Below are 112,378 nucleotides of genomic sequence, written 5' to 3' on the forward strand. Positions count from 1 at the left end.
GGCAGCCCAGGTGGCGCCGGTGGGTGGTTCGGCGGCCGAGATCGCGTCGGTGGGTGGTTCGGCGGCCGAGATCGCGTCGGTGGCTGGCTCGGTGGCGGAGATCGCGCCGATGGACGGCTACCACCTGTCCAACGCGCGGCTCCGCGCGACGGGCGACCTGGCCCGCAAGGGCGAACCCGGCACCTTCGACGTCGCGGGTTTCGTCGCGAACCTGCGCCGTCTGCGCGAGACCCCACGCGGGACGCCGGTGCCGTGGCCGACGTTCGACCGGGAGCTCGACGAGCCGACGCCCGCTGGCGTGGTCTTCGCCGACCAGTTCGTCGCCATCACCGAGGGCAACTACCTACTGCTCGGCGCCGACGGCTGGTCCGCGGTCCGCCAGGAACTCGACGAGTGCTGGTACCTCGACGCCGACCGCGACGTGCTGGCACAGCGCCTGCTGGAACGGCACCTGCGCGGCGGGAAGTCTGCCGAAGCGGCCCGGATCAAGGTGATGGACAGCGACCTGCGCAACGCAGACCTCGTGCACGCGACACGCGAGCGCGCGGACCTCGTGCTGCGCGAGCGGGACGGGCATTACTTCGTCGTAAGTTGAGCGAGCTCGATCCGATCGCCCGGTCCGGCACCGATGCCGGTGTATCCGAAGCTCCGGCTGCCGCTACCGAACGGCTCGACGCCCGACGAGACGGAATCGACTCGCGTCCGGCGTCCCCTTCGGCAAAGTCCCGCGAATCGCCCGGCGTGGGTGCGGCGTCGACCATCCCACCGCGCCGATCATGGACCCATGACGGACTCGCGCCGGTTTTCGGGAGCCATCCACGTGCTGCGCAACGTCGCCGCGCTGGTGTGCGCGCTCCTGTTCTTCTACGGCGTCCCGATGGAGTGGGACCTGAGCGACGACTGGTCGGGCCAGTGGCTCGGCCTCGCTGCTTTCCTCGCCGGAGTCGGCGGGCTCATCTGGCTGGCCACCCGCCGGGTGCGTCGCTACCTGCGCGAGCCGCGCGCGACGGGCGGCCGCGTCGACGGTCTACTCCTGATGTTGTGCGTGGTCGTGATGTTCTTCGCGATCTATTACTACCGCCTCGCCGTCCAGTACCCCGGCGAGTTCGAGGGCTTGGTGACCCGCACCGACGCGCTCTACTACACCATCGTCACGCTGGGCACGGTCGGCTATGGCGATATCCACGCGATCGGTCAGACCGCGCGCATCGCGACGATGGTGCAAATCGTCTTCGACCTCGTGGTCATCGGCAGCCTGCTGGCCATCGTCAGCTCGGGAGTCACTCACCGGCTCGAGACAGCCGCGCGCCACGCCCAAGTCGCCGAGCCGGAGAAGGCCCCGCCGCGCGAGCACGGCACGGATGACACGCGAAATCCCCGGCCGCAGAACCCGACCGGGGATCGCTGAGCGCCCTCAGCGGTTGGCGCGATACCAGCGGATGAGCGCGTCGGTGGACGAATCATCTTGCGGCGCAGGATCTTCGGCGGCGGTGAGCAGCGGAGCGAGGGCCAAGGCCTGCTGCTTGCCGAGTTCGACACCCCACTGGTCGAAGCTGTCGATGCCCCAGATGCTGCCCTCGACGAAGACCTGGTGTTCGTAGAGCGCGATGAGCTGGCCGACCACCGAGGGCGTCAGCTGTGGTGCGAGGATGGTCGTGCTCGGGCGGTTGCCCGGCATCACCTTGTGCGGCACCACCTTCGGGTCGGCGCCCTCCGCGGCGATCTCCTCGGCGGTCTTGCCGAACGCGAGCACCTTGGTCTGGGCGAACAAGTTGCTCATCAGGATGTCGTGCATGCTGCCCCTGCCGTCGCGGGTCGCCAGATCGTCGGTGGGACGGGCGAATCCGATGAAGTCGGCGGGGATGAGGCGGGTGCCCTGGTGCAGCAGCTGATAGAAGGCGTGCTGGCCGTTGGTGCCCGGCTCGCCCCAGAAGATCTCGCCGGTGGACGTGGTGACCGGAGTGCCGTCGGCGTGCACCGACTTCCCGTTCGATTCCATGGTGAGCTGCTGCAAATAGGCCGGGAAACGCGCCAGATCGTTCGAATAGGGCAGCACCGCACGGGATTCCGCGCCGAAGAAATTCGAGTACCAGACGCCGAGCAGGCCGAGCAGCACCGGCGCGTTCGCCTCCAATGGCGCGTTCGCGAAATGCACGTCGACGGTGTGCATTCCGGCCAGGAATTCAGCGAAACGATCCTTGCCGATGGTGGCCATCACCGAAAGGCCGATCGCCGAATCCACCGAATAGCGGCCGCCGACCCAGTCCCAGAAGCCGAACATATTGGCGGTGTCGATGCCGAATTCGGCGACCCGCTCGGCATTGGTGGACACCGCGACGAAATGCTTGGCGACCGCGTCCTCGCCGAGCGCGGCCACCAGCCAGCGGCGCGCGGCGGTCGCGTTGGTCAGGGTCTCCAGCGTCGAAAAAGTCTTGGAAGCAACGATGAAAAGCGTGGTTGCCGGATCGAGGCCGGTGAGCTCGGCGACCAGGTCGGCGGGATCGACGTTGGAGACGAAGCGGGCGCCGATGCCCGCGTCGGCGTAGTGCCGCAGCGCTTGGTGCACCATCACCGGGCCCAGGTCCGAGCCGCCGATGCCGATGTTCACCACCGTCTCGATCCGCTCGCCGGTGGCGCCGCGCCACTCGCCCGAGCGCAGCGCGTCGGTGAATTCCCCCATCCGCCGCAGCACTTCGTGCACCTCGGCGCCCGCGTCGGCGCCGTCGATGGTCATCGACTCGCCCTCGGGCAGCCGCAGGGCGACGTGGCCGACGGCGCGGTCCTCGGAGGTGTTGATGTGCGCGCCCGCGAACATGGCGTCGCGTCGCTCGGCCACCCCCGCCTCGTGCGCCAATTCGACGAGTAGCTGCAAGGTTTCCCGGGTGACCCGGTGCTTGCTGAAGTCGATGTGCAGGTCGCCCACCTGGACGGTCAGCTCACGGCCGCGCTCGGGGTCGTCCGCGAAGATCTCTCGTAGGTGTCGCTCGGACACGGCGCCGTAGTGATCGTGCAGTTTCCGCCATGCCGCCGATGCGGTGATGTCGCTGCTCACGTCCGCCGAGGGTACTCACCGTGCCGCGCCGGCGCACGGCTGAGGCGGGCATTCCGGGTCGCGTCGGCGCCGCACGCCTGGTCGCCTCCGGCGCCCCGCGTGAATTCGCCGGTTCGAGTCCAGCACGGCCCGAGCGGACCGGGCTTACGCTGGCGACATGGTGTCCGAACGCGAACTACTCCAATCCGTACCGACGCAGCTGTGGATCGGCGGGCCCGTCGACGCCGAGGGCGGCGCCACCTTCCCGGTGCACAATCCCGCGAACGGGGAGGTATTGATCCAGGTCGCCGACGCGAGCCCAGCGGACGCGATGCGCGCGCTCGACGCCGCGGTCGCCGTGCAGGCCGAATGGGCGGCGACCCCGGCAAGGGAGCGCGGCGAGATCCTGCGCGCGGTGTTCGAGCAGATCACCGCGCGAGCCGAGGAATTCGCGCTGCTGATGACCCTGGAGATGGGCAAGGCGCTGCCGGAGAGCCGCAACGAGGTGCGCTACGGCGCCGAGTTCTTCCGGTGGTTCAGCGAGGAGGCGGTGCGGGTGCACGGGCGCTACCTGCACGCGCCGTCGGGCACCGGCCGGATCATGGTGCACAAGCAGCCGGTCGGTCCCTGTCTCGCCATCACACCGTGGAACTTCCCGCTGGCCATGGGCACCCGCAAGATCGGTCCCGCGTTGGCCGCGGGCTGCACCATGATCGTCAAGCCCGCCTCGGAGACGCCGCTGACGATGCTGCTGCTCGCGAAGCTGTGCCACGAGGCCGGACTGCCCGACGGAGTGCTCTCGGTCATCACCACCAGCCGTTCCAGCGCCGTGACCGGCCCGCTGCTGGAGGATCCGCGACTGCGCAAGCTCACCTTCACCGGGTCCACCGAGGTGGGCAAGAAGCTGGTGGAAAAGTCCGCGCACGGCCTGCTGCGCACCTCGATGGAACTCGGCGGCAACGCGCCCTTCGTGGTGTTCGACGACGCCGACATCGACGCGGCGGTGCAGGGCGCGATGCTGGCGAAACTGCGCAACGGCGGGGAAGCGTGCACCGCGGCCAACCGGTTCCACGTGCAGAACGGCGTGCTCGAGGAGTTCACCGCCAAATTCGCCGAGGCGATGACGAACTCGGTCACCATGGGGCCGGGCACCGATCCCGGGACGACCCTCGGGCCGCTGATCAACGAGGACCAGCTGACCACCGTCGGCGAGCTCGTCGACGACGCGGTCGCCGCGGGCGCGCGAGTTCGCCTCGGCGGCAAGGCTCCCGGCGGACCCGGCTGGTTCTACCCGGCCACCATTCTCAGCGACGTGCCGCCGCAGGCCAGGATTCTGCGCGAGGAGGTGTTCGGTCCGGTCGCGCCGATCGTCGGCTTCGAGACCGAGGACGAGGGCATCGCCGCCGCCAACGACACCGAATTCGGCTTGGTCGCCTACGTCTACACCAAAACGTTGGACCGCGCGCTGCGGGTGGCCGAGGGCTTGGAATCGGGCATGGTCGGCGTCAACCGTGGCGTCATCTCGGATCCGGCCGCGCCGTTCGGCGGCGTGAAGGCCTCCGGTTTCGGCCGCGAGGGCGGCACCGAGGGCATCGAGGAGTACCTGTCGACGAAGTACATCGCGCTGACCTAGAGATCTGGGAACGCGTGCCATGAAACGCGAGAACCGCCCCGGGGTTTCGACACCCGGGGCGGTTTTTGGATGCGGTGTCTCGCGATCACCGCAAGGTTCGCGTGCCGCTCGACGCGGCAGGAGAACGACGGCTCAGTGGCCGAGGCGGCCGCGCCCAAGGCGCAGTAGCAGCATGGCGAGGGTGTGCCCCTCCTGGCCGAGTTCGCTGAAGCGCTCGAGCACCTTCATCTCGCGGCTGTGCACCAGTCGCGGGCCACCGGAGGCCATCCGAGTCCGTCCGATCAGCCGGGAGATCTCACTGCGTCGCTTGATGGCGGCGAGGATCTCGGCATCGAGCTGGTCGATCTCCTTGCGGAGCTTGTCGATCTCCGCCTCGGACTGCGGCAGCGCCGCGTCGGACCCGGTGGTCGTGGCAGAAGTGCTCATCATTCATCTCCTCGTGTCAGAACGTGGATCGGCTACTGCGCGCGGCGCGTTACCGTCCGGTTCTTTCACCGTGAAACAGACCTGAGGGGCTTCATAGTCCCCCCAGAAGCGTGTGGTCGGCTACAAGGCTCCGCGAGACCGATATCCGGCGGGTAACCGAATCGGGTGCATCGCGGCAACGCTGACCATGGGGTCAGTCTGCCACGCGGCCGAACCGATGCAAAACGTCTGATTTTGTGAATCTGCTGAGAACGAGTCGCACAGATTTGCAGGGTCGCGCGCCGCGATGTGTTCACTGAATGTTAGCCGGTGATCGTCGCGCGGCCGGGACCGCACCCGGGGGCTTCGCCTGTGTCGGTGGCCGCCGGTAGCGTGGATGGGCAATGGATATCACGGTGGCTCCTCAGACGCAGGCCGGTCGGAACCGGCATCAGGACGTGAACCCCGCTCCGCAGCCCGAGGCCCACGCGGGCCGGGCGGCGGGGCCCTCCGGCGCGCCCGGAGTTGGGGAGTCGCCGCGGTCATCGGGGGAGCTATCCGCCTCGGCGGAGCAGGCTCCGCCGCTCTCTTTGGCGGAACAAGCCCCGCCGCTCTCTTTGGCGGAACAAGCACAGCGGCGCGCCGACGAGCAGGCGGAGCGACGCGCCGAGCGGGACAGGCAACGCGCCGAGGAAGCCGAGCGGCTGCTCGACGGGCTCAATCCGCAGCAGCGGGCCGCGGTCGTGCACACCGGTTCGCCGCTGCTCATCGTCGCGGGCGCGGGCTCGGGCAAGACGGCCGTGCTGACCCGCCGCATCGCCTATCTGCTCGCCGCTCGCGGCGTGACGCCGGGCCAGATCCTGGCGATCACCTTCACCAACAAGGCTGCCGCCGAAATGCGGGAGCGGGTGATCGGCCTGGTCGGGCCGCGCGCGAACAACATGTGGGTATCCACGTTCCATTCCAGTTGTGTGCGGATCCTGCGCATGCAGGCGGCGCTGCTGTCCGGCTTGAATTCCAATTTCTCGATCTACGACGCCGATGATTCCCGGCGGTTGCTGACGATGATCAGCCGCGACTTCGACATCGATACGAAGAAATACTCCGCGCGGCTCTTGGCGACCGCCATCTCGAATCTGAAGAACGAGTTGATCGGGCCGGAGCAGGCGACCGCGGACGCCGAATCAGACGACACCGAACTGCCCGGTCTGGTGGCCCGTGTCTACACCGAATACCAGCGGCGGCTGCGCGCGGCCAACGCGCTGGACTTCGACGACCTGATCGGCGAGACGGTCGCGCTGTTGCAGAACCACCCGCAGGTCGCGGAGTACTACCGTCGCCGCTTCCGGCACGTGCTCGTCGACGAGTACCAGGACACCAACCACGCGCAGTACGTGCTGGTGCGGGAACTGGTCGGCCATCACACCGGCGAGGCGGAGCCCGACGAGGACGCCGCGCCGCCGAGCGAACTGTGCGTCGTCGGCGACGCCGACCAATCCATCTACGCCTTCCGCGGCGCGACCATTCGCAACATCGAGGAATTCGAGCGCGATTTCCCGGACGCGGAGACCATTCTGCTGGAGCAGAACTACCGCTCCACCCAGCACATTCTGTCGGCGGCGAACGCGGTCATCTCGCGCAACGAGAACCGGCGCGACAAGCGACTGTGGACCGACTCCGGCGAGGGCGACCTGATCGTCGGCTACGTGGCCGACAACGAGCACGACGAGGCCTCGTTCGTCGCACGGGAAATCGACCGGCTGGTCGACCAGGGCGACGCCAACTACAGCGATGTCGCGGTGTTCTACCGCACCAACAACAACTCCCGTGCGCTGGAAGAGATCTTCATCCGGATGGGTCTGCCGTACAAGGTGGTCGGCGGCGTCCGGTTCTACGAGCGCAAGGAAGTTCGCGACATCGTCGCCTACCTGCGCGTGCTGGAGAACCCCGACGACGCGGTGAGCTTGCGCCGCATCCTGAACACCCCGCGCCGCGGCATCGGCGACCGCGCCGAGGCGTGCGTCGCGGTGCACGCCGAACAGCGCGACATCGGTTTCGCCGCGGCACTGCGCGATGCCGCCGACGGCAAGGTCGCGCTGCTGAACACCCGCGCGCAGCGGGCGATCGCCGGGTTCCTCGATTTGCTAGAGGAGATCAGGGCGGCCGGTGTCCAGGCCGACGCGGACTTCCCGGACGTGGGCAATGTGGTGGAGGCGGTGCTCGATCGCACCGGGTACCGCGCCGAGCTGGAAGCGTCCGACGACCCGCAGGATGGCGCGCGGCTGGACAACCTGAACGAGTTGGTCAGCGTGGCGCGCGAGTTCAGCTCCGAGGCGTACAACAACGCGGTCGCGGCCCGCGAGGAGGGCATCGTGCCCGAACTCGGCGAGGGCGAACCGGATCCGGGCTCGCTCGCGGCGTTCTTGGAGCGCGTCTCGCTGGTCGCCGATACCGACCAGATCCCGGACGAAGGGTCCGGCGTCGTCACGATGATGACGCTGCACACGGCCAAGGGCCTGGAGTTCCCGGTGGTCTTCGTGACCGGCTGGGAGGACGGGCAGTTCCCGCACATGCGCGCGCTCGGCGATCCCACCGAACTCGCCGAGGAACGCCGCCTCGCGTACGTCGGCATCACCCGAGCCCGGCAACGGCTCTACCTGACCCGCGCGGTGGTCCGCTCCGGCTGGGGTCAGCCGGTGTCCAACCCGGAGTCGCGCTTCCTCCAGGAGATTCCGGGCCACCTCATGGACTGGCGGCGACTTGAACCGTCCCCCGCCTCCCGCGGCATCCGCAGGCGCGGCGACGACGACGGACTGGAACGCGATTGGACCCGCGGCGACGGCTGGTCCGAGCGACCTGGCGTGCGACCCGACCGCGGCCCGCGCCGCCCGGCGCCCGGCGGAGCGACCCGCAACAACACCAATCTGGTGCTGGCGGTCGGAGACCGGGTCAGCGACGACAAGTACGGCTTGGGCCGAGTGATCGCCGCGGAAGGCTTCGGCCCGCTGGCCACGGTGACGATCGACTTCGGTACGGCGGGCAAGATCCGGTTGATCCCGCAGTACAGCCGGACGCTGGTGAAGCTCTGAGCGTGCCGGTGCCGGTCTGCCACGCTGGTCCGCGGAGGTAGGCGGGTAGCGCTGTGGGCGCTGTTCGTCGATGATTGCGGCGGGGCCAAGGGGTGGTCGCCTGGCGCTGTCCGTCGATTGCTGTGCCGGGCCCATGCGGAGGTCGGTGGGAGCTGCGGGACTGAGTCTGTCGATGGCGGCGCGCGGGCCGAGCCGGGGTGACGTGGGCGGGCGGCCGCGTGTCGGTGAAGTCTGGTGGTGTTGGCTCGCGGAGCTGATCCGGTGGCCTCGCGGAGCTGATCCGGTGGCGAGGCAGGCGGCTGGGGCACAGTCTGTCGATGGCGGCGCGCGTGCGGCGAACCAAAGGCCGCGGTGAGTGTCGGCCAGAGTCTCATGGCGGCTACGGGCATGGCCGAAGTGACATTCGGAGGTACCTTTTGCCCCTGCCGACCTCGCGGCGAACCCGGTAGCGTCCGGCGGATGGAGACCGTCGCGCAACATCTGGTGTGGTTCCTGCCCATGCTGTGGCTCGGCATGGTGCTGGCCATCTCGTTCCTCGAAGCGCCACTGAAGTTCCGTGCGCCGGGGGTGACCCTGCCGCTGGGGTTGGGTATCGGGCGGATCGTGTTCCGCGCGTTGAACATCGCGGAGGCGGTGCTCGCGGTGGTGCTGGTGGTGAGCGCGGCGGTGCTCGGGCGGGGCGCGGGGACGTGGGTGTGGTTGGGAATCGCGGTCGGGGTTCTGGCCGTGCAGATTCTGGTGGTTCGGCCGCCTTTGACTCGCAGATCCGATCGAGTGCTCGCGGGGGAGGAGTTGCCGCGATCGCATGCGCATTACTGGTACATCGGGCTGGAGGTCGTGAAGGTGGTCGCGTTGGTGGGCTTGGCGGTGGTCGCAGCGCCGTAGGTCGTCGTTGCGTGTCCAGGGGGCTTCCACCATTTGGCTACAGTCGATAGAGAAATGGATTCGACGGTAGTCGAATGGTGGTTAGTTGATCTTGGTTAGCCGCCATTTGACTACCGTCGATTTTGGGTAAGTCAGTGCGGCAGCAGGGATTTGAGCGCGTCGTCCAAGCGGGGGTAGCGGAATTGAAAGCCGGCCGGTTTCAATACAGCTGATGTGGCGTGCCTGCCCGTCAAGCCCAATGCCGCATCCGATCGCAACAGCACAGCGCCGAGCTTCAGTACCAACTCCGGTGTCGGCGGCGCGGGAGGGCGATGCAGGTGGCGTCGAAGCGATGCCATCAACTCTCGGTTTCGCACCGGAGAATCGGTGGCCGCCACCAGGATTCCGTCCGGCAGGGTGAACGAGGGGTCCAGTCCGAGCGCGGCGCGGACGATGGCCAGCCAGTCCTCGATGTGAATCCAGCTGAACCACTGGTCGCCCGATCCGACTCGGCCTCCGAGGCCCGCCTTGGTCAACTGGCAGAGCCGCCGTAGCGCGGGGGCGTCCGGGTCGAGCACGATGGACGTGCGGAGGATGGTGTGGTGCGTGGTGTTCGCACCGGCGAACGCGCGCTCCCACGGTTCCGCCACCCCGGTCATCTGCGGCAGGCCGATCGGCAGCGGAGTCGTTTCGTCGCAACGGATTTCGCCCGCGTCCGACCAGATCGCGGTGGTGCTCGCCTGTACCCAGTAATCGACCGGCGCGGGCAACGCGGCGGCTGCTGCCACCAATGCGCTGGTGGGATCGACTCGGCTGCTGCGCAATTCGGCGATATTGCGTTCGGTGGGTCGGCAGTCCACCAGCTTGCCCGCCAGGTTGACGATCGCGGTCGGCCCCGGATTACGCAGTGCCGCAACCCATTCCCCGACCGACTTGCCGTCCCACTCGACCTGGTCGAACGGCAGCGTGGGATCGCGGCGGCGGGTCAGAATGGTGACCCGTTGGCCGCGGCAGGCGAGGTCGGCCGCGAGCTGCCTGCCGAGCGCGCCGGTGCCGCCCGCGATCACCACCGTCAGCGCGTCGGGTTCGGGGCGAGACCGGCCAGCCGGGCCAGCCGTGCGAAGCAGACGCGGAGGTCGGCCTCCAGCAGACGGGCGACAACGGTCCGCGCCGCGGCGGCGGATGGTCCGGAGAAGGACAGTTCCTGGGTGAGGTTCGTACCACCGTCGACAGGAGTCAGCCGCCAGGTCAACCGCATCCGCCCCGCCGGTTCCGGCTGCTCGATGGTCAGTTCGCGACCGGGACGCAGCGCGGTGATCGAGAACGGCGGCGCTGTGCGACCGTGCAGCGCTCCGACGAAACGTCCGCGCGGCACGTAGTCACCGGCCACCCCGACATCGACGGGACCGTGCAGTCGCACCGAGGCGACGGCCGGGTGCCATTCGGGCCAGCGCGCGGGATCACCGACCACCTGCCACACGAGTTCCGGTGGTAGCGCCAGGAATTGGGTGTACGTCGTTGTACGAGCCATGATCCGACGCTAGAACGCGGACAACGGCACGGGAAGCGTGCCGTTGGTCACCCGTCAGTCGCGCCGGGGGCCGAGGCCGATGCCGCGGGTCGCCAGCCAGGGCAGCGGGTCGACCTTGTCGACGCCGTTGAGCCAGACTTCGAAGTGCACGTGCGGCCCGGTGGAGAAGCCGCGGTTGCCCATGGTGGCGATCTGGTCGCCCGCCATCACGCGCTCACCCTGCGAGACCGTCGCGGTGTCGATGTGGCCGTAGATGGTGACGGTGCCGTCGTCGTGCAGCAGCCGCACCCACATGCCGAAGCCCGCGGCCGGGCCCGCCTCGATGACGGTGCCGTCGGCGACCGCGTAAATGGGGGTGCCGATCGGGCCCGCGACGTCGATGCCGAGGTGCTGGACGCCCCAGCGGGCGCCGAAACCGGAAGTGAAGTTGCCCGCGGCGAAGCGCGCGAACAGCGGGCGCAGCTTCGCGGCCTCCGCGGCGGCGAGATCCTCCGCGTACTTGCGGCCCTTCTCCAGGATGTCGTTGAACTGACCGAGATTCGCCGGGGTGGAGACGTTCAGCACCTGCGGCGAGTCGGGGGAGGAGTTCGGGTCGGCCATGCTGACCGACTGGGCGGCGATCTCGTGGATCTGTCCCGCGGCCTCGTAGTCGATGGTGTGCGACGGCTGCTCGGGCGAGGCCATCGCGGCCTGTCCCGCGGCGACGACGGCGCCCGCCGCCACGGCGACGACCGCGGCGCGACCCTTGAGCGCGGTGGGCGGCGCGGGCATCCGGTGCGCGCCACCGCGTCTGCTCGGATCTCTGGCCGGGATGACGGTCGGCGTAGCGGAGCCTTCGGCCGGCTCCTCCTCTGCGCCCCAAGCGTTTTCGGAAGACCAGCTGTTCTCGGAGGACCAGGACTGCTCGGCCGACCAGTCGTCCTCGGAAGCCTCGGTCCAGGCGTCACCGCCCTCGGTCCATCCGTTGTTCGCTTCGGCGCCCCAGGAGTTGTCGCCCTGCTGTGCCCAATTCTCGCCCTGCTGTGTCCAGCCGGCTCCGGGCTGCGCGGTCCACGCGCTGTCGGCGGTCCATCCGTTGTCGGCCTGCGGCGTCCAGGCCTCGTCCGCGTCCGGCGACCAGGAGTCGTTGGCGGCCCACGCGCCGCCGTCGGACCACGAATCCTGCTCGGCCCATTCGGTATTCGCGGACCACGCGGACGTGTTCACGTCGTGGTGCGCACCTTCGGCGGCGTAACCGGACGCACCCGCGGCGCCGGCGTATCCGGTCGCGCCCGCGGCGCTGGCATAGCGGCTGTTGGACGACGGAAAGCCGCGTCGGTCGTGATCGCCGTGGGCGAAGGGTTCGTCGTCGTCGCGATAACGATGTCCCGAGCGAGAGCGATTGCCGGGAGCGAGGGTGGAGCGATGATTCATCGGCGGTGCCACATCGTGGAGCGGGAGATGGTCACGGTGCCGAGAGACCGGCAGGAGGTCGACGTCGAAGGCTGGTCCGCGGAGCGGCTCACCACCCGCGAAGCACTGTGCTGCATCAAGGCTTGCCGTCCTCCTGGATCCTTGGAACAACGGGGTCGTGACCTAGTTGTGACTTCGACCGCAATAACGGTAACGAAACGATTGCGGGGTCCGCAAGCGTTGCGGACGATCTGTCCAAACATGTGAGATTGATCACCGTAACAGCACGGAATAACTCACTATTTCCGGGGCACTCGAGTGAGGTTGAACGACGACGATTTGTAGTAGATCGCCGTCCGTTCCCGGTGGGAGCGGCTCTACCTGGCAAACCCCCAACAAACTACTCGCCAGTAGCCTTGGCCAGCGGTTTTCCCGGCCGAGCGCGACGCCCGTGACCTGCGCCACTTAGGATGAACGTGGCCGATTGGCCCTCCATGTGACTGGTTAGAGTCCGACCCGACCCGCTTCCGACGTCGGGCCGCCAACAAAGACGTTGTCATCACAACGCAGACGAGACGGTGAGTACATGGATCTCTTCGAATATCAGGCGAAGGAGCTCTTCGTTAAGCACGGAGTGCCTTCGTCCGAGGGCCGCGTCACGGACACGGCCGAGGACGCCCGCGCCATCGCGGAGGAAATCGGCAAGCCGGTGATGATCAAGGCCCAGGTCAAGGCCGGTGGCCGCGGTAAGGCGGGTGGCGTCAAGTACGCCGCCACCCCGGAGGACGCGTTCACGCACGCGCAGAACATCATCGGCCTGGACATCAAGGGCCACATCACCAAGAAGATCCTGGTCGCCGAGGCCAAGGACATCGCGGAGGAGTACTACATCTCCTTCCTGCTCGACCGCTCCAACCGGACCTACCTGGCCATGTGCTCGGTCGAAGGCGGCATGGAGATCGAAGAGGTCGCCGCGACCAAGCCCGAGCGCCTCGCCAAGGTCCCCGTCGACGCCGTCAAGGGTGTCGACCTCGCGTTCGCGCGTTCGATCGCCGAGCAGGGCCACCTGCCCGCCGACGTGCTGGACGCCGCGGCGGTGACCATTCAGAAGCTTTGGGAGGTGTTCATCAAGGAGGACGCCACCCTGGTCGAGGTCAACCCGCTGGTGCGCACCCCGCAGGACGAGATCCTCGCCCTGGACGGCAAGGTCACCCTGGACGAGAACGCCGAGTTCCGTCAGCCAGGCCACGAGGCGTTCGCGGACAAGGACGCGACCGACCCGCTGGAGCTGAAGGCCAAGGAGAACGACCTCAACTACGTCAAGCTCGACGGTGAGGTCGGCATCATCGGCAACGGCGCTGGTCTTGTCATGTCGACCCTCGACGTCGTCGCCTACGCGGGCGAGAACCACAGCGGCGTCAAGCCCGCCAACTTCCTCGACATCGGTGGCGGCGCCTCGGCCGAGGTGATGGCGGCCGGGCTCGACGTCATCCTGGGCGACGCGCAGGTGAAGAGCGTGTTCGTAAACGTCTTCGGCGGCATCACCGCCTGTGACGCGGTCGCGAACGGCATCGTGAAAGCGCTGGAGATCCTCGGTTCCGAGGCGAACAAGCCGCTGGTCGTGCGTCTGGACGGCAACAAGGTCGAGGAGGGCCGCAAGATCCTCGTCGACGCCGCGCACCCGCTGATCACGCTGGCGCAGACAATGGACGAAGGCGCCGACAAGGCCGCCGAACTGGCAGCGGCCAAGTAAGGAAACCGGAAATGTCTATCTTCCTGAACAAGGACTCGAAGGTCATCGTCCAGGGCATCACCGGCGGCGAGGGCACCAAGCACACCGCACTGATGCTCAAGGCGGGCACCCAGGTCGTCGGCGGTGTGAACGCGCGCAAGGCGGGCACCACCGTCGCGCACACCGACAAGGACGGCAACCCGGTCGAGCTGCCGGTGTTCGGCACCGTCGCGGAGGCCATGAAGGCGACCGGCGCGGACGTCTCCATCGCGTTCGTCCCGCCGAAGTTCTCCAAGGACGCCATCATCGAGGCCATCGACGCGGAGATCCCGCTGCTCGTGGTCATCACCGAGGGCATCCCGGTGCAGGACACCGCCTATGCGTGGGCCTACAACGTGGAGAAGGGCAACAAGACCCGGATCATCGGCCCGAACTGCCCCGGCATCATCACCCCCGGTGAGTCGCTGGTCGGCATCACCCCGGCCAACATCACCGGCAAGGGCCCGGTCGGCCTGGTCTCCAAGTCCGGCACCCTGACCTACCAGATGATGTACGAGCTGCGCGATTTCGGCTTCTCGACCGCCATCGGCATCGGCGGCGACCCGGTCATCGGCACCACCCACATCGACGCCATCGAGGCGTTCGAGAAGGACCCGGAGACCAAGCTGATCGTCATGATCGGTGAGATCGGCGGCGACGCCGAGGAGCGGGCCGCGGCCTACATCAAGGCCAACGTCACCAAGCCGGTGGTCGGCTACGTCGCGGGCTTCACCGCCCCCGAGGGCAAGACCATGGGCCACGCGGGCGCGATCGTCTCCGGCTCGGCGGGCACCGCCCAGGCGAAGAAGGACGCGCTCGAGGCCGCGGGCGTGAAGGTCGGCAAGACCCCGTCCGAGACCGCCGCCCTGGCGCGCGAGATCCTCGAGAAGGCCAGCATCAGCGCCTGATTCGGATCGAAATCGTTACGAGGGCCGCCTTTCCCGAGGAAGGCGGCCCTCGTCGTCTGTTCGTTCGGTCGTCCGCCCAGTTGTTCTAAGGGTGACCCGAACGGGCGAGTGCAGTAGCGTCAAGAGAGATCCAGCCGAACAACGACTCGACGTAGGAGACGACGACATGTCATACCCGACCGGGGGCTCCGGGTACAACACACCCGCGACGCCCTCCGCACCATCCAGCCTCGGCCAGACCACTGGTGGTGCCAGCACAGGTGCGAGCGCTTCCGGTTCCGATGCCAAGGGGCTGCCGTTCTTCCTGGTGGTCGGTGTCGCCGCGCTCGGCGTGATCAACTTCCTGCTCGGATTCCTGCCGTTCTCGGTCGAGGAGATCGAGCGTTCCGGCGCCACCATCACCGGCGACAGCTACAGCGGTTTCACGCTGTTCGGCGCGCCGGGCGCCCTCGGACTGCTGCTGCTCGGCGGTCTGCTCGCCGGATTCTCGTTGCTGCCCAAGCAGAATTGGAAGGGCGCTGCCGCCGCCGCCTCGGCCGCGGGCTTCCTCGCCCTGCTGTTCCAGACCATCTCGCTACCGGACCAGCTCTCCGCCGAGTTCGGCGCGTGGGTGCTGATCTTCCTCGCGCTGGTGCAGACCGGCGTCGCGGTCGCCGCGGTGCTTTTCGAGGCGGGCATCATCAAGGCGCCCGCGCCCAAGCCCGCGTCCGCGCAGGGCGCGCAGGGTGGTTTCGGCGGCCAGGCCCAGGGCGGCTACGGCCAGCAGCAGTTCGGTCAGTACGGCCAGCAGAGCCAGCCGAGCCAGCCTGTCTACGGTCAGCAGCCGGGCCAGACCTACGGCCAGGCGGGCTACGGCACCGGTCCGCAGTACCAGTCGCAGCAGCAGCCGTACGGCCAGAGCCAGCCGAGCCAGCCGACCTACGGTCAGCAGCAGCCTGGCCAGTCCTACGGCCAGCAGTCCTACGGTCAGCAGCCGGGTTACGGTGCGCCGCAGCAGGGTTCGCCGTACGGCGCCGCGCCCGCGCAGCAGCAGCAGCCGCGTCCGGACGAGAGCGCGACGCAGCACTTCGGCGGCGGCGCGCAGCCCGGCCAGCAGCAGTACGGTGCGCCCGGCTACGGCCAGGCCCAGCCGAGTCAGCCGTTCGGCGGCGAGAAGCAGTCCGACCCGGCGAGTGACGCAACCCAGGCGTTCCGTCCGTCGGACGACAACAACAAGTAAGAGACGCAGGTACCGCGAGCACCTACCCGGACCGGGTGGGTGCTCGCGGCGCGCCTGACCCGCTCACCTCGGGAAAGGTGTCACGCTGAAGTGCCATGAACTCGTCACGGAACTCTCTCGTCCGCAGGGCCGGTGGGGAATCCGACACATCGGAATCGCCGATGCGTAGCGATCATCCGTCCGAAGCCGACGAATCCGGGTTCCTGTCCCTCACCCCGGAACGCGCCAGGGTCCTGCTTCTCGTCGCGGCCCGCCCGGCGACCTTCGCGCTCAGCGCGATCGTGGTGCTCGTGCTGGTCACGTTGCTCGCCGCGGACAGCGGACTGGCCGGCGCCTCGGGCGCCATCGCGGCGAGCTGGCTTGCGATGCACCAGGTTCCGTTGGTGATCGGAAAGACCACGCTCGGCCTGCTTCCGCTGCTGCCGACCGCGCTGCTGCTCGGCGCGGCGGGGCGGGAGTGCTATCACGCGGTGGCGCCGAACAGTTCGCGCACCGACCTCGGTTGGGTGGTGGGTGCCGCGCTCGGCGGACCGCTGATGCTCACCGCGGTCTGCCTGGCCGTCGCGGAGGACGCCTCCGCGGTCGTCGCGCTACAGCCGCCGAACAGCCTCGCCGCCTTCGGCTGGGTCCTCTTCCTGCACCTCGTCGCGGCAGCCGCCGCTATCGCGCTGCGGATGCGACGCCGGATCTTCGACCTCGTCCGCGCGCCCGAATGGGTGATCGCGGGCATCTACGGCGCGGGCCGCACGGTGCTTCGCCTGCTCGGCTGCGCCGCGGCGGTCACCCTGGTCTCGTTCCTCGCGCACTGGGGCGCCATCGGCGAAACCTACCGCTCCGCCGGAAACGCCTGGGGCTTCATCGGTCTGACGCTGCTTTCGCTGGCCTACGTGCCGAATGTCGTGCTCGGCACGCTCGGCGTCCTGATGGGCGCGAGCGCGAATTTCGGTCAGGCCTCGATCGGCCTGTTCGCCGTGGTCGGCGGACCGGTTCCGGCGGTGCCGGTGATGGCGGCGGTGCCGACCGGACCGGCGGCGGCCTGGTGGGCGGTGTTGCTGGTGATCCCCGCGGCGGTCGGCGCGCTCGGCGGCGTGGACGCCGCACGCACCTCCGGCGACCGCCTCACCGCGCCGTGGGCGACCCTGACTTCCGCCGGTATGGCGACGTTGTCGCTCGTGCTGCTCGGCGCGCTCGCGGGCGGCGAGCTGGGCTCCTTCGGGCGGGTCGGGCTCGAGCTGCCGATCTTCGCCCTGGTGAGCTTCGTGTGGCTGGCCGCGGCGGGCTACGTCGGCCTCGTCGGCGCCAGGTACTTCATCGCTCCGGTCGGCGCGGCGCTGCCCGGCTACGACGACTACGACGCGGACTACTACGACACCGACGCGGACTACTACTACGACGACTCGGACGACTACGAATCCGACCGCAGGCACGGCTACGCGGACGACCACCACGACGGGTACCACGACGACGACTACTACGACGACGACCGGTACTACGACGACTACGACGCGCACGACGAGGACGATCGGTACCACCACGACGACTCGCACGACGAGGACGACGCGGACTACGCCGACTCCCACTACACCGACGACCCGGACGAAGCGCTCGATGGCGAACTCATCGACGAGCCGCCCAGTCTCACCACCGCCCCCCGCCAAGCCGCACCGGACATCGTCGACGCCGAGATCATCGAGCCCGACGCGGACCTCGACCCCCACCCCAACGACCGGCGCTAGCGGCAGACCCCGCCGCCGCCTGCCGCACGGTCGCGCCAACGGCCCGACCGATTTCGATGCCAGCCCTACCAGCACCGGCCCCGGCTCGTCGCGCTCGCCCTGCTATCACGACCGAATGTCACCTTCACCGGCCAACGGCGGCTCGAGGTCACCTTCAGTCGAGATGGCCGCAGCCGACTGAATGTGACCCGCACTGTCCGTCGCCAGTTGGAGGTCACCTTCGGTCGAGATGGCCGCAGCCGACCGAATGTCACCTTCAGCGGCCGACATCGGCTGGGGTCACCTCGGGTCGGGATGGCCGCGGTCGGCTGAATGTGACCCGCACCGGCCGACGCCAGTTGGAGGTCACCTTCAGTCGAGATGGTCGCAACGGACTGGATGTGACCCTCACCGGCTGACACCGGCTGGAGGTCACCTTTCGTCGGGACTGTCGCGGCGGACTGAATGTCACCCTCACCGGCCGACCAGCTCGGGGTCACCTTCGGTCGGGATGGTCGCGGCGGACTGAATGTGCCCCGCACCGGCCGACACCAGCTGGAGGTCACCTTCAGTCGAGATGGTCGCAGCCAACTGGATGTCACCTTCACCGGCCGATATCGGCTGGAGGTCGCCTTGGGTCGGGATGGTCGCGGTGGACTGGATGTCACCTTCACCGGCTGGGGTCACCTTCGGTTGGGGTGGTCGCGACCGGTGGAAGGTCGCGAACAGGCCACCGACTAGGCTTTACTCCGGCGGCGCCCCGATCCGGCCGCCGTTCCGACCGACACGCAGGAGTAGAGCGCTGACGTCTCCGCATGCCCAGTGGGTGCCCGCCGCGGCGCCCGCCACCGTAGTCGTGCTCGCCTCGGGCACCGGGTCGCTGCTGCGCGCGCTCCTCGACGCGGCGAGCGCCGCCGACTATCCGGCGAAGATCGTCGCGGTCGGCGTCGATCGGGTCTGCGCCGCCACCGAACACGCCGAGGCCGCGGGCGTTCCGCATTTCCGGGTGGCGCTGAAGGACTTTCCCGACCGCATGGCATGGGACGCCGCGCTGACCGAGGCGGTGGCCGCCCACGAGCCGGACCTGGTGGTTTCGGCCGGGTTCATGAAGATCCTCGGTCCCGCGTTCATGAACCGCTTCGGCGGGCGGATCATCAACACCCACCCCGCGCTGCTGCCGTCGTTTCCCGGTGCGCACGGTGTGCGCGACGCGCTCGCGTACGGGGTGCGGGTCACCGGCTCGACGGTGCACCTGGTCGACTCGGGCGTCGACACCGGACCGATCCTCGCGCAGGAGGCGGTGCCGGTGCTGCCCGACGACGACGAGGAAACCCTGCACGAGCGGATCAAGGTTGTCGAGCGACGGTTGCTGGCGGAGGTTGTCGCCGCCGTCGCGACGCGAGGCATTGTCTCCGACGGACGAAAGGCAGTAATTCCAGATGAGCGGGTGCGCCAGTGAGTGAGCGTAAGGCGATCAGCAGGGCGCTGGTGAGCGTCTACGACAAGACGGGGCTCATCGAGCTCGCGACCGGTCTGCACGCCGCGGGCATCGAGCTGGTCTCCACCGGTTCGACGGCGGGCAAGATCGCCGACGCGGGCATCCCGGTGACCAAGGTCGAGGAACTGACCGGGTTCCCGGAGACGCTGGACGGCCGGGTCAAGACGCTGCACCCGCGGGTGCACGCGGGCATCCTTGCCGACACGCGCAAGCAGGAGCACGTCGACCAGCTGGCCGAACTGGGCGTCGAGGCGTTCCAGCTCGTGGTGGTGAACCTCTACCCGTTCACCCAGACGGTGGCCAGTGGCGCGAGCCAGGACGAATGCGTCGAGCAGATCGACATCGGCGGCCCGTCCATGGTGCGCGCGGCCGCGAAGAACCACCCGTCGGTCGCCGTGGTCGTCGACAGCGGCGACTACGACGACGTGCTCGCCGCGGTGAAGTCCGGCGGCTTCACCCTCGCGCAGCGGACGGCGTTGGCCGCCAAGGCCTTCCAGCACACCGCGAGCTACGACGTCGCGGTGGCGAGCTGGATGACCAGCGTGCTGGCCCCCGGTGTGGCCGAGGAGCCCGCGAGCACGCCGTTCCCCGGCTGGATCGGCGGCAGCTGGGAGCGCGCCGCGGTGCTGCGCTACGGCGAGAACCCGCACCAGGCTGCGGCGCTGTACACCAACAACGACGGTACGGTCGGGCTGGCGCAGGCGGAGCAGTTGCACGGCAAGGAGATGTCGTACAACAACTACACCGATGCCGACGCCGCCTGGCGTGCCGCCTACGACCACGAGGCGCCCGCGGTGGCGATCATCAAGCACGCCAACCCGTGCGGCATCGCGATCGGCGCCGACATCGCCGAGGCGCACCGCAAGGCGCACGCCTGCGACCCGGTGAGCGCCTTCGGTGGTGTGATCGCGGCCAACCGCGAGGTCACCGTCGAGATGGCCGAGCAGGTCGCCGACATCTTCACCGAGGTCATCGTGGCCCCGTCCTACGCGGACGGCGCCGTCGAGGTGTTGCAGCGCAAGAAGAACGTGCGCATCCTGGTCGCCGAGCCGCCGCAGCGGGCGGGCGCCGAGCTGCGTCCGATCAGCGGCGGCGCGCTGTTGCAGCAGCGCGACATCCTCGACGCGGAGGGCGACGACTCGGCCAACTGGACCCTGGCCACCGGCGAGCCCGCGGACGAGCAGACCCTCGCCGATCTCGAATTCGCTTGGCGCGCCTGCCGCGCGGTGAAGTCCAACGCCATCCTGCTCGCCCATGACGGCGCGTCGGTCGGCGTCGGCATGGGGCAGGTCAACCGGGTGGACGCGGTGCAGCTCGCGGTGCAGCGCGCGGGCGACCGCGCCAAGGGTTCGGTGGCCGCCTCCGACGCGTTCTTCCCGTTCCCGGACGGACCGCAGCAGCTGATCCAGGCCGGTATCCGCGCCATCGTGCAGCCGGGCGGTTCGGTCCGTGACCAGGAGACCATCGACCTGGCCCGCGAGGCAGGAGTGACGCTCTACCTCACCGGGTCTCGCCACTTCGCGCACTGATCCGATCGAACGCGGAGAGCGATTCCGAAAGGGATCCGCTCTCCGCGTTTTTCGTGCCCGGACTTGGGTATGTAGCAATCGATGTTTCGGGGCCGCAAGGCTTTTCGGTAAGCAGACTGGTCGTCTGGATCTCATTATCCGGTATGGAATCCCCGGGACAGTATTTCCATGGTGCAGAATGTACGCATGCGTATCGTGGTCGCCGGGACTTCGGGGTTCCTCGGCAAGTATCTGGTCTCCAAGCTGAACGACGAGGGCCACGATGTGGTCCGCCTGGTGCGCCGGGAAGCCGTGCGTCCGGACGAAATCAGCTGGGACCCTTACGGTTCCCACTTCGACAGCGGCATCGTGGCTGGCGCGGGCGCGGTGATCAACCTGTGCGGCGCGACCGTCGCGGGCAAGCGTTGGTCGCCCGCGTACAAGGAGGAGATGCGCGACAGCCGCATCGTGCCGTCCAGGGTGCTGTCCCGCGCTGTCGCCGAGACCGGCGTTCCCGTCCTGCTCAACGCGTCGGCCGCCGGCTGGTACGGCGACAGCGGGGACCAGGACGTCGACGAATTCGCCCCGCACGGAACGGATTTCCTGGGCACCATGTGCCGGGACTGGGAAGCGGCGACCGAGGCCGCGTCCGCCGCCGGTGTCCGGGTGGTGCTGCTGCGCACCGCGAACGTGCTCTCCGCCGACTCGATGCTGGTCGAGGGGCTCCGCCCGCTGTTCCGGCTCGGGCTCGGCGGCAAGTTCGGCACCGGCCGCCAGTACCTGCCGTACATCACGCTGCACGACTGGCTTGCCGCGGTGGACTGGCTGTTGACCTTCTCGGTCTCCGGCCCGGTGAACCTGTCCGCACCGGAGACCGTCACCAACGCCGAGTTCACCTCCGCCTTCGCCGCGGCGATGAACCGGCGCGCGAGGCTGACGCTGCCAGGCGCGGTGCTGAAGCTGATCGGCGGCGAGGGCGGCGCCGAGCTGCTCAAGGGGCACAAGATGGTGCCGAAGGCGCTGGTGGGCAACGGTTTCGAGTTCACGCACGGCACGCTGGATCAGGCCATGAAGTACACCTTCGCCATGCACTGAGTTGTGCGCCGAGCCACGAATACCTCGTGGCTCGGCAAACCCTGGGGGTCGGTCTCCGATCCAGTGGTTGTCGCGGCTGGGGCAAGCGCGGCCCGGACGAGAGGCGACCGCACCCGTCAGGCCGGCGCTGAACCGGTTGCGCTGGGGTGATGGTTCGGCCGAGCGCTCTCCGTTCGGCCGTATCACAGAGCAGCGTCGACCGGGTCGACCGTTCGTGTCCGGGGGCGATGAGCCGGTTGCGCCAGGGCGATGGTTCGGCCGGGCGCGCTCCGTTCGGCCGGATCGTCCGAGCATCGTCGGGCGGGTCGGCCGGTCGCATCCGGCGGCGCCGAGCCGATTGAGCCGAGGGTGATGGCTCGGCCGAGCGCACTCGGTTCGGCCGAATCGCAGAGCAGTGGCGGGCGAGTCGTCCCTCGCTGTCAGGCGGCGCTGAGCACCGTCCGGTCGCCCAGCGGCGCCTTCAGCGGAATCTCCATGGTGCCGAACACCGCGATCATCACGCACATCCGGCCGACCGCGTCGGCGCGGGTGCCGCCGCGCAATTCCACCGTGACCGTCGTGTCGGTCTCGGTGGTCACCGCATCCACGCCGTAGCACTCGGGCGCACCGGTCTGGAAATTGACGGCGATCTTGTCGTCGGCGACGCGTGCCCACGAGGAGAACGGGATGGGGTGCGCGCCGACGATCGTCGGATCGGCCGTGAACGGCTGGCCTTGCGGCTGCGCGACCTCGCTCGGCGTCGGCGGCGCGGAAGTGGTGGCACCGGGCGTGGTGTTCTGTTGTGCGCCTTCGTCGTTCGAGCTACCGCACCCCGCGACGGCGAAGCCGAGCAGCAGGGTGGCGAGGACGAGACTCGTGCGGCGGCGATTCATGGCGACCACCCTAGTTGGCGCGGTCGGCCGAAGTTCGCAGGCAGTCCGCGAAAGTGCGCGACGAAAAACGAACGAATCCCGCGTCTTCCGGCTCGCGGACGCGTCCTTCGTGCAAAGTCCGGCCGCGTGGGTTGCGATCGACGCTCCGGTGAACATTCCTGGAACCCCGCGCGTACTGCCTTCGCCGCCACGCCCTCGACTGTAGATTCGATCCCGATGCGCGCCACCAGCACACGGCCCGCATCGATGTCGAATGCTCCACACAGTTGATCTTCGAAAGGAAAAACGTGGGCGACACGCTGCGCGTAGGCGAAGAACTTGCACTCGGCCAATCCCTGAGCGGCGGTGCGTACACCCTCACTCTGCAATCGGACGGCAACCTCGTCCTGTCGGAGCCGGATGGGAACGTCGTCTGGGCGACTCAGACTCACGATCAGGGTGTGGAGCGGGCGACGCTGCAGCAGGACGGCAACTTCGTGCTCTACAAGGGCGAGGGCGCCGCCTGGTCGACCGAGACCAACGGCAAGGACGCCGACCGCCTCGTCGTGCAGGCCGACCGCAATGTGGTGCTGTACGGCGCCGACGGCAGCGCGCTGTGGGCGTCGGACACCCACACCGATACCCCGCTGCCCGCGCCGGAGCAGCCCGCCGCGGCACCGGCCGAGGGGCAGGTCGCGGAGCAGGCGCCACCACCGCCCGCGCCCGAACCCCGCACCTACACCGTGGAACCGGGCGACACCCTGTGGGCGGTCGCCGAGCGCTTCTACGGTGACGGCAACCGCTACCAGGAAATCGCCGACGCCAGCGGCATTCCGAATCCCGATGCGATCGAACCCGGTCAGGTGCTGACGATTCCGTAGTCGGCACATCGTCTGGGCCGCGAAAAGCAACGTGGGACCCCGGGACTTGCGCTCGGGGTCCCACGTCTTTCGCCTGAGTGGTCTGAGTGCGCTTGCGCGCTCGTGGCTTTCGCCGGTGGTCAGTATCGCATGGCGTAGGAGACCTTGCGCCACAGCGACTTCTTGCGCTGGGCTTCCTTGAACCGGTCGTCCTCTTCCAGCACCTCGGTCGCGGCGGACACCCGGCGCTTTGCCTCGGCGATCGCCTCGTCGACCGGCATCACGGTCTCCAGGTCGAACAGCTCGATGATCCGCGAAACCCGTTCGTGCACAGTGCCGCCCACCACTTCGTAGGGCAGCCCGATGTCCTTCACCACTTGCAGCAGCGTGTCGTCGGAGAGCTTGCGGAACGGTTCGGACACCGGGCGGTGGCCGTCGGTCTTCATCGGAAACTCCACCGGCAGGTGCACATAGGCGTCGTAGAGCCGGGCGGCCCGCTCCTTGACGACGTCGCCGATGATGTCGGTGTACTCCCGCAGCGGCGCCTTGCGACCGATGCCCGCGGCGGCCTTCACGGTGCGCAGCAGCAGACCGGCGCCGGGGTTGATGCCGACCGCCATGCGCGCGGTGCCGTACACCCATTCGTGCACCACGGAACCATCGGAAATAAAAGAGCCGCCGCCGGATTCGTTGTGCACCCGCTCCTCGAAGCGGCGCAGCCCGAGTTGTAGCAGCTCGATGGAGTTGAGCTCCATCACCGTCTTGCCGGGGGCGAGATCGATCAGCAGCTCACGGGAGGTGAGCGCGTGCGTGCGCGGAATGCCGGTGGCGATCGAGAGCGTCTCGGTCGTCGTGCTCTTGCCGACGCCGTAGGTGCCGGAGATGGCCAACTTCAGGCTGTCGCGGCGCTGTCCGCCGACTAGATACACGGGATCCTTCTCCGATCGCTCAGTGGTCGTCACGCAGCACTTCCCAGCCGCGCGCCGCCGCGACCCGCTCCAGCGCGGGGTCGACCGGGACGACGGCAGGGTGGCCGACGGTCTCCAGCACCGGCACGTCGCTGAGGTGGTCGCCGAAGCCGAAATCGCCCGCCAGGTCGTGCTCGGGATACCTGGCCGCGAACGCCTCCACCTCGGCGCGCTTGGCCGCGCCGATGAGGGACTTGCGCACCGCGCCGGTGTACACGCCGTCGCGTTCTTCCAGTTCGGTGCACAGCACGCCCGCGCAGCCGAGTTCGATCTCGATCGGTCGCAGGCAGGCGCGGAAGGAGCCGGAGACCAGCACCGTCTCCACGCCCTGCGCGCGCAGCTCGCCGAGCCGCCGCACGAGGGGCTCGCGGTAGAGCCCCTCGGCGCGGACGCGGTCGTGCCAGGTGCGCGCGGTGTCCTCGACCTCGCGGACCGGGATGTCGGCCCAGAGCAGGTAGTAGCTCCGGTTCAACGTCTCCCGGTCCGCTCCGGTCTCGGCCAGGCGTTGCATCCGCTTCTGGTGCATGGCCAGCACCTCTGCGCGCCCGGTGCCTTCGAAGAAGTACTTGGCGAAATGCTGCAGTGTGCTGATCCGCAGCAGCGTGTGGTCCACATCGGTGAACGCGAAGCGCGGCCTGGTCGCCAGCACGGTCAGGCCACCGGTGCCGGCTGGGTGTCGGCGTCCTCGGTCGGCACGCCTGGGGTGGCGAGCGCGGCCTCGTCCAGATCGCGGCTGCGCAGCGTCAGGAACGCGATCGCGCCGGATACGGCCGCGAGCACCGCGGCGAGCACCATGGCGTTCTCCAAGCCGCTGACGAACGCCGCTTCCGCTGCCGCGCGGACCGATTCGGCGACCGACTCGGGCACCTCGGCCGCGACGACGGCGGGACCGCCCGCGGCGACCGCGTCGCCCGCCTCGGCGGCCTGGTCACCGAAGACCGTGCGCGCCGCCTCGGATTCGGTGAAGGAGCTGCCCACCCGGTTCTGGAAGAACGCGCCGACCGCGGCGATGCCGATGGCCAGACCGGCCTGCTGGAAGGTCTCGTTCACGCCGGAGGCCATGCCCGCCTTGTCCGGGCTGGTGACGGCGATGGAGAAGGCGGCGCGCGGCGGGTTGAACACACCCATGCCCAGACCGATCAGCACCATGCCGGGGATCAGCGCGGTCCACGACGAACCCGGCTCCACCATCAGCACCGCGATCAGGCCCGCGGCGATCAGCAGCTGCGACGCGCCGACCAGGATCGACGGCGGCAGCTTGGCGACCATGCTGCCCGCGATGGCGGCGGCGACGAACAGCAGCAGCGTCAGCGGGAGGAACCGCACGCCGCTGGCGAAAGCGGAGTAGCCGAGCAGGTTCTGCACGTAGGAGATGAGCAGGAACAGCGCGGGCATCACCGAGAGCGCGCACAGCGCGGTCACCACGGACAGGCCGTTGAAGGTGCGGTTGCGGAACAGCGACAGGTCGAACATCGCGTGGCTCGGCCGGGAGATCTGCAACCAGGTGAAGACGGCGAGCAGCACGAGCGCCAGCGCGAAGCAGCCGATGATCCGGCCGCTGGTCCAGCCGTCCTGCTCGCCCCGCATGAAGCCGAGCACCAGGAAGAACAGACCTGCGGAGAAGGTCACCATGCCCAGCCAGTCCACGGGCGGCGGTGTGTCGCTGCGGGATTCACGCATCTTCAGGTAGCCGACGGCGAGTGCGGCGATGGTGACCGGCACGTTGATCAGGAAGATCCAGCGCCAGCCCGCGGTTTCGGTGAGCGCGCCGCCGATCAGCGGGCCGAACGCGATCGCCAGACCCGCGACGCCGCCGAACACACCGAACGCCATGCCGCGGTCCTTGCCGCGGAACTCGTGCCCGAGCAGCGCCGGGCCGACCGCGAACAGGATCGCGCCGCCGAGGCCCTGCACCAGGCGGGCGACGATCAGCACGAAGTCGTTCGGCGCGAGGCCGCAGGCGAGCGAGGAGAGCACGAAGATCACCAGGCCCGCGTCGAAGACCTTCTTGCGGCCGATGCGGTCGGCGAGCGAGCCCGCGGCGAGCAGCACCGCGGCGAGGCCGAGGGCGTAGGCGTCGAGAATCCACTGCAGAGCCGAGAACGTGGAATCGAAGGCTTCGCGGATATCGGGTAGCGCCACGTTGACGACCGTGAGGTCGAGCATCAGCATGAAGGTGGCGAGCGCGACCACGACAAGGGTCCAGATCGCGCTGTCCGATCGCTGTGGTTCCTTGGTTAATGCGCCTGCGGATGCCATGGGAATTCCCCTCCGGGTGGTGTGCGGCGACGGCTGTTGGTTATGCGGCATGCAACGCTGCGGAGACCGCGTCGGGCACCGGCATCAGCTGCGGCAGCTGATACATGCCGGCCACCCGGGTGACGATTTCTTCGATGGACCCCCCGATCACCAGATAGGGGACGGTCCCTTCGTGCAGGGTGTCGAGCAGTAGTCGGTCGATCGTGGTGCGGTATCGGTCATCGCCTTCGGTGGCCGATTCCCGGTCCATCCGAAGATGGACGAACCCGTCGTAGGTGACATTGGCCCGCCGGGTCACGATTCCGCCGTGCGCCAGCAGGTACCGCTTTTCGAAGATGCGATAGGGCAGATCGCGCGGGTTCCACATCCAGTGCCTGAGCCTGCGGGTTCGCCGCAGCGCCTCGGCCGCCACCCATTCCTGGAGCACCGAACCGTCGGAAACGAAACCCGAGGTCAGCCGGGCTTCGGAATCCACGCGCTGTTCGAAGCCGCGTACCGCGGCGTCGACCGTCGGAGCGAGCCTCCGGTCGGCGCCCGGAGCGGCGAGGTGGGTGGATATGGCCGCGTAGTCCAGGCCGGTGGCCAGCGCGAGAGCGGTGCAAACGGTGGTCTTACCCGTTCGCGGTGCGCCGGTCACGGCCAGTCGTAGCGCGGGTGCATCCTTCATCGGGCGTCCTTGTATAGCGGGTGCCCGCATTTTCGCGTATCCCCTTGTCGCCAAGTGGAATACGCGAACGCGAAATGCGGTCTCACCGGGTTCATCGAAAATCTAGTAATCAAGTGATAACTTGTCAACATGAGGGCCAGACTGAGCGCGGCCGAGCGTCGCGAGATGATTCTCGAGGCCGCTGGGCGAGCGTTCTCGCGCGGCGGCTACGCGGGCACGAGCACCGACGTCGTCGCGTTGGAGGCCGGAGTCTCGCAGCCGTACGTGGTGCGGATGTTCGGCACCAAGGCCGACCTCTTCCAGGAGGTCTTCGACCGGGCGGTGCGGTCCCTGCTCGCCGCGTTCGCCGCCGAACTGGATGATCCGGAGGTCGCCGCGTCGCCCGAGGTGTGGAAACGCCTCGGCGGGGTCTACAACAGCCTGGTCGAGGACCGGGACGTGCTGGTGGTCTTGTTGCAGGGCTTCAGCGCGGCCGCCGGTCATCCGCAGATCGCCGCCGCCGCACGGCGTTTCGTCTCCGCGCTGTACACCCTGCTCGTCGAACGCACCGGCTGCGACCCCGAGCGCGCACGGGAATTCATCGCCAACGGCATGCTGCTCAACGCGCTGCTGGCGATGAACGCCACCGAACACGCCGACGACCCCGCACTGGCCGCGCTCGCGGAATGCGCGCTCGGCCAGGACTGCGGGTTCGACGCTCCGGAATCGGAGTGACGTGACGCCGGACTGAATTCCGTTGTCCGACATCCTCAGTCGGGCAACTGGTGGGCGAGCAGGCAGAACCCGGTGACGCCCTGGAACTCCTTGATCAGTAGATCGGCGCTGCGCCAGCGCTGGCCGCCGCGGTCGATGGTCGAGGTGCGCCGGATCTCCACCGTGCCGTCGAACGGCTCGGCCGAGGGACGACGCGGGCCCTCGGTGACGAACTCGAGCTTGCGCATCCACAGGGTGTTGCTGTTGCGCCGGTCCAGTCCGTCCATCTGGTACAGCAGGATCTGGGAGAGCTGCGCCGCGCCGACGATGGCATCGATCGGCGAAACCGAATCCCAGTACGCCGATTCCGCGCCGACGTAGCCGCCCTCGACCCCGGGGTTGACCCGCTGCCTGCTGTTGATGCGGGTGGCGGTCTCGTCGACGGTCAGGTCGGCGGCGGTCAGGGTGTGGTCCTTGACGCCGTTGAGGTAGTAGTGCGGCGCCGGACCGTAGATGTCGCTGAGCTGGGCGATGTGGTCGGTGCCAGGCACGTCCAGCGCGCCCGAACCGACCGGGTGCACCATGGTCAGCGTGCCGGTCAGGTTGCCGACGCGGAACTTGAACGCGGTCTCGATCTCGTCGGCGTCTTCCGCGGCGGTGGTGGTGGTGATCTCGGCCTCGACCGGGATGTTGTCGAGGTCCTCGTGCGGGGCGGCGCCGGCCCGCACGGCCGCCTGGCGCACCCACATGCGGGACGATTCGGCAGGGCCGAGGTCTCGGGAGTGGGTGATGGCGGCGTCGCACAGCGAGGCGGCGAGCATGATCGTGTCGACGCTGCTGACGTGCGGCACCAGCTCGCGGTGCTTCTTGGTCGACCAAGCGGCCGGGTAGCTCAGCCGCGCTACACCGGAATGCTTGGCGCCGAGCTGGGTGGAGCGACGGATCTGCAGGTTGGCCAGCTCGGGGCTGACTTTTTTGTAACCCTCACCGAAGTATCGATCGGACCGGGGTCCGAGGGGCTCGTCGTAGCTGGAAAAAGAAACGGTCATGGCAGAGCAACTTTCGAAGAGCGATCGAGAAATTCGGTTTCAGGCAACCTGGGGCAGGTCGAAAACCTGTCCCGCATACGAAAGACCGGCGCCGAAAGAAACTTGCAGAGCAAGTTGTCCCGGCTTTGCCCGGCCCGAAGACACCAGGTCATCGATCGCCAGCGGAAGGGCGGCGGCGGAAGTGTTTCCGGTCCGTCGGACGTCGTCTGCGATCACTACCGATTCGTCCAGCCAGCCGAGTTTGCGAGCAACCCCGTCGATGATTCGCAAATTCGCCTGATGCGGGATGAATACCTCTACGTCGGCGAGGGTGATACCGCCGGCCTGTGCTATTTCGGAAACGATCCTGGGCACCTCGCCGGTCGCCCAGCGAAATACTTCGGTGCCCTCCATGTGCAAAGTCGGAGGGGCCGTCGTGGTCGGCGCGCTGCGCAATTCCTCCCAGGTGGGTTCCTGGCGGATCAGGTTGGCTCGCGTGCCGTCGCTCCCCCATACGGTGCGCCTGATGTGGCCGGATTCCGTGCGGCCGACGAGCGCGGCGCCCGCGCCGTCGCCGAAGATCGGTCCCACCGAACGGTCATCGCGGTCGATGACGTTGTTGAACTTCTCCGACCCGATGACGAGAATGTTGTCGGCCTGGCCGACGTTGATGAGCGCGGCCGCTTGTCCGATGCCGTGCGCGTAGCCGGAGCAGCCCGCGGAAATATCGAAAGCCGCCGGTCCGCCGCAGCCGAGTTCGGCGGCGACGATGGCGGCGGCGGCCGGAGTGTTGTTGAGATGTGTCGAGGTCGCGAGCATGACGACATCGATCTGTCGAGCGGACATCTTGGCGGCATCGAGCGCTTTCTGCGCGGCCGATGCGGCCATCGAAATTACTGTTTCGTGATTTCCGGCGAATCTACGTTCGGTAATTCCGGTCCGCGTGGATATCCACTCTTCATCGACACCCAATTCGGGGGCCAGATCGGAATTGGAAACGATTCGATCGGGCCGGTATGATCCGATCATCAAAACTCCGGCTGGTAAAGCCGTCATACTTCCCACCCCCGAGAGGTGAATCAACAATTCTGTATGAATCAATGTATCACCCGGCCTGAATTTCGGAGTGAGATCACATTGCTATAACACCTGTATAACAGCATGTTGTGACGAAGGTCACGTTTTTTCATAGACTGTTGACATCGCTCGATTACCGGTCGGTCACAAGGCGGCCCGCAATCGATCGCCGATTATTAACTACCGATCGGTAATCGAGTGATGCGCACCTGGGGAAATCGGCGCGGTTGTTTGCATCGGCCGAGTTCGGGCCGGTCGCGCCGATTCGCTCGATCGATAGCTGTGGATTGTCCAATGTCCGGGCTCCGGACCGGCGACCGGCGGATACGACGACGGCGGGGGTTCGGGTGCGTCACGCACCCGAACCCCCGCCGTCGAGATCGAGAAGTTCGCGCTACCGGCTGGTGAACGGCAGCAGGGCCATCTCGCGGGCGTTCTTCACCGCGACGGCGACCTGACGCTGCTGCTGCGGGGTGAGCCCGGTGACGCGCCTGCTGCGAATCTTGCCGCGGTCGGAGATGAACGTGCGCAGCAAGTTCACGTCCTTGTAGTCCACCGTCTCGATCCCCGCGGCGATCAGCGGGTTCTTCTTGGGGCGGCGGGCCTGTTCCGCGCGGACCTTCTTCGACGGTGCTCGCTTGACTGCCATATCAGGGATTCCTTCTACGGGATCGGTGGTTCTTACCAGCTCGATTTGTGCACACCGGGCAGCTCTCCCCGGTGGGCCATCTCGCGCACACGCACACGGGAGAGACCGAACTTCCGGAGGTGACCCCGCGGACGTCCGTCCGCGGCGTCCCGGTTGCGCAATCGTACCGGACTGGCATCCCGCGGCAGGCGCTGCAGGGCGGCCTGCGCGGCGGCCCGGTCGGCGTCCGAGGTGGCCGGCTTGCGGATGATTTCCTTCAGCTCGGCGCGGCGAGCCGCGTAGCGGGCGACGACGGCCTTGCGCTGCTCGTTGCGCGCGATCTTCGACTTCTTCGCCACGTCAGCGCTCCTCGCGGAAGTCGACGTGCTTGCGCACCACCGGGTCGTACTTCTTCAGCACCATGCGGTCCGGGTCGTTGCGCCGATTCTTGCGGGTGACGTAGGTGTAGCCGGTGCCCGCCGTCGACTTCAGCTTGACGATCGGGCGAATGTCGGTGGACTTCGATGCCATGGGAGCTCCTAGATCTTCTCGCCGCGGGCGCGGAGGCGAGCGACGACCGCCTCGATTCCGTCACGATCGATGGTCTTGATGCCCTTGGTCGAGACGTTCAGCGTGATGCGGCGGTCCTCGCCGGGCAGGTAGTAGGTCTTGCGCTGGATGTTGGGGTTCCAGCGGCGGCTGGTCCGCTTGTGCGAGTGCGACACGGACTTGCCGAATCCCGGCTTGCGGCCGGTGACCTGGCAGTGGGCCGACATGTGGACTCCTAAAGTAGATGACAATCATTTTCGACAACGGCTGTTCGGCACTGTACCGTTGCTCCACAGCAAACGAAAATCGTTATCGAAAGGGGTTCCGGTGGTTGTGCCTGATCCCGCCCTGCTCCCGCCCGAGCCCGATCGACGGACGCCGGTCGTGCTTGTCGCCGGTCTGCCCGGACGCGCGGCGGCGGGCGTCGACCGTGTCGCCGACGCGCTGCTCGGTGGCGACGGTGTCGTCGTCGTGCGCCACGAGCTGAGCGAACTGCGCGAGGGCGTCGTGCGCCGCACGGTGCGCACCGCGACGGACACCAGGACCACCGTGCTCGAGCTGGCGCACGGCTGCGTCTCCTGCACGTTGCGCGCCGACCTGCTACCGCTGCTGTGCACGTTGGTCGCGCGAGAATCGGTGCGGCGCATCGTCCTCGCGCTCGATCCGGCCTTCGAGGCCGAGGCGGTGTGCCAGGCCATCGCTGATGTCGTGGTGACCGGCGTCGTCGGCCGGGTGGACGGCCCCGCCGCGCGCGACGTGCGCGTCGAGGCGGTGCTCACCTGCCTGGACAGCCAGGAGTGGCTGAGCGACGCCACCGGCGACGAAACCCTCGCCGAGCGCGGGCTCGCCGCCGCGGACGACGACCGGACCATCGCGCAGGTCGCCGTCGGCCAGGTCGATTTCGCCGACGCGGTGCTGGCCATCGGCCCCGCGCTCGACGCCATGGAGCAAGCCAGGCTCGGCGCGGTACTGACCCGTCTGGTGCCGGAGGCGCCCGTCGCCTGGATCGACGACCTCGACGCCGTGGCCGCCGCCGACATCGAAGCCCTGCTGGCGCGGATTCCGGCGGGATCGCGGCGCGGCCGGATCTTCGACGCGCACGCGCCGCTGTTGCGCGGGCAGCCGCCGCTGGTCGCCGAATACGGCGTCGGCCTGATCGAATTCGCCGCGAGCAGGCCATTCCACCCCGGCAGGCTGCACGACGCGCTGGACGTGCTTCTGGACGGCGTGGTCACCGCGCGCGGCAGGCTCTGGCTTGCCACCCAGCCCGACGAGGTGGTGTGGCTGGAGTCCGCGGGCGGCGGACTGCGCGTCGGCGGCGCGGGGCGCTGGCTCGCCGCGATGAGCGAAGACGAACTGGCACAGGCGGATCCGAGTCGGCGGGCGCTCGCCGCGCTGCGCTGGGACGACCGCTTCGGCGATCGGGACGTCTCGCTGGTGATCCTCGCGCACGACGCCGATCCGGCCGAGATCCGCCGTGCCCTGCACTGGGCGCTGGTCGAGGACGACGAACTGCGACTCGTCGAGCGCGCGCCCGAACGGGTCGCGCTGTGGGACGACCCGTTCGGCGAATGGCACGCCGACCCGTGCGACGACGCGGGCGAACTGGTCGACGAGGTCGCGGAGCCGAAAAGTTCGAGAGGAGAAGGAAAGTGAAGACAGGTATCCACCCGGACTACCACCCGGTGGTGTTCGAGGACTCGAGCACCGGCAAGCGGTTCCTGACCAGGTCCACCGCCACCAGCGCGCGGACCATCGAGTGGGAGGACGGCAGTACTTACCCGCTGCTGGTGGTCGACGTGACCGCCGACTCGCACCCGTTCTGGACCGGTGCGCACCGCGTGCTGGACACCCAGGGCCGGGTCGAGAAGTTCGAGCGCAAGTACGGCAGGCGCGTGCGCGCCGGAGCGGAGGCCTGAGATGGCGGTGCCCAAGCGGAGGATGTCGCGGTCCAACACCCGCAGCCGTCGCGCCCAGTGGAAGGCGACCCCGCCCGCGCTGGTGCCGGTGACCGTCGGGGGAGTGGTGCACCAGGTGCCACGCCGCCTGGTGCAGGCCGTGCGCCGAGGACTGATCGACCTGGATCGCCTCTGACGGCCGAAGGCGAGAAACGCATCGGGCCCGGCGGTGTGCTCCGCCGGGCCCGATGCGTTGTCCTGCCGCGTGGAACTCAGCCTTGCTTGTCGGCCAGATCGGCGAGCGCCGCGGCCAGGCGGAAGTACTTGTTGTTGCCCAGGTCGGCGATGGTCTTGATCTTTAGCGCTTCCAGCGCCTTGTCGTGCTCCGCGGTCAGGCCCGCGAGCGCCGACGGCGGCGCGGCCAGGATCTCCGCGAGCGACTTGTTCTCGTACGCCTTGTCGAGCGTCTTGTCGAGGACCACGTTGACGGCCATGCGAACTCCTTCGGGACGATCGTGATCTGCCGCGATCGGACGAACGCCCGAACGCGTCGTACCTCGCGACCATAACCCGCCCCATGGCCGCCCGTATGCCGAACGCGCCGGGCGATTCGGTGCCCGGGGATGGGGCGGCGGACCGGACGGTTCGTTGTGATCGTGGTGCTGTGGCAATCGACTGGCTACCGATGTGGTCTGCATCACATGCGGCTATTCCTGAATTATGGCGTGCGACAAGGTAACTGAGCGATGAAATGCATACCCAAAGTTTGTTTTTAGGGGTCTTAAAAGTCTCCGCGCAGTGATGATTTCGTGCTCACAGGCCGGTACCCTCATCCGAGAGGGCGGGTTCTTCCGGTTCTCGGAAGAACCCGCTCATCGCCAAGCTTCGGCATTCTCCCGTAAACCGCTCTCGCGAACGATGTTTCGCGCGCCTACGGCTTACCGTTTCGCGATTCGGACTCCGCCTCCGAATGTCCCGGCAATCCGGGCAAATCCGGCAGCAGGGATTCCAGTCGCGCGAGCTGAGCGCCGATCAACTCCGCGGGCCCCTCGATCAAGGAGAGCGGCCACGGCCAGCGGTGCCCCTCCAGCTCCCGTACCTGCTCGATCAGGTCGGCGGTGGTGGCCTCCAGTTCGCTGATCTCCGTGCGCAGTTCGCCGATCTGGGCGCGCAGTGCCGCGGTGTCGCCCTCCAGCGCGTCGATGCGTCGCAGTGCTGCGGCCAACCCGTCCACCAGCGTGAGGTGCCGTCCGTCGGCGTCCGTGCCCAGCTGCGGCCAACCCGCGAGACCGGGGCCGCGCAACTGGGTCTGTATGTCGCGCAGCACCGCGTCCTGCTCCGGCGTCATGTCCGGTTCCTCCTGTCCGAAATCCCACTGGCCGAAATCCGCGGTCTCGGCCACGTTCACGTCGCAGAGCACGCCGTTGACCCGGATCTGGCGCAGCGTCTGATGAATGTTGCGGCGGGTCTCCACATTCCCGCCCGACCACGCGTCGGTCTGCCACGCCCAAGCCGCGCTGCCCGCGTCCAGCGCCCGGCTCACCGACCAATACCCGCCGTAGATACCGACATTCGCGGCGCCGAGCACGGTGGCCGCGCCGTCCAGGTACGCGTTGATCGGCACCTGGTCCTGCGGGGTGGCGTCGAAATCCGCCGAGAAGTAGATGGGCCGGTCGGGACGGCCGCCGCAGCGCAGTACCTGCGCGAGGCCGGCGCGCGCGTCGACGATGCCCGCGTTGTAGCCGTCCAGCATGCGGGCGGCGGTGGTCTCCCAGTTGGAGACGATCGAAATGCCATGCGCCCGTAGGTCGTCGGCCTCGGCCGGAGTGAGCAGCTTGCCGGGCAGACTCGGACCGCCCGGCGTCAGATACCGCACAACGAAATCGAAACCCGCCGCGCGAATCGCGGCGCCGCCCGGACGTCCACCGGCGTAGTCCAGGCCGAACCGCATGTCTCCCACTGTAAGACGTAGACGGTGCGGTTCGCCGGGGTTCAGCGCGTGAACTCGGGCCGCCGCACCGGCGCGGGCGGCGTCGAGGGTGTGCGCCGGTCGGGCGCGACGAGCACCGCGGTGATCGGCACGGCCAGCGAGAGCATGCCGATGACGAACATCGGCACCAGGAAGGAGAACAGGTCTTCACCGGTCGGGAGCGCCGAGCGCGGATCGATCCGCAGCTCCAGCCCGGCCATCCGCAGGTAGTGCATGCCGACGACGGCGCACCCGAACAGCGCCGAGGCGCCGATGACGGCGGGCGTCGGCCACGAGCGCAGCACGAACCACAGTGTGCCGAGCGAGATCACGACACCGAGCAGGCCGGAGACGATCACCTGCCACAGTCCGAACTCGATGTCGCCGCGCACCTGCACGGCGCTCATCCCCAGGGCGAGCATCAGGCTCAGTCCGAGGCCCATCAGCACGCCCGCGGCGAGCAGGCGGGGCAGTTGCAGCGTCCGGCCGAGCGCGATCAGTCCACCGAAGACCGAAAGCACCGCGAGCACCGCCGCTCCCGTGAGCCGGGCGACGTCGTAGCGGATCAGCGTGTCGCTCGCGGGCGTTACGCCGAGCATCGAGACGAAAATCGCCAGCCAGGTACCGATTCCGCCGATGGAGACCGCGGCCGAAGCCAGCCAGACCAGCCGGAATTTGGACGTCACCGACTTGGTCGACTGGCGGATGCAGATCAGGCCGATCAGCGCGCCCGCCATCGCCACCAGGATCGACAGGCCGAGGACCCAATAACCCATGGAGAAGTAGGACAAGACAGCGAACCTCACACCTGTCCGACGGGCTGCTCGTGCTGCTGCGCCGCGAGCCGCTGGATCGCGTATTCGGTTACCGCGGCCAGGGATTGGCGCACTTCCATCGCGTTGCGCGCGTCGATGTCGACGATCGGAACCCCGGACCGCACCGATAGCGCCTCACGCAGCTCGGCAACCGGGAACCGCGGTGCGTCCGGAAAACGGTTGACCGCCACCAGGAACGGCAGTCCGCGCGCCTCGAAGAAGTCGACGGCGGCGAAGCTGTCCTCGATGCGGCGGGTGTCCACCAGCACCACCGCGCCGATCGCGCCGCGGATCAGGTCGTCCCACATGAACCAGAACCGGCGCTGGCCCGGAGTGCCGAACAGGTACAGCGTCAGGTTGCCGGGCAGCACGATGCGGCCGAAATCCATGGCGACCGTTGTGGTCTCCTTGCCCGGCGTCGCGGCCAGGTCGTCGATGCCGTCGGAGAAGCCGGTCACCATGGCCTCGGTGCGCAGCGGGACGATCTCCGATACCGCGCCGACGAAGGTGGTCTTGCCCGCGCCGAAACCCCCTGCGACAACGATTTTCGTCGAAGCGGTGCGATTGTCCATGGATGCCGAGCTGTACGGCTGGGAGTTATAGGGCGCGGAGTCCACGCAAAGTCCTCTCCATCAGGGTCCGGCGCTCGTCGTAGCTCGCCTGGTCACTCAGGGTCGAATGCACGCGCAGCGTCCCGGCGACGACGAGATCGCCGATCACGACCCGGACCAGTCCGAGCGGCCGTTGTAGCTGAGCGGATATCTCGGCTACCGACAGGCGTGCGGTGCCCAGCCGCACGATATCGGTACGGATATCGCCGACCGGCCATTCGAAATGTGCAGTGTAGGAGATGGTCTCGATGACCGCCTCCAGGGGAAGGTCGACCGCGGGTTCGGTACGCCCCGAGGTCAGGGCGTAGGGACGAACGCGGGTGGGTGGTATGCCCGGCCCCCCGCCGGATGGGGTAGACATCGCACTCTCTACACGGCCGTCCGGGCGGTGGCCTGGACCACCGAACCGACCCGATCGACGAGCAGCGCCATCTCATAGCCGATCCGGCCGATGTCATGCGTCTTGTTGGCGAGCACCGCGAGGTGCGAGCCGTTGCCGACCGTCATCACCAGCAGGTAGCCGCGCTGCATGTCGACGATCGACTGCATCACCTTGCCGCCGTTGAACAGCTGGGCCGCGCCGCTGGACAGGCTCGCCAGACCCGCGGTGACCGCCGCGAGCTGCTCGGCGCGATCGGCGGGCAGGTGCGGGCTGGTCGCCTGCAGCAGGCCGTCGGCCGACACCAGTACCGCGTGGGTGACACCCGGCACGTCCCGAGTGAAACGGGTGACCAGCCAGTTCAGGTTCTCGTCCGTGGTGTTGCCTGGTTTGTCGGTCATGCAAGCCCTCCGTCGTTGTACTGGGCGTCGGCCCGCCCGCTGCGGACCCCGCTGAGATGCCTGGTCAAGCTGTTGCGGATCTCATCAGGATTCCGCGTGTTGGATTCGTTGGTCGGCGCCAAACCGCCGGGGACCAGCTGCGCGCCCGGCTGCCGAATGGGCAGGCCGCCGGAGGTGCGGCCGGAGGTGGTCGGGTTGCTGGCCTCCGCGGCGGCCGCCCAGCCGACATCGGCGGGGGACGACCAGGAGTCGCCGTCGTTCTCGGATCCGGCGGAGGCGGGTTCGACCAGCCACTCCGACACCATGCGCTGGTAGATCGGCGTCGGGGATTCCGGGTTCACCGGACGCAGCCCGGTGACGGTTGCCTGGGTGGCGTTCGCGACGGCCTCGGGCTCGGGCACCTCGTAGGTGGCCGTCTCGGCCCAGACGTCGACCTGAGCGGGCTCGGCGGGCTGGGACACCGGCGAGGGCAGCGCGCGCGGCTCCACGGCGCGCGGCGCGCCGTTCTCGTTGCGCGTCCGGATCGGCATCGGGCCGCCACGGCCGGGATCGGTGGTCTCGACATCGATCACGCCGGTGGAGCGATCGGCCGGGGTGGCCACCCGGATCGCCGGGCGCCGCTGCGGCAGACCGGTGCTGCTCATCTCGAACGAGGAAGTGTGCTCGGGCAGCGCCAGACTCGGCACCGGGACCAGCATGCGCGGCGGCGCGACCGTGGGCTCCGGCGCGTTCTCCTGCGGCTGCGGCGCGGTGAGCTGCGGCGCCTTGTCGCTGATCGGCACCGGCGACACCAGGGTGCCGGGCAGGTGCACGCTCGCGGTGATGCCTGGCTGCTGCGCCATCGCCGAGGTGCGGCGCAGGTTGACCGTGATGTTGTGCCGCTTGGCGAGTCGGCCGACCACGAAAAGACCCATGCGACGCGCGGTTTCGACGGTGACCTCACCACCGGAGGCGAGGTGCTCGTTGACCGTCTGCAAGTCCTCCGCGGACATGCCGAGACCGCGGTCGATGATCTCGATCAGGTAGCCGCCGTCCACCGCGCGGGCCACCGAGACCGCCACCGGAGTGGTCGGCGGCGAGTAGCGCAGCGCGTTGTCGATGAGCTCGGCGAGCAGGTGCTCGACGTCGACGGCGGGCTCACCGGGCACGATGCCGTCGGGCGCGCTGCCGATCTCGACGCGCTGGTAGTCCTCGACCTGGGAGACCGCGCTCCACAGCATGTCCGAGAGCGGAACGGGAGGCAGGTGACCGCGGCGAAGCGCGGTGCCCGCGAGCACCAGCAGGTTGTCGCCGTTACGGCGCATGCGGGTGGCGAGGTGGTCGAGGCGGAACAGGCTCTGCAGGCGTTCGGAGTCGTCCTCGTCGTGCTCGAGTTCCTCGATCAGCGTCAGCTGCTGCTCGACGAGCGACTGGCTACGGCGCGAAAGGGTCTCGAACATGCTGCCGATCTGCAGGCGCAGACGGGCCTGCTCGGCGGCGAGGTGGAGCGCGGCGTTGTGGATGTCGTCGACGGCGCGGGCCAGCTGGCCGATCTCCTCGGTGGTGTGCACGTCGACGCGGGTCGGCTCCGGCGTCGCGTTACCGGAACGCACGACCTCGAGTTCGTTGGGCAGGTCGACGTGCGCGACCTGGAGCGCGCCGTGGCGCAGGCGGCGAATCGGCACGACGAGCGAGCGGGCGACCGCGAGCGCGAGGGCGAGACCGGCGAGCAGCGTCGCGACCACGATCGCGATATCGCGCAACACGATGCCGCGGACTTCGGCGGTCCGGTCGGCCAGTCGCGCGTCGATGGTGTCGACCAAGTTCAGCGTGGTCTGGTCGTAGGCGGTGGCACTGGTGCGCAGCGAGTCGATGACCGGCTGGCTGCCCGCTGGGTCGCCGAGATTCTGGCTGAACGCGCCGAGACGGACGTTGACCGCGTCGATCAGCACGCTGGCGTTGAGCGCCGAAGACGGCTGCAGCTGGGCGAACTGGCTCAGCAACACCAGCTCACCACCCGCGGTGATCAAGACCGTCGGGCGCACCGCCGGGTTGCGGTCCGCGCCCGGCGAACCGATCAGCAGGTACTGCTGGGTGTGCAATCTGCGCGCGTTGGTGGTCACACCGAGCTGCAGGAAGTAGCGCTGGATGGTGATCTCCTCCAGCGAGGTCGAGCGCGCGATCGCGTTACCGATGCGGGCGGCGACCTCGTCGGCCTGCTGGCCGATCGCCACCGGCGAGCTGTTGCGCAGGCCGTTGCGCATCGCGCGGCCCGCGGTCAGCGCCGCGTCGAGCTCGTTGGTGACGTCCGTCGGCGCGCCCGTGGAGCGCAGGGCCGTCTGAAGATCGGCGGCCGCCTGATCGAACCGGCCCGCGATGCGGTCCAGGTCGGCGTCGCTCGTCTGGTTCTCCCAGGTCGTCGCCGTGGTGACGGCGAGTTGTTCGGTGGCCGAGGCGAAACCGAGCATCGGCCGGATGATCCTGGCCTGGTCGGTCGCCGCGTCGAGGTCGCCGATCGTGTTCAACTCGTCGTTGATTCGCAAAACCGCGAACGTCGAGGCGAGCACCACCGGCAGCAGTAGCACGATCCCGACCTTGCGGGTGACGGACCAGTTCGACAGCCTGAATTGCCGGGAACGCGGTGCTGCATCCATCCGCTTCCGTCGCCTCCACTCCGCGCGGGTTCCCCGGATGGCTAGTGGCTGTTTCACATAAGTATGGGACCAACCCGCTGAGAACCAACTCGAGGTCTTGTTTTTACCGCTGGGAACATACCGTGCTGAGTGTGTAACGGCAATCTGGGGGACTCCGCGCGGAAATTCTCTAATATGGCTACGCAGAACAAGTTTCGGTCCCATAGCGAGACTCGCGGCGACCGAAATCCGCGCACGCCGGTGAAAGCCCCTGGTCATCGGTGGTGCCCCGCCGCGCCATCCGACCGACCCAGTTCGCGGCGTGTCGGCATGCCCTCTCAGTCGACTCTCAGTCGGTGCGGTCAAACTGGTGGCATGCGCATTCTGGTAGTCGACGACGATCGCGCCGTCCGTGAATCGCTGCGCCGGTCGCTGACCTTCAACGGCTACTCGGTCGATCTCGCGGTGGATGGCGTGGACGCCTTGGAGAAAGCAACCGTCCAACGTCCTGACGCACTCGTGCTGGACGTGATGATGCCGAGATTGGACGGGCTCGAAGTTTGCCGACGGCTGCGCAGCACCGGAGACGATCTTCCGATTCTGGTTTTGACGGCCCGCGATTCGGTTTCCGAAAGGGTTGCCGGACTGGATGCCGGAGCCGACGATTATCTGCCGAAACCATTCGCGCTCGAGGAATTGCTGGCCCGGCTGCGCGCTCTGCTGCGCCGCCGCGCGCCCGAACAGGGCGATACCTCCGAGGCGATGCTGTTCGCTGATCTGTCGCTGGACCCGGTGACCCGCGAGGTCTCCCGCGGCTCCCGCTCGATCAGCCTCACCCGCACCGAGTTCTCGCTGCTGGAAATGCTCATGGCCAACCCGCGCCGGGTGCTCACCCGTAGCCGCATTCTCGAAGAGGTGTGGGGCTACGACTTCCCGACCTCCGGCAACGCGCTCGAGGTCTACATCGGCTACCTGCGCCGCAAGACCGAGGCCGAGGGCGAGCCGCGGCTCATCCACACCGTGCGCGGCGTCGGCTACGTCCTGCGCGAAACACCACCCTAGGCCGCGCGACAATGGCACGAAGCGTTCCACGCCGTCCCGTCATCGCCACCCTTGGCCAGCCCGACTCGACCGAGATGCGGCCGCCGATGCCGCTGACCCGCTCGGTCTCGCTGCGCTGGCGGGTCACCCTGCTCGCCGCGTCGGTGGTGGCCATCGCGGTCGCTTTCACCTCCATCGCCGCCTACGCGATGGTGGCGCGCGCCCTCTACGCCGACGTCGATTCGCAGTTGCGGGCGCGCGCCTCGACGATGATCGACAACAACTTCGAGAGCTTGGGGTTTCAGTCGATCATCCTGGCGGGGTTGTTCTCCAACGACGTCGGTGTCGCGCTGATCTTCGCCGACCACAAGCCCTATATGCCGCCGCAGCAGACGATTCCACCGGTGGGAGAGCAGGAGTTCGCCGTCGCCGACGGCAAGCTGAACTCCTCGCTGCGCACGGTGAGCAATCAGCGCGTGCTCGCGGTGCGCACGAACTCCGGTGCGACGCTGGTCATCTCACAGCGGCTGGAGCCGACCCGCGAGGTACTCGACCGGCTTGCCTGGCTGCTGTTCGTGGTCGGCGGCTGCGGCGTCGTGCTCGCCGCCGCGGCGGGTACCGCGGTGGGCCGCACGGGCCTCAGACCCATCGCCAGACTGACGGCCGCGACCGAGCGCGTCGCGCGCACCGACGACCTCACGCCCATCCCGGTCACCGGCGACGACGAATTGGCGCGGCTCACCGACAGTTTCAACACGATGCTGCGCGCGCTCGCCGAATCACGCGACCGCCAGCGGCGTCTGGTCGCCGACGCCGGGCACGAGCTGCGCACGCCGCTGACCTCGTTGCGCACCAACATGGAGCTGCTCATCGCGTCGAGCAGGCCGGGCGCGCCCGCCATCCCCGAGGAGGACATGGCCGAGTTGCGCCAGGACGTGATGGCCCAGATCGAGGAGCTGTCCACCCTCGTCGGCGACCTGGTCGACCTGGCACGCGAGGACGCGCCGGAGACCGTCTACGACCGGATCGATCTCGGCGAGGTGACCGAGCGGGCGCTGGAGCGCGCCAGGCGCCGCCGCGGCGCCATCGAGTTCGTCGCCGAGCTGCGGCCGTGGTTCGTCTACGGCCACGAGGCGGGGCTGGAGCGAGCCGTGCTCAACGTGCTGGACAACGCGGCCAAGTGGAGTCCGGCGGGCGCCCAGGTGCTTGTCACCATGCGCGAGGCCGGACGCGGTCTGCTGGAACTCGCGGTGGACGACGCGGGCCCCGGCATCCCCTCGGACGAACGGGAGCTGGTGTTCGAGCGGTTCTACCGGACCACCGCCTCCCGCTCGATGCCCGGCTCGGGGCTCGGGCTCGCCATCGTCAAGCAGGTGGTGACCAAGCACGGCGGCACGATAACGATCGACACCTCGGACCGCGGCGGCGCGCTGATCCGTATCGTGTTACCTGGTGAGGGTGACGGTCCCGCGTCAGCCCAGCAGATCTCGGAGAACTGAAAGCAGGGTCTCAGTCGGCTCTAAGCCGTCGTCGGCACGCTGGTCGGCAGACGTGAGGAGAAGCGAGAAGCCATGACGGAGGATTTCCAGAACCGCGACGTGGAGCCGGGGAAGGCGGACGCCTCCGGTCCCCGGCCGACCGAGCAGTTCCCCGCGACGGGTCATACCGAGCACTCGGCATGGGCCGCGCCCGGCGCTGCACACCATCAGGCGCAGCAGCCCCCGATGCAGCACTATCCGACCCAGCCGTTCCCCGGCCCGGAATCGGGATTCGGCGCTCCCGGCTCGCCGCCGCCTCCGCACCCGGGCGCGGCCTTCGGCGCGCCGCCGCCGAAGCGTCCGTTCCGCGCCGGTCTCGTCGCGGGCGCCGTGGCACTGGCGCTGGTCAGCGGTGGCATCGGCGGTGCGGTCGGCACACTGGCCACCCGATCCGACGACGGCAGGGCCCAGGTGACCAACGCGCTGGACGCGCCGAAGCCCAATGTCAGCAACGCGTCCAACGCGCCAGCGGGTTCGACCCAGGCGGTGGCGCAGAAGGTGCTGCCCAGCGTCGTGATGATCAAGGTGGCGAGCAACCGCGCGCAGGGCGAGGGCTCCGGCGTCGTGCTCTCCTCCGACGGCCTGATCCTGACCAACAATCACGTGGCCTCGGGCGGTGGCGCCGGCGCGAAGATGGAGGTCATGTTCTCCGACGGGAGCAGCGCGCCCGCCACGTTGGTCGGCGCAGACCCGGTCTCGGACCTGGCGGTGATCAAGGTGCAGGGCAAGAGCGGTCTGACGCCGATCGAACTGGGCACCTCGTCGAATCTCCAGGTCGGCCAGCCCGTGATCGCCATCGGCTCGCCGCTCGGCCTGGCGGGCACCGTCACCACCGGCATCGTGTCCGCGTTGAACCGGCCGGTGTCGACCAGCGGCGAAGGCGGCCAGAACCCCAACGCCCCGCAGCCGGTGATCGACGCGATCCAGACCGACGCCGCCATCAACCCGGGCAACTCGGGCGGCGCGCTGGTGGACGCGAGCGGCAAGCTGATCGGCATCAACACCGCCATCGCCAGCCTCGGCGTCGGCGAGCTCGGCGGCCAGCAGAGCGGTTCGATCGGTCTCGGCTTCGCCATCCCGGTGGACCAGGCCCGCAGGGTGGCCGACGAACTGATCAAGAACGGCCACGCCACCTACGCCCAGATCGGCATCAAGCTGCGCCCGCAGGACAGCGTCGCGCTGGTGCTGGAGGCGACCCCGGACGGCCCTGCCGCCAAGGCGGGCATCCCGGCCGGCGCCATCATCACCAAGCTCGACGATCGGCCCATCGATTCCGGCGAAGCGCTCATCGCCGCCGTCCGTTCGCACCAACCGGGAGACAAGGTGAAGGTCACCTATACCGACGAACAAGGCAACAACCCCAAGACCGTCGAGGTCACCCTCACCGCCGCACCCGCGGACGGTGGCCGGTGAGGCGGCTCGGTGACGCGGAATTGTCCAGCGCCGCCGCCGGGTTGCTCGGCACAGGCGCTACGGTGAGCACCATGGAAATCGATGCTCCTGTGGCGGGGCGTGCACTGGTGGTGGTCGTCGACGATCGAACGGCGCATGGAGGTGTTGACTCGCTCGGGCCGCTGGTCACCGAGCTGCTCACCGAGGCGGGTTTCCTCGTGGACGCGTCCGTGTCGGTGCAGGCCGACGAGGTGGAGATCCGCAACGCGCTGAACACCGCGGTGATCGGCGGCGTCGACCTGGTCATCTCGGTCGGTGGCACCGGAATGTCGCCGCGCGACGTGACGCCGGAGGCGACCTCGCAGGTGCTGGACCGGGAACTGCCCGGTATCAGCGAGGCGCTGCGTTCCTCCGGCCGGGTCGCGGGCTCCCTGGACGCGGGCCTCTCGCGCGGTCTCGCCGGCATCTCGGGCAGCACCCTGGTCGTGAACCTGCCCGGCACCCGTTCCGCCATCCGCGACGGTATGGCAACCCTCTCGCCGCTCGCCAGCAAAGTGATCGGCGAACTGTCCGGATTGGCCGAATAATTCCGGCCGCCGACTCTTCCGACGTCCCTCGCCCCGCCGCACGCCGGGCGAGGGACGCCGCGCGTCTGGCGCGGATCTTCGGCGACACCCTGCCGGACACCACCCGCGACGAACGCGGTGACGACCCGGACGACCGCCGCTCCGGCGACGACTGGTTGCGCTCCCAGGTGCCCCCGCACCACGGTTGAGCTAATTGCTACTATTTAAGTACGTACTTCGGGGTGATATGGCTCCGTTATCTCCTCACTGTTTTCTTTAGCGCACTGTGATCTGCGCCATCGATTACGGCTCTGTCTCGTAAACGGTCGATGGCCTCGTTGCGACTCGAACCGACCGGTTCCGCGAATGCGCGACATTCCCGCCTGCATTTATGCACGTCAAGCGATATTGGCATGTCCGCACCTGTGATCTACATCACTATCATCTTTACAATTCTTTGCGTTGCCAGGCAGTTACCGACCGTTTAATCTTCGCCACGAGCCACCCAAACGAAGGTCTTCGCGGGTCCGGATACGGCACGTACGTTCGTCGATCCGGCGGAACCAGGCTCGGTTCCGTTGCCAGTGAGGGCGTTGCGCCGAAATAACAGCCGGTTACATACCGGCAACAAAGGGGCGACAAACTGAGCTGGGCCTGAGAGGACCACTGTCCAGCCTCGATGGTCGAGGTTGACTGTTTGAACCTGATGAGGGGAAGTATGAGCGAGAACCGCACCAACGGTCTGCGTCGCGGTGCCCGCGTCGCGGGCGTCGGCGCCGCCGCGGCCGTTGCCATGGGCATGCTGTCGACCGGTGCTGCCAATGCCGACACCTTCGTGCCGTTGCCGGACGGTCAGAAGGTCGGTCATGGCGTGACGATCACCCGCACGGGTGAGCACGCCCTGATTTCGCCGTCCCTTGCCGCCAACGGCGCCGGTCGCGTCGTCTGGGTCTCGGGCAACGCCACCGCCGATGTGACCGTCACCCCCGAGGGTGAGGTCGGCCCGAACAACGGCCCCGCGGGCGGCCCGGGCAGCAACAACTCCTCGACGCACGGCGCTTCCCAGCTGAGCACCGGCTACATCGTCGGTTGCCAGGTCAGCATCGCCGACGACGCCATCTCCGCCGGTGTGTCCGGTGGCGTGAACCTCGACGGCTTCAGCATGGGCGGCTCCATCGGCCTCAACCTCGGCCCTGGCGAAGTGAAGTTCGTGCAGATCGACTACAAGGACATCCTGAAGCCGGGTGTGTACTCGGTCGAGTACCAGGACGCCGAGATCGAGATCCAGGGCTGCGCGGGCTACGCCCAGGCGCGCGCCTACACCGTGGTCGAGATCATCGGTGACCACTACTCGAAGACCACCCTCTACGGAGCGCCGTTCAGCATCGGCTGACGTCTGTCGAGTCCCCAGCGGCGGGCGCGGGCCGGAAGCGGTCGCACGAAGTGACCGCGACGTGCCAGGGGCCGCCGTCGATCGAACACGAAAAATCTTCTCGCTCAAGCGATTCAACCCTCGAGGGGTACAACGAAATGTTCAACCGTAAGAACGTGGCGCGGATGGCCGGTGTCGGTGCCGCCGCCACCATTGCCATGGGCCTGTTCTCCACCGGCGCCGCCAACGCCGACACCTTTGTCCCGCTGCCGGGCGGCGAGATCGTCAAGCACCTGTCCGACGGCACCGTGGTGACCGTTCGCCTGGTCGGCGAGTCCGCCCTCATCAGCCCGTCCATGGGTTCCACCCCGGTGCACCGCAACGCGTGGGTCTCCGGTTCGGCTCAGGTCGAGCTGTCCGGCACCGGCGCGGAAGCCGGCGGCAAGATCTTCCCGGGCTACACCGTCGGCTGCCAGGTGAACATCGCGGGCGGCGGCGCCGAGGGCGGCGTCGAGGCTGGCAGCGACTGGCAGGGCGAGAGCCCGAGCATCGGCGCGAGCAGCGGCGGCAACCTGTCGCTCGGCCCGGGTCAGGCGACCTCGTTCTACATCCTCGACATCGAGGAGGCCGACGACTTCGGCAACGAGTCGCACAAGAAGCGCAACAAGTTCAAGGGCAGCAACGGCTCGGTCACCTGGGCCGACTCCACCATCGGCCTGTCGGGCTGCGGTGGCTACGCGCAGGCCCGCGCCTTCGTCAGCGTGGAGGTCGAGACCGACAACGTCGTCACCTGGGTGACGCTGTGGGGTCAGCCGTTCAGCCTCGGCTGACGCACACCGTCCGGGCTCTGGCCACGCGCCGCTGCCCGGCGGAATTCGTCCGGCTGCGCTCCACCGAGCCGCAGGACCGGCGACTCGAACGAACGGGCCCGTCGCTTCGGTGACGGGCCCGTTCTCGTGCCCGCTGCCTCGGGTCGGCGCATGACCAGACGTGGAACGCCGAGTGACATACCGGTGAACGCCGGATGTTTGCGCGCGTTAGGCTGGAACTGTCGTTCGGAGGGGACAAACCGGACGACCGGCGGAAGCGGGCTTCCCGGGGTCCGCTCCAGGGCCCGCTTCCTGTTCGGTTCGGTATGCGTGTCCTTCATGCGGCCCTCGTTGTGCGGATCGAGGAGCCGCCCAGAATTCCCTTTCGCAATAGCTTTTCGATATCAATCGGCGAAACTCTTTTTTGCCTGCGCGGCGGGCATTGTCGCCACGGAGTACGGCACCCTCGCGAAAGTCGTGCATGCCATCAGCGCGGCGACGACGAAACCGATCTGAACATATGTTGCTTGTCGGCAATCATGTAGGAACCGAGACCGACTTCATCGGGTTCCGCTGAAAACGGCGAGCGCGGATTGGCGATTCCGTTGGGGAACGCGGTGATGCTCGCGACGAACGCGGTGCTGATTACTGCCGTAACGGCCAGGTAGATGACGTTGCGGGGAAGATGAAATCCTTTTAGCGTTGCCGATCCCTCCTCTTCGGCGAATCTGTGGGTCGCACTCGGAGAAATCCGTGCTCCGGGCCTCGGGAGATGTTGATCGACCGAAGCGGTTAATTTCCGGCGAACATATTCCGGTCGCGAGTTGCGGCGAGCCGGGCGGTCAATGGAAGACCACCGTCAGCGCGGTGTGCAGCGAAGCGGCGGCGACCACCGCGGCATGTTCGGCATCCATCGCGACCAACACCACCCGGTCCGCCGCGCCCCGTCGTTCGCCGGGCTCGGAAACCATGACCACGGCGGCATCGCCTGCCAGCGTCCTGGCCGGTCGCGCGCCGGGCCCCTGCTGCTCGTCGCCACCGATCACGTCGACACGGTCGCCCGGCCGCAGGATGTCCGCCACCGCCGTGTCCGCCAGCCGGATCGGGACTATGCGCGCGTCGCGTGCGCCCGCCGCCACCTCGGCCAAGCGCGGACCGATCACCCGCAGGTCGGTGAACACCTCACCGGCTCGCATCGCGCCGGTCGAGGTGGCGCCGACCAGCGTCGAGGGGTCGCGTACCGCGCCTACTGGGAGGGCGCCGGATTCGCGCGGCACCGATTTCAGGTCCCCCGATTCGAGCACCTTGCCGGGCGGTAGATCACGCCCGGCGACGACGACGTTCGTCCGCGCCGCGCTCGGATTCCCACGGGCGAAGAGAACGACGGCCAGGAGCGTCAGAGCCGCCGCGAAGACGCGGCGGGCGAGCAGTCCATCGAGCCAGGGCGGCCGGTTCCACAGGGCGAAGCGCAGCGGGCTGCCGCGACCGAGATCGGCGAATGCGCGAGTCATGGCCGGATCCTATGGCCAGGATCACACCGCGCTGGTCACCGAAAGGGCGACCTGTGGATCGGCGAGAGGCTGTGGATAACCGGGAAAATCAGCTGGCGACGGCCGTGCTGGTGGTCGCGCTCGAGCTGCTCGACGAGCTCGACTCCGAACCCGACGAACTGGAGCCGCTGTCGGACTTCGCGGGCTCGCTCGCGGTGGACGCGCCGCCGCGGCTGTCGGTGCGGTAGAAGCCACTGCCCTTGAACACGATGCCGACCGAGTTGAACAGCTTGCGCAGCTTCCCGGAGCAGTTCTCGCAGACCGTCAGTGCGTCGTCGGTGAAGGACTGCACGATGTCGAAGCGGTTGTCACACTGGGTGCACGCGTATGAATAAGTTGGCACAGGATCCTCCGCAGGGTTCGTCGACTAGCACTCTACAGGCGACAGTGCCAACGCCGCCAATCGGTCGTTCATTCCGCGACCCGATCGCCGCCGAGTTGCCGCAGTCCGCCGTACGGCGTGAGGACCCACCCCATCCGCAGGTCGTGCGGTTCTTCCGGCAGCCGGTCCACGAATTCGTCGTCGCGCACCACCGCGACCAACCGGGCGTCCGGCCGCGCGGCGCCGAGCGTCCGGTCGTAATGCCCCGCTCCGCGCCCGAGCCGGACACCGCGCCGGTCCACCGCGAGCGCGGGAATCAGGATCAGCTCCGCAAGCGCGACGGCCTCGACGCCCAGCGCGGGTCCGCTCGGCTCGCGCAGCCCGTACCTGGCCCGGCGCAGGTCGGCGGGACCCGTGTACTCGGCCCAGTTCAACGCTTCCGCATCACCGGTGAGCGGCAGAAGGACGCGCGCCCCGGTCTCCCGTAGCGCTTCCAGTTGGGCCATCGACCCCGGCTCGTCGCGCACCGGCACGTACGCGCACACCCATTCCGAGACCAGCGGTGTCTCGAACTTGCCGATCGCTTCGGCAAGCGCCAGCGCCTCGCGCTCGCGCTCGGCCGCGGGCACCGCAGCCCGCCGGGCGAGAATTTCGCCACGCCATGCATGTTTGTCCCGCTCGCCGGGCATCTCCATGGGGATCACCATAAGCTCACCGGGTGCCAGGTCGCCGCGACGGCGGCCGGGCGGTGTGATGGATGGATAGGGTATGCGTATGACAGCACAGGCAGGACAGTCCGCGGATGGTGCGCCGACGTCGTGTTTCCGCACGGCAGTCGTGCCAGCGGCCGGGCTCGGGACCCGCTTCCTGCCCGCGACCAAGACGGTGCCCAAAGAGTTGCTGCCGGTGGTGGACACTCCTGGTATCGAACTGGTCGCGAGCGAGGCCGCCGACTCCGGCGCGAACCGTCTCGTGATCGTGACCTCGCCGGGCAAGGACGGCGTCGTCGCCCACTTCGTCGAGGACCTGGTGCTGGAGAGCACCCTCGCCGAGCGCGGCAAGTTCCAGTTGCTGGAGAAGGTGCGCAAGGCGCCCGCCCTGCTCGACGTCACCTCGGTGGTGCAGGAGGAGCCCCTCGGCCTCGGTCACGCGGTGGCGCAGGCCGAGCAGGCGCTCGACGACGACGAGGACGCGATCGCGGTCCTGCTTCCTGACGATCTGGTGCTGCCGTGCGGTGTGCTCGACGTGATGAGCCGCGTCCGCCGCAAGCGCGGCGGCAGCGTGCTGTGCGCCATCGATGTGCCGAAGGACCAGGTCAGCGCCTACGGCGTCTTCGACGTCGCGCCGGTGCCCGACGCGACAAACCCGAACGTGTTGCGGGTCAACGGAATGGTGGAGAAGCCCGCGCTTGCCGACGCGCCGTCGACCTTCGCGGCCGCGGGCCGATACCTGTTGGACCGGGCCATCTTCGACGCGCTGCGGCGGATCGAGCCGGGCGCCGGTGGTGAGCTGCAACTCACCGACGCCATCGCGCTGCTGATCGACGAGGGACACCCGGTTCACGTCGTCGTGCACCGTGGGTCGCGCCACGATTTGGGCAACCCGGGCGGTTATCTTCGTGCTGCGGTCGATTTCGCTTTGGAACGAGAGGAATACGGCCCTGCCCTGCGGGAGTGGCTGCAGCACCGGCTCGGTCCGGACTGGGATCCGCAGCTGACGACGGACGACTGAGCGAAAGCTCGGCTTTCGTCGGCAGTGGACCGTCGGGTACGAATGATGGTTCACCGAACGCGGTTGCGTCCGAAGCGCGTGCGGCGGAATCGGTTCGATGTGCGGAGTAGATCAGGAAGGGCTGGATGCGCTCGGTTGAGGATCAGCAGATCAAGGTGACCGCGGCGGCGGTCGCGCCCCGGCCGGTCCGGGTCGCGATCTCCGAGGCCCAGGGCCTGCTGTGCGCCGAGGACGTGGTCACCGAGCGGCCGTTGCCCGGTTTCGACCAGGCGGCCATCGACGGTTACGCGGTGCGCAGCGTCGACGTGGCCGCCGCCGGATCCGACATCCGCAACGAGGACGGCGAACTGGTCGATCTGACGTTGCCGGTGGTCGGCGAGGTGGTCGCGGGTTCCCGGCAGCCGATCCGATTGCAGCCGCGCCAGACGGTGCGGGTCGACACCGGCGCTCCGCTGCCGACGCTCGCCGACGCCGTGCTGCCGCTGGACTTCACCGACGGCGGCAGGGCCAGGATCAAGGTCTACGAGCCGGTCCGCTCCGGCGACTACGTGCGGCGCATCGGCGACGACGTGCAGCCGGGCGATGTCGCGGTGCGCGCGGGCACCATCATCGGTCCCGCGCAGGTGGGTCTGCTCGCCGCGGTGGGCCAGGACAAGGTGCTCGTGCATCCGCGGCCGCGGCTGTCGGTGATCTCGGTCGGCGGCGAGCTGATCGATATCGATCGCACGCCGGGCCCCGGCCAGGTCTACGACGTCAACTCCTACGCGCTGGCCGCGGCCGCCAGGGACGCGGGCGCGGACGTGAATCGCGTCGGCATCGTCAGCGCGGACCCGCGGCGGCTGCGCGACGTCGTCGAGGGGCAGCTGGTGCGTTCGGAAGTCGTCGTCATCGCGGGTGCGGTGGGCGGCTGGGCCTCCGAACAGGTGCGCGAGGCGTTGGAGGGGCTCGGCGAACTCGAAATCGCCCGTGTCGCCATGCATCCCGGTTCGGTGCAGGGTTTCGGCAGGCTCGGGCGCGACGAGGTGCCGACCTTCCTGCTGCCGTCGAATCCCGTTGGCGCGCTTGTGGTCTTCGAGGTGATGGTGCGTCCGTTGATCCGGATCGCGCTCGGCCGCAGGCATCCCATGCGCCGCATCATCCGGGCCAGAACCATCACACCCATCAGTTCGATGGTCGGGCGCAAAGGTTTCCTGCGCGCTCAGCTCATGCGCGACGAATCCACCGGCGACTACCTGGTGCAGCCGCTCGGCGGCGGCGCCGGTTCCTCACATCTGCTGGCCACCATGGCCGAGGCGAACAGCCTGATCATCGTCGACCCGGAGGACACCGAGGTCAGGACCGGTGACGAGGTGCAAGTCGCGTTCCTCTCGCAGCGCGGCTGAAGCGTGGAGTCGATGAACGTCTTCCGGGTCACCCAGCATCCGGGGTGGCCCGCGCGTCTCGGTCCGGTGCGCGTCGCCGCGGGACAGGTCACGCTGCGGCCGGTGCGGCTGCGCGACGCGGCGGCGTGGAGCCGAATCAGGTTGCGCGACCGCGAGCATCTGGAGCCGTGGGAGCCGACCGGCCGGGGCGCTTGGGAGGCGCGCAACCACGCGTCGAACTGGCCCTCGCTGTGGTCGAGCCTGAAGGCCGAGGCAAGACGCGGCGCGATGATCCCGCTCGTGATCGAGGTCGACGGCGCTTTCAGCGGCCAGTTGACCGTCGGCAACATCGTGCGCGGGGCGCTGCGTTCGGCGTGGATCGGCTACTGGGTGGCCAAGGACCTCAGCGGACATGGCGTGGCGACCGCCGCGCTCGCGCTCGGACTCGACCACTGCTTCGGGCCGGTCGGCCTGCACCGAGTCGAGGCGACCGTTCGCCCGGAAAACCTTGCCAGCCAGGCGGTTCTGCGCAATGTGGGCTTCCGTGAGGAAGGCCTGCTTCGCCGCTATCTCGATGTGGACGGCGCCTGGCGCGACCACCTGCTCGTGGGTCTGACGGTGGAGGAAGTCACCGGAACCGTGCTGGATCGGCTGGTGCGAGAGGGGCGAGTCATCCTGCCCTGAGGACCGCGATTCGTTGCGAGACGTTTGCCATCGGGCAGTCCAAGGGAAATCCAGTCGATCGATATGAGACGGGCGGGACGATACCGGCGTGACACGTCAACTCCCGCGAGGCACGCGGACGGATGGGCAATCTTGTGACAGATGTGGCGGATGTGCACGGCGCGCCTGCCGTAATCGCGCGGCGGGCCGAATTAACCTACGGACGTCGGGGCTGCGTCTTGCGGCACCGGCAGGGAGCCTGAGCGGCGTCTTCGGACCGAGGGCCGCGTCCGAGCGCGTGAGCGGTAGCGAACGCACGGCGCGGTACGTCATCCGGGCGCGGGCCGAACGGACGAACAGGTGGGGACGGAGGTGATGACCTGATGCCGAACTCGATTCTGTGGATCGGGCTCGTCGTGCTCTGGGTCTTCGTCCTGTTCCCGATCTTGGCCGACCGGCACCCCAGGATCCGGCAGACCACCGACGCGGCACTGGCGACCCGTGTATTGCACCGCGGCGGCTCCAAGCGGCGCATGAAGAAGGGGCCGGCGGCCGGGCACGACAGCGACCCGGACTATCGGCCGACCCGAGTGCAGAGAAAGCGTTTCCACAGCGATGATGCGGAGGACCGGATGAGCGCACCGGCCGACGAGCAAGTCACCGAAGTCGACGAGGACAACGAAGCGCGGGACGACATCCCGGCGCTCGAGGCGGGCCCCGCGGCGTCCGCCGTCCATTCCGGCAACGCCGATGACGAACCCGCCGAGGCGGATTCGGGCGACACGGACGACGATGCCGTGACGAGCGAGGCCGACCGTGCGGCGGATCCCGAGTCGGACCTCGACTCGGATCTCGATTCGGACGAGAACGACACCGAGACCGCCCGAACGCCTGCGGACGCGGACGCCGCGGCCGATGATGACGACGTGGCCGATGACGACGAAGAGGCCGCGGCGTACTACGAACCGACCACGGCACGTATCCCGCCCGCCCGCTCCGGCGCACCCGCGCGCGTCCCGGACCCCGACTACCAAACCGACTCGGACGAACCGGAATTCGTCCCGACCCGGCGCGGCCGCGGCGGCTTCGACCCGGAAGCCGACGCGATGGCCCGCGCCGCCCGCTACACCTTCCGGCAGCGCGCCGTCCTCGGCCTGCTGCTGACCGGCATCCTCTGCGGTGCGCTGGCGATCGTCGTCAGCCCGCTGCTGTGGTGGGCCTGCGGACTGTCCGCTCTCGTTCTCGGCACCTACCTGGCGTACCTGCGCAGGCAGGTCCGCATGGAAGAGGAGATCCGCCGCCGCCGCGCCGCCCGCCTCCGCGGCCGCGACGCCGACGAGGACCAGCACCGCGCCGACGACACCGAGACCCGCCGCGGCATGGACCGCGAGACCGCCCGTGCCCTGCGCCGCCGCTCCGTCCTTCTCGACGCCGTCGACGAGGACCCGATGTTCGAACACCTCGACACCTTCGACCCCGCCACCGCCCGAGCCCTCCGCGGCCGCACCAGCGGCGACATGCGCCGGGCAGTAGGCGAATAACCGCAGCTCAGGCAGGCGATTCGGTATCTCGCCGGATCGCCTGCTACAGTGGCACAGCGCGGTTCCCCCGGGGACCGCACGGGGCTATAGCGCAGTTGGTAGCGCGTCTCGTTCGCATCGAGAAGGTCAGGGGTTCGATTCCCCTTAGCTCCACCAACGGAGGCGAGTGCTCGCGCAGAGCGCTCGCCTTTTTGGTTGGTTCCGCGTGTTTGTGGGGGCGGAGCCCCCACACCCCCACCCGGCGGGGCTTCGCTCCCCGGACCCCCTCCTAGGTTGGCCTGTCCGGGTAGGTTTGCGATCGCTTGTTGGGCGGAGACTTCCTTGGATCGCCGCGTTCGTTTCGCCTTCGTGTTGGCGTCGCTGTTCGGACCCTCCTTTCCAGGTTTGGCTGCTGGGGAGGGTTTGCCGCGCCTGTTGGGCCGAGACTGTTTGGGACCGCCGCCTTCATTACGTCACCTCGGCAGGCGCCTTCGAGCGCACCTCTTAGGTGCGCCCGCTCCGGCGGGTTGCCTTTGCTCGCCGGGCTGAAGACAGGCCTCTGTCTACCACCCCGGGTGTGGCTTCCCGCTTTCCTGCGCCCAATCTCTACTCTCGCCTACCAGGGCTACATGAGTAAGTGTCGCGGAACGCCTCGCGCACCATGGCCGCGTCCGGCGCGCCTCGGTCCTCGATCCGCGAGACGACCTCGGACACGCGCCAGTAGTTCGACGGCACCAGACGCCCGGACGCCACCGCGGCCAGCGCGACGTGTGCCGCTTCGTCCGGCTTCTCGGCCGCGACCAGAGCCAGTCCCAGGTCGAGGTTCGCCGAAGCGATCCGGCGCGGGCGAACAGACGCCGCGCCTGCCAGATCGGCGAGAACGTGCCGGGCGTAGGACTCGGCCGCCGGATCGCCGAGCCACGCCAGAGTAGTTGCGACGTAGGCGTCGGATTTCGCTGGGTCGTAGTGGAAGTGGTGTTCCGGCCGGTCGGGTGTGTTCAGCCCCGCCACCAGCCTGGCGACGCGGCGCAGCGCCTCGTACGTGCCCTTGCTGTCCCCGAGCCGTGCCAGCGCGCGGGCCTCCTGGGCGGTGGCTTGGATTAACGCCGAACTGTCCTGCGGTGCAACGGATTGCGCCGCACGCGACAGCTCTGCCGCGGCAGCGTATTTCCCATCTGTCAATTGCTGCCACGCCCGCGTTTCCAGGCACCATGCAGCGATCTCGCGGTGTCCCGCTTCATCGGCCAGTTTCCACGCCAGGTGTCCCCGCGCCGCTGCGGCGGAAAGCTCCCCTAGGTCGATGTGGCATGTGCTGGCCAGCAGCGACAGCCAGCCGACCGAGACCAGCAACCGGCGGTGTTGCGCCAGAGTCTTCCGGCTGTCCATCAGGCGTCCGGCATAGCTGAGATGCTGACGGATACGCACGAGCAGTTCATCTGGCGGCGTCGTCGGATACCCCGCCGCCAGGTCGTCCACCGCCAGCTCCAAGCGGTCCAGGGTGTCCCCACTCAGGTCCGACGCCACGCCCCGCCGAATCCATTCCGTCGCCGCTTGCTCACCGTCAGCCGGTTCGACGAACAGTGCCGATCCGATACCCAAGGCCTCGGCATAGGCGGTCACATGCTCGGGCCTGACGAGACGCTGCCCGGTCTCCAACATCCCGAGCAGCGCTTTGCTGTAGTGCGTGCGCGCGGCAAGAGCGGACAGGCTCAGACCCGCCGCCTCGCGGGCGGCGCGAAGCCGGATGCCGGTGATGGCGTCCGATTCCCCGCTCTCGTCCACAACGTCAGCCTAACGTGCACCGACTGCTGTAGACGCTTGTAGACGCCAGAGTGTCCGATCTGCGAATCGCATTTATCTAGCGTTGTTTTCAGCCCCGCCGCCGGGTTGATGCGGTGCCCCTCATCGGTCCCCGGCGGGCGGGTGCTCTTCAAGCGTTGAGCGACAGGGAGGGTGTTCTCAATGGACGTGGACGAAACGCTGTTCAGGCTGTGCGCGGCGCAGCCCGAAACCAGTTTGTTGCGTGGGATCTACCCGTACGGCGACACCATGTTCAACCGGTACCAGCTGGGCTTGATCCTCGATCAGATCGAGGGGATCGAGGTACGGACCGATGCCGAGCGGCAGGCTGTCGACCTGCTGCGACGGGCGGCATCGATCGCGCTTCGCGTCAACGGATATCTGCTGTTCATCGGCGACTGACTAGTGTTGCCTCGGCGCGAACTCCGGCTGCTTTCCCGCCTTCTCGACGAACCCGGTTTGGACGCTTTGCGCGGTCGGCCGCGTACCGACCGGATAGGCGCGAGCGGTGACCACAACTCCGCGAGCCGCTGGTCAGGCTCGTGTCCTTCACCGGTCGGCAGCGGTGCCGGGAGGGTCCTGTGACGGCTGGCGGGGATCTACGCGGCGACGGTGGCGAGGCCGAGGTGGTGTTCGATGTCGGTGGGGGTGCCGGTGTAGTGGAGGGTGCGCAGGCCCAGGTGGGCGGCGGCTTGGCAGTTGTCGGGGCGGTCGTCGATGAAGAGAACGCGGCTGGGGTCGGGGATTCCGATGGCGGCGAGGGCGTTTCGGTAGGTGTCCGGGTGGGGTTTGTTCTTGCCGAGGCGGGCGGAGTAGAGGGCGTTGGTCATCAGGGGGCGCCAGTTGGAGGCGTCGAGGGCATCGCTGACCGGGTGGGGTGCGTTGGAGAGCAGCACCATTGGGAGGTTCGCGCGTCGGGCCTGGTGGAGGAGTGTGACGACGCGGTCGTCGGTGGAGGTCCACATTGCGGTGTCGACGGTGCGCAATCGGGTGAGCAGTTCCGGGTCCGGGCGGTGGCCGAGTACGGCGGTCCAGAAGTCGGCGTCGTCGGATTCGCCGGAGTCGTAGGGTTCGCGGGCGCTCCAGAAAGCATTTTGGAAGTGGCCGAGCTGGTCTGCTGGCCAGCCGGCGAGTTCGGCGAGGCCGGTCCACATGGGGACGGTGGGTTGCAGGCCGATGACGCCGTTGTAGTCGAAGATGACCGCGTCGAGTTCCGCGGGCTGGTGAGATAGTGCGGTTACCACCGGTTCTCCAGTGCTCGATGGGACAGGACAGCCACGCCCGCGGCGAGCAGGGCGGGCAGCATGAGGGCGATGGGTAGGGACGTCACGGTTGCGAGGGCGCCGATCAGCGCCGGGCCCGCGAGCAGACCGAGGTAGCCGGCAACGGCCACGGTGGCGACCGCGCGCGGACCTCCCGTTCCCGCAGCGCTGAACAGGGAAGGAATCGTGACGGACAGCCCGAGACCGAAAGCGGCCCAGCCTGCCAACGCGAATGGGACTTCGGTCACCGCCAGACCCGCGACGAGTCCGATCGAGGCCAGAAACGCGCCCGTGCGAACAACTTTCGGTGCGCCGAAGCGTGCGATGAGGCGATCGCCGACCAGACGTCCGGCCGCCATGGCCGCGCTGTATCCGGCGTATGCCGCGGCACTGATCGCGGGGGACGCCTGCAGCCCGCTGAGGTGCACTGCCGACCAATCGGCTGCGGCGCCCTCGCCGAGCAGGCACGCGGCAGCCAGCAAGCCCAACAGCCAGAGCCGGGACCGGGAGAGTTCCGACAAGCGCTCCGGCGCAGCGGTTTCCAGTGGAAGGTCCGCAGCCGGAAATCCGATGCAGCGGGTGGCCGGCGCCCCCGCGACCGTCGCCACGATAGCCACGCCCGCGGTGACGCCGAAGACGTAGGTGTGCGAATCGTGCGCGGTGACGGCGGCGAGTACGGCCCCACCGAGCGCGCCGAGACTGTAGGCCGCATGGAGGCCCGACATGATCGGGCGACCGTATGCCTGCTGGCAGCGAACCGCCGCGCCGTTCGCCGCGACGTCGAGCACGCCGTGCGCGGCACCGAAGAGCAGCGCCGCGGCGGCGAGCGTGATCGGAGTTCGGCAGACGCCGAGCAGCGCGAGGCTTACGGCGAGACCCAGTGCGCCGCAGGTCAACAGCTGGGGAAGCCGGGCGGGTTCGGCGAGCCGACCACCTAGCTGGAGGCCGGCGACCATGCCGACCGCGGCAGCCAGCAGCACCGCGGCAAGCCCGGCGGTGTCCAGCCCGGCGGACTCCTGAATGGCCGGAATCCTGGTTCCCCAGACGGCCATCACAACACCGAGTCCGGCGAAGTATCCCGTCAACAAACCACGACTCCGCACTACGGCGTCGGGTATATCTCGCGCACGTTCCAAAGCCGGCGCGATGGTGCGTGTCATGAAGGCTCCATCGATGCCGCAGCCAACCTCGCCGTCGAGAACGACCGCGAAATCGGCTGCGGGTGTGTGGGTATGACGATTCCCGCCTCTTGTCGACGAGAGAGGCGCACGAACTGTGGATCGGAGGAACGTTCCGCGGGGTCAAAGACTGAAGGTTGCGCGGCGTTGCGCGAACAAGCCGAAACCTACCAAGGGGTACGGGAAGCTACCACCCGGAGCGGACCTCGGTGATTCGCTCCACAAAGTGCCGTCCGGAAGCATCAGTGACCAGGCTATACGCACGTGAGGGCGCTGAGATCGAATCGATTGCGAACTGGAAGCGGGACGATTAACGAGTGATGAAAATCGAAGGGCCACTAAGGGATCAAGTGGACCGGTGATCGTAGCTGCGAAGGGCGAACATCGAACCGCCGGGCAGCGCGGTAGATCGCTGCCCGGGCCGGCCGACTACCTCTCTACTCCCGATGAAACCTTGCCCGCACCACATCCATTCGCGCACGGAGCTCCTCGGGGCTGATGACCCCGCGCTCCATCAACGTATGCGCGGTGACAACCGCCGACCGCGCTCGCACGGGGAAGTCGTGATAGATCGTCTCGCCGAGTGCGTCTTCCGCGTGCCGGCGTTCGAGGTTGTCGAAAGCTCCTCTCCAGGAAAGGCATTCGCAGGTCGCCTGCATGCTCGATTCCCACGGGTCGGGTTTGCGATCGAGTTCGGGGAGGGTGGATTCGCGGGTGGTGGCGGGGGTGAGGGTGTCGAGGAGGACGTCGTACGGTTCGTTCACCGGCCTCCCTCCCCACGCATGGCGTCCTCGGCTTGGTCGGGTGGTTTCTGGGCGGTCCAGTCGACTTGGGGGAGCGCGACGCCGATCATGGTGTCGCGGGTGACGATTGCCGCGAGTTGTTCCTCGGTCCAGCCCTCGGTGCCCTCGGGGCGCATCGGCATGACCATGAAGCGGGACTTCTGGTTCGAATCGTGGACTCGGATCTCCACCTCGGGCGGGAAGTGCAGGCCGAATTCGGCGAGCACCTCGCGCGGCCAACGGACTAGGCGGCGACGGTAATTGGGGGTTCGGTACCAGTCGGGGGACATGCCGAGGACGGGCCGCGGGTAGCACGAGCACAGGGTGCACACGATGACGTTGTGCACCTCGGGGGTGTTCTCCAGTACGTAGAAGTAGGTGTAGTCGCTGGGTGTGCCGGAACCGGTGGGGTCGCGCCAGTCGATGCCGACCTCCTTGCAGGTCTCGGTGCCGTCGGCGAGCAGGCGCGCCTTGAAGTCCGGATCCAGCCACGCCTTCGCGACCAGTTTCGATCCGCCGTGCGGCCCGACGGCCTCGGCCCATTCGGAGAACCGCCGGTGATCTTCCTGGGAGAACAGGCCCTTCTCGATGGCGAGTTCGCGGATCGCCGTTTCCAGCACCTCGAACTCGCTGATCTCCTCGCTGGCCTGGATCGGCGTGTGCGCCCCGTGGTCGTGGGTGTGACTCACTGCGAATCGTCCTCCTCTGCGGGCTCGAGCCAGCGCTCGGAGACCTCGGTCTCCAGGGTGTCGGCGTCGAAGCCGGTGTAATTCGGCCACAGATCCTTCTGGCGGAACCGCACGACGTAGAACGGCTCGACGCGGCCGTCGTCGCGTCCCCACGCCTCGTCTTCCGGGATGATCCACTCCGGCCGGTACTCGACGACGACGCCGGTGCGGCCGCGGGTGTAGCTCTGGGTGCGGGTGTGGAACATCGACGTCGCGTCGCGCACCGTCACGCGCTCACCGATGCGGTACTTGCGGGTCATGCTCGCTCCTTCAGCCGCGCGCGCACCTCGTCCAATTTCGCCGACAGCTCGTCCGGGGTGATCAGCCCCTTGGTGATCAGGACCTTCGCCGCGACCGTCGCCCAGCGCGCGTAGTAGGGCAGCCCGAAGTAGAGGGTCGCGCCGAGGTCGTTCTCGGCACGTCGGCGTTCCTCGGAGTTCCACACCCCGCGCCAACCGAGGCATTCGCAGGTGACGTAGGTGTTCATCTCCCACGGCTCTTCGACTTTTTCCTTGTACTCCACCGGAATGTCCGGTTGCCCGCCGACGTCGTGCAGGACGTGGCGCAGGGCCTCGAACAGCTCGTTCGAGATGTCGTAGGGCGAATCCAGTGGCTTGCGGAACACCGGCGCGATGTCGGCGACCCGGTGCTGAAGCTGGTCGAATCGATTCGGTGAACTCATGATGGCTCCGTTGTCGCGGCTCCGAAATCCCGGCGAACTGCGGCGCGCGCCGCCCCGGGGCAGGCACTGGGGTGTGACCCCCATCACAGGAACGGTGTCAGGTTGCCAACGATACACGGCAAGTTTGCCGGAATGAAGCTGCCGAGCTACGGCTGCGCTGAGGCCGGAGCGGGATTCGGGCCGCTCAGCGCCATAGAGCGTCCGCGACCGACCCGCCGGGCTCGATGCCAGGTGGAATCGCGAAGAACGCGCTGCCGGTGTGCTGGATGAGTGGATTCAGGCGGTCATCGCTCGCGAGAGCGCGCTGGGCCTTGACGAACTGCTCGGGCGGATTGTTCATGAAGGCGGCGAAGAGCAGACCCGCGTCGAGCTGGTTGTGCCCGCCGTGCGTGTGTTCCGGCGTGCCGGGGGCGTGGGTGTGCGGTTCCTCGGCGACGCCGCCCGCATTGGCGATGAGGGTGCCGTAGTCGTAGTTGTAACTGCGGCGCAGCATGGGGATGTTGTGCACGAGGCGGACGTGCGCTCCGGCTGGAATGGCGAGTTCCCCGCTGGTCGTGCGTGATTCGAGGTCGATCGGATCGAACTCGTGCGCGCCGTGCAGTGGTGCGCCGTCGCCGCGGCGGCGGCCGATGATGCGGTCCTGCTCCGCGAGGGGAAGTTGGTCCCAGTCTGCCGTTTTCATCCGGATCTTGCGGAAGACCAGGTAGGTGCCGCCGTGCAACCAGTCCGGTTCGTCAGGGGAGTCGATCCACACGGCGCGGTCGAAATCGACGGACCCGGCTCGCGGATTGGCGGTTCCGTCCTTGTGGCCGAACATGTTTCGCGGCGTGCCGCCGTCAGCCGGTCTGGTGAGGAAGCCGTGCTGGGTCCAGCGCATGCGGCCGAGGCCGGGCATGCGTGCCCGGAGGGCCCGGAACGCGTGGCTGACGATCTGGGCGTCGTCGGCGCAGATCTGAACCAGCACGTCGCCGCCGCTCCAGGCGGGATTCAATGCGTCGCCGGGGAATTCGGGGAGCGGGTGCAGGTGACGCGGGCGCTGGGACGCGAGGCCGAAGCGCTCGTCGAACAGGGTGGGTCCGAGCCCGAAGGTGATCGTGAGCCGCGCCGGATCGAGATCGGTGGCGAAATCGGTGTGCGCGCTGAAACCCGGTGCGGTGTCCGGACTTTCTGGCGCGGGGTCGCCCTTGGTCAATGCCGCGGCCGTCGCGGTCCATCCGGTCAGGAGTTCGCGGAGCACGGCTCGATCCGGCCGCGCGACGTCGACGGACAGGAACAGCGCGTGTGACTGGGCGGCAGTGTCGATACCGGCTTGCCTTGGGCCGTGGAAGGTTTCGGTGCGGGAGGGAGCCGTGGGATCGGGCGCCGTCGCGCGACCGGCGACCGCGCCGACGGCGGCCGCTCCCGCCGTGACGAGGCTCGCGCCGAACAAGGCGCGACGCGAGACCCGCCCGGCAGGCGAACTGGAATTACTACCGCCTGTAGTACTTTCGCTCATGCGGCACAGCGTAGCGGCACGCGGGCAATCCTTCAATAAGACTGAAGGCTAGCGACTTGTTCACCCGCGCCACGCTCTGGGGTCGCGATACGCGAAACTGAAGTCGTGACCACCGAGAACGCCCGCCCCGGACCGCCCGCGATCAGCGCATCCATCATCGTGCTGACGCTCGCGCGCAAGGTGGAGACCGAGCTCGGCGCCGCCCTCGCCCCGCTTGATCTGACCGTCGCCAGGCTCGGGCTGCTCGGTCATATCTCCGGCGTGCCAGGCGCGTCCTTCAGCGATCTGGCGCGGATGTCGGGCATCAGCGTCCAGAGTGTGCACACCGCGGTGAAGGCGCTGGTCGCGGCGGGGCTGGTGCGCGACCGCACGGCGCGCGCCGGGTCGGCGTCGACGATCGAGTTGACGCCCAAGGGTTCTCGGCTGTTGCGCAAGGCCGAGGGGGTGGTCGCCGAGGTGGACGATCGATTGTTCGGCGCGGAAGCCGACCCCATTCGGCGGCAGATCGGCGCGGCCATCCTCGCGGCCTTCGCCGACGGAATTCCCCCGTCGCGACAGTGACTCCACGCACATCCTTCAGTTTGTCTGAAGCTCTCCGCTAGGCTTCAGCCAACCTGAAGGATGAAGGAGTCGATCGATGAAGCATGTCTTGCTGTCGGTCCACGTGGTTGCGGCCATCGTGTTCGTCGGCGGCTCGGCGGTGGCGTCGAGCCTGTTCCCCCGGTACGCCCCGGTCGCGGCGGGCGCGCCGACGCGCGACCGGGCCGAACGCAGTGTCGCCGTCGCGCAGGCGATGCACCGGGTGACCGGCGTCTACGCGGCGCTCGGGGTCATCGTGCCGGTGGTCGGCATCGCGCTGGCCATGGTGCAGGGCCGGATGGGCGAAATCTGGATCACGCTGGCCATGGTGCTGACGGCCGTCGCGGGCGGGCTGCTCGCGGTCCAGATCCATCCGATGCAGCGCGACGCGCTCGCGGCCCCGGACGACGGTCGGCGGCTGCGCGTGCTGGGGATGCTCGCCGGGATCTACAACCTGCTGTGGGTGGTTGTCGTCGTGCTGATGATCGTCCGGCCGGGCTCCTGAGCCAGCGGGGTAGCTAGCCGAGCCAGTCGATCCCGACCCTCCTGACCTGCGGCGCTCGCCCGTCCGGCAGCCTCCGTGCTTCGCGTTGGCACTATGGCTGAGGAAGTGATCGCTACGAGGAGGTATTTGGACATGGCTCGGATTCCCACGGCGCTGTTGGCGGCCGGTGGACTCGGCGGTGGTTTCGCGCTCGCGCAGGCGACGAAGAAGCGCGAGCTCGGCGGCGTCGTTTTCGCGGCGGCGACGGCGGCCGCACTGCCCCGGTGGCGGCGGACGGTCGGCACCGGCGGTGCGGCGGCGCTGACGGGACTGTCGGTGGGTGCGCTCGGCGCCTCGCACCCGTTGGCAAAGAAGATCGGGGCGTGGCCGTCGGTGGTTGTGGTGTCTGGTGTGGTCGCCGCCGCCGCTTGGGCGACGGTGGATCGTCGGGCCTGACTCGGGTCATGGCTGTGCGGCCAGGGACCCGGCGGGGTTCTCGACAAGGTGTGGGTGCGGCACGGACCGAACCCGCGGGGCCGCTTCGCTCACGCCACCGCGGCACGCCGGCTGACTCGGGTCGGCGCGGCTTTTCGCGGGGCGGGCCCGATCCAACGTCGAGCCCGCCCCTGACGTAATAGGTTGTGTACTAACGAAATCGACGCTAGGCGGCGGGAATCTCGGCAGGGGGCGCGACGGGCGGGGCCATCGAACCTTCCACCGCGCCGACGATCGCGCCGAGGCCCGCGCCTGCGGCGATGAACGGGAGCGACACCATGCCGACGGACAGGGTCGCGGCGAGGACGGGCATGAAGGCCAGCCCGGCCGGGGCGAAGGGGATGCCGACGACGAGACCGATGGCCGCGCCCATCACCGCGGCGACGACCGCGATCGGACTGGAGACGGCGGCACCGACGACCGCGCCCTGAGCCGCGGTGCCGATGACATCGGCCGAGATCTGGTCGGACCGCGAGCGTTCCATGCCCGCGGCCTGGAGTGCGCCGGACAGGCCGTTCTGCGCGCCCATCGTCGCGCCGTTGATCTGGTCGGCCTGTTCCGGGGTGATCCAGTCGGGCCGTCCGAGTTCGACGTTGCCGATGCGAATCACGTTCGTCGGCGCCGGGACGGGCGCGGCCTCGACGACCGGTGTGGCCGCCTCGGATTCGACGTCGACGGCCGCCTCGGGCGCGGGCTCGACCGGGTCGGCGGCGGGCGCGGGAGCGATCGCCGGGACGATTGGCAGCGGGATCGCCGCACCGAAGATGTTCGCGCCGAACGGGAATTGTTCGGCGACGGCGCCTGCCGGAGCGGCCGCGCCGGGTGGCGGCGCGTCGGCGATCGCGGGCGCGGCCGTGACAACCGCCGCCGAGATCGCGCCGACGATCAGCGTCGTCGTGCGCAGGGAGAAGGAACGGAACGGGATAACTGCCTTGTATGTGGCCATGCGGCGTCCTCATTCGAAGAAGCGGAGTTTCCTACGAATCTGATTCGGAGCCGCATCGCATTCGGATGAAAGGAATTTCACACGCCGCATTCCGTGCGGTCTGTTTCGCGTCGGACGCTGGTCAGCTCTTCGTCTCGGCCATCTCCTCGGCCACATCCGCTTCCGCGACCTGCGCTTTCGCGACGTCCGCTACTTCGACGTCCGCTTTCGCGACGTCCGCCTCTGCGGCGTGCGCTTTCGCGACGTCCGCTTCTGAGAGGTCCGGCTCCGCGACGTCCGGCGCATCGTCCGTCCGCCGACGTGCGCGCAGATATGCCCACTGCAACACACCGAGCCCGGCCAAACCCGCGATCGCCGTGGCGATCCCGATCTGCCAGCCCGGCGGCCGCCAATCGACGACCAGTTCGGCGTTCTGCGTGCCGGGCGGGATGTCGACGGCGAGGAAGCTGCGGGCGACGTCGAACGTGGGCAGTTCGCGGCCGTTGAGCGTGACGCGATGGCCCGGCCAGGTGAGGCGGGAGAACACGACCCGGCCTCCGGTCGCGGAACTGACCTTCGCGCGGGTGGTGATGTCGTCGTAGGAGCCGGTCGATGTCGCGGTGACACCGGAGGTGTGCGCGATGGCGCCGTCGCGGGTGGAGGCGGGACCGCCCTGGCGCTCCAGCACCCAGATGAAGCGCTCGTGCCCGCGGTAGTCCACCCACTGCCAGCCGGGCGGTGCGGGGTGATCGCGCGCGTCGGGGTACTGCGCGCGGTGCAGGACGACCCGATCGACCTTCATCAGATCGACGACGGGAACGCCGGTCGACGGTTCGGCGGCGAAGGCGCGGCGGAACGCGTCCGGGCAGGTGCTGCCGTCCCATGCCATGCAGAGCAGTCCGGCGATTCCGGTGTGGCCGATGGGCGTGTAGGCGTTGACGTAGTCGAGTTCGAGCGCCTTGGCGTAGTTGCCGATGGCCAGCGATCCGTACGCGCCCGCGAGACCGCGGTCCTCGGGGGCGATGATCGCGCGGTCGGCGAGCTGCAAAGTGAGCCCGTCGAAATCCGGGAAGGCCGCACGCATCTCGGAGCGTTTTTCCGGGAAGTTGTACGACAGCGGGGTCAGCGGCGCGATCGCCACCTGCGTGAACGCGATCGGGAACATGGCGACCATGGTCAGCGCGCACGCCGCGACGATGCCGCGGTGGCGCGCGAGCCACACGACCGCGTAGCCGAGGGCCGCGACCACGACGGCGGCGATCAGATGCCGCAGCGCCAACAGCGGTGCGGCCGAGAACGATCGGACGAACAACAACCCGATCAGCACCCCTGCGGCGACCATCCGCCGTCGCGAGGCCGCGAAAGTTCCGTACCGGCTGAGCAATACGCAGACCAGCACCAGCAGCGCGATCGCCACCATCGGCAGCACCCGCGCGGGCCAGCGCAGCGGGCCGATCGCGCCGGGGCCCGCGGTCCACATCAGCACCGCCACCGCGAAGAACGCGATGCCGCTGAACTCCCGCGCGGAGCGGCGCGCCGCCCGCCAGTCGACGAAGGCGAGCGCGGGGATGAGGAACCACGCGATGTAGACCATCGGCAGCGGCTGCACGTGACCCCACCACGCGGTGAACGCCGGTGTGGTGCTCGGCAGGCTGGCGTTGAGCGACTCCGACCACGGCACCGTCAGGAACGGATCGTTGTGGATCTGCGCGCTACCGCGCCAAGTGACCTGCGAGGAGAGGATTCCGGAGAAGTTCGCGATCGCCGCGGTCAGCGCCGCGCAGCCGGAAGCGAGCATCAGCCGCACGGCGGGCGCCCAGCGCTGCTGGTGCACGATCTCGCCCGCCGCGACGGCGACGATCACCAGCGCCGATTCCACCGCGGGAAACGCGTATTGGACGGTGAGCGTGAGATACAGGAAGACGAACACCGGAATCGGTCCGCTGCGCCCGCGCGCGTAGTTCACGCCCGAGGCCCAGGCGTGCACCATCCACGCGGTCGCGACGTGCGGGGTGAACCAGCTCGCCTCGTCGAAGAACAGGAACCAGCCGCTCAGCGGGAACGCCACGCCCGCGACCGCGGCCCACGGCGCGCGTGCGCCGTACGCCAGGCAGATGCGGAAGACGCCGAGGCCGGCGATGATCGAGAAGACCAGCTTCACCAGCGTCGCGTAGAGGGCGAGGTCGTCCATCGAGGGGGCGATCAGGAAGACCAGCAGGTGGGCCGGATTGAGCAGCCCGGCTTCCTCGAGCGTGTAGTTGCCCGCCATCCACTCGTGCGGGATGAGGATCGGCAACCGGCCTTCCCGCAGCTGATTTCCGAGTGCCACCCACATGGGGGCGTACTGGGCCTCGGTATCGTCTGTGTAGTAGTGGCGCGGATCGGCAAGCAACACCGCCAGATAACCCGCGATCACTCCCAGTGAGGTAATCGCCCCCCACTTCAGGCCTACTCGGCGCGGTTCGATCGCCGCGATTGTGCTCACAAGGGGCGCAGCGTATTCGCACCGCAGGAACGAAGCAAGGACCGATTGGTGACGTTTGTCCGATTATTCGGCAATGATGTCCGGTTGGATTTTGCCTCTCCGCACGTGATAAGAGGGTTGCCATGTCATGTTCACCGTCTGTCTGCCTCGCGGAAACCAGAGGCCGAGGCGCGCGGGTCCGGCGCCGGTCGATGCCTCGATGAGGCCGCCGGAGCGGGTGTCGCCCGCGGTCGGCTCCGGCGATGTCGAGGACCGGCGCGGGGGTTCGGCGACCACTGCACCTGGCGCGATCAAACGACGTCTGGCTGGGGCGCCGCGGACTATCGAGCCGGACGAAGCCGGTCGGCGGCTTCGCTCGGAGCGGAAACACGTCTACCGGCACGACCTCGACGGCCTGCGCGGCGTCGCGATCGCCCTGGTGGTGGTGTTCCACATCTGGTTCGGCCGGGTCTCCGGCGGCGTGGATGTGTTCCTCGTCCTCTCCGGCTTCTTCTTCACCGGATCACTGCTGCGGCGCGCGGAATCGACCGGCACGGTCGAGCTCGGCGCCACGGCGCGGCGGTTGGGCAGGCGGCTGCTGCCCGGTTTGGTACTGGTGCTGGCCGTCGTCGCGTTCGTGACGGTGCTGATGCGCCCGTACACCCAGTGGGCGGGGTCGGCCGCGCAGACGCTGGCTTCGCTGCTGTACTACCAGAACTGGTATCTGGCGCTGTCCTGGTCGGACTACCTGGCGGCCGACCCGTCGGTGAGTCCGCTCCAGCACCTGTGGTCGATGTCGGTGCAGGGGCAGTTCTATCTCGTCGCGCTGGCCGGAATCGCGCTGCTGGTGGCGATCGTTCGCAGGTTCGGTCTGGCGTCCGCGTTGCGGCCGACGGTGGCGGTCGTGCTCGGTGGACTGGCCGTGGCCTCGTTCCTCTACGCCGCCCGCGGTGCGGAACTGCATCAGGGCTGGAACTACTACGACAGCCTGGCGCGCGGCTGGGAACTGCTCGCCGGTGCGCTGCTCGCCGTGCTCGCGCCGAAACTGGCCGTGCCGCACGCGCTTCGGGCGCTGCTCGCGGTGGCCGGTGCGCTCATCGTGCTGAGCTGCGGCTGGCTGACCAACGGCGCCAACGAGTTTCCCGGACCGGCGGCCCTGATTCCGGTGGGCGCGGCCGTCGCGCTGATCATGTCGGGCGCCGGCCTGCCGACCGCCGCCCAGCCGCTGCCGAACCGGTTGCTCGCCGCCGCGCCGATGGTCCGGCTCGGTGAGCTCGCCTACGCGCTGTACCTCTGGCACTGGCCGATCCTGATCTTCGTGCTCGCCGAGCGCGGCACGCCGACGGCGGGCATCGAAGGCGGACTCGCGGTGCTCGCGGCCTCCTGCACGCTGGCGTACCTGACCCACCGCTTCGTCGAGGAGCCGCTGCGGACCGGCTCGGTCGCTCGCCGCGCCGGCTATCGCCGCCGCGCGGGCCGGACGATCGTGCTCGTCGGCGCGACGCTGCTCGCTGTGGCGGTCGGAGCACAGGTGGTGACCAGGATGCTGCCGCCCCATCCGGTCGCGCAGCTGGATCCGACGCGCTATCCCGGCGCCGAGGCGTTGGCGGCGGGCGCGGCCGTCCCGCGGGCCGAGATGCGCCCGACGATCTTCGAGGCGCCCGCCGACGCCGCCTACCCGACGCGGGACAAGTGCATCGCTGACTGGGACACCCGCGACGTGATCACCTGCACCTACGGCGACGCGGACGCGGAACGCACCATCGCCGTGGTCGGCAGCTCGCACGCCGAGCACTGGGTGCCCGCGCTCGACGTGCTCGCCCGTGAATACGGCTTTCGCATCACGGTGTACCTGAAGATGGGTTGTCCGCTGACGGTAGCGGCCGAGCCGATGTACAAAGGCGAGCCGATTCCCGACTGCCGCGACTGGTCGGCGGAGGTGATCGACCGGCTCGGCGTCGACCGGCCGCAGTGGGTATTCACGACCGGCACCCGCCCGCGCGATCCCACCGGTGACGAGACCCCGACGGATTACCTCGAGGTCTGGTCCCGACTGGCCGATCACGGACTCAATGTGCTCGCCGTCCGCGACACGCCTTGGCTGCGCCGCGACAGCGTCCGCTACCGCGCCATCGACTGCCTGGCCCAGAGCGGCGACGGCGTCAGCTGCGGCATGCGCAGGACCGACGCGCTCGACGAGGTGAATCCCGCCGCCGAGCCCGCCGCGTCCTTTCCCAATGTGTTCCCGCTCGACCTGACCGACGCCGTCTGCACACCGGAGGTCTGCCCGGTGATCGAGGGCAACATCCTCGTCTATCACGACGAGCACCATCTGACCGCCAGCTATTCACGGTCGCTCGCGCCCGAACTCGGTCGCAGGCTGGCGCCGATCCTCGGCTGGTGGTGAGTCGGGGCCGGACGACCCGGCCCCGACCGTCACAGCGCCAGTAGCGCGCGCCTACCGAGTCGCGGATCGGCCAACGGCCGCACCGCGATTCGCATCAGCGCCAACGGATTGTCGTCGCCCGCGATGCGGTTCGCCTTGAGCGCGCCGCAGGCGGCGCACTGGTGCACGAGCAGCCACTCGCCGTCGTCGCGGGCCGAGAGGCTGACCGCGGACATCCGCCCGCCGCACGTCGACGCGCGGTCGCCGGGGATCCGGCCGTCGACGTGGCGGCTGGCCAGGCAGTGCGGGCAGTGGTTGCGGTGCGCGGTGCCCGGCGCCACGACCGACACCGCCATCCGGCAGCCGACGCAGCGGAACGCGTCGCCGGATTCGCCGCCCGGCCCGTGCAGCACATCCTTGCGGCGTTGCGCGCGAGTCGCTTTCGTCTTTCTTCGCGGCATCTCGCACCCCGCCTACAGATCGCCGAAGACTTCGAGCGGGAAGGGCGGTTCCGCGAGCGGACGCACGGCCAGTCGCATCAGGACGAGCTGATTGTCGTCGCGGGACACCGGGTACAGCGACAGCTCTTGGCAGCGGGTGCAGCGGTGCACCACCGACCAGGAACCGTTGCGCTGCACCGCGATAGACAGCGGGGCCATCCTGCCGTGGCAGTCGGAAGCGCCGCCGTCGACGTGATCGACGGTGTGCTGCGACGTGAGACAGCTCGGGCAGTGGTTGCGCCTGCTGTCGTCCGGCGCGAGCGTGGCGACGACGAGGCCGCAGCGCACGCAGGTGAAGGTGCCGGTCCGTAGCGCGGGGCTCGGACCGCGGTGGGTCGAGGTATTGGGGTGGGACACCCGGATTCTCCTTACTCCTTGGCTGTGTACAGAGCAGCGGGAGCAGGCCGAGTGCGCCTCGAAAGGTCAGTGACGGTCGGTGTTACCGGCGTGGTCGATTATCCGAGCCACGCATCGAGGCGCTCTCGGCACGAGCCGGGTCATACATCGACCTCCTTCCAGGCGACCGGGTTGGTCGCGGATCCACCGCGCGGTTGTGCGCGGGGGGAACTGTAGTACCGCGTTCGGGGCGCGGCCAGTGATTTTCCCGCGGGACCGCGCTCGGTCGCGGCGACCTCCACTTCGGCGCTTGGAGATCGCGGCACACTGCGGGGCATGGGCCGTATGCCGAGGCGTGACGGCGCGGAGGAGCGGGGTGACCGTCGGTGTCATCGCGCGTGACGGGAAGCGCCGTCAACGGGAGCTAGAGCACCGAGGAGCCTTGCTACCTGTCTTCAGCGGGGTGTGTTTCCGAGCGCGGCTACCGCTGCGGAGATCTGGCCTGCCACATCGAGAATCAATCGGAACACGTCCTCCGGCACCGGTTTCCCGTTGCACCACAACACATTGCATTCCGTCGACGCGTACGGTCCGACGCCGAGCAGAACGGCCGCGACCGTCATCGGGTCGATCAGCTTGCCGAGATCCTCCGGGCTCCGCATCAGCGGCTGATTCGGATCCTGGACCGCGTAGGGATCCTCGTAAGGCAGCGCGGGTAGATCGGTGACCGCGGCGACAGCCCTCCGGAACAGCTCCTTGTTGTCCGGATTGCTGGTGCCGGTGAGCATTCCGGTGAGGTTGCCCGGCTCGATGCGGGTGGGCACGCCGAGGCGGACGATCACCAGGTCGCGGCTGGGCACCACGGTGAGGAACTGGCCGAGCGCTCCGGAGAACGCGTACGTGTCGCGCGGCGAGCCGACGAACACCGGATGCGAATACAGCTGAGCGACAGGGACGTTCACACCGCGATAGGTGTCGCCCGCGTTGAGCCACCACAGGAATCCGTAGCCGCCGTTGGCTTCGGTCGGCGTGGTGGCCTGCCGGATGTACTCGGGATCGATGAGTGTCAGTTCTTCCCAACGGCCTTCCTGCAACAGCAGCCTGCCGATCCGGCCCAGGTCCGCCGGACGCATCGCCAGACCGCCGTTGACCGCGGTGTTTCCGCTGCGGTCACGCAGCCAGATCCAGTTGCCGCGGTCGATGCCGATCGGTTCCATGACTTCGCGCTGGACGAAATTTTGGAAGTCGACGCCGGTGGTGATCTCGATGATCTCGGGCAACAGCGCGAGGACGTTCTGGGCGTACTGGAACGTGCTGCCTGGCTCGTATTCGACCGGCGCGGCGAGGGTTTGCCGAACCGAATCGGTTTGCAGCCCCGCGAGATCGGCGGGCCAGCTGAAGTGGATGCCGGTGGTCTGGTTGAGCACCTGGCGCACGGTGATGCCCGCGTGCGCGGCGTCGGCCTGCGGGAAGAACTTGCCGAGCGGGTCGTCGAGGCCGAAGTGGCCCATGGTCACCGCGCGTCCGACGGCCACCGACGCCACACCCTTGCTGCCGCTGGCCAGCGGCATCGGCACATTGCCCGTCGGCGTGTGATCGCCGACCAGGCAGCCGTGCCGGTAGATCTGCACCGCGTGCGACCCGGTGCGCGCGCCCAACTCCACCGCGTCGGCCACCGCCGCCGGATCCATCCCGACCTCGGCGGCGTCCCTGCGTTCCGGCGCCTGCCCCGCGGCGGGTTCGGCGCAACCGGTCTCTGGCGCGGCCGTGGCGGCGGGGGACAGCAGTGCCGCCGTCACGAGCACGGCGGCGCCGAGCCAGGTCACCCAGGCGTTGCGGCGGAAGAGCATGGTGAATTTCCTTCTGCGGAGCGGTGTTTCGATGTCAGCCGAGTGCGTCGGCGTGGGCATTGCGGTGGACGCTGAAGTAGGTCGGATCCGCGGGCAGTCGCCAATCCGGTCCGGTGAACCAGCTCGCCGCGTCGGCGTCGCCGAGGGCCAGGTAACGCAACCAGGCGATCGCGGCGCCCGCCGAGCGGTAGTGCTCGATGCCGTCCACGGGCGAGAAATGGGTGACGCCACGGGCATTGGCGATCCACGAGGGCGCGGCCATGATGTTGTACTGCCACCACCGCACCCACGCGAAGTCCGGAACGACGAAATCGTTGTAGCCGGTGAGGAACAGCGTCGGCACGCCGATCGCCGCGCCGAGCGCGAGCGGCCCCGGTTCGATGGCGAGCACCCCGATGACACGCAGCTCGGGATCGATCAGCGTCGCGGCGGCGGGGAAGATCGTGCCTGCTTGCAGCGCTGCTTGGCCGCCCGCCGAGTGCCCGCCGAACACGGTGCGGCCCAGGTCGATCTTGCCGAACAGTGGCGAGTTCGGATCACGGTTCGCCAGCACGGCCACGGCGAGACCGAGCGCGGGCACATAGGCCAGCGAGTTGAAGAAGTCGTAGGGCACCACCACCGCGAAACCCTGTTCGGCGAAACGCTTGGCGAGCGCGTCGTACATTCCGGGGTTGGCGTTGATGCCGGGTGTGAAGACCAGCAGCGGCGCGCTCGGCAGCTCGGCGATGTCGGCCGGGTAGTAGGTGTTCACGCCCACCGGCGACTCCAGGCCGTGCGGAAAGGCTTGGGTGCAGGTGGGATCCGCGGTGTTGCCGAACAGGTGCACGCCGATGTGGGTGACCATGCCGTAGATCGATTCCTGGCAGGGATTGGTCCGCACCTCGGTGGCCACGACGTGCGGGCCGGGCTGGTTGAAGATCTCCTGCGCGGTGCGCGGGTCCTCGGCGTGCGCGGCGGCCTGCGCGGTCACCAGCGTCGCGAGCGCGATCAGCAGTGCGGCAACCGCGCGGCGCGGGCCGTTCGTCCTCGTCATCGAGGTCCCCCTGGTACTCGGGTCGATCGACCGCGCGGATCTGTGGAACCGGACGGTCTCAGATCGCGACTGTAGCGCAGGAGTGTTCCACGACACAATCGCTGTCGGGGACGGGATGGATCACGAAGAGTGGCCGGGCTCGGGCTCTCTCGGGTGTCCCGGTGCGCGGCGCGGTCGGTGTCCGCCGCGGTCGGTTTCGCTGATCGCCTCGCCGACCATGGCGCGCACCGCGTCGCGCAGGCCGTACAGCGGGTGGTGGGCGGCGGGCCCGGCGCCGGGATCCTCGCGTAACTCCGTCAGCAGCGACCAGCACAGCGCGAGCATCACCAGCACGAACGGCAGGGCGACCAGGATCGTCGCGGTCTGGAGCGCACCGAGCCCGCCGGCGACGAGCAGAACGGCGGCGACCGCGGCCATCAGGGTGCCCCAGACCACCACCAGCCAGGACGGCGGATGCAGCGAACCTCGGCTGGTCAGCGAACCCATCACCAGCGACGCGGAATCCGCGCTCGTCACGAAGTACGTCATCACCAGAATCATGGAGACCCACGACGTGACGACCTCGGCCGGCAGCGCTTCCAGCATGCCGAACAGCGCGGCCTCGGCGTCGGCGGCGTGGGCGGTCAGATCGCCGACGCCGGTGGTGGTGGCCCGGATCGCGGTGCCGCCCATGACGCAGAACCAGACCACCGTCACCCCGCTGGGCACCAGCAGCACCCCGATCAGGAATTCGCGGATGGTGCGCCCGCGCGAGATCCTGGCGACGAAAGTGCCGACGAACGGCGCCCAGGACAGCCACCACGCCCAGTAGAAGATCGTCCAGGTGCCCATCCACGTCGGGTCGGCGTAGGCGCCGGTGCGGGTCGCCATCGGTAGCAGGTTCGACAGGTAGTTGCCGACGCTCGCCGGGATCGTGTCCAGGATGTAGACGGTCGGTCCGAGCGTGAAGACGAACAGCGCGAGCAACCCGGCCAGCGTGATGTTCAGCGTCGAAAGCCATTTCACGCCGCGGTGCAGTCCGGAGAACGCCGAGACGACGAAGGCGGCGCCGAGGCCGCCGATGACGATCAGCTGCACGGTCACCGAATCGGGGGTGCCGATCGTGAGATTCAGTCCTTTGGCCACCTGGAGCGCCCCGAGCCCGAGACTGGTCGCCGTGCCGAACACGGTGGCGAACACCGCGAGCAGGTCGATCACCTGACCCTGCCACCCCGCGGCGCGGCGCGCGCCGAGCAGCGGAACGAAGGCGGCCGAGAGCCGATTGCCGCGCCCTTTGCGAAAACTGGCGTACGCCAAGGCCAATCCGACGATGCCGTAGATCGCCCACGGCGTCAGCGTCCAGTGGAACAGCGAGAATTGCAGCGCGGCGCTCGCCGCCGCGGTGGTCTGCGGTTCGACGCCCGCGGCGGGCGGCGGCGACACGAAATGCTGGAGCGGTTCGCCGACGCCGTAGAACATCAAGCCGATGCCCATGCCCGCGCTGAACATCATGGCGATCCACGCGAGGTTGCTGAACTCCGGTTCCGCGTCGTCGGCGCCGAGCCGGACCCGCCCGAAACGGCTGGCCGCGATCACCACGCAGAGCACGAGGAACAGGTCGGCGGACACGACGAACAGCCAGTCGAAGTTGCCGAGCACCCAGTCGAGCGCCGTGTCCGAAACCGATCCGAAGCTGCTCTTTCCCAGCGCCGCCCAGCCGACGACGCACGCGACGGCCGCGACGCCGATCCCGATGAGGCGCAGGTCCGGCACGGTGGGATGTTGCGGTGTCTCGCTGTCCATCGCCTCCAACTATCGCCGGTAACGGTGGGATAGCCGAGGTGGCGCGCCGTACCCGAGTACGCTCTGGGGAGCACTTGGCTCAACGTGACGGATTTTCGTTTCCAGACGAGGGACGGGCCATGAACATCGCACTGTGGATTGTCGCCGGGTTGCTCGCGGTGGTGTACCTGGCCGCGGGGCTCGCGAAGCTCGCGCAGCCGTACGAGAAGCTCGCCGCGAATCCGAGCATGGGCTGGGCGCGGGAGTTCTCGCCCGGTGCCGTCCGTCTGATCGGCGCCGCCGAACTGCTCGGCGCCGCGGGCCTGATCCTGCCCCGCGCCACCGGTATCGCCGTGATCCTCACGCCGCTGGCCGCGCTCGGCCTCGCCGCGCTCCAGGTCGGCGCGATGGTGGTGCACTATCGCCGTGGCGAGGCGAAGAACCTGCCGATGAACGTGGTGTTGCTGCTCCTCGCGCTGTTCGTCGCGATCGGTCGATTCGCCGACTGGGGCTGAACCGAAGAGCGCCTCGGCCGGTGCGAACGCCGAGCCGCGCGAGGTACCCGGCCGCTCCCGCGGCGATTAGAGTCGGTGTCGGGGCGTCTGTGGCCGTGGGGATCCGGCCGATTGCTGGGAGCGTGACAGTCAGGAGTACACGTAACCGAAGTACGTGAGGGGGAGGACGTATGTGGTTTCTTGTCGATACGGCGGAGCCGGACAAGGTGATTCGGTATCTGCCGAAGGAGGGGACGGTGCGGGCGCGTTCGCTGCACCGGGCGATACGACCGGCGGCGCTTGCCGGGGCGGCGGGCGCGGTCGTCGAGCGGGCGGTCGAGGGTGCGCGGCGGTGCGAACGAACGATGGTCGTGCGCGGCGAAACGCATCGGCTGCTGGCGATTCCGGTGCCGGGACCGGACGGCGCGGTAATGGCCGTGCTGCTGTGGGCCGGTCCGTCGCGTACCGATCCACCAGCGCCGCCGGTCGTAGACGCGTTCGTGTGGGACAGTCGCCAGTGGATGTTGCGCAACCACGGCGGCGGGGGATCGGTGCTGCCGCAAGGACACCCGCTGCTGCACGGCGCCTGGTTCCTGTCGCGAATCATCGAGTGCGAGGACCGCGACCGGCTGATGACCGCGGCGCTCGAACCGCACCCCGGCGTCGCGTGGCGGGGTCCCATGCAGGTGCGCACACCCGACGACCGCACCGCGCGGGTATTCGGCTTCCTGCGCTATCACGACGCGGGCACGCTGCGCGGGTTGTTGCTGGCGGTGACGGCGGACCGCGCGCCGGGCCTGGTGCCGGCGACGTACCGCGACGACGCGGCCGTCACGCTGCTCGGCGGCACGACCGCGCTGATCGACGCCGAGACCATGCAGATCATCGAGTGGCTGACCCCGCCGCTCGGCGACATCGCCTGGCGGCATCACCCGGCCTCGCGCGGCCTCGATCCGGACGACGGCCGCGAATTCAATTTGGCCACTACCCATCTCGTGCATCCAGACGATGTCGACGGCTACCTCGGCGCGCTGCGCGAACTCGCCGAGCAGCGCAGCGACCGAACCAGAGTGGCGGTGCGGCTGCTGACGTTGCGCCAGGACTGGCGGTCCGTCGAGCTGTACGGCGCAAGGTTGCCCAGCGGACAGCCTCGGTTTCTGATCTGCCTGATCCGGCCGCTCGAGTCGGATCCGGTGCCCCAGTAGGGAAACGGGACGCGGTCGGGTCGATCGCCGACGGTCGGTCGGTGCTCGACCCGGCGCGGGTGCCGCAGGGGTGGCTCGGGCGTTGCTATCGGTTCGCTGTTCGGCGGCCCGAGCGCCATTCCCCAGGGCGATCGGAGGCGGCGTCGGTGCGGACAACGGCGTCGCATCCGGCGCCGTCGCGCGTCGTCTTACAGGACATCTGTCCAGTTCAGCGCACCCGACCGGCCGGACAGGCGGTAGGACATGTGATCGGTACCACCCGGATCATGTTGATAGCATGGCGTTTCTAGCCGACCGGATGCGGGCGGACCCCTGGATGCACCTCGAAAGAGTCTTTCCATGCAGTTTGAAATCGTCGAGCGGGATGAGACGTGGGTTGCCGGATTGCCGGTGCGCAGCCCGAAGCGTGCGCTCGGGAAACTGCGTGACCACGATCTGGAGGCGGCATGGGCGGCCGTGCTGCACCAGGAGCTCGGGGGGCCGCTCGCCAGCGCCTACACCGACTACACCGGCGAACTCGGCACGTACAACTCCCAGATCGTCGGATACCAGTGCGGCTCCTTCGCCGAGGTGACTCGTGGCCATCTGGTCGCCCGCCTGCCGCGCGGCAGCTACGCGAAGTTCTCTTCGGTCGGTAATTTTCCGCAGGTGATGACCGACCTCTGGACGCAGATCGCCTACGCCGAGGAACACAACCAGATCAAACGGACCTATACCGGCGATTTCGAGTGCTACCCGCACGCGTACAAGATCGATCTGTACCTGGCGGTCGATCCTCGATGAGTTACGCGATCGTCGTCCGCAACGAGGCGCTCTTCGGCGGACTGGTGGTGCCGAGGGTGCGCCCGAGTTTCAAGGTCAGCAACAGCGACTTGATCGAGTTCCTGAAGGACCGGTTGCGCGATCGCGGGGCGGCCGCTCAGCCCATGTACACCGTGTATGTACCCGATCCGGCCGGAAACTACAACGCGATGGTCTGTTACGAATACGCGGAACCGAGCGATGTTCCTGTCGGCGATCTGCTCGTGCGGGTACCGAAGGGTGTCTACGCTCGGTTCGAACCGAATGGGGACTATCACGACCCGGTAGAGGACGTGTGGGCGCAAGTCGACGACGCGACGGCGTCCGCGGAAATCACGCGGGCCTATCGGGAGGAGATCGAGGTCTGGCGCGGGCCGGACGCGGTCGAGTTGTTCATCTCCATCCTTGTGTGATAGCTGCGAGTTAACTAAATGTGAACCGACTGGTCTCTCCTTTTCAACTTAGGAATACCTTGCAGCCTTTGACCTGCATGTATTTCGGGGTACACGATTAGTTTTCGGGAGATTAACCAGACGCCTGGTGAATTCATGCCGGATGACGGATACTGCCCTAGGCAAACTCTCCCGGAGCGCTCGGGCGGCGGGTGAGTTGGTCGGCCCGGCTCGAAACCGCGCGCGGGCGCGGTAGCAACGGAGTAGGAACACCATGACTGTCGAAACAGTCGCAGTCGGCGCCTTCGGCGCGCGCGATGCCGAGGTGTTGCGGTTTCGCGACATGCATTCCGGTTATGTCTTCCATGTGGCTCCTCCGGACGCGCATCCGGATCTGTGGCGACGCTATCTGCGCGGTGCGCTGCGCGTTTACCGACACTACGAAGTCGATCCGGCATTGGAATACGAGAAAGTCTCCGACGGGCGCTCGACGTCGTTGTTCTTCGCGGCCGTCGACCCGGCGGGCCGGGTGGTAGCCGGGCTGCGGGCGCAGGGGCCCTACCTCGTCGAGGACGAGGTGCACGGGCTCGGCGCGTGGGCAGGACGCCCCGGCGAGGCCGACCTTCGCGCGATGATCGCCGAGCGGATTCGCGAGGGCATCGTGGAGGTCAAGGCGGTTTGGGTGGCGCGCAACGGCATTGCGCACCGTGCCCAGCTCGGCGCCGCGATCTCGCGCTGTGTCGTGCACGCGGCCTGGTTGCTCGGTGCGCGATTCGGTTTCGTCACCGCCGCGGCGCACACCGCTCGCCTCTACGAATCCAGCGGCGGACGGATCGCCGAGGGAGTGCCGCCGGTGCCGTATCCGGACGATCGGTATCGCACCGTCCCGCTCTGGTGGGACACCCGCGCGTACCGCGCCAACGCCAGCAAGCTGCAAGGCTCGCTGCTCGCCCTCGAGCGCGCGGCGCTCGGCGCCTGGTTCGCGCAGGCGCGCCGCCTGTCCACCGCGGTCGACGCTCGGACGGGGGGACTGGCGCAGGCATGAACGGTGACCCTGGTCCCGCCGCGGACTATCGGCCGCTGATCCTCGACGAGACGGTGCCGGACGAAGCGTCCGTCCTCACGCAACTGCGTAAGTCACCGATGATCCGCATTCTCGACCTGCGTGACGTGCTGCACGCCGAACTACGCAAGGTGCTGAATCCGCCCGACGACCAGGGCGTTCCGGAAACGGACCGTTGGGTCTACTACCCGTGGCGGCGCACGCTGGTCGGACTGCCCGGCGAACGGACCTTCCGCGCGATCCGGCTCGACCGCAACCGCAACAAGGTGACCCGCGCCGAACAGCGGCGGCTCGGGGGCTTGGCGATCGGGGTGGTCGGGCAGAGCGTCGGACACGCCATCGCGCACACCCTCGCCATGGAGGGCTCCTGCGGGCTACTACGCCTGGCGGATTTCGACCACATCGAGTTGTCGAACCTGAATCGGGTGCCCGGCAACATCTTCGACATCGGCGTGAACAAGTCGATCGTGACCGCGCGTCGCATCGCCGAGCTCGATCCGTACCTGCCGGTGGAGGTGTACACCGCGGGGATCGACGAGCACTCGGTGGACGAGTTCCTGCGCGGGCTGTCGATCGTCGTCGAGGAATGCGACTCGCTCGACGTCAAGTTCGCGGTCCGCGAGGGCGCGCGCCGCCACCGGCTGCCGCTGCTGATGGACACCAGCGACCGCGGCCTGTTCGACGTGGAGCGCTACGACCTGGAACCGGAGCGACCGCCCTTCCACGGCCTGCTCGGCTCGACCACCGCGGCCGATCTGCGCGGGCTCTCCACCAAGGAGAAGGCGCCGCACGTGATGCGGATCCTCGATCCGAAGGAACTCTCGGCGCGGATGGCCGCGAGCCTGGTGGAGATCGACGAGACCGTCACCACCTGGCCGCAGCTCGGCGGCGACGTGCAGCTCGGCGCCGCCATCGTCGCCACGGCGGTGCGCCGGATCGGCCTCGGCTACAAGCTGTCCTCCGGCCGGACCAGGATCGACCTGGAGCGCGGACTCGACGGACTCGCCGAGCCGGAACCCGAAGACCTGGTCTGGGAGAACGAACCCGACCCCGCCGCCGCGCCGCAGGGATCCGCGTGGGTGAACGTGCTGCACTGCGCGCAGCGTGCGCCCTCGGGCGGCAACACCCAGCCGTGGCGGCTGTGGATCGAGGGCGACGCGCTGCGCATCGACCTCGCCGCGAATCGGTCCTCGTCGCTCGACATCGGCTACCGCGGCAGCGCGGTGGCGATCGGCGCCGCGCTGCACAACGCGCGAGCGGCCGCCGCGGCGCACGGCGTCCTCGGCGGTCATCGCTTCGTCGAGGACGACGGCTTCACCGCGCTGCTGGAGTTCGGGTCGGGCTCGGATCCGCTGTTGGCCCGCGACTACCCCGCTGCCCTTGCCCGCGACACCAATCGCAAGCTCGGCACCGGCGCGCCGCTCGGCGACGGTGTGCTTGCCGGTCTCGCCGCGGCCGCAGGCGCGGAGGGCGGCGCGGTACACGCGATCACCGGCCGCGCCGAGCTGGCCGAGGCGGCCGCGCTGATCGGCGAGTCCGACCGGATCCGCCACCTCACCCCGCGGCTGCACCAGGAGATGTACAGCGAGCTGCGCTGGCCGGGCGAGGACCTGCGCACCGGCATCGACGTGCGCGGCATGGAGCTGGCGCCGGACGAGCAGGCCAAGATGCGGATCGGCGGACGCGCCGATGTGATGGCGAGATTGCACGAGTGGTCCGGTGGTGTCGCGCTCGGCGAGTACAGCCGGGATCGGGTGCTGTCCAGCTCGGCTCTCGTCGCGGTGACTCTGCCGTGCCGACCGGGGCCGGAAGGCGCGAGTCTGGCCGATTACGCCACCGCCGGGGCGGCGTTGCAGCGTGTCTGGCTGGAGGCAGAACGTCGCGGTTTGGCCGTGCAACCGGTGTCCCCGGTGTTCCTCTACGCACGGCACCCCGACGAGCTGATCGCGATTTCCCCGGATTTCGCGGATACACTAACGTCACTTCAGGGCCGTTTCCTGGACCTGCTGGGAGTGCCTGGACATGAGATCATGGCATTGGTGCTTCGCCTGAGCTACGCGGCAGCAGCCACGGTCCGCAGCGGGCGGCTTCCAGTGCCGGGTGCGGGCGACCGCAGCTAGCACGATCGGAGACAAGGTGCCTCGGCGAACGCTCGACTCACTGGTGACGCAAGTCGCCGCCGAGTTGATGGGCGTCGACGCCACGACCATGGTGGCGGCGAGCGAACGCGTGCTCGCCAAACTGGTCGAGCATTTCGACGTCGACTTCAGCTACCTGCGCCACACCGACCGGGAACGGCGCGCCACCGTGCTCGTCGCGGAATGGCCGCACCGCGGCGAGATCCCCGACCCCGATCCGCTGAAGGTGGTCCAGTTCGAGAACGCCGACTCGGTGTTCCGCGAACTCGAGTTCGCCACCGAGCCGATCGTGGTGCGCCCCGACCACCGCTCCGCCGACTACCAGGAGACGATCCGGCGCTCTTCGGGGATTCCCCAGGTGGCCATGGCGTGCGTGCCGCTCATCTCGCGCGGCGAGTCCACCGGCGTGCTCGGTTTCATCAAACAGGGCGACCGGGACTGGAGCACCAGGGAGCTCAACGTGCTCAAGGCGATCGCCGCCCTGTTCGCGCAGGTGCAGGCGCGGGTGGTGGCCGAGGAGCGGCTGCGCTACATCGCGCTGCACGACGATCTGACTGGTCTGGCGAACCGGCGCGCGCTGCTCGAGCACATGGAGGACCGACTACGGCCCGGCAATCCGGGACCGGTGGCGGCGTTCTTCCTCGATCTCGACCGGTTGAAAGCGCTCAACGACTTCCTCGGCCACACCGCGGGCGACAACTTCATCCGCACGCTCTCCTCGCGCCTCAGGGAGAACCTGGACCCGAACGACATGATCGCCCGCCTCGGCGGCGACGAGTTCGTCATCGTGCCCGCCAAGCCGATGGACGCGGTCACCGCGGAGTTGGAGGCCACCAGGATCCAGCAGCTCATCGGCCGCCGGGTGACCGTCGGCGGCGAATCGGTGAGCAGGGGCGCGAGCGTCGGCGTCGCGGTGGGCGTCCCCGGCGAGACCACGGTCGCCGACGTGCTGCGCCGCGCCGACCACGCCCTGCTCTCGGCCAAATCGGGCGGCGGCAACGGCGTCGCGGTGTTCACCGACGCCATGCGCGCCCAGTTCGAACTCCAGGACGACGTGGAGCTGAACCTGCGCGGCGCGGTCTCCGACGGCTCGCTGCTGCTGCACTACCAGCCCGAGGTGGACCTGCGCACCGGTCGCATCGTCGCGCTGGAGGCGCTGGTGCGCTGGATGCATCCGACAAGGGGACTGCTGCCGCCCGGTGCGTTCGTCACCGTCGCCGAGGCGACGAATCTGGCGGGCGAGCTCGGCCGGTGGGTCATCCGCTCGGCCTGCGCGCAATTCGCCGAATGGCGCCGCCGCGGTCTGGCCGCCAACGTGGTGATGCGCATCAACGTCTCGCCGGTGCAGCTCGTCAGCCTGGACTTCGTGGAGCGGATCGAGGACATTCTGCGGCTGTTCGGGATCGACGGCAGTTCGGTCTGCCTGGAGATCACCGAGCACGTGGTCGTCCAGGATCTGGCCCGCACCCAGGTGACGTTGCGCGGGCTCAAGCGGATGGGCGTGCAGATCGCCATCGACGATTTCGGCACCGGCTACAGCTCGCTGTCGCATCTGAAGGCGCTGCCGGTGGACGCGGTCAAGATCGACCGCGGTTTCGTGCAGCGGCTCGGCGCGAGCACCGACGACCTCGCCATCGTGAAGTCCATCATCGGCCTGGCCGGTTCGTTCGGGCTCGGCGTCGTCGGCGAGGGCGTGGAGACCGCGGTGGCCGCCCGCACGCTGGTCGGGCTCGGTTGCTATCGGGCGCAAGGCTTTTTGATCGCCAGGCCGATGCCCTCCGATCAGGTCGAGTCGCACCTCGCGCTCGGCCGGATTCCGTTGGACCTGGACCTGCCGCGGGCCGCGCGCGGCGTAGCGAAACACTGACCGCCGATTTTCACTGCTGTTCACCGCCCGTTGAGCGCTACGGTGCCGCGGGTATCCAGTTGCGCTGCGACGATCGGCGGGTGCGCATCGTGCAGCTGGCGAACTTCTACGGTCCGCGGTCCGGTGGGCTGCGCACCGCACTGCATCATCTGGGTGCTGGCTACGTGGCGGCCGGGCACGAGGTGGTGCTGATCGTGCCGGGACCGCGCCGCAGCGAGGAGCTGCTGCCCGGCGGCGCGCTGCGGATCACCTTGCCCGCCTTGGCCATTCCGTGGACCGGCGGTTACCGCGCCGCCGACCCGCGCCGGGTCGCCGACGTGCTCACCGGGCTGCGGCCCGACGTACTCGAGGTGTCCGACCGGCTCACGCTGCGCGGTTTCGGCCGCTGGGCGAGTCGCCGCGACGTGGCGAGCGTGATGATCTCGCACGAACGACTCGACCGGCTGCTCGGTCAGGTCCTGCCCGGCTCGCTGGCCCGTCGGTGCGCCGACATCGCCAACCGGCACACCGCCGCCGAGTACGACATCGTGGTCTGCACAACGGAATTCGCGCGCGCGGAGTTCCTGCGGATCGGCGCGCCGAACGTCGAGCTGGTTCCGCTCGGTGTGGATCTGGACCTGTTCAGCCCGCGTCGCCGGGATCGCCGCCTGCGCGCCGACCTCGCGGCGGCCGGGCATCCACTGCTGGTGCACTGCGGGCGGCTCTCGGTCGAGAAGCGCGTCGACCGCAGCATCGAGGCGGTGGCGGAGCTGCGCAAAGCGGGCACCGAGGCGCGGCTCGTCGTCGCGGGCGACGGACCCCGCCGCGACGCGCTGGAACGGCGCGCGCGTGCGTTGCCGCCGCTGCCGAGCGGGCAGCCCGCCGTGCACTTCACCGGCTTCATCACCGATCGGGCGATGGTCGCGAAATTGCTTGCCACCGCGGATGTCTCGCTCGCGCCCGGGCCGCACGAGACCTTCGGTCTCGCCGCACTGGAAGCGCTGGCGGCGGGCACGCCCGTGGTCGCGAGCCGCTCCTCGGCGCTCGCCGACATCGTCACCGCCGACTGCGGCGCGGTCGCCGACGACCACCCCACCGCCTTCGCCGAGGCCGTCACCGACGTGCTCGCGATGCCCGCCGTCGGCCGCCGCCGCGCCGCCCGCACCCGCGCCGAACAATTCACCTGGCCCCGTGCGGTTGCGGGCATGCTCGCCGTCCTCGGCCGCTAGCCCACCGCCGCCCGGCGCCAGGCCGCCGCCGCCCGCCCGGCGCTAGGCCGCCGCCGTCCGGAGCGCGGGGCGCTCCCACACAGATTCGGTGCGCCTCACACAGGCGGTGCCTATGTGAGGCGTATGAACGCTGTGTGGCAGCCCAAGCCCTCGCTGCGGATCCGTATGCCTCGTAGGGCGCGACCGCTGCGGCGCGCGTTGAATGCTTTGCGAGTATCCGCGCGTCCCACATAGGTTGGGTGCGCCTCACAGAGGCGGTGCCTGTGTGAGGCGTGCGAACGCTCTGTGGCAGCCGAGTCCCTCGAGTACGCCTCGCAGGGCGTGCGACCGCTGCGGCGCGCGTGATTGCTTTGCGAGTCCGGGTGTCCCACACAGGTTCGGTACGCCTCGCATAGGCGGTGCCTATGTGGGGCGTGCGAACGCTGTGTGGCAGCCGAGTCCCTCGAGTACGCCTCGCAGGGGCGTGCAGCCGCTGCGGCGCGCGTGATTGCTTTGCGAGTCCGGGTGTCCCACACAGGTTCGGTACGCCTCGCATAGGCGGTGCCCATGTGGGGAGTGCGAACGCTGTGTGGCAGCCGAGTCCCTCGAGTACGCCTCGCAGGGCGTGCAGCCGCTGCGGCGCGCGTGATTGCTTTGCGAGTCCGGGTGTCCCACACAGGTTCGGTACGCCTCGCATAGGCGGTGCCCATGTGGGGAGTGCGAACGTTGTGTGGCAGCCGAAGCTCTCGTTGCGGATCCGTAGGCCTCGTGGGGCGTGCGAGCGCGGCGAAGCGTGGGAGTGCTTTGCGAGTATCCGCGCGTCCCACACAGGTTCGGTACGCCTCACATAGGTGGTGCCTATGTGAGGCGTACGAAAGCTCTGTGGCAGCAGCAGTCCCACGTAGGGCGTGCGGGCGGTGGGGATGTGGGAAAGGGCTGCGAGTTAGGGGCGGGCGGCGAGGACGGCGTCGTAGAGTTCGCGGCGGGAGACGTTGTTGGCGGTGGCGATGTGGGCGCAGGCGTCCTTGAGGCGCAGGCCCTGTGCCGTCAGGGCTTCGACCTCGGCGACCAGGTCGGCGGGGTCGGTGGCCTTCGGCTGGGCGCCCTCCAGGACGACGGTGATCTCGCCGCGGGCGCTGTCCACGGCCCATTCCGCGAGTTCGGCCAGCGTGCCGCGGACGACCTGTTCGTAGGTCTTGGTGAGTTCGCGGCAGACGGCGGCGCGGCGGTCGGGGCCGAGCACCTCGACGGCGTCGGCGAGGCACTCGGCCAATCGGTGCGGTGCCTCGAAGAAGACGCAGGCCCTCGGCTCCGCGCGCAAGGTGCGCAGCCATTCCTTGCGCTGCCCCGACTTTCGCGGCGGGAAGCCGTCGAAACAGAACCGCTCCACCGGCAGCGCCGAGAGGGCGAGCGCGGTGGTGACGGCCGACGGACCCGGCAGGCAGGTGACCGGAAGATCCCGTTCCACGCAGGCCGCGACCATCCGATAGCCGGGGTCGCTCACCGAGGGCATGCCCGCGTCGGTGACGAGCAGGACGGTGCGCCCCGCCTCGATCTCGCTCAACAGCGCCGGGATTCGTGCGGTCTCGACGTGGTCGTAGAAGCTCACCACCCGCCCGGTGATCTCGACCCCGAGCGCCTTGGCGAGTGCGCGGGTGCGTCGGGTGTCCTCGGCGGCGACCACATCGGCGGACCCGAGCGCGTCGCGCAGGCGCTGGGACGCGTCCCCGATATCGCCCATCGGCGTCGCCCCGAGCACCAACCGCCCGCCCACCGTCGCCTGCTCTCCCACCGCACTCCCGTCTCGGTCCACACCGGCATCCACCGGACACCAGCAGCCTAACGGGCACGGTCGGATGCGGGCCGCCGTCAGCCTGCGCGGGGGTCGAAGTTCCCATGGGCCCCCTGGGCCCGGCCGCACAGCGCTTCGATCGTGGAGCCCGCCGCCCGCTCACGCCCGGCCGCCACGGGAGCGGGTGCGCGATGTCGCCCGCCGTCGCTCGCCGCGGCGTTGGTGCCGGCCCGATTTCCCGGGTCTGCGATCCTCGTTCGAGTTCCGGCGCGAGAGGGTGATTCGGAACGGAGTCCGGATCACCCATGCCGGACGCGAGAGCGGGCATCACCCCTTCGCTCCGCTATGGGTTCGGGTTCAGAGGTCGCTTTTCGTTTTGGCGATGACGTCATCAGCGCGCGCTATTGCCGAATCGGCATCGATTTTCGCCTTGTCGGCGTCGATCATCAACTGATGGTGGGCCTTGCCGGCGCTCAGATCAGCCTGTTGACCGGCCACTGATTGATGGATGCTGTCCACGGCGTTCATCCCCGCGAGCTGGGTGGTCCATCGACTGAGTTGTTCAGGGGAGGCGTTTCGCACGTTGTCGATCATCTGCAAGGTGGAGTCGACCGAGCTCGCGGTCGGCTTTATATCCGCGGCTTCTGCGGCTTCTCGATATGTTGCGCGTGCGCTGTCCAGCCTGTTCTCAATGCTAGTCAGTTCCGGGTCGTCGGCGATCCTGTCTTTCGCGGCTTCCAGTGGATCGATGAAATCCACTTCTCCGTGGCCGAGATTGTCGACCCCCGGGGCTTGATCCCCAGAAGTCTGCTCGGTGCTGTTTCCTGCGATGAGGTCGATGGCTTCTTCGGCAAGCCATGAAAGAAGGCCCATTATGACACCCTTCCTGAATTGCGTTGGGCAGCGTCCCGCAAGAAACTTTGCAACCGGGGCTCCCACGTGCCGCCATAGGCGCCGTACATGCCCTTCCACAGTCGCGGGCCCAGCGATGCCCCAAAGTTCGGCGCGAGGTGAATTTCCCGTCGGTCGGTGGTCTTGATCTCGATCGCCACCGGACGAGATATCGAACGAGTCTGCTCGACGGTCCAAATGGTGCCGAAGGGGACAAAGGTGCTGTTCGGATTGGCGAGGAAAGCCTTTATTGTGTCGCGCTCCGTGGTCGTCGCATATTGATAAGCGAAGCGGGCGACGCTTCCGACGGTTTGGAATCGTCCGCTGTACTTCCATGTTTCCAGCATCGGAGCGAGCATCTCTTTACTGAACAGCTTGTCGGGAACTGTGCCCGGCGGCTGTTTGGAATCGGTGAAGAATGCGAGCCAATCCGGATACAGAAGCACGTAACCGTACGGTACCCGGTTCGACCATATCGGCTTGAATTGCTTGTAGAGATGCACCTGTGCGCAGTTCGCCTCGGTCTTCAGGATGGGTCGCGGAGGCTGCGCCGTGCCAAGTATGTAGTTGGCGAATTCTTGGACAAATGGCCTGGTCATTTTTTCTCCTACTGGTTGAACTGGCTCGTTTATCGCCAACGAGCTGTGTGCGGTGACCAAGCCTTGTAACTGTAGGGCGACCAGCGGTTCCGCTCGGGTATCTCAGGGTGAACGATAAGCGCCCTTGGTATAGAAGATTTCACACCTAGGTGTCATGAATTGATCAATTTTCGAACTGTCGCCGGAGAGGTCCTGCAGAGGGGGCCGCACACGGTGGGCCGGTAGTGGCATGCGGAGGAATGGTCGACCGCAGGTCGTCGCTGGCTCGGGATGGCTCAGGAACCGCTGATGGACCCGCAGGGGAGGGCCTTCGGCTCGGCTGCAGCGGTGGCGGACGGAGGTGTGATTCGGGCGGTGTCCGGGTCACCGATGCGGGACCTGGGGGCCCGCACCTAATACGATCGGGGCGTGACCCAGGTGACCTCCCGCGCGACCGTACCCGGGGCCGTGCCCACCTGGTCGAGCCCCGCGCCGCTTCGGCCGTCGCCCGATTTCGGGCCCGTCGACACCCTGCGCGGCTGGCTGGTCACCGCCTTTCTGACCGCGATCGCGGCGGTGACTCGGTTCACCATGCTGAACTATCCGACCGACGCGGGCACCCCCGTCTTCGACGAGAAGCACTACGCGCCGCAGGCGTGGCAGATGCTGACCGGTGGCGGCGTCGAGGACAACCCTGGCTACGGGTTGGTGGTGCATCCGCCGGTCGGCAAGCAGATGATCGCCATCGGCGAGTTCCTTTTCGGCTACAACGGCTGGGGCTGGCGGTTCACCGCCGCGCTCGCCGGAACCCTGCTCGTGCTGCTCGTCATCCGGATAACGCGCAGGCTCGCCCGGTCGACGCTGATCGGCGCCATCGCGGGCATCCTGATGATCGCCGACGGCCTGCTGTTCGTCTCCTCCCGCATCGGCATGCTCGACATCTTCATGGCGCTGTTCGTCACCGCGGCCTTCGGCTGCCTGGTGATGGACCGAGACGACGTGCGGGCCAGAATGGCGCGGGTCGACCTCGAAGGACGCATCGGCGCGACGCCGTGGGGTCCGCGACTGGGCGTGCGCTGGTGGCGTTTCGGCGCGGGCGTACTGCTCGGCCTCGCGTGCGGCACCAAGTGGTCCGGCATCTATTTCATCGCCGCGTTCGGCATCCTGAGCGTCTGCTTCGACGTGGCGGCGCGCCGCGCGTACGGGGTGCGCAAGCCCTGGCTGGGGACGGCGCTGCGCGACGTGGGCCCGGCGCTCTACGCGCTGGTGCTGATTCCGCTCGGCGTCTATCTGGCCACCTACTGGGCCTGGTTCGTGAGCGAGACCGGCGTGTACCGGTACGCGGTCGGCAATCAGGTCGGATCGGGCGGACCCTGGTCGTTCCTGCCCGACGCGTTGCGCTCGCTGTGGTTCTACAGCGGCGAATCCCTGCATTTCCACGAGGGATTGACGAATTCCGCGGGCAACCACCACCCGTGGGAGTCCAAGCCGTGGACGTGGCCGATGGGTCTGCGGCCGATGCTGTACTACTACGCCGACACCAACGTCACCGGCTGCGGCCAGGCGCAGTGCGTGAAGGCCGTGATGCTGATCGGCACGCCGGCGATCTGGTGGATCGCCCTTCCGGTGATCGGCTGGCTGCTGTGGCGAAGTGTGGTCCGGCGCGACTGGCGCTACGCCGCGGTGCTGACCGGCTACGGCGCGGCGCTGCTGCCCTGGTTCCTGACCCTGGACCGGCAGATGTACTACTTCTACGCGGTGCCGCTCGCGCCCTTCCTGATGATGGGCGTCGCGCTGGCACTCGGCGACGTGATGGGACCGGCACGCTCGTCGCCGCTACCGCGCAGCCCGCTTGGCACCTTCCTTCCCGAGGTGCCCAACGAGCGGCACAGTCTCGGCCTGCTCGCGGTCTGCCTGTATCTGGGTTTGGTGGTCGCGAACTTCATCTGGCTGTGGCCGATCCTGACCGCGCTGCCGATCAGCCCTGCCAGCTGGCACGACCATCTCTGGTTGCCCAGCTGGCGTTGATTCGCACCTCCGGTCCGGGGCGCACGGAGGACAGCGCCTATTTGGGCAACACCTCCGCCTTCGCTCCTGCCACGTGCGGGCACGAGGCAGCGTCTGTTTGGGCGTACCTCGGCCTTCGCTCCTGCCACGTGCGAGTACGAGGCAGCGTCTGTTCGGGCGTACCTCGGCCTTCGCTCCTGCCACGTGCGAGTACGAGGCAGCGTCTGTTCGGGCGTACCTCGGCCTTCGCTCCTGCCACGTGCGGGCACGAGGCGGCGTCTGTTCGGCCCACCTCGGCCTGCGGCGCGGCAGCGTCGATCAGTACTCCAGCGCGGATTTCACGTAGCGCAAGGCGGTTTCGTCGTCCAACCCCAACCGCCGAATGGCCGACACGTACGCGGTCGCGGCGCGTCCGGCCGCGTCGCGGGTCGGGTCGCCGGAGGACGCGATGAACGAACCCTGCCTGCCCCTGGTCTCCAGCACGCCGTCGGCCTCGAGCTCGCGGTAGGCGCGCGCGACGGTGTTGGGCGCCAGGTTCAGCTGGGCGGCCAACGCCCGCACGGTGGGAATCTTCGTGCCTGCGGTCAGCTCGCCGGAGCGCACCTGCGCGATGACCGCGAGCCGCAGCTGTTCGTACGGAGGGACGGGCGAATCGTGGCTGATCGTGACGGTGAACATCGGCGGCTCACACGTCGTCCCTGGCCAGCGGACAGGACAGACACCGTGGGCCGCCGCGCCCGGAACCCAGCTCCGAGCCGGGGATCGGCAGCACCTCGATGCCCGCGTCCAGCAGCCGGGCGTTGGTCATCTCGTTGCGCTCGTAGGCGATCACGACGCCGGGGGCGACGGCGAGGGTGTTGTTGCCGTCGTCCCACTGTTCGCGTTCGGCGGTGACGCCGTCGAGTCCGGTGTCGATCACCCGCAGCTTGCCGATGCCCATCGCCTCGGCCGCTGCGGGCAGGAACGGATCGGGTCCGCGCATCGTCACCCCGCCGCCGCCCTCGTGGCTCACGTAGTCGTCCTCGCGGTGAATCGTGAACGCGCGCAACTCGTCTCGGACGGCCGGGTACATCACCACGGCGTCGGTGTCGACCATGGTGCACACCGTGTCCAGGTGCATGGTCGCCCTGGTTTGTGCGATCGGGATGACCAGCACGGTGTGCGCGAGTCCGTCGTCGAACAGGCTGCGCGCCAACGCTTCCGCGCCGGCGGGCGTGGTCCGCTCGCCGACGCCGACGGCGACGACGCCCGGCCCGAGCAGCAGCACGTCGCCGCCTTCGATCGGCGCGGTGTGCGATTCGTAGGCCCGCCGCACCCCGAGGAAGCGCGGGTGGAAGGCGTAGATGAGATCGGTCAGCGAGGTCTCGCGGATCCGGGCGGGCAGGGCGAGCGAGGTGATCGCCACGCGCGGGCCGACCCAGAACGAGGAGTCCCTGGTGAACAACAGGTTGGGCAGCGGGTCGATGACGAAATCGTGCCCGTGGTGCATGCGCCGCACCAATGAGGCCGCGTCGGGGCCGAACGGCAGCTCGTCGAAGGTCATGCCCGCCATCAGGATTTCGGCGAGTTCCTCTGCGGGCACCCCGCGCAGGTAGGCGGCCAGCTCGTCGGCGAGCACGTGGCCGAGCCTGCGCGCGTCGACGGCGGCCGAGATGCCCTGGATTCGCGCCGCGCCACTGGCCGAGATCGTCTCGGCGAGCAGATCCGCGAGCAGCAGCACCTCGACGCCGCGGTCGCGTAACAGGTCGGCGAAGGTGTCGTGCTCCTGTTGCGCCCGCTCCACCCAGGGGATGCCGTCGAACAGCAGCTGGTCGTTGTTGCGCGGGGTGAGCCTGCGCAGTTCGGCGCCTGGCCGGTGTAGCAACACCGTCCGCAGGGCGCCCACCTCGGAAGTAACCCCGTAGCGCGGTTCGAAGGCGCGGTCGAGCCCGCCCCCGCGCCTGTCCTTTTCATCGTCGACGGGCACAGCGTCTGCTCCCATCCTCCGACCGTAGTTCGCGATCGGCGTAACAGGATGGAAATCGGCCTCCCAATGCCGCGGGGAGTCCGAATTCGTCCCCAGTACATCCTAACCTGAAGTATTGTTTAGGTGAATGGAGGAGCGTGATGTCGACAGCCGATTGGCGAGCAAAGGAACTGACCCCCGGGCAGCTGTCCGAGCGTAGCGGAGTGGCCGTGTCCGCGCTGCATTTCTACGAACGCGAAGGGCTCATCTCGAGCCGTCGTACCAGCGGGAATCAGCGCAGATACCATCGCGAGACGCTGCGCAGGGTCGCGTTCATCCGCATCTCGCAACGGGTCGGCATACCGCTCAGCGAGATCCGCGAGGCGCTGGACAAACTGCCCGAGAGCCGCACCCCGACCCGGCGCGACTGGGAGACCCTGTCCACCGCGTGGCGGGAGGATCTCGACGACCGCATCAGTCAGCTGATCCGCCTGCGCGACAACCTCACCGGCTGCATCGGCTGCGGCTGCCTCTCGCTCGGCAGCTGCAAACTCGTCAATGAACGCGACCGGCTCGGCGAGGAAGGCCCCGGCGCCAGGGTGCTCGACACGCACCTCAACTGCCCGACGAAGCCAGCAGCCTGTTGAACTGGGCGCTGGCCCGGCGGATCACGAACTCGTACGGGAACGCGAACTTGCGCGCCCACCAGTAGCCGAAGCGGATGTCGAACGAGCTGTAGATCAGGAACCGATCGCGTTCGACACCGCGAAGGATCGCAGCGGCCACCCGCTCGGGCGACACGGCGTGCTTGGTGAACGCCTTGGTCAGCCTGCGCACCCTTGGATCGTCCCTGTCCACCCCGACCAGCTCGACGGTGTGCACGAGCGGGGTGTTCACCGCGCCGGGCGCCACGAGGTGCACCGAGATGCCGTGCGGTTCCAGGTCGAAGCGCAGCACCTCGGAGACGCCGCGGATGCCGAACTTGCCCGCGCTGTAGGCGGCGTGCCATGGCAGCGCGAGCAGGCCCGCTGCCGAGGACACGTTCACCAGCGCGCCGCCGCGGCCCGCGCGCACCATGGCGGGCACGAAGCTCTCGATGACGTGGATCGGCCCCATCAGGTTGATGTCCACCATGCGCCGCCAGTGCCGGTGCTCGAGGTTCTCCACGGTGCCCCACGCGGAGGTGCCCGCCACGTTCATCACCACGTCCATGCTGCCGTGGTCGTCGTGCACGTCCGCGGCGAAGGCGGCGACGGCGTCGTAGTCGGTGATGTCGAACGGACGCGAGTCGAGCACGGTCCCGCCCGCGCGTCGAATCTCCTCGACCGTGGCGGTCAGTCCCTCGGCATCGATGTCGGTGAGCACCAGCTCGGCGCCCTGCTCGGCGGCCGCGATCGCGGTCGCCTTGCCGATGCCGCTCGCCGCGCCCGTCACCAAGACTTTCGCGCCGCGTACCGTCTTGCGGCGTCCTCGTCCCACTCTGCGCACTTCCGATCCCATCTCGCTAGCCCGACTCGGCCCATGCAGGCTACTGCGCCCGCCGCGACGACGCCGATTCCTGGGATGGGGTGTGTCACACTGCGGCGGACGCGAGCGGGGTCCATGATCGGAGTATGACCACTCTGGAAAGCAAGGCCAAAGAACTGCTCGCGCTGCACCGTCCGGGCGACCCGGTCGTCCTGCCTACCGTGTGGGACGCGTGGTCGGCGAATCTCGCTGTCGCCGCGGGCTTTTCGGCTCTCACGCTGGGTAGTCACCCGGTCGCCGACTCGGTGGGGCGCAGCGACAACGAGGGCATGACCTTCACCGAACTGCTCACCAGGGTCCGCCAGATCACGGGCGCGGTCGACGTTCCGATCTCGGTCGACATCGAGGCCGGATACGGCCTCGAGCCCGCCCAGCTGATCGAGGGACTGCTCGACGCGGGCGCGGTCGGCCTGAACATCGAGGACACCGTGCACAGCGAGAACGGACGCCTGCGCGGCGACCAGGAGCACGCCGACTTCGTGCACGGGCTGCGCGAATTCGCCGACGCCGCAGGGGTGCACGTCGTGGTCAACGCGCGCACCGATCTGTTCATCAAGCAGGTCGGCGACGAGTCCGATCGCATGGACCGCGCCATCGCCCGGCTGACGCTGGCCGCCGCCGCGGGCGCCGACGTGCTGTACCCGGTCGGCAGGCACTCCGACGCCGACATGCGTCGCCTGACCTCGGAACTGCCCCGGCCGGTCAACGCGATCGGCCTGCCGGACAAGTCGGATCGCGCGGAACTCGCCGCGCAGGGCGTCGCCAGGATCAGCTTCGGCCCCTACCTCCAGTTCGCGCTGGCGGCCGAGGCCAACCGGCTGCTCGAACGCTGGAAGTGATTCGGAAACCGTTGCGCGGCACGGCGATTCCTTTCCGAATTCCCGTGCCGCTCCGGTTTCGTCAGTCCTTCTTCTCCAGGTAGCGCGGGTACACCGGCTCCGGAGCGGGCAGCGCGACACCCGGGACCAGCGGGGTCGCGATGTCGGCGAAGGTGCGGCCCTGCTGGGCGAGCAGGTCGAGGATCTTGGCTGACGACCCCGGCAGCACCGGCTGCACCAGGATCGCGACGATGCGCACGACCTCGAGCGTCACGTACAGCACCGTCGCCATGCGGGCGAGGTCCTCCTCGGTGCCCGACTTGCGCAGCGCCCACGGCGCCTGGGCCGAGAAGTACTTGTTGGTCTCGCCGAGGGTCAGCCAGATCGCCTCGAGCGCGAGATGCATCTGCTGGGCGTCGAATTCGGCGCGGCAGCGCTCCAGCAGGCCATTCGCGCGGTCGAGCAGTTCGCGGTCCTCCGCGGTGAACTCGCCCGGCGTCGGCACGGCGGCGTCGCAGTTCTTGTTCACCATCGTCAGGCTGCGCTGCACCAGATTGCCGAACTCGTTGGCCAGGTCGCTGTTGATCCGGCTCACGATGGCCTCGTGGCTGTAGCTGCCGTCCTGACCGTAGGAGATCTCGCGCAGCAGGAAGAAGCGCACCGCGTCGACACCGTATTCGTCGACGAGCTCGAGCGGGTCGACGACGTTGCCGACCGACTTCGACATCTTCTCGCCCTTGTTGTACAGGAAGCCGTGCACGAACACGCGTTTCGGCAGCTCCACCCCGGCCGACATCAGGAACGCGGGCCAGTACACCGTGTGGAAGCGGGTGATGTCCTTGCCGATGATGTGCACGTCGGCGGGCCAGAACTTCTGGAAGGCAGCGGATTCGGTGTCGGGGAAGCCGACGCCGGTGATGTAGTTGGTGAGCGCGTCCACCCAGACGTACATCACGTGGTCGGGGTGGTCGGGCACCGGCACGCCCCAGTCGAACGTGGTGCGCGAGATGGACAGGTCCTTCAGGCCCGCCTTCACGTAGCTGACGATCTCGTTGCGACGCGTTGCGGGCGCGATGAATTCGGGGTGCTCCTCGTAGAGCGCGAGCAGCCGGTCCTGGTACTTCGACAGCCGGAAGAAGTAGTTGGACTCCTCGGTCCACTCCACCGGCGTCTTGGTCTCGGTGGAGACGCGGCTGCCGTCGTCGAGCAGCGTCGTCTCCTCCTCGGTGTAGAAGGCCTCGTCGCGCACCGAGTACCAGCCGGAGTAGTTGTCCAGGTAGATGTCGCCGTTGGCGAGCATCCGCTCCCAGATCGCGACGCTCGCTGCCTGGTGGTCGGCGTCGGTGGTGCGGATGAACCGGTCGTAGGAGACGTCGAGCGTCTTGTCCAGCTGCTCGAAGACGTCGGAGTTGCGCGCCGCGAGCTCTTCCACCGGAATGCCCTCGGCGGCCGCGGCCTGCTGCATCTTCTGGCCGTGCTCGTCGGTTCCGGTCATGAAGAACACGTCGTAGCCGTCGAGGCGCTTGAATCGGGCGATGGCGTCCGCCGAGATGTACTCGTAGGCATGCCCGATGTGCGGCGCACCGTTCGGGTAGGCGATGGCCGTTGTGATGTAGAAGGCGGGGCGTTCAGCTGCGCTCATGGTGTGTCTACTGTAATGCGCGTGCTTTCCGTCGCCCACGTGAATATCCCCGCAGGACCCGGCCGTCGCCCGGTGGCGACTCGGGGCGGAAGCGAATGCCGATGAACGGCAAGCGTCCCGCGCCCGATCTGCCCGAACCGCTCGCGCCGTTGGTGGACGCGCACACCCACCTCGACGCCTGCGGCGCCACCGACGCCGAGTCCACCGCCGCCATAGTGGATCGCGCCGAGTCGGTCGGCGTCGGCAAGGTCGTCACGGTCGCCGACGATCTCGCCGCCGCGCAGTGGGCGGTGCGGGCCGCGCACTGGGACGAGCGCGTGTACGCCGCGGTCGCGCTGCACCCCACCAGGGCCAACGCGCTGGACGACGCCGCGAAGGCCGAGTTGGAGCGGCTGGCGGTGGACCCGAGGGTGGTCGCCATCGGCGAGACGGGGCTGGACTACTACTGGCCTGGCAAGCTCGACGGTTGCGCCGACATCGAGACCCAGGTCGAGGGATTCCGCTGGCACATCGAGCTGGCCAAGCGGGTGCGCAAGCCGCTGATGATCCACAATCGCGAGGCCGATCACGATCTGCTGACCGTCCTGCTGGACGAGGGCGCGCCGTCGACGGTGATCTTCCACTGCTTCTCCTCGGACGCCAACATGGCGCTGTCCTGCGTCGCCGAGGGGTATGTGCTCAGTTTCTCTGGAACAGTGAGCTTCAAGAACGCCCACGAGCTGCGCGAGGCGGCCAAGGTGGTGCCGGACGAGCAGATCCTGGTCGAGACCGACGCGCCGTACCTGACGCCGCACCCGTTCCGCGGCGCGCCGAACGAGTCGTACTGCCTGCCCTACACGGTGCGCGCGCTCGCCGAACTGCGCGAGCAGGATCCGCGCGAACTGGCCGAGATCACCACCGCGAACGCCCGGCGCGTCTACGGAATCTGAAACGCCTGTGCGCGTACCCGCGTAAGGGGACTGGAAACCCGTTGTGTGGCCCAGGTCACTTTATGTCTCGAGGCTGTTATCTACCTGCGGCGTCGATATCTACCCGTGATCTGAGCTTCCCCAGCTCGCCGAGATGCGGTTGTCGGGGCAGGGTCGCTTCGTTATCGTACTGTGACCATGTCCCCACTCACGCGGATCAATCAGTCCCGATCGCCGCTGCTGTACGCGGCCGTCGCGGCACTGCTGCTGACGCTGATCGTCGGCGCCTCGCTGGCGATCGTGAACCGCAAGACGGTGACGGTCGTCGTGGACGGCGAGCGGTCCATCCTGAGCACCATGTCCCGCAACGTCGACGGCGTGCTGCGGGCCGCCGGGTTCGACCTGACCGATCGTGATCTGGTCCGCCCCGGCCGCGGCTCCGCCGTGACCGACGGCGCGACGATCGTGCTGAACCGCGCGCGCCAAGTCGCGCTGACCGTCGACGGCAAGGCCGAGACGGTGTGGACCACCGGCATCACCGCGGGCGAGGCGCTCGCCCAGCTCAATCTGCCCTCCGACACCTACGTCTGGCCCGCCCGCGACGAGCGGCTTCCGCTGGACGGCGCGGCGCTGCGGGTCGTCAGCCCGCGCTCGGTGTCGCTGCTCGACGGCATCGGCAACCCGGTCGACGTGCGGCTCGCCGCGCCGACCGTCGGCGAATTCCTGGCCGTCGCGGGCATTCCGCTGATCGAGCAGGACACCGTCGAGCCGGCGCCGAACACTCCGCTGACCGACGGTCTGCGAATCGTGGTGACCCGCAAGCGCATCGAGCACCACACCGAGACGCTGCCGCTCGATCCGCCGGAGAACGTCATCGAAGACCCGACCATGAACATGAGCCGCACCGTCGTGGAGAACCCGGGCGTGCCTGGCGTGCACGACGTCACCATCGCGGTGACCAGGGTCAACGGCGAGGAAGTCGAGCGCAAGCCGGTCGAGTCGGTGGTCTCGGTGCCCGCCCAGCCCAAGACGGTGCGCAAGGGGACCAAGCCGGGGACCGAGGTGCCGCCGGTGCGCGACGGCCAGATCTGGGACGCGCTCGCGCGCTGCGAATCCAACGGCAACTGGGCCATCAACACCGGTAACGGCTACTACGGCGGCATCCAGTTCGACCAGAGCACCTGGGAGCGGCAGGGTGGCCTGCGTTACGCGCCGCGCGCCGACCTGGCCACCCGCGAGGAGCAGATCGCCATCGCCGAGGTGACAAGGGCTCGGCAGGGCTGGGGCGCCTGGCCCGCGTGCACCGGCAGGCTCGGGCTCAGCTGACCGCGGTGCCAGCGCTGACCCGCTGAGCGGGCCTTCGCACGCCTTGCGCACGCTTCGCAGAGGTTGCGGGCGGTGTGAAGCGTGTGGCAGGTCTGCGTAGTGCTCCCGGGTGGGTCCGGGGGGCGCGGCGGGTTGGTAGGTTCTTCGGGTGTCCGATGCCGAAGTTTCCGCTAGGGGGAGTGCTGCGCTGCTGGGGCCCGCGGAGGTGCGGGTTCTCGCCGAGCGGTTCGGGGTGCGGCCGACCAAGCAGCTCGGGCAGAACTTCGTCCACGACGCGAACACCGTGCGGCGGATCGTCGCGGCGGCGCGGGTCGGTCGCGCCGACACCGTGCTCGAGGTGGGGCCGGGTCTCGGCTCGCTGACGCTCGCGCTGCTGGACGTGGTGGACTCGGTGATCGCGGTCGAGATCGATCCGGTGCTCGCCGAACACCTTCCGGTGACGGTCGCCGACCGGGCGCCGGATCTGGCCGACCGGTTGCGCGTGGTGCGTGCCGACGCGCTGCGGGTCGCCGCCGCCGATCTGCCCGCCGCACCGACCGCGTTGGTCGCCAACCTCCCGTACAACGTCGCGGTGCCGGTGCTGCTCCACCTGCTCGCCGAATTACCCAGCATCACAACCTCTTTGGTGATGGTGCAGGCCGAGGTCGCCGACCGTCTCGCCGCCGAACCCGGCAGCCGCGTCTACGGCGTGCCGAGCGTGAAGGCCGGATTCTTCGGCAAGGTGAGCCGCGCGGGCGCGGTCGGCACCCAGGTGTTCTGGCCGGTGCCGCGCGTGGAATCGGGCCTGGTGCGCGTGCAGCGCTACGCCGAGCCCCCGTGGTCGATGGACGACGAACACCGCCGCCGCGTGTTCGAGGTGGTCGACGCAGCGTTCGCGCAGCGCCGAAAGACATTGCGCGCCGCGCTGTCCGGTTGGGCCGGATCGCCCGCCGAGGCCGAACGCCGACTGGTCGCCGCGGGCATCGATCCGACGGCGCGGGGGGAGACCCTGGACACCGCGGCTTTCGTCCGGCTCGCCGCCCAGCGGTCGTAGCCCCGCGTCAGTAGTCCACAACGGTGGGGTCGCGTCGCGGCAGGGGCTGAAGCGAGTTCGAATAGCTCGGTTTCGACCAAGCTCGGTCATAGCCTCGACCCGCTTGAGTGGGTCGGCAAGCCATTGGCCGCAGCGGGCCACCCGCCGAGCCCGCCTGCCGACTGATCGGCGCAGGCATCAATCCGGCCGCACACGGAAGCTCTGGACGAGCCGCCGGCTCGGGCGGATCGCCCCGCGATCGAGCGCGACCACTCGCGGCAGGGCATCGAGTCGGCCGCGCGCGGGGAGATCTTGGGCACGGCGGCCTTCGTTCGGCTCGCCGCCCAGCGGTAGCGGCCGCAGCTCGGAGTCAGGCGTCCGCAACGCTCCGGTCGCATCGCGGCCGCGAGTTCGGGTTGCTCGGTTCGCCCAGGCTCCGGTCGCGGCATCGCACCCTCGCATGGGACGGTCGGGTAGCCCATTGGCCGTGTCGCCGACGCGGGCCGAGCTGCCGAGCGTCGGGGTGCGGTCAGCGGTGGTGGCCGCCGGAATGGGCGGGTGGGGAAACCGGCGCGAATTCGCGGGTGAACTCGGCCTTGTGCACCGAACCGCCGTGGGCGAACTCGAAATACAACCGGTAGGGGCCCGGCGTCGGCGGCTCGACGTGGAAGGCGACCTCCGGTCCCGGGCTCGTCCGGCCGACTTCGCCGTGCGGATGTGCGTGCAGGTAGGCGAGCGACGGCGAGTGCAGGCCGACCAGGTGCGCGTAGGCGCCGAGGTACGGCTCGAGATCGGTGACGGGGCGGCCGTCGCGGGTCACGGTGAACCGCAGGTCGGCGGGGTCGCCCTGCAACCGGACCTGATAACCGTCGACGGAAGCCGTGTCGGCGGTGGGCGCCAGCGGGCGGGTCGGCGCGTCACCGGCGACCGTGACCGTGCCGCTCAGCACCAAGTCCTCCGCTCCGTCGCCCGGCGCGAAGTCGGCGAACACCCGATAGGTGCCGGGCGCGGCCCAAGTCCAGTCGACGGACCAGGTGCCGTCGGCCGCCATCGCCGGGTGCGCGTGCCGGTACTCGGCGGCGTCCGTGCGGGCGACGATCAGATGCAGCGGCTTCTCGTGCCGGATGGCGAACCGGGTGACCGGCGCTCCGTCGGGGCCGATGATACGAAAACGCAGGGGACCGGCGCGGTTCGGCGATTCGGGCGCGCTCAGGTCGGCCAGGGTGTAGCCGGAGTCGGAGCCCGACAACCCGGTCGACCGGTGCGACTCCTCGCGGCCGGTCACGCTGAACTCGGGGCCGCGCCCGCCCGGATCGCCCACCAGGGCGCCGATGCCGAGCGCGGCTCCGAGCAGCACGACGAGTCCGCCACCGAACGCGGCGAACCGCAGCCGATCACGCATCAGACGGCGACCTCGTACCCCGCCTCGTCCACGGCGGCGACCACGTCGGCCTCGGCGAGCGGCGCGGCGCTGTCCACCCGAACGGCCCCGGTCGCCAGGTCGACGTCGACGCTGGTGACCCCGTCGATCTTGCCGATCTCCGTCTTGACCGAGCTGACGCAGTGCCCGCAGGTCATTCCCTTGACGGTGTAAGTGGTGGTGGCCATCTCCAACTCCTTCGCTCGCTGCGATCATACGGTGCCGGGGTATCTCCGACGAATCAGAACATACCCCTATAGGGTATGCGGACGCAAGTGATCAATTCAGGCAGGCCACGCCAGCATGGCCAACTCGGCCACCCGCTCCAGCTCGTCGCGCTTCGCGCCGTCCCGCGCCGCCTGTGACATGCCTTGCAGCACGATCCCGACGTACCGAGCCAGCGCGGGCGCGTCCGTGTTCGCCGGGAGTTCGCCCGCGTCGATGTCGGCCTGGATGCGCGCGTCGAACGCCGCGATATTGCGATTGCGCAGTCCCCGAAGGAATTCGGCGACTTCCGCGTTGGTGGTGTTGGTGGCCGCGCTGATCACCAGGCATCCCGCGGGCCTGCCCGGCGCGGTGTACTCGCTCGCCGCCTCGCGCAGGATCCGTCGCGTCATCGCCGTCGCGTTCGGCTCCTCCGCGATGGCTCGCCCGATGAAGCCGCCGTAGGTGCCGCCGTAGTTCGCCACGGCCTCGGCGAAGAGCTTCGCCTTGTCGCCGAAGGCGGCGTACAGGCTCGGCGGTCCGATGCCGAGTTCCTTGGTCAGGTCACCGATCGAGGTGGCCTCGTAGCCGCGTTCCCAGAACAGGCGCACTGCCTTGTCCAGGGCCGCTTCGCGGTCGAAGGATCGCGGCCGCCCTCGGGTCGATGTGCTCATAACTTCGATTTTATAGCGATCACTAGATAATCTGCTACGGTCGGTTCTGTAGTGATCGCTAGAGAAAGGTTCTGAACCATGGGCGCACTGACGGGCAAGACGGCACTGGTGACCGGCGGCAGCCGTGGCATCGGCCGCGCCGTCGCCGAACGGCTGGCACGCGACGGCGCGCGAGTCGCCGTGCACTACAACGGAAACGAGCAAGCCGCCAAGGACACCGTCGCCGCGATCGAGACGCGGGGCGGGGACGCCTTCGCGATCCGCGCCGAACTGGGCGTGCCGGGTGACGCCGCCGCGCTGTGGGCCGCCTTCGACGCGCACGCCGACGGGCTGGACATCCTGGTGAACAACGCGGGCACCGACGGCATCCGCGAGCCGATCGGCGGCACCGACGAGGCGTCCTTCGACCGCGTCTTCGCGATCAACGCCAAGGCTCCGTTCTTCGTCACCAAACTCGGACTGGAACGGCTGCGCGACGGCGGCCGCATCGTCAACATCTCGACGGGTCTCACGCACGGCCTGCGCATGCCGGAGCTGATCGCGTACACGATGACGAAGGGGGCGATCGACTCGTTCACCGCTGTGCTGGCAAAAGAGGTCGGCGCCCGCGGCATCACGGTCAACGCCGTCGCCCCCGGCGTGATCGACACCGACATGAACGCGGGATGGCTGCGCAATCCGGAGACCGAGGCGGCGGTCGCGGCCTTCTCACCGCTGCGGCGGCTCGCGCAGCCCGCCGAAGTCGCCGATATCGTCGGCTTCCTCGCCTCCGACGACGCGCGCTGGGTGACCGGACAGTGGATCGACGCGACCGGCGGCGCGCTGCTGTGACCGAGCGGTCGCTGCCGTGCTCGGACGCGGTGTCGCTGTGCTCGGACGCCGCGCGGTGGTGATCGGATGCGGCGCGGTGGGGTAGTCGGACGCCGCGCTGTGGTAATCGGACACGACGCTCTGGTGATCGGCCGCAGCGCTGTTGTGACCGAACGGATCACGGCGGGTGAATGGCGGATATCGACCCCGGCGGTTGTCGGACCCACCCACTACGCTTGAACACCGTGTTGTCAGTTGTGCCCAGTCCCGTCACCGTGCGCGCGCCGTCGAAGGTGAATCTGCACCTCGGCGTCGGCGACCTGCGCGCGGACGGGTACCACGACCTGACCACGGTGTTCCAGGCGCTCTCGCTGAGCGACGATATCGAGCTGGCGCCCTCGGCCGCGCTGACCGTCCGGGTGACCGGCGAGGGCGCGGCCGAGGTGCCCACCGATCGCCACAATCTGGTGTGGAAGGCCGCCGTGCGCCTCGCGCATCTCGCGGGCCGGGCGCCCCTGGTGGAAATCACCATCAGCAAAGGGATTCCGGTCGCGGGCGGCATGGCGGGCGGCAGCGCGGACGCGGCCGCCGCGCTTGTCGGCCTGAACGAGCTCTGGGATATCGGCCTGTCCCGCGACGAATTGGCCTCGGTCGCCGCGGAACTCGGCAGCGACGTCCCTTTCGCGCTGCACGGCGGCACCGCGCTCGGCACCGGCCGCGGCGAACGGCTGCTTCCCGTGTTGTCCCGCAATACTTTTCACTGGGTGCTCGCGCTCGCCAAGGGTGGGCTTTCGACGCCCTCGGTCTTCGCCGAGCTGGACCGGCTCCGCGAGCACGGTGACCCGCCGCGGCTCGGCGAGCCGCAGCAGCTGATGCAGGCGCTGGCCTCCGGCGACGCGCATCAGCTCGCCCCGCTGCTCGGCAACGACCTTCAGGCCGCCGCGGTCTCACTGAAACCGGAGCTGCGGCGCACCCTGCGCGCGGGAGTCGGGGCGGGCGCGCTCGCCGGTCTGGTGTCCGGCTCCGGGCCCACCTGCGCGTTCCTGTGCGAGAGCGAAGACGCGGCCGTCGCGGTGGCCGCCGAGTTGGCGGGCGCGGGCGTCGCCCGCAGCGTCCGCACCGCGAGCGGACCGGTGCCCGGCGCGCGCATCCTCGACACGGACACCTCGGCCAAGCGCTGATCGACGCGCGCGCGGGCACGCCGCGCCGGGTGAGTAGGCTCGTACGGTCGGTAAATCACCCGGAGAGGCGGGCTAGCAGCGTCCATGTCCAACCTGATCAACCTCGAGCAGGTCTCCAAGAGCTTCGGGATCAAGCCCCTCCTGGACAACGTCTCGCTCGGCGTGCACGCGGGCGAACGCATCGGTGTCGTCGGCCTGAACGGCGGCGGCAAGACCACGTTGCTCGAGGTGCTGACCGGCATCGAGGAGCCCGACAGCGGCCGGGTCAGCAGGCTCGGCGGCTTGCGTATCGCCGTGGTGACCCAGCGGGGCACGCTGCCCGAGGGCGCGACCGTCGGCGAGGTGGTGCTCGCCGGTCTGGCCGACGACCAGATGACCGACGGCGTCGCCGAACACGAATGGGCGGCCAACCCGCGGATCCGCTCCGTCCTGGACGGCATCGGCATCCAGGGCCTCGGCATGGACACTCCGGTGACGAACCTGTCCGGCGGTGAGCGCCGCCGCGTCGCGCTGGCCGCGGCGCTGGTGCGCGAGCTCGACCTGCTGGTACTCGATGAGCCGACCAACCACCTCGACGTCGAGGGCGTGCAGTGGCTGGCCGAGCACCTGCTGAGCCGCCGCTCCGCCTTGGTTGTCGTCACCCACGACCGCTGGTTCCTCGACACCGTCGCCACCAACACCTGGGAGGTCGTCGGCGGCAAGGTCGAGAGCTACGAGGGCGGTTACGGCGACTGGATTTTCGCGCGCGCGGAACGGGCGCGGCAGGCCGACGCCAGCGAGGCGCGGCGGCGCAATCTGGCCCGCAAGGAACTGGCCTGGCTGCGGCGCGGTCCGCAGGCGCGCACCTCCAAGCCGCGCTACCGGGTGGAGGCCGCCGAGGCGCTGATCGCCGACGTGCCGCCGCCGCGCGACAGCGTGTCGCTGGCCGCGTTCGCCAGGAAGCGGCTGGGACGGGTCGTCATCGAGCTGGAGGACACCACCCTCACCACGCCGGATGGCCGCGAACTCGTGCGCGATCTGACCTGGCGCCTCGCGCCGGGGGAGCGGGTCGGCTTGGTCGGCGTCAACGGGTCAGGCAAGACCACCCTGCTTCGCGCGCTGGCCGGTGATGTCGAGCCTGCCGCGGGCAAGCGCGTCCAGGGCCAGACGGTGCAGATCGGCTGGCTGCGCCAGGAACTGGACGACCTGCCGACCGAGCTGCGCGTGCTCGAAGCGGTGCAGCAGGTCGCGCAGCGAATCATGCTGGGCGACAAGGAGATATCCGCCGGTCAGCTGGCCGAGCGGCTCGGTTTCACGCCGGCCCGCCAGCGCACCCCGGTCGGCGACCTCTCCGGCGGCGAGCGGCGCAGGCTGCAACTCACCCGCATCCTGATGTCCGAGCCCAACGTCCTGCTGCTCGACGAGCCGACCAACGACCTGGACATCGACACCCTGCAACAGCTCGAGGACCTGCTCGACAACTGGGCTGGCACCCTGGTGGTCATCAGCCACGACCGCTACCTGATCGAGCGCATCTGCGACTCCACCTGGGCGTTGTTCGGCGACGGAAAACTCACCAACCTGCCGGGTGGCATCGAGGAGTACCTGAAGAAGCGCGCCGCGCTGAGCGCACCCGCGCCCGCCCGCGCGTCCGCCGACAAGCCCGCCGCCGCGGCCACCGATTCCGCGGCCTACCGTGCGGCGCGCAAGGAACTCACCAAGCTCGAGCGCGCCATCGACAAGCTCACCGAACGCGAGGAGCGCCTGCACGCCGCCCTCGCCGACGCCGCCACCGAACCGGACAAGCTCGTCACCCTCGGCGCCGAACTCAAACAGGTCCTCGCCGAGAAGGAAACCGCCGAGGAACGCTGGCTCGAACTCGCCGAAGGCGTCTGACCGCCGCTGTCCCACACACTCTCCGCACGCCTGACATAGCCGATGCCTATGTGTCGCGTGTGCGAGCTGTGTGGTAGCCGAGCGTCCGCTCAGCTGGATTCGGCGCGGCCTTCGGTGACCACCGGAAGGCAGGTTTGTACGAAGTCGGCGCCGAAGGTGGTGAGGACGATGCTGCGGTAGTGCACCTTGGTGCCGAATCCGGAGCGCTTCAACAACTCTCGCACCGGCGACTGCGCTTCGAGCAACTGGTAGCGGTTGGGGTTGTCGACCGGTTCCTTGGCGAACTCGATCAGCCCGAGCCTGCGCAGGTTGGTCAGGTATTGCGGCACCCGGTTCGGGAAACGCAGCCCCGCATGGTCGCCGATCAGCGTCAGCCCGGACAGGTAGCGCTCCGCGCCGAGCGCCCTCGGCCGTCCGACCCGGATGTCGAGCGAGGGCTGCGGTCCGTCCACGTGCAGGAAGCGCAGGATGCGCGCCTCGTCGGGCGTCAGTTCGGCGAGCATTCCGGCGAAGGCCGGATGGATCTCGGACGCTTCGGCGTGCGTGCTCGCCGAGAGGCGTAGCAGCGCGGCGCCCTGTTCGCGCAGCGTGGGCACGGCCGGGTCGGTGCGTTCGGGTGCCGCGGGAGGCAGACCGAGCGCGCGGCGCACCGCGTCGCGGACCTCGGCTTCGGCCTCGGCGAGCACCTCGCGCGGCGGTACACCGGCGATGCTGCCCTTGACGACTGTTCCGGTGACGCCGAGTGCGGTGTCCACGGTCCACGCCGTGACCTCGGACGCGGCGGTGAACGCGACCTTGGCGACCCCACCCGCCGCGCGCACGGTCTGGCGTGGCGTCGGCACGCGCCGCCGCGCGGGCTTTTCGGTAGCGGGTTCGATCTCCGATAGCGGCCACCGGGCGAGTTCCGTCGACGGCGCGACGGACTCGGAATGCTCGGTGGCCTGGATATCGTCGGCGTCCGATCCCGCGTTGTTCTCGCCCGAGCCCGTCATACCCATGTCGTCGCCACTCCCGTTCCGAAGATCAGAATGTGAGCGTATCCGGCCAAGAGGCCCAGCGCGCCGCCATGGACGAAAAGCAACCATTCATCCTGTTTGATGGCCGAGCGCAGCATTTCCACGAAGTCGGGAGGCTCCAGAGCGGACATCTGTTTGGCGATGTAATCGTTGATCTGTTTGCCCTGCTGGAGGTTGAAGTCCGGATCGGCGAACGCGATCGGCGCGATGGACATCGCCTCGGTGGTCAGCGTCGCCTGCAACGAGTCGTACTCGCGGCTGCCGAGCATGAATTTCACCGCGGGACGCGCGGGTCCGAGCGCCCGGTCGGCGGCGGGGCGCAGGGTGTCCTCCAGCATCTGCATGGTGCGATCCGAGCGCGGACCGTTGAGCAGTTCGTCGCCGATGTTGGCCACCGTCATCACCTGACTGGACACCAGTTCGGCGTAGCCGTCGGTGATCTCGGACTGGCGCTTGATCAACAGGCCCTGCCGCCACGGGCACCACCACTTCGGGTAGGCAGGGGCGAAGATCATGTTGATGCCGATCCAGTTGACCACCCACCCGATGATCACACCGCCGATCGGCAGCACCACCCAGGTCGACCACCCGGTGACGTGCAGGACGAGCACAAGCAGCACACCCATCGGCGCGCCGAAGTAGAAGCCGAAGTTCTGCATGAACCGAAGCTCTTTGGCACCGAGCACCTGGAACAGCGTGTTGAGCAGATGCGGCCTGGCCTGGAAGTAACGGATCACCATCTGTTTGACATCGATCAGCTGGTCGATGTTCGCGCCGAGCTCCTCGGTCAGCTCGCGCAGGATCTCGGGCAGCTGCTGACGCACCCGCGCGTGCACCATGTCGCGCACCTGGCTGGGCAGGTTGTACCAGAGCTGCGGGTGCTCGCGGCGCAGGATCTCCTCGACGATGTCGGTGATCTGCGCGTCGGCGATGCTTGCCAAATGTTCGGCGAGCTTGTCGGGTTCGAGCTCGCGATAGAAATCGGCGACGCTACCGAGCTTGGCGAGCCCTTTGTCGACGGCGATGCTGGCCATTTTGTCGGCGCGGGAGGGCACGATGCCCTGCCAGCCCATCCTGCCGTCGTAACTCAGCAGCGGGAGGACCTGGATTCGCTTGGGCAGAAAAGGATAGAGCGCCCGGAGGCCGGGTACTCGGACGCCGTGAAAGGCGATGGGCTGGAACAGCATGAGCACGCCGGTCCAGTTCGTGATGTAGCCGATCACTCCTGTGAAAAGCGGAATGGTCAAAAGTTCGAGGAGGATCGTGGGGTGAACTCCGAAAACACTCTCTAACAACGACACCCTCCTGCCGAAAACCGGTGATCGCCGCCTCACCGGGACCTCAAAGTAGCACCCTGTCGGCAGCTGGACCCTATTGTGAGTTGCGGTACTGCGTCCACAACCCCGTGGGCCAGGCCACGCGGCAGTGTCTGAGACATCAGTCACAGTAATCGTTCCCAATGCCGCAATGTCTGGGTGGGGACGGGAGAATGATCTCCACCACATCCATTTCGTGAACGAAACATGCAGGGGTGCTGGCGATCGGGGTTCGACGGATGTGGTCGGCCGGGACGCGAACAGTTGGGGTTCGCTACGCCTGGAAGGCAGTCGGGCAATAATCTGTGGGCGGATTCGTTCACTTGGCGACACTTCGGAGTAGGACGTGGCAGACGAAAGGACCGGACAGGACGTGACCCGGGCCGGTTCCCGCGCGGTAGAGCGCAGCTCGGATGTCGAACAGCGGCAGATCAGCAACGAGGCGAGGCTGATCCGCGGTGTGTTCCGAGCCGCAGGCTTGGCGGCCGGTACCGCCGTGCGCGGCGGCCAGTGGGCGGTGAACACCTCCTACGAGGTCACCAAGGAGATCGCCCAGGCCGCGCTGGACGGCGAGTCCTCGGCCGAGATCGCCGAGCGGACCGGCAACGCGCTGCGTTCGATCGCGCGTAGCGCGCTCGGCGTGACCGAGGGCTCGGTGCGCGAAATCGTCAGTTACGTACCAACTCCCACGAACGGGCCGCAGCAGGCCATCGCGGTGGGTTCGTACCTGCGCTCGGCGACCACCGAGGAATTGCGCCGTCGCGGCGACGCGCTGCTCGCGCGTTCGGCCGACGTCTACTTCACCGAGGACGTGCACCCGGCCTACGACCGCATCCTCGACGAACTGGCTCCCGATGAGGCGCGCATCCTGCGCTTCATGTCGCTGAACGGGCCGCAGCCCGCGGTGGACGTGCGCACCAACCGTCCGCTCGGCATCGGGTCCGAGCTCGTCCAGGGCGACCTGACCTCGGTGCCGGAGCAGGCAGGCGTGCGCTATCCGGACCGGGCGCGGTCCTACCTGATCAACCTCAACCGGCTCGGCCTGACGCTGACCTCCGACGATCCGGTGGTGCTCAGCCGCTACATGGTGCTCGAGGTGCAGCCGGTGGTCGAGGCCGCGCTGAAGAAGGCCGGTCGCGCGCCGAAAATCGTGCGCAAGAGCCTGCGGCTGACCGAATTCGGCGAGGATTTCTGCCGCACCTGCTTTACGATCGGTAGTTGATCTTCCCGGGCGGCGGGCCCGTCCGTTGATAGCAATCTGATACAGATCTCCCAAACCGTGAAGCTCGGCGGCTTCGGATGGGATTGTTGAGGTATGGATCAGGGAAGCGGCGAGCAGGGGCGCGGCGACTCGACCGTCGACGCGGCCGAAGAGCCTGCGGAGCGCACGGAGGACACCGCCGAGCGCGCCGAGCCGCGCAACGGCGCTCCAACGGAGGAGGGCGACCTCCTCGATCCGCGGCGCGTCATCCGGCCGCCCGCCGAGCGGCCGGGCATGGACGACGTCGCGGCCATCAGCCGCCTGAAGTTCCGCTATCTGCGCGCGCTGGACACCAAGTCCTGGGAAGAATTCGCCGACACCATGATTCCCGAGGCCACCGCGACCTACAGCGAGTATCTCCAGTTCGAGTCGCGCGACGCCTTCCTCGCCTTCATGCGCAACACGCTCGGCCCGCACGTCATCACCGAGCACCGCTGCGACCATCCCGAGGTCGACGTGGACGGCGACACGGCAACGGGCACTTGGTATCTCGCTGACACCGTGCTGATTCCGGCGCACAACATGCTGCTGCGCGGCGCGGCCTTCTACACCGATCGCTACGTGCGCTGCGACGACGGCCACTGGCGGATCGCGCACACGGGGTACGAGCGCACCTACGAGGTGGTCGTCTCGCTGAGCGACCTGCCGAGCCTGCGCCTGACCTCCAGCCGCTGGGGTCTGATCGCCAGGGAGGACGGCATCGCGCCGGTGGAGCGCGACCCGGGCAGCGCGCCGCCACGGGAGCCCGAAGCCGAATGACGGCGGGTTCGGTGCGGACGACCGAAGCGGAGTTCGAACGCATGGTCGCCCCCTTGCGCGCGGAACTGCACGTGCACTGCTACCGCATGCTCGGTTCGGTGCACGACGCCGACGACGCGGTGCAGGAATCGCTGGTGCGAGCCTGGCGCAACCTCGACAAGCTGACCGACCCCACCGGACTGCGGCCCTGGCTCTACCGGATCGCGACCAACCGCTGCCTGACCCTGCTCGAGACACGCCGCCGCCGCGAACTGCCGGTGGACCTCGGCCCCGGCGCGCCGCTGACCGATATCGCCTGGCTGGAGCCCTATCCCGATGCCGATGTGCGCGGCAGGGCGCCCGAGGCCAGGTACGAGGCGCGCGAGGCGGTGGAGCTCGCGTTCGTCGCCGCGCTGCAATATCTGCCCGGGCTCCAGCGGGCCGCGCTGGTGTTGCGCGACGTGCTCGGTTTCTCGGCTCGCGAGACCGCCGAACTGCTGGAGATCAGCGTGGCGTCGGCCAACAGCGCGTTGCAGCGCGCACGGGCCGGCGTCGAGGCGCGGCTGCCCGCGCAGTCCCAGCAGCGCGCGCTGCACACCATGACCGACCACGAGATCCGCGACCTGGCGGGGCAGTACGCCGCCGCGTGGGAGTCGGGCGACGTGACGGCGATCGTCGCGCTGCTCAGCGCGGACGCGAAGTACTCGATGCCGCCGCTGCCCGAGTGGTATGCCGGGCAGCCCGCCATCCGCGAGTTCCTGCTCGGTGGTCCGCTGCGGTACCGCTGGCGATTTCTGCTCGCCTCGGCCAACGGTCAGCTCGCGTTCGGCACCTATCTCTGGGACGACGAGCGCGCGGTGTGCGCGGCGATGGCGGTCGACGTGGTCGCGGTGCGCGATGGCCGGATCGCGGAGGTGGTCTCGTTCCTCGAGCCCGCGCTCTTTCCATCGTTCGGTCTGCCCGTCGACCTCCCCGCCTGAATTTTTCGACGCACCGATGAGTTCGGGGCACGGCCCGGGTTGTACGTGCGACGGGATGGACCCGCACGCCGCCGCACCCGGCGGCCGTATCGAAGGGAATGCCGACCATGAACGACGAAGCGCGGATCCGCGAGCTGATCGAACGATGGGCCGCCGCCGTGCGCGCGGGCGATCTCGCCGGAGTGCTCGCCGACCACGCCGACGACATCGTCATGTACGACGTGCCGCCGCCGAACGAGGGCGTCCGCGGCCTCGAGGCGTACCGGGAGACCTGGCCGCCGTTCTTCCGCTGGCTCGCCGAGGGCGCGGTGTTCGAGATCGTGTCGTTGGACGTCACCGCGGGCAGCGACGTGGCGTTCGCGTACGCGCTGCTGCGTTGCGGCAAGCCCGAGGAGTTCCGCGTCGACCCGGACAACCGGTTGCGGCTGACCATCGGACTGCGCAAGGCCGACGGCCGCTGGCGGGTCACCCACGAACACCATTCGTTCCCGCTGCCGATCTCCGCTCCGGACGCCTCGGAAACCCCTGCACCGCAAGGGCTCTCCGCGCCGATGGACGCCGAAGCCGGGTCGGCAGGTTCGATCTGACGCCGGCTTCGCGCCGTCAGTTGTCGGCGGCGGCGACCAGCGGTTCCAGCGTCAGCTTGGGGTGTTCCTTCTCGATGTACTGCAACCGCCACTTGTCGCTGAACAGCGCGAGCAGCGCGCCGTCGCTGCGGGTGAACACCTCGACGCCGCGCTGGCGGCCGAGTTCCTCCGCCGAGGCGGCGTCGGTGCGCCTGGCCAGCGAGTAGCCGAGGTGCTCCATGTTCGTCTCGACGTTGAACTCCGCGAGCATGCGCGCGGTGACCACCTCGAACTGCATCGGGCCGACGGCAGCGAGCACCGGGGCGGCGTCACCGCGGATGTCGTTGCGCAGCACCTGCACCACGCCCTCGGAATCGAGCTGGTCGATGGCCTTGCGGAACTGCTTGTACTTGCCCGCGGTCCGCGCGCGCAGCACCGCGAAGTGTTCCGGCGCGAAGGACGGGATCGGCGGGAACTCCACCTTCTTGTCCACGTACAGGGTGTGGCCGGGCGCCAATGCCGTCGCGTTCACCAGGCCGACCACGTCGCCCGGGTAGGCGGTGTCGACGGTGGCGCGCTCGCGGCCGAACACGGTCAGCGCGTACTTGGTGGCGAACGGCCGTCCGGTCTGCGCGTGCGTCACGACCATGCCGCGCTCGAACTCGCCCGACACGATCCGCATGAACGCGAGCCGGTCCCGGTGCGCGGTGTCCATGCCAGCCTGCACCTTGAACACCACGGCGCTGAACGGGTCGGTGGTGTTGCGCGGCGTACCGTCCACGGCCTTGCGCGCGCCGGGCGCGGGTGCCAGCGCCACCAGCGTCTCCAGCAGCTGGCGCACGCCGAAGTTCAGCATCGCCGAGGCATAGATGACCGGCGAGGTCTGTCCGGCGAGGAACAACTCCTGGTCGTGGTCCTGCCCGGTCGCCGAGAGCAGTTCGCTCTCCTCGACCGCCGTCGTCCACGCCTCGCCCTCGCGGACATCGGCCGACTCCGGGGTGATCGACTCTTCCGGCGCGATCGTCGCGCCGCCAGCGGTGCGGGTGAAGTGGATGTATTCGAGCGCCTCGCCGTCGGCGCCGCGGCGCAGCAGGCCGCGGAAATCGCCCGCGATGCCGACCGGAAGGAACAGCGGCGTCGGGGTCAGTCCGATGCGCTCCTCGATCTCGTCGAGCAGCTCGAGCGGCGCGCGGCCTGGCCGGTCCCACTTGTTGATCACGGTGATCACCGGGATACCGCGGTGGCGGCAGACCTGGAACAGCTTCAGCGTCTGCGGCTCGAGGCCCTTGGCTGCGTCGATGAGCATCACGGCCGCGTCAACGGCCGTGAGCACCCGGTAGGTGTCCTCGGAGAAATCGGAGTGGCCGGGGGTGTCGACGAGGTTGATGACGCTGTCGACCTCGGAGCCCGCGGCCCGGTAGTTGAACTGCAACGCGGTGGAGCTGACCGAGATGCCGCGCGCCTTCTCCATCTCCATCCAGTCGGAGACCGTCGACTTGCGGCCCGCCTTGCCGTGGATCGCGCCCGCCTCGGAGATCATCCTGGCGTGCAGCGCCAGCGCTTCGGTGAGCGTCGACTTGCCCGCGTCCGGGTGGGAGATCACTGCGAAAGTGCGGCGCCGGGCGACCTCGGCGGGCAGTCCGCGCGGGGTGGGCGCGACGACGTCCTCAGGGGCGGTCAACGTGAGCAACCTTTCGCAGGTTCGGCGATAGACAACCGGTCCAGATTACGCGACCACGGTGACGCGCCGCCGAACCGCTTCTGACCACCCGATTCATCTGCCGCGCGTGCGCTGGGGTATGGTGTTCGGGTTGTCTCGGCGAGGGTGTCCGCAGACGTTTTTGCGACACCGTGATCGACGCGGCGCGGCTTCCGGCCGTCCTCGTTCGGTCTTCGCCCCGACGAGTAGACCAGAACCCCAGCCCAGGGCGCCACCCTCCCTGGCGGGCACCTTTGACAGCCCGGAAGAGCCGTAGGAGTAGATCCAGTCATGTCCGACGTCAACCTTCTCGAAGCCGCCGTACGCACCGAGTTCGGCAAGGGAGCCGCGCGTCGCACCCGTCGTGCGGGCAACGTCCCCGCCGTGCTGTACGGCCACCAGGCCGACCCGCAGCACCTCGCCCTCAACGCCCAGGCCTTCGCCGCCATCCTGCGCGAGCACGGCACCAACGCGGTGCTGAACCTCGTCATCGACGGCAAGAAGCAGCTGGCGCTG

General features: G+C 68.6%; 108 protein-coding genes, 1 tRNA gene and 1 pseudogene (1 of these 110 cut by a window edge). 55 read left to right on the forward strand and 55 right to left on the reverse strand.

Going from position 1 to position 112,378, the window contains the following annotated elements; all coding sequences use genetic code 11:
- Positions 1-595: nucleoside/nucleotide kinase family protein (locus NAM01S_RS12725; protein ID WP_255284306.1), on the forward strand; the 595-nt coding region annotated here is incomplete at its 5' end.
- A gap of 189 nt (positions 596-784) precedes the next feature.
- Positions 785-1,408, forward strand: coding sequence for a potassium channel family protein (locus tag NAM01S_RS12730; RefSeq protein ID WP_067784238.1), 624 nt, complete (start codon positions 785-787; stop codon positions 1,406-1,408).
- Between the two features lie 6 nt (positions 1,409-1,414).
- On the opposite strand, the gene pgi is transcribed toward NAM01S_RS12730, so the two are convergent.
- A complete protein-coding gene (pgi, locus tag NAM01S_RS12735; protein ID WP_067784240.1) occupies positions 1,415-3,052 on the reverse strand; it encodes a glucose-6-phosphate isomerase in 1,638 nt (545 codons plus the stop codon).
- Between the two features lie 157 nt (positions 3,053-3,209).
- Here pgi and NAM01S_RS12740 point away from each other — a divergent pair, with 157 nt between their 5' ends.
- The gene (locus NAM01S_RS12740) at positions 3,210-4,664 is read left to right on the forward strand and encodes an NAD-dependent succinate-semialdehyde dehydrogenase (RefSeq protein ID WP_067784242.1); all 1,455 of its coding nucleotides are present in this window, start codon (positions 3,210-3,212) and stop codon (positions 4,662-4,664) included.
- Positions 4,665-4,796: 132 nt separating this feature from the next.
- Here the strand turns inward: NAM01S_RS12740 and NAM01S_RS12745 are convergent, their stop codons facing one another.
- Positions 4,797-5,090 (reverse strand): chorismate mutase, encoded by a 294-nt coding sequence (locus NAM01S_RS12745; protein WP_084482917.1) that lies wholly within the window; start codon positions 5,088-5,090, stop codon positions 4,797-4,799.
- Between the two features lie 383 nt (positions 5,091-5,473).
- Between NAM01S_RS12745 and pcrA the strand changes: the two genes are divergently transcribed.
- Both pcrA and NAM01S_RS12755 read left to right on the forward strand, forming a co-directional pair.
- Positions 5,474-8,158 (forward strand): DNA helicase PcrA, encoded by a 2,685-nt coding sequence (gene pcrA / locus NAM01S_RS12750; protein ID WP_174554799.1) that lies wholly within the window; start codon positions 5,474-5,476, stop codon positions 8,156-8,158.
- Between the two features lie 459 nt (positions 8,159-8,617).
- Entirely contained in the window at positions 8,618-9,043 is a 426-nt protein-coding gene (locus tag NAM01S_RS12755) for a hypothetical protein (RefSeq protein WP_067784246.1), read from the forward strand.
- 131 nt (positions 9,044-9,174) lie between these two features.
- Here NAM01S_RS12755 and NAM01S_RS12760 read toward each other — a convergent pair whose 3' ends face one another.
- Genes NAM01S_RS12760 through NAM01S_RS37290 form a run of 3 tightly spaced genes read right to left on the reverse strand, consistent with a single transcriptional unit; the run spans position 9,175 to position 11,966 of the window.
- Positions 9,175-10,092, reverse strand: coding sequence for an epimerase (locus tag NAM01S_RS12760; RefSeq protein WP_253798440.1), 918 nt, complete (start codon positions 10,090-10,092; stop codon positions 9,175-9,177).
- A 2-nt stretch (positions 10,093-10,094) separates the two neighbouring features.
- The gene (locus NAM01S_RS36550) at positions 10,095-10,553 is read right to left on the reverse strand and encodes an SRPBCC family protein (protein WP_253798437.1); all 459 of its coding nucleotides are present in this window, start codon (positions 10,551-10,553) and stop codon (positions 10,095-10,097) included.
- A 54-nt stretch (positions 10,554-10,607) separates the two neighbouring features.
- The gene (locus tag NAM01S_RS37290) at positions 10,608-11,966 is read right to left on the reverse strand and encodes a M23 family metallopeptidase (protein WP_084482897.1); all 1,359 of its coding nucleotides are present in this window, start codon (positions 11,964-11,966) and stop codon (positions 10,608-10,610) included.
- Between the two features lie 565 nt (positions 11,967-12,531).
- Between NAM01S_RS37290 and sucC the strand changes: the two genes are divergently transcribed.
- From sucC to NAM01S_RS35945, 4 genes are all read left to right on the forward strand, one after another.
- Positions 12,532-13,698, forward strand: a complete 1,167-nt coding sequence (gene sucC, locus NAM01S_RS12775) for an ADP-forming succinate--CoA ligase subunit beta (protein ID WP_067784252.1) — start codon at positions 12,532-12,534, stop codon at positions 13,696-13,698.
- An 11-nt stretch (positions 13,699-13,709) separates the two neighbouring features.
- Positions 13,710-14,624: a succinate--CoA ligase subunit alpha gene (gene sucD / locus NAM01S_RS12780; protein ID WP_067784254.1), complete on the forward strand. Its 915-nt coding sequence runs from the start codon at positions 13,710-13,712 to the stop codon at positions 14,622-14,624.
- Between the two features lie 166 nt (positions 14,625-14,790).
- Complete coding sequence (locus NAM01S_RS12785; protein WP_067784256.1) at positions 14,791-15,843, forward strand: DUF5336 domain-containing protein; 1,053 nt, start codon at positions 14,791-14,793, stop codon at positions 15,841-15,843.
- 161 nt (positions 15,844-16,004) lie between these two features.
- Positions 16,005-17,579 carry a cell division protein PerM gene (locus NAM01S_RS35945; protein WP_157107724.1) on the forward strand — a complete coding sequence of 525 codons (1,575 nt, stop codon included), beginning with the start codon at positions 16,005-16,007 and terminating at the stop codon, positions 17,577-17,579.
- A gap of 453 nt (positions 17,580-18,032) precedes the next feature.
- Here NAM01S_RS35945 and NAM01S_RS35000 read toward each other — a convergent pair whose 3' ends face one another.
- A complete protein-coding gene (locus tag NAM01S_RS35000) occupies positions 18,033-18,245 on the reverse strand; it encodes a hypothetical protein (protein ID WP_067784261.1) in 213 nt (70 codons plus the stop codon).
- A 139-nt stretch (positions 18,246-18,384) separates the two neighbouring features.
- On the opposite strand from NAM01S_RS35000, the gene purN reads away from it, so the two are divergent.
- The 3 genes from purN to NAM01S_RS12810 all read left to right on the forward strand — a co-directional run bounded on the left by purN (position 18,385) and on the right by NAM01S_RS12810 (position 21,659).
- Positions 18,385-19,017, forward strand: coding sequence for a phosphoribosylglycinamide formyltransferase (gene purN / locus NAM01S_RS12800; protein ID WP_067784264.1), 633 nt, complete (start codon positions 18,385-18,387; stop codon positions 19,015-19,017).
- Complete coding sequence (purH, locus tag NAM01S_RS12805) at positions 19,014-20,585, forward strand: bifunctional phosphoribosylaminoimidazolecarboxamide formyltransferase/IMP cyclohydrolase (protein WP_067784265.1); 1,572 nt, start codon at positions 19,014-19,016, stop codon at positions 20,583-20,585. The genes purN and purH overlap by 4 nt, the downstream gene beginning before the upstream one ends.
- Positions 20,586-20,771: 186 nt before the next feature.
- Positions 20,772-21,659, forward strand: coding sequence for a TIGR01777 family oxidoreductase (locus NAM01S_RS12810; protein WP_084482919.1), 888 nt, complete (start codon positions 20,772-20,774; stop codon positions 21,657-21,659).
- 419 nt (positions 21,660-22,078) lie between these two features.
- On the opposite strand, the gene NAM01S_RS12815 is transcribed toward NAM01S_RS12810, so the two are convergent.
- A complete protein-coding gene (locus tag NAM01S_RS12815; protein WP_253798433.1) occupies positions 22,079-22,687 on the reverse strand; it encodes a hypothetical protein in 609 nt (202 codons plus the stop codon).
- Between the two features lie 131 nt (positions 22,688-22,818).
- Here NAM01S_RS12815 and NAM01S_RS12820 point away from each other — a divergent pair, with 131 nt between their 5' ends.
- Positions 22,819-23,391, forward strand: coding sequence for a LysM peptidoglycan-binding domain-containing protein (locus NAM01S_RS12820; protein ID WP_067784780.1), 573 nt, complete (start codon positions 22,819-22,821; stop codon positions 23,389-23,391).
- A gap of 119 nt (positions 23,392-23,510) precedes the next feature.
- Here NAM01S_RS12820 and NAM01S_RS12825 read toward each other — a convergent pair whose 3' ends face one another.
- The 4 genes from NAM01S_RS12825 to NAM01S_RS12840 are packed head-to-tail and all read right to left on the reverse strand — an operon-like array spanning position 23,511 to position 27,264.
- Positions 23,511-24,332: an AAA family ATPase gene (locus tag NAM01S_RS12825; RefSeq protein ID WP_245910079.1), complete on the reverse strand. Its 822-nt coding sequence runs from the start codon at positions 24,330-24,332 to the stop codon at positions 23,511-23,513.
- Positions 24,319-24,987, reverse strand: coding sequence for an HAD family hydrolase (locus tag NAM01S_RS12830; protein ID WP_169810850.1), 669 nt, complete (start codon positions 24,985-24,987; stop codon positions 24,319-24,321). Before NAM01S_RS12830 ends, NAM01S_RS12825 begins: the two co-directional genes overlap by 14 nt.
- A 2-nt stretch (positions 24,988-24,989) precedes the next feature.
- The gene (locus tag NAM01S_RS12835; RefSeq protein WP_067784274.1) at positions 24,990-26,597 is read right to left on the reverse strand and encodes an MFS transporter; all 1,608 of its coding nucleotides are present in this window, start codon (positions 26,595-26,597) and stop codon (positions 24,990-24,992) included.
- Between the two features lie 40 nt (positions 26,598-26,637).
- Positions 26,638-27,264: an AAA family ATPase gene (locus NAM01S_RS12840; protein WP_097245099.1), complete on the reverse strand. Its 627-nt coding sequence runs from the start codon at positions 27,262-27,264 to the stop codon at positions 26,638-26,640.
- Between the two features lie 129 nt (positions 27,265-27,393).
- Here NAM01S_RS12840 and NAM01S_RS12845 point away from each other — a divergent pair, with 129 nt between their 5' ends.
- Positions 27,394-27,978 (forward strand): TetR/AcrR family transcriptional regulator, encoded by a 585-nt coding sequence (locus tag NAM01S_RS12845; RefSeq protein ID WP_067784278.1) that lies wholly within the window; start codon positions 27,394-27,396, stop codon positions 27,976-27,978.
- Between the two features lie 35 nt (positions 27,979-28,013).
- Here the strand turns inward: NAM01S_RS12845 and NAM01S_RS12850 are convergent, their stop codons facing one another.
- From NAM01S_RS12850 to rpmB, 6 genes are all read right to left on the reverse strand, one after another.
- Positions 28,014-29,006, reverse strand: coding sequence for an AvrD family protein (locus tag NAM01S_RS12850; RefSeq protein ID WP_067784280.1), 993 nt, complete (start codon positions 29,004-29,006; stop codon positions 28,014-28,016).
- Positions 29,007-29,045: 39 nt separating this feature from the next.
- Complete coding sequence (locus tag NAM01S_RS12855) at positions 29,046-30,041, reverse strand: beta-ketoacyl-ACP synthase 3 (protein WP_253798430.1); 996 nt, start codon at positions 30,039-30,041, stop codon at positions 29,046-29,048.
- A 415-nt stretch (positions 30,042-30,456) separates the two neighbouring features.
- Positions 30,457-30,711 (reverse strand): 30S ribosomal protein S18, encoded by a 255-nt coding sequence (gene rpsR / locus NAM01S_RS12860; RefSeq protein ID WP_011211513.1) that lies wholly within the window; start codon positions 30,709-30,711, stop codon positions 30,457-30,459.
- A gap of 32 nt (positions 30,712-30,743) precedes the next feature.
- The gene (rpsN, locus tag NAM01S_RS12865) at positions 30,744-31,049 is read right to left on the reverse strand and encodes a 30S ribosomal protein S14 (protein WP_067784284.1); all 306 of its coding nucleotides are present in this window, start codon (positions 31,047-31,049) and stop codon (positions 30,744-30,746) included.
- 1 nt (position 31,050) lies between these two features.
- Positions 31,051-31,221, reverse strand: a complete 171-nt coding sequence (rpmG, locus tag NAM01S_RS12870) for a 50S ribosomal protein L33 (RefSeq protein ID WP_067784286.1) — start codon at positions 31,219-31,221, stop codon at positions 31,051-31,053.
- 8 nt (positions 31,222-31,229) lie between these two features.
- Positions 31,230-31,466 (reverse strand): 50S ribosomal protein L28, encoded by a 237-nt coding sequence (gene rpmB, locus NAM01S_RS12875; RefSeq protein ID WP_067784288.1) that lies wholly within the window; start codon positions 31,464-31,466, stop codon positions 31,230-31,232.
- A 100-nt stretch (positions 31,467-31,566) separates the two neighbouring features.
- Between rpmB and mrf the strand changes: the two genes are divergently transcribed.
- From mrf to rpmF, 3 genes are read left to right on the forward strand one after another with little or no spacing between them, the layout of a single operon-like run.
- Positions 31,567-32,895, forward strand: coding sequence for a ribosome hibernation factor-recruiting GTPase MRF (mrf, locus tag NAM01S_RS12880; RefSeq protein WP_253798427.1), 1,329 nt, complete (start codon positions 31,567-31,569; stop codon positions 32,893-32,895).
- Positions 32,892-33,158 carry a type B 50S ribosomal protein L31 gene (locus tag NAM01S_RS12885; RefSeq protein WP_067784290.1) on the forward strand — a complete coding sequence of 89 codons (267 nt, stop codon included), beginning with the start codon at positions 32,892-32,894 and terminating at the stop codon, positions 33,156-33,158. The genes mrf and NAM01S_RS12885 overlap by 4 nt, the downstream gene beginning before the upstream one ends.
- 1 nt (position 33,159) lies before the next feature.
- Positions 33,160-33,333, forward strand: coding sequence for a 50S ribosomal protein L32 (rpmF, locus tag NAM01S_RS12890; RefSeq protein ID WP_067784292.1), 174 nt, complete (start codon positions 33,160-33,162; stop codon positions 33,331-33,333).
- Between the two features lie 76 nt (positions 33,334-33,409).
- Here rpmF and NAM01S_RS12895 read toward each other — a convergent pair whose 3' ends face one another.
- From NAM01S_RS12895 to NAM01S_RS12925, 7 genes are all read right to left on the reverse strand, one after another.
- The gene (locus NAM01S_RS12895) at positions 33,410-33,631 is read right to left on the reverse strand and encodes a hypothetical protein (RefSeq protein ID WP_067784294.1); all 222 of its coding nucleotides are present in this window, start codon (positions 33,629-33,631) and stop codon (positions 33,410-33,412) included.
- Positions 33,632-34,068: 437 nt separating this feature from the next.
- The gene (locus NAM01S_RS12900) at positions 34,069-35,088 is read right to left on the reverse strand and encodes a DUF1906 domain-containing protein (RefSeq protein ID WP_067784297.1); all 1,020 of its coding nucleotides are present in this window, start codon (positions 35,086-35,088) and stop codon (positions 34,069-34,071) included.
- Positions 35,089-35,129: 41 nt separating this feature from the next.
- The gene (locus NAM01S_RS12905; protein ID WP_067784786.1) at positions 35,130-35,897 is read right to left on the reverse strand and encodes an MHYT domain-containing protein; all 768 of its coding nucleotides are present in this window, start codon (positions 35,895-35,897) and stop codon (positions 35,130-35,132) included.
- An 11-nt stretch (positions 35,898-35,908) separates the two neighbouring features.
- On the reverse strand, positions 35,909-36,493 hold the full coding sequence (locus NAM01S_RS12910; protein WP_067784299.1) for a GTP-binding protein: 585 nt from the start codon (positions 36,491-36,493) through the stop codon (positions 35,909-35,911).
- Between the two features lie 25 nt (positions 36,494-36,518).
- A complete protein-coding gene (locus NAM01S_RS12915; RefSeq protein ID WP_067784301.1) occupies positions 36,519-36,893 on the reverse strand; it encodes a DUF742 domain-containing protein in 375 nt (124 codons plus the stop codon).
- An 8-nt stretch (positions 36,894-36,901) separates the two neighbouring features.
- On the reverse strand, positions 36,902-37,312 hold the full coding sequence (locus NAM01S_RS12920; RefSeq protein ID WP_067784303.1) for a roadblock/LC7 domain-containing protein: 411 nt from the start codon (positions 37,310-37,312) through the stop codon (positions 36,902-36,904).
- Positions 37,309-39,945, reverse strand: a complete 2,637-nt coding sequence (locus NAM01S_RS12925) for a sensor histidine kinase (RefSeq protein ID WP_067784305.1) — start codon at positions 39,943-39,945, stop codon at positions 37,309-37,311. The genes NAM01S_RS12920 and NAM01S_RS12925 overlap by 4 nt, the downstream gene beginning before the upstream one ends.
- Before the next feature lie 354 nt (positions 39,946-40,299).
- Here NAM01S_RS12925 and NAM01S_RS12930 point away from each other — a divergent pair, with 354 nt between their 5' ends.
- The 6 genes from NAM01S_RS12930 (at position 40,300) to NAM01S_RS12955 (ending at position 46,663) form a co-directional block, all read left to right on the forward strand.
- On the forward strand, positions 40,300-40,986 hold the full coding sequence (locus NAM01S_RS12930) for a response regulator transcription factor (RefSeq protein WP_067784307.1): 687 nt from the start codon (positions 40,300-40,302) through the stop codon (positions 40,984-40,986).
- An 11-nt stretch (positions 40,987-40,997) separates the two neighbouring features.
- Positions 40,998-42,464, forward strand: coding sequence for a HAMP domain-containing sensor histidine kinase (locus tag NAM01S_RS12935; RefSeq protein WP_067784309.1), 1,467 nt, complete (start codon positions 40,998-41,000; stop codon positions 42,462-42,464).
- 72 nt (positions 42,465-42,536) lie between these two features.
- Positions 42,537-43,916, forward strand: a complete 1,380-nt coding sequence (locus tag NAM01S_RS12940; protein ID WP_084482901.1) for a S1C family serine protease — start codon at positions 42,537-42,539, stop codon at positions 43,914-43,916.
- A 71-nt stretch (positions 43,917-43,987) separates the two neighbouring features.
- Positions 43,988-44,482, forward strand: coding sequence for a MogA/MoaB family molybdenum cofactor biosynthesis protein (locus NAM01S_RS12945; protein WP_067784792.1), 495 nt, complete (start codon positions 43,988-43,990; stop codon positions 44,480-44,482).
- 697 nt (positions 44,483-45,179) lie between these two features.
- Positions 45,180-45,854 (forward strand): MspA family porin, encoded by a 675-nt coding sequence (locus NAM01S_RS12950; RefSeq protein WP_067784311.1) that lies wholly within the window; start codon positions 45,180-45,182, stop codon positions 45,852-45,854.
- Positions 45,855-45,991: 137 nt separating this feature from the next.
- On the forward strand, positions 45,992-46,663 hold the full coding sequence (locus NAM01S_RS12955) for an MspA family porin (protein WP_067784313.1): 672 nt from the start codon (positions 45,992-45,994) through the stop codon (positions 46,661-46,663).
- A gap of 821 nt (positions 46,664-47,484) precedes the next feature.
- On the opposite strand, the gene NAM01S_RS12960 is transcribed toward NAM01S_RS12955, so the two are convergent.
- The 3 genes from NAM01S_RS12960 to NAM01S_RS12965 all read right to left on the reverse strand — a co-directional run bounded on the left by NAM01S_RS12960 (position 47,485) and on the right by NAM01S_RS12965 (position 49,209).
- On the reverse strand, positions 47,485-48,153 hold the full coding sequence (locus NAM01S_RS12960) for an SAF domain-containing protein (protein ID WP_067784315.1): 669 nt from the start codon (positions 48,151-48,153) through the stop codon (positions 47,485-47,487).
- 88 nt (positions 48,154-48,241) lie between these two features.
- Entirely contained in the window at positions 48,242-48,535 is a 294-nt protein-coding gene (locus tag NAM01S_RS34020; RefSeq protein WP_084482902.1) for an FmdB family zinc ribbon protein, read from the reverse strand.
- A 68-nt stretch (positions 48,536-48,603) separates the two neighbouring features.
- The gene (locus tag NAM01S_RS12965; RefSeq protein ID WP_253787060.1) at positions 48,604-49,209 is read right to left on the reverse strand and encodes a 5-formyltetrahydrofolate cyclo-ligase; all 606 of its coding nucleotides are present in this window, start codon (positions 49,207-49,209) and stop codon (positions 48,604-48,606) included.
- 79 nt (positions 49,210-49,288) lie between these two features.
- Between NAM01S_RS12965 and NAM01S_RS12970 the strand changes: the two genes are divergently transcribed.
- The 5 genes from NAM01S_RS12970 (at position 49,289) to NAM01S_RS12990 (ending at position 53,966) form a co-directional block, all read left to right on the forward strand.
- Positions 49,289-50,245, forward strand: a complete 957-nt coding sequence (locus NAM01S_RS12970; RefSeq protein WP_067784322.1) for a UTP--glucose-1-phosphate uridylyltransferase — start codon at positions 49,289-49,291, stop codon at positions 50,243-50,245.
- 125 nt (positions 50,246-50,370) lie between these two features.
- Entirely contained in the window at positions 50,371-51,627 is a 1,257-nt protein-coding gene (gene glp, locus NAM01S_RS12975) for a molybdotransferase-like divisome protein Glp (protein ID WP_067784325.1), read from the forward strand.
- Positions 51,628-51,639: 12 nt separating this feature from the next.
- Positions 51,640-52,290: a GNAT family N-acetyltransferase gene (locus tag NAM01S_RS12980; protein WP_067784795.1), complete on the forward strand. Its 651-nt coding sequence runs from the start codon at positions 51,640-51,642 to the stop codon at positions 52,288-52,290.
- A gap of 362 nt (positions 52,291-52,652) precedes the next feature.
- Positions 52,653-53,810: a divisome protein SepX/GlpR gene (gene sepX / locus NAM01S_RS12985; protein ID WP_067784328.1), complete on the forward strand. Its 1,158-nt coding sequence runs from the start codon at positions 52,653-52,655 to the stop codon at positions 53,808-53,810.
- A gap of 80 nt (positions 53,811-53,890) precedes the next feature.
- Positions 53,891-53,966: transfer RNA gene (locus NAM01S_RS12990), tRNA-Ala, on the forward strand.
- 429 nt (positions 53,967-54,395) lie between these two features.
- On the opposite strand, the gene NAM01S_RS12995 is transcribed toward NAM01S_RS12990, so the two are convergent.
- On the reverse strand, positions 54,396-55,571 hold the full coding sequence (locus NAM01S_RS12995) for a helix-turn-helix domain-containing protein (RefSeq protein WP_253798424.1): 1,176 nt from the start codon (positions 55,569-55,571) through the stop codon (positions 54,396-54,398).
- Between the two features lie 180 nt (positions 55,572-55,751).
- Here NAM01S_RS12995 and NAM01S_RS13000 point away from each other — a divergent pair, with 180 nt between their 5' ends.
- Positions 55,752-55,991, forward strand: a complete 240-nt coding sequence (locus tag NAM01S_RS13000) for a hypothetical protein (RefSeq protein WP_067784331.1) — start codon at positions 55,752-55,754, stop codon at positions 55,989-55,991.
- Positions 55,992-56,188: 197 nt separating this feature from the next.
- Here the strand turns inward: NAM01S_RS13000 and NAM01S_RS13005 are convergent, their stop codons facing one another.
- From NAM01S_RS13005 to NAM01S_RS13035, 7 genes are all read right to left on the reverse strand, one after another.
- Positions 56,189-56,833 (reverse strand): HAD family hydrolase, encoded by a 645-nt coding sequence (locus tag NAM01S_RS13005; RefSeq protein WP_067784334.1) that lies wholly within the window; start codon positions 56,831-56,833, stop codon positions 56,189-56,191.
- Positions 56,827-57,903 carry an MFS transporter gene (locus NAM01S_RS13010; protein ID WP_255284307.1) on the reverse strand — a complete coding sequence of 359 codons (1,077 nt, stop codon included), beginning with the start codon at positions 57,901-57,903 and terminating at the stop codon, positions 56,827-56,829. The genes NAM01S_RS13005 and NAM01S_RS13010 overlap by 7 nt, the downstream gene beginning before the upstream one ends.
- A 563-nt stretch (positions 57,904-58,466) precedes the next feature.
- Positions 58,467-58,793: an SH3-like domain-containing protein gene (locus NAM01S_RS13015; protein ID WP_067784340.1), complete on the reverse strand. Its 327-nt coding sequence runs from the start codon at positions 58,791-58,793 to the stop codon at positions 58,467-58,469.
- Complete coding sequence (gene scnC, locus NAM01S_RS13020) at positions 58,790-59,500, reverse strand: thiocyanate hydrolase subunit gamma (RefSeq protein ID WP_067784342.1); 711 nt, start codon at positions 59,498-59,500, stop codon at positions 58,790-58,792. The genes NAM01S_RS13015 and scnC overlap by 4 nt, the downstream gene beginning before the upstream one ends.
- Positions 59,497-59,799 (reverse strand): SH3-like domain-containing protein, encoded by a 303-nt coding sequence (locus tag NAM01S_RS37295; protein WP_067784346.1) that lies wholly within the window; start codon positions 59,797-59,799, stop codon positions 59,497-59,499. The genes scnC and NAM01S_RS37295 overlap by 4 nt, the downstream gene beginning before the upstream one ends.
- Complete coding sequence (locus tag NAM01S_RS37300; RefSeq protein WP_067784349.1) at positions 59,796-60,221, reverse strand: SH3-like domain-containing protein; 426 nt, start codon at positions 60,219-60,221, stop codon at positions 59,796-59,798. Before NAM01S_RS37300 ends, NAM01S_RS37295 begins: the two co-directional genes overlap by 4 nt.
- A 184-nt stretch (positions 60,222-60,405) precedes the next feature.
- On the reverse strand, positions 60,406-61,716 hold the full coding sequence (locus tag NAM01S_RS13035; RefSeq protein WP_067784352.1) for a Dyp-type peroxidase: 1,311 nt from the start codon (positions 61,714-61,716) through the stop codon (positions 60,406-60,408).
- Positions 61,717-61,821: 105 nt separating this feature from the next.
- Here NAM01S_RS13035 and NAM01S_RS13040 point away from each other — a divergent pair, with 105 nt between their 5' ends.
- From NAM01S_RS13040 to NAM01S_RS13050, 3 genes are all read left to right on the forward strand, one after another.
- Complete coding sequence (locus tag NAM01S_RS13040; protein ID WP_067784355.1) at positions 61,822-62,277, forward strand: MarR family winged helix-turn-helix transcriptional regulator; 456 nt, start codon at positions 61,822-61,824, stop codon at positions 62,275-62,277.
- Positions 62,278-62,353: 76 nt separating this feature from the next.
- A complete protein-coding gene (locus NAM01S_RS13045) occupies positions 62,354-62,800 on the forward strand; it encodes a hypothetical protein (protein ID WP_067784356.1) in 447 nt (148 codons plus the stop codon).
- Positions 62,801-62,932: 132 nt separating this feature from the next.
- Complete coding sequence (locus NAM01S_RS13050) at positions 62,933-63,235, forward strand: hypothetical protein (protein WP_067784361.1); 303 nt, start codon at positions 62,933-62,935, stop codon at positions 63,233-63,235.
- Positions 63,236-63,440: 205 nt separating this feature from the next.
- Here the strand turns inward: NAM01S_RS13050 and NAM01S_RS13055 are convergent, their stop codons facing one another.
- The gene (locus NAM01S_RS13055; protein ID WP_067784363.1) at positions 63,441-64,220 is read right to left on the reverse strand and encodes a hypothetical protein; all 780 of its coding nucleotides are present in this window, start codon (positions 64,218-64,220) and stop codon (positions 63,441-63,443) included.
- 121 nt (positions 64,221-64,341) lie between these two features.
- Complete coding sequence (locus NAM01S_RS13060; RefSeq protein WP_372511631.1) at positions 64,342-66,675, reverse strand: hypothetical protein; 2,334 nt, start codon at positions 66,673-66,675, stop codon at positions 64,342-64,344.
- A gap of 208 nt (positions 66,676-66,883) precedes the next feature.
- Between NAM01S_RS13060 and NAM01S_RS13065 the strand changes: the two genes are divergently transcribed.
- On the forward strand, positions 66,884-69,070 hold the full coding sequence (locus NAM01S_RS13065; protein ID WP_084482904.1) for an acyltransferase family protein: 2,187 nt from the start codon (positions 66,884-66,886) through the stop codon (positions 69,068-69,070).
- A 29-nt stretch (positions 69,071-69,099) separates the two neighbouring features.
- On the opposite strand, the gene NAM01S_RS13070 is transcribed toward NAM01S_RS13065, so the two are convergent.
- The 5 genes from NAM01S_RS13070 to NAM01S_RS13090 all read right to left on the reverse strand — a co-directional run bounded on the left by NAM01S_RS13070 (position 69,100) and on the right by NAM01S_RS13090 (position 74,550).
- Positions 69,100-69,510 carry an RNHCP domain-containing protein gene (locus NAM01S_RS13070; RefSeq protein ID WP_067784366.1) on the reverse strand — a complete coding sequence of 137 codons (411 nt, stop codon included), beginning with the start codon at positions 69,508-69,510 and terminating at the stop codon, positions 69,100-69,102.
- A gap of 12 nt (positions 69,511-69,522) precedes the next feature.
- Positions 69,523-69,906, reverse strand: a complete 384-nt coding sequence (locus tag NAM01S_RS13075; RefSeq protein WP_067784367.1) for an RNHCP domain-containing protein — start codon at positions 69,904-69,906, stop codon at positions 69,523-69,525.
- 434 nt (positions 69,907-70,340) lie between these two features.
- Positions 70,341-71,735, reverse strand: coding sequence for a serine hydrolase domain-containing protein (locus NAM01S_RS13080; RefSeq protein WP_067784369.1), 1,395 nt, complete (start codon positions 71,733-71,735; stop codon positions 70,341-70,343).
- A gap of 34 nt (positions 71,736-71,769) precedes the next feature.
- A complete protein-coding gene (locus tag NAM01S_RS35740; protein ID WP_067784372.1) occupies positions 71,770-72,768 on the reverse strand; it encodes an alpha/beta hydrolase in 999 nt (332 codons plus the stop codon).
- Positions 72,769-72,888: 120 nt separating this feature from the next.
- Positions 72,889-74,550 carry a BCCT family transporter gene (locus NAM01S_RS13090; RefSeq protein WP_067784375.1) on the reverse strand — a complete coding sequence of 554 codons (1,662 nt, stop codon included), beginning with the start codon at positions 74,548-74,550 and terminating at the stop codon, positions 72,889-72,891.
- A 119-nt stretch (positions 74,551-74,669) separates the two neighbouring features.
- On the opposite strand from NAM01S_RS13090, the gene NAM01S_RS13095 reads away from it, so the two are divergent.
- From NAM01S_RS13095 to NAM01S_RS13130, 8 genes are all read left to right on the forward strand, one after another.
- Positions 74,670-75,044, forward strand: a complete 375-nt coding sequence (locus NAM01S_RS13095) for a DoxX family protein (protein WP_067784379.1) — start codon at positions 74,670-74,672, stop codon at positions 75,042-75,044.
- A 170-nt stretch (positions 75,045-75,214) separates the two neighbouring features.
- A complete protein-coding gene (locus tag NAM01S_RS13100) occupies positions 75,215-76,228 on the forward strand; it encodes a GAF domain-containing protein (RefSeq protein WP_067784383.1) in 1,014 nt (337 codons plus the stop codon).
- A 339-nt stretch (positions 76,229-76,567) separates the two neighbouring features.
- Positions 76,568-77,011 (forward strand): GyrI-like domain-containing protein, encoded by a 444-nt coding sequence (locus tag NAM01S_RS13105; RefSeq protein ID WP_067784386.1) that lies wholly within the window; start codon positions 76,568-76,570, stop codon positions 77,009-77,011.
- The gene (locus NAM01S_RS13110; protein ID WP_067784389.1) at positions 77,008-77,442 is read left to right on the forward strand and encodes an effector binding domain-containing protein; all 435 of its coding nucleotides are present in this window, start codon (positions 77,008-77,010) and stop codon (positions 77,440-77,442) included. Before NAM01S_RS13105 ends, NAM01S_RS13110 begins: the two co-directional genes overlap by 4 nt.
- A gap of 253 nt (positions 77,443-77,695) precedes the next feature.
- The gene (locus tag NAM01S_RS13115; RefSeq protein ID WP_067784392.1) at positions 77,696-78,466 is read left to right on the forward strand and encodes a hypothetical protein; all 771 of its coding nucleotides are present in this window, start codon (positions 77,696-77,698) and stop codon (positions 78,464-78,466) included.
- Positions 78,463-80,604, forward strand: coding sequence for an Rv1355c family protein (locus NAM01S_RS13120; RefSeq protein ID WP_067784395.1), 2,142 nt, complete (start codon positions 78,463-78,465; stop codon positions 80,602-80,604). Before NAM01S_RS13115 ends, NAM01S_RS13120 begins: the two co-directional genes overlap by 4 nt.
- 43 nt (positions 80,605-80,647) lie before the next feature.
- Positions 80,648-82,489, forward strand: a complete 1,842-nt coding sequence (locus tag NAM01S_RS13125) for a putative bifunctional diguanylate cyclase/phosphodiesterase (protein WP_281256186.1) — start codon at positions 80,648-80,650, stop codon at positions 82,487-82,489.
- A gap of 80 nt (positions 82,490-82,569) precedes the next feature.
- Positions 82,570-83,697 carry a glycosyltransferase gene (locus tag NAM01S_RS13130; protein WP_067784398.1) on the forward strand — a complete coding sequence of 376 codons (1,128 nt, stop codon included), beginning with the start codon at positions 82,570-82,572 and terminating at the stop codon, positions 83,695-83,697.
- 922 nt (positions 83,698-84,619) lie between these two features.
- Here the strand turns inward: NAM01S_RS13130 and rsmI are convergent.
- The 3 genes from rsmI to NAM01S_RS13145 form a co-directional block, all read right to left on the reverse strand.
- Positions 84,620-85,450 (reverse strand): 16S rRNA (cytidine(1402)-2'-O)-methyltransferase, encoded by an 831-nt coding sequence (gene rsmI, locus NAM01S_RS13135; protein WP_372511630.1) that lies wholly within the window; start codon positions 85,448-85,450, stop codon positions 84,620-84,622.
- 375 nt (positions 85,451-85,825) lie between these two features.
- Positions 85,826-86,341: a hypothetical protein gene (locus NAM01S_RS13140; RefSeq protein WP_067784401.1), complete on the reverse strand. Its 516-nt coding sequence runs from the start codon at positions 86,339-86,341 to the stop codon at positions 85,826-85,828.
- A complete protein-coding gene (locus NAM01S_RS13145; protein WP_067784405.1) occupies positions 86,341-86,958 on the reverse strand; it encodes a hypothetical protein in 618 nt (205 codons plus the stop codon). Before NAM01S_RS13145 ends, NAM01S_RS13140 begins: the two co-directional genes overlap by 1 nt.
- A gap of 408 nt (positions 86,959-87,366) precedes the next feature.
- On the opposite strand from NAM01S_RS13145, the gene NAM01S_RS13150 reads away from it, so the two are divergent.
- Positions 87,367-88,965 (forward strand): dolichyl-phosphate-mannose--protein mannosyltransferase, encoded by a 1,599-nt coding sequence (locus NAM01S_RS13150; RefSeq protein ID WP_067784407.1) that lies wholly within the window; start codon positions 87,367-87,369, stop codon positions 88,963-88,965.
- A 297-nt stretch (positions 88,966-89,262) separates the two neighbouring features.
- Here NAM01S_RS13150 and NAM01S_RS13155 read toward each other — a convergent pair whose 3' ends face one another.
- The gene (locus tag NAM01S_RS13155) at positions 89,263-89,622 is read right to left on the reverse strand and encodes a GntR family transcriptional regulator (protein WP_067784410.1); all 360 of its coding nucleotides are present in this window, start codon (positions 89,620-89,622) and stop codon (positions 89,263-89,265) included.
- Between the two features lie 7 nt (positions 89,623-89,629).
- Positions 89,630-90,925 (reverse strand): arginine deiminase, encoded by a 1,296-nt coding sequence (gene arcA, locus NAM01S_RS13160; RefSeq protein ID WP_245910072.1) that lies wholly within the window; start codon positions 90,923-90,925, stop codon positions 89,630-89,632.
- A 125-nt stretch (positions 90,926-91,050) separates the two neighbouring features.
- On the opposite strand from arcA, the gene soxR reads away from it, so the two are divergent.
- On the forward strand, positions 91,051-91,536 hold the full coding sequence (soxR, locus tag NAM01S_RS13165) for a redox-sensitive transcriptional activator SoxR (RefSeq protein ID WP_067784413.1): 486 nt from the start codon (positions 91,051-91,053) through the stop codon (positions 91,534-91,536).
- On the opposite strand, the gene NAM01S_RS13170 is transcribed toward soxR, so the two are convergent.
- Positions 91,505-92,389 carry an SDR family oxidoreductase gene (locus NAM01S_RS13170; protein ID WP_067784416.1) on the reverse strand — a complete coding sequence of 295 codons (885 nt, stop codon included), beginning with the start codon at positions 92,387-92,389 and terminating at the stop codon, positions 91,505-91,507. The two genes, soxR and NAM01S_RS13170, sit on opposite strands and share 32 nt — an antisense overlap.
- Before the next feature lie 113 nt (positions 92,390-92,502).
- On the opposite strand from NAM01S_RS13170, the gene NAM01S_RS13175 reads away from it, so the two are divergent.
- Positions 92,503-93,255, forward strand: coding sequence for an isocitrate lyase/PEP mutase family protein (locus tag NAM01S_RS13175; protein ID WP_067784419.1), 753 nt, complete (start codon positions 92,503-92,505; stop codon positions 93,253-93,255).
- A gap of 61 nt (positions 93,256-93,316) precedes the next feature.
- Here the strand turns inward: NAM01S_RS13175 and metG are convergent, their stop codons facing one another.
- The gene (gene metG / locus NAM01S_RS13180; protein WP_255284308.1) at positions 93,317-94,915 is read right to left on the reverse strand and encodes a methionine--tRNA ligase; all 1,599 of its coding nucleotides are present in this window, start codon (positions 94,913-94,915) and stop codon (positions 93,317-93,319) included.
- Positions 94,916-94,977: 62 nt separating this feature from the next.
- Between metG and NAM01S_RS13185 the strand changes: the two genes are divergently transcribed.
- The 3 genes from NAM01S_RS13185 to rsmA all read left to right on the forward strand — a co-directional run bounded on the left by NAM01S_RS13185 (position 94,978) and on the right by rsmA (position 98,143).
- Entirely contained in the window at positions 94,978-95,805 is an 828-nt protein-coding gene (locus tag NAM01S_RS13185; protein WP_067784815.1) for a TatD family hydrolase, read from the forward strand.
- Between the two features lie 177 nt (positions 95,806-95,982).
- Positions 95,983-97,110 carry a resuscitation-promoting factor gene (locus NAM01S_RS13190; protein ID WP_067784425.1) on the forward strand — a complete coding sequence of 376 codons (1,128 nt, stop codon included), beginning with the start codon at positions 95,983-95,985 and terminating at the stop codon, positions 97,108-97,110.
- A gap of 148 nt (positions 97,111-97,258) precedes the next feature.
- On the forward strand, positions 97,259-98,143 hold the full coding sequence (gene rsmA, locus NAM01S_RS13195) for a 16S rRNA (adenine(1518)-N(6)/adenine(1519)-N(6))-dimethyltransferase RsmA (protein ID WP_067784428.1): 885 nt from the start codon (positions 97,259-97,261) through the stop codon (positions 98,141-98,143).
- A gap of 508 nt (positions 98,144-98,651) precedes the next feature.
- On the opposite strand, the gene NAM01S_RS13200 is transcribed toward rsmA, so the two are convergent.
- From NAM01S_RS13200 to NAM01S_RS13210, 3 genes are all read right to left on the reverse strand, one after another.
- Complete coding sequence (locus tag NAM01S_RS13200) at positions 98,652-99,524, reverse strand: DUF8832 domain-containing protein (RefSeq protein WP_067784431.1); 873 nt, start codon at positions 99,522-99,524, stop codon at positions 98,652-98,654.
- Positions 99,524-99,730 carry a heavy-metal-associated domain-containing protein gene (locus NAM01S_RS13205; RefSeq protein ID WP_067784434.1) on the reverse strand — a complete coding sequence of 69 codons (207 nt, stop codon included), beginning with the start codon at positions 99,728-99,730 and terminating at the stop codon, positions 99,524-99,526. Before NAM01S_RS13205 ends, NAM01S_RS13200 begins: the two co-directional genes overlap by 1 nt.
- 96 nt (positions 99,731-99,826) lie before the next feature.
- Positions 99,827-100,420 (reverse strand): TetR/AcrR family transcriptional regulator, encoded by a 594-nt coding sequence (locus NAM01S_RS13210; RefSeq protein WP_067784437.1) that lies wholly within the window; start codon positions 100,418-100,420, stop codon positions 99,827-99,829.
- A 78-nt stretch (positions 100,421-100,498) separates the two neighbouring features.
- Here NAM01S_RS13210 and NAM01S_RS13215 point away from each other — a divergent pair, with 78 nt between their 5' ends.
- From NAM01S_RS13215 to NAM01S_RS13225, 3 genes are all read left to right on the forward strand, one after another.
- Complete coding sequence (locus NAM01S_RS13215) at positions 100,499-101,251, forward strand: SDR family oxidoreductase (protein WP_067784440.1); 753 nt, start codon at positions 100,499-100,501, stop codon at positions 101,249-101,251.
- A gap of 224 nt (positions 101,252-101,475) precedes the next feature.
- On the forward strand, positions 101,476-102,411 hold the full coding sequence (locus NAM01S_RS13220) for a 4-(cytidine 5'-diphospho)-2-C-methyl-D-erythritol kinase (RefSeq protein ID WP_067784818.1): 936 nt from the start codon (positions 101,476-101,478) through the stop codon (positions 102,409-102,411).
- A gap of 84 nt (positions 102,412-102,495) precedes the next feature.
- Positions 102,496-104,286, forward strand: a complete 1,791-nt coding sequence (locus tag NAM01S_RS13225) for an ABC-F family ATP-binding cassette domain-containing protein (protein ID WP_067784443.1) — start codon at positions 102,496-102,498, stop codon at positions 104,284-104,286.
- A gap of 89 nt (positions 104,287-104,375) precedes the next feature.
- On the opposite strand, the gene NAM01S_RS13230 is transcribed toward NAM01S_RS13225, so the two are convergent.
- Complete coding sequence (locus NAM01S_RS13230; protein WP_255284309.1) at positions 104,376-105,278, reverse strand: Abi-alpha family protein; 903 nt, start codon at positions 105,276-105,278, stop codon at positions 104,376-104,378.
- Positions 105,275-106,549, reverse strand: a complete 1,275-nt coding sequence (locus tag NAM01S_RS13235; protein WP_253798418.1) for a DUF445 domain-containing protein — start codon at positions 106,547-106,549, stop codon at positions 105,275-105,277. The genes NAM01S_RS13230 and NAM01S_RS13235 overlap by 4 nt, the downstream gene beginning before the upstream one ends.
- Before the next feature lie 415 nt (positions 106,550-106,964).
- Between NAM01S_RS13235 and NAM01S_RS36565 the strand changes: the two genes are divergently transcribed.
- The 4 genes and pseudogenes from NAM01S_RS36565 to NAM01S_RS13255 form a co-directional block, all read left to right on the forward strand.
- The gene (locus NAM01S_RS36565; RefSeq protein ID WP_084482907.1) at positions 106,965-107,840 is read left to right on the forward strand and encodes an Abi-alpha family protein; all 876 of its coding nucleotides are present in this window, start codon (positions 106,965-106,967) and stop codon (positions 107,838-107,840) included.
- 273 nt (positions 107,841-108,113) lie between these two features.
- A complete protein-coding gene (locus NAM01S_RS13245; protein ID WP_067784824.1) occupies positions 108,114-108,638 on the forward strand; it encodes a nuclear transport factor 2 family protein in 525 nt (174 codons plus the stop codon).
- A gap of 11 nt (positions 108,639-108,649) precedes the next feature.
- A complete protein-coding gene (locus NAM01S_RS13250; protein WP_218018393.1) occupies positions 108,650-109,597 on the forward strand; it encodes an RNA polymerase subunit sigma-70 in 948 nt (315 codons plus the stop codon).
- A gap of 107 nt (positions 109,598-109,704) precedes the next feature.
- A pseudogene (locus NAM01S_RS13255) lies at positions 109,705-110,088 on the forward strand (nuclear transport factor 2 family protein); the annotation flags it as partial.
- Between the two features lie 112 nt (positions 110,089-110,200).
- Here NAM01S_RS13255 and NAM01S_RS13260 read toward each other — a convergent pair.
- Positions 110,201-111,844: a peptide chain release factor 3 gene (locus NAM01S_RS13260; RefSeq protein WP_157107726.1), complete on the reverse strand. Its 1,644-nt coding sequence runs from the start codon at positions 111,842-111,844 to the stop codon at positions 110,201-110,203.
- Between the two features lie 309 nt (positions 111,845-112,153).
- Between NAM01S_RS13260 and NAM01S_RS13265 the strand changes: the two genes are divergently transcribed.
- Positions 112,154-112,378, forward strand: the 5' portion of a protein-coding gene (locus tag NAM01S_RS13265) for a 50S ribosomal protein L25/general stress protein Ctc (protein ID WP_067784456.1). Its footprint extends 375 nt past the window's final position; the window shows 225 of its 600 coding nt (coding positions 1-225); its start codon is at positions 112,154-112,156; its stop codon lies beyond the right edge, outside the window.

Origin of the sequence: Nocardia amikacinitolerans NBRC 108937 (assembly GCF_001612615.1) — a bacterium.
In the GTDB taxonomy this organism is placed as follows: Bacteria; Actinomycetota; Actinomycetes; order Mycobacteriales; family Mycobacteriaceae; genus Nocardia; species Nocardia amikacinitolerans.

What these genes read in the sequence shown, in the direction of transcription:
- NAM01S_RS12785 (WP_067784256.1), top strand. Translation starts at nt 14,791, where the DNA reads ATGTCATACCCGACCGGGGGCTCCGGGTACAACACACCCGCGACGCCC.
- NAM01S_RS12915 (WP_067784301.1), bottom strand. Translation starts at nt 36,893, where the DNA reads ATGTCTACCCCATCCGGCGGGGGGCCGGGCATACCACCCACCCGCGTT.
- NAM01S_RS12755 (WP_067784246.1), top strand. Translation starts at nt 8,618, where the DNA reads ATGGAGACCGTCGCGCAACATCTGGTGTGGTTCCTGCCCATGCTGTGG.
- NAM01S_RS12895 (WP_067784294.1), bottom strand. Translation starts at nt 33,631, where the DNA reads ATGGCCGTCAACGTGGTCCTCGACAAGACGCTCGACAAGGCGTACGAG.
- soxR (WP_067784413.1), top strand. Translation starts at nt 91,051, where the DNA reads ATGTCGACAGCCGATTGGCGAGCAAAGGAACTGACCCCCGGGCAGCTG.
- NAM01S_RS36550 (WP_253798437.1), bottom strand. Translation starts at nt 10,553, where the DNA reads ATGGCTCGTACAACGACGTACACCCAATTCCTGGCGCTACCACCGGAA.
- NAM01S_RS12835 (WP_067784274.1), bottom strand. Translation starts at nt 26,597, where the DNA reads ATGGCATCCGCAGGCGCATTAACCAAGGAACCACAGCGATCGGACAGC.
- pcrA (WP_174554799.1), top strand. Translation starts at nt 5,474, where the DNA reads ATGGATATCACGGTGGCTCCTCAGACGCAGGCCGGTCGGAACCGGCAT.
- NAM01S_RS12850 (WP_067784280.1), bottom strand. Translation starts at nt 29,006, where the DNA reads ATGACCGTTTCTTTTTCCAGCTACGACGAGCCCCTCGGACCCCGGTCC.
- NAM01S_RS12745 (WP_084482917.1), bottom strand. Translation starts at nt 5,090, where the DNA reads ATGAGCACTTCTGCCACGACCACCGGGTCCGACGCGGCGCTGCCGCAG.
- NAM01S_RS13000 (WP_067784331.1), top strand. Translation starts at nt 55,752, where the DNA reads ATGGACGTGGACGAAACGCTGTTCAGGCTGTGCGCGGCGCAGCCCGAA.
- NAM01S_RS13155 (WP_067784410.1), bottom strand. Translation starts at nt 89,622, where the DNA reads ATGTTCACCGTCACGATCAGCCACGATTCGCCCGTCCCTCCGTACGAA.
- NAM01S_RS13210 (WP_067784437.1), bottom strand. Translation starts at nt 100,420, where the DNA reads ATGAGCACATCGACCCGAGGGCGGCCGCGATCCTTCGACCGCGAAGCG.
- NAM01S_RS13185 (WP_067784815.1), top strand. Translation starts at nt 94,978, where the DNA reads ATGAACGGCAAGCGTCCCGCGCCCGATCTGCCCGAACCGCTCGCGCCG.
- NAM01S_RS13120 (WP_067784395.1), top strand. Translation starts at nt 78,463, where the DNA reads ATGAACGGTGACCCTGGTCCCGCCGCGGACTATCGGCCGCTGATCCTC.
- NAM01S_RS13080 (WP_067784369.1), bottom strand. Translation starts at nt 71,735, where the DNA reads ATGCTCTTCCGCCGCAACGCCTGGGTGACCTGGCTCGGCGCCGCCGTG.
- NAM01S_RS12740 (WP_067784242.1), top strand. Translation starts at nt 3,210, where the DNA reads ATGGTGTCCGAACGCGAACTACTCCAATCCGTACCGACGCAGCTGTGG.
- rpmF (WP_067784292.1), top strand. Translation starts at nt 33,160, where the DNA reads ATGGCGGTGCCCAAGCGGAGGATGTCGCGGTCCAACACCCGCAGCCGT.
- NAM01S_RS12965 (WP_253787060.1), bottom strand. Translation starts at nt 49,209, where the DNA reads ATGGAGATGCCCGGCGAGCGGGACAAACATGCATGGCGTGGCGAAATT.
- NAM01S_RS13105 (WP_067784386.1), top strand. Translation starts at nt 76,568, where the DNA reads ATGCAGTTTGAAATCGTCGAGCGGGATGAGACGTGGGTTGCCGGATTG.
- NAM01S_RS37290 (WP_084482897.1), bottom strand. Translation starts at nt 11,966, where the DNA reads ATGAATCATCGCTCCACCCTCGCTCCCGGCAATCGCTCTCGCTCGGGA.
- NAM01S_RS12730 (WP_067784238.1), top strand. Translation starts at nt 785, where the DNA reads ATGACGGACTCGCGCCGGTTTTCGGGAGCCATCCACGTGCTGCGCAAC.
- NAM01S_RS12960 (WP_067784315.1), bottom strand. Translation starts at nt 48,153, where the DNA reads ATGACTCGCGCATTCGCCGATCTCGGTCGCGGCAGCCCGCTGCGCTTC.
- NAM01S_RS13045 (WP_067784356.1), top strand. Translation starts at nt 62,354, where the DNA reads ATGAAGCATGTCTTGCTGTCGGTCCACGTGGTTGCGGCCATCGTGTTC.
- NAM01S_RS13110 (WP_067784389.1), top strand. Translation starts at nt 77,008, where the DNA reads ATGAGTTACGCGATCGTCGTCCGCAACGAGGCGCTCTTCGGCGGACTG.
- NAM01S_RS13035 (WP_067784352.1), bottom strand. Translation starts at nt 61,716, where the DNA reads ATGAGCGAAAGTACTACAGGCGGTAGTAATTCCAGTTCGCCTGCCGGG.
- NAM01S_RS13245 (WP_067784824.1), top strand. Translation starts at nt 108,114, where the DNA reads ATGGACGACGTCGCGGCCATCAGCCGCCTGAAGTTCCGCTATCTGCGC.
- NAM01S_RS12955 (WP_067784313.1), top strand. Translation starts at nt 45,992, where the DNA reads ATGTTCAACCGTAAGAACGTGGCGCGGATGGCCGGTGTCGGTGCCGCC.
- NAM01S_RS13100 (WP_067784383.1), top strand. Translation starts at nt 75,215, where the DNA reads ATGTGGTTTCTTGTCGATACGGCGGAGCCGGACAAGGTGATTCGGTAT.
- NAM01S_RS12945 (WP_067784792.1), top strand. Translation starts at nt 43,988, where the DNA reads ATGGAAATCGATGCTCCTGTGGCGGGGCGTGCACTGGTGGTGGTCGTC.
- NAM01S_RS12935 (WP_067784309.1), top strand. Translation starts at nt 40,998, where the DNA reads ATGGCACGAAGCGTTCCACGCCGTCCCGTCATCGCCACCCTTGGCCAG.
- NAM01S_RS13200 (WP_067784431.1), bottom strand. Translation starts at nt 99,524, where the DNA reads ATGCGTGATCGGCTGCGGTTCGCCGCGTTCGGTGGCGGACTCGTCGTG.
- NAM01S_RS13095 (WP_067784379.1), top strand. Translation starts at nt 74,670, where the DNA reads ATGAACATCGCACTGTGGATTGTCGCCGGGTTGCTCGCGGTGGTGTAC.
- NAM01S_RS12815 (WP_253798433.1), bottom strand. Translation starts at nt 22,687, where the DNA reads ATGTTCACCGGAGCGTCGATCGCAACCCACGCGGCCGGACTTTGCACG.
- rpmB (WP_067784288.1), bottom strand. Translation starts at nt 31,466, where the DNA reads ATGTCGGCCCACTGCCAGGTCACCGGCCGCAAGCCGGGATTCGGCAAG.
- sucD (WP_067784254.1), top strand. Translation starts at nt 13,710, where the DNA reads ATGTCTATCTTCCTGAACAAGGACTCGAAGGTCATCGTCCAGGGCATC.
- NAM01S_RS13215 (WP_067784440.1), top strand. Translation starts at nt 100,499, where the DNA reads ATGGGCGCACTGACGGGCAAGACGGCACTGGTGACCGGCGGCAGCCGT.
- NAM01S_RS12845 (WP_067784278.1), top strand. Translation starts at nt 27,394, where the DNA reads ATGAGGGCCAGACTGAGCGCGGCCGAGCGTCGCGAGATGATTCTCGAG.
- NAM01S_RS13115 (WP_067784392.1), top strand. Translation starts at nt 77,696, where the DNA reads ATGACTGTCGAAACAGTCGCAGTCGGCGCCTTCGGCGCGCGCGATGCC.
- NAM01S_RS12950 (WP_067784311.1), top strand. Translation starts at nt 45,180, where the DNA reads ATGAGCGAGAACCGCACCAACGGTCTGCGTCGCGGTGCCCGCGTCGCG.
- NAM01S_RS13140 (WP_067784401.1), bottom strand. Translation starts at nt 86,341, where the DNA reads ATGGGCCTTCTTTCATGGCTTGCCGAAGAAGCCATCGACCTCATCGCA.
- NAM01S_RS12855 (WP_253798430.1), bottom strand. Translation starts at nt 30,041, where the DNA reads ATGACGGCTTTACCAGCCGGAGTTTTGATGATCGGATCATACCGGCCC.
- NAM01S_RS12930 (WP_067784307.1), top strand. Translation starts at nt 40,300, where the DNA reads ATGCGCATTCTGGTAGTCGACGACGATCGCGCCGTCCGTGAATCGCTG.
- NAM01S_RS12980 (WP_067784795.1), top strand. Translation starts at nt 51,640, where the DNA reads ATGAACGTCTTCCGGGTCACCCAGCATCCGGGGTGGCCCGCGCGTCTC.
- NAM01S_RS12925 (WP_067784305.1), bottom strand. Translation starts at nt 39,945, where the DNA reads ATGGATGCAGCACCGCGTTCCCGGCAATTCAGGCTGTCGAACTGGTCC.
- NAM01S_RS13065 (WP_084482904.1), top strand. Translation starts at nt 66,884, where the DNA reads ATGAGGCCGCCGGAGCGGGTGTCGCCCGCGGTCGGCTCCGGCGATGTC.
- rpmG (WP_067784286.1), bottom strand. Translation starts at nt 31,221, where the DNA reads ATGGCATCGAAGTCCACCGACATTCGCCCGATCGTCAAGCTGAAGTCG.
- NAM01S_RS12900 (WP_067784297.1), bottom strand. Translation starts at nt 35,088, where the DNA reads ATGCGGTTCGGCCTGGACTACGCCGGTGGACGTCCGGGCGGCGCCGCG.
- glp (WP_067784325.1), top strand. Translation starts at nt 50,371, where the DNA reads ATGCGCTCGGTTGAGGATCAGCAGATCAAGGTGACCGCGGCGGCGGTC.
- NAM01S_RS13230 (WP_255284309.1), bottom strand. Translation starts at nt 105,278, where the DNA reads ATGACGGGCTCGGGCGAGAACAACGCGGGATCGGACGCCGACGATATC.
- arcA (WP_245910072.1), bottom strand. Translation starts at nt 90,925, where the DNA reads ATGGGAGCAGACGCTGTGCCCGTCGACGATGAAAAGGACAGGCGCGGG.
- NAM01S_RS12910 (WP_067784299.1), bottom strand. Translation starts at nt 36,493, where the DNA reads ATGGACAATCGCACCGCTTCGACGAAAATCGTTGTCGCAGGGGGTTTC.
- NAM01S_RS13090 (WP_067784375.1), bottom strand. Translation starts at nt 74,550, where the DNA reads ATGGACAGCGAGACACCGCAACATCCCACCGTGCCGGACCTGCGCCTC.
- NAM01S_RS12940 (WP_084482901.1), top strand. Translation starts at nt 42,537, where the DNA reads ATGACGGAGGATTTCCAGAACCGCGACGTGGAGCCGGGGAAGGCGGAC.
- NAM01S_RS13055 (WP_067784363.1), bottom strand. Translation starts at nt 64,220, where the DNA reads ATGGCCACATACAAGGCAGTTATCCCGTTCCGTTCCTTCTCCCTGCGC.
- NAM01S_RS37300 (WP_067784349.1), bottom strand. Translation starts at nt 60,221, where the DNA reads ATGAGTTCACCGAATCGATTCGACCAGCTTCAGCACCGGGTCGCCGAC.
- NAM01S_RS13190 (WP_067784425.1), top strand. Translation starts at nt 95,983, where the DNA reads ATGTCCCCACTCACGCGGATCAATCAGTCCCGATCGCCGCTGCTGTAC.
- NAM01S_RS12970 (WP_067784322.1), top strand. Translation starts at nt 49,289, where the DNA reads ATGACAGCACAGGCAGGACAGTCCGCGGATGGTGCGCCGACGTCGTGT.
- NAM01S_RS12840 (WP_097245099.1), bottom strand. Translation starts at nt 27,264, where the DNA reads ATGAAGGATGCACCCGCGCTACGACTGGCCGTGACCGGCGCACCGCGA.
- sucC (WP_067784252.1), top strand. Translation starts at nt 12,532, where the DNA reads ATGGATCTCTTCGAATATCAGGCGAAGGAGCTCTTCGTTAAGCACGGA.
- NAM01S_RS13050 (WP_067784361.1), top strand. Translation starts at nt 62,933, where the DNA reads ATGGCTCGGATTCCCACGGCGCTGTTGGCGGCCGGTGGACTCGGCGGT.
- NAM01S_RS13145 (WP_067784405.1), bottom strand. Translation starts at nt 86,958, where the DNA reads ATGACCAGGCCATTTGTCCAAGAATTCGCCAACTACATACTTGGCACG.
- rpsR (WP_011211513.1), bottom strand. Translation starts at nt 30,711, where the DNA reads ATGGCAGTCAAGCGAGCACCGTCGAAGAAGGTCCGCGCGGAACAGGCC.
- NAM01S_RS13170 (WP_067784416.1), bottom strand. Translation starts at nt 92,389, where the DNA reads ATGGGATCGGAAGTGCGCAGAGTGGGACGAGGACGCCGCAAGACGGTA.
- NAM01S_RS35945 (WP_157107724.1), top strand. Translation starts at nt 16,005, where the DNA reads ATGCGTAGCGATCATCCGTCCGAAGCCGACGAATCCGGGTTCCTGTCC.
- NAM01S_RS12920 (WP_067784303.1), bottom strand. Translation starts at nt 37,312, where the DNA reads ATGACCGACAAACCAGGCAACACCACGGACGAGAACCTGAACTGGCTG.
- NAM01S_RS13070 (WP_067784366.1), bottom strand. Translation starts at nt 69,510, where the DNA reads ATGCCGCGAAGAAAGACGAAAGCGACTCGCGCGCAACGCCGCAAGGAT.
- NAM01S_RS35740 (WP_067784372.1), bottom strand. Translation starts at nt 72,768, where the DNA reads ATGACGAGGACGAACGGCCCGCGCCGCGCGGTTGCCGCACTGCTGATC.
- NAM01S_RS12810 (WP_084482919.1), top strand. Translation starts at nt 20,772, where the DNA reads ATGCGTATCGTGGTCGCCGGGACTTCGGGGTTCCTCGGCAAGTATCTG.
- NAM01S_RS13205 (WP_067784434.1), bottom strand. Translation starts at nt 99,730, where the DNA reads ATGGCCACCACCACTTACACCGTCAAGGGAATGACCTGCGGGCACTGC.
- NAM01S_RS13010 (WP_255284307.1), bottom strand. Translation starts at nt 57,903, where the DNA reads ATGGCCGTCTGGGGAACCAGGATTCCGGCCATTCAGGAGTCCGCCGGG.
- sepX (WP_067784328.1), top strand. Translation starts at nt 52,653, where the DNA reads ATGCCGAACTCGATTCTGTGGATCGGGCTCGTCGTGCTCTGGGTCTTC.
- NAM01S_RS37295 (WP_067784346.1), bottom strand. Translation starts at nt 59,799, where the DNA reads ATGACCCGCAAGTACCGCATCGGTGAGCGCGTGACGGTGCGCGACGCG.
- NAM01S_RS13225 (WP_067784443.1), top strand. Translation starts at nt 102,496, where the DNA reads ATGTCCAACCTGATCAACCTCGAGCAGGTCTCCAAGAGCTTCGGGATC.
- NAM01S_RS13175 (WP_067784419.1), top strand. Translation starts at nt 92,503, where the DNA reads ATGACCACTCTGGAAAGCAAGGCCAAAGAACTGCTCGCGCTGCACCGT.